The organism is Flaviaestuariibacter terrae (assembly GCF_054777635.1).
In genome coordinates this window covers 1-113,983 of sequence record NZ_BAAHAL010000008.1, presented here as the reverse complement: position 1 = coordinate 113,983, position 113,983 = coordinate 1, and the positions used below count along the sequence as shown (strand labels likewise).

At 59.5% G+C, this 113,983-nt stretch carries 108 protein-coding genes (1 of these 108 cut by a window edge); 63 read left to right on the top strand and 45 right to left on the bottom strand.

Annotation, left to right across the window (positions count from 1 at the left end; all coding sequences use genetic code 11):
- Both ACYU7Z_RS08485 and ACYU7Z_RS08480 read right to left on the bottom strand, forming a co-directional pair.
- Positions 1–430, bottom strand: partial view of a UDP-N-acetylmuramoyl-tripeptide--D-alanyl-D-alanine ligase gene (locus tag ACYU7Z_RS08485; RefSeq protein ID WP_460569375.1) — the beginning only. 854 nt of this gene lie to the left of the window's left edge; 430 of the gene's 1,284 nt are visible here — the first part of the coding sequence; the start codon lies at positions 428–430; the stop codon falls past the left edge of the window.
- Positions 431–579: 149 nt separating this feature from the next.
- On the bottom strand, positions 580–2,091 hold the full coding sequence (locus ACYU7Z_RS08480; RefSeq protein WP_460569373.1) for an SUMF1/EgtB/PvdO family nonheme iron enzyme: 1,512 nt from the start codon (positions 2,089–2,091) through the stop codon (positions 580–582).
- Between the two features lie 260 nt (positions 2,092–2,351).
- On the opposite strand from ACYU7Z_RS08480, the gene porU reads away from it, so the two are divergent.
- From porU to ACYU7Z_RS08450, 6 genes are all read left to right on the top strand, one after another.
- Positions 2,352–5,774, top strand: a complete 3,423-nt coding sequence (porU, locus tag ACYU7Z_RS08475) for a type IX secretion system sortase PorU (RefSeq protein WP_460569371.1) — start codon at positions 2,352–2,354, stop codon at positions 5,772–5,774.
- A gap of 76 nt (positions 5,775–5,850) precedes the next feature.
- Positions 5,851–7,050: a type IX secretion system outer membrane channel protein PorV gene (gene porV / locus ACYU7Z_RS08470; RefSeq protein WP_460569369.1), complete on the top strand. Its 1,200-nt coding sequence runs from the start codon at positions 5,851–5,853 to the stop codon at positions 7,048–7,050.
- Between the two features lie 174 nt (positions 7,051–7,224).
- Positions 7,225–7,701, top strand: a complete 477-nt coding sequence (gene ispF, locus ACYU7Z_RS08465) for a 2-C-methyl-D-erythritol 2,4-cyclodiphosphate synthase (protein WP_460569367.1) — start codon at positions 7,225–7,227, stop codon at positions 7,699–7,701.
- 35 nt (positions 7,702–7,736) lie between these two features.
- A complete protein-coding gene (gene dut, locus ACYU7Z_RS08460; RefSeq protein WP_460569365.1) occupies positions 7,737–8,180 on the top strand; it encodes a dUTP diphosphatase in 444 nt (147 codons plus the stop codon).
- Positions 8,181–8,184: 4 nt separating this feature from the next.
- Positions 8,185–8,994 carry a DUF4292 domain-containing protein gene (locus tag ACYU7Z_RS08455; RefSeq protein WP_460569363.1) on the top strand — a complete coding sequence of 270 codons (810 nt, stop codon included), beginning with the start codon at positions 8,185–8,187 and terminating at the stop codon, positions 8,992–8,994.
- A 52-nt stretch (positions 8,995–9,046) separates the two neighbouring features.
- Positions 9,047–10,342: a murein hydrolase activator EnvC family protein gene (locus tag ACYU7Z_RS08450; RefSeq protein ID WP_460569361.1), complete on the top strand. Its 1,296-nt coding sequence runs from the start codon at positions 9,047–9,049 to the stop codon at positions 10,340–10,342.
- Between the two features lie 122 nt (positions 10,343–10,464).
- On the opposite strand, the gene bshA is transcribed toward ACYU7Z_RS08450, so the two are convergent.
- Positions 10,465–11,601 carry an N-acetyl-alpha-D-glucosaminyl L-malate synthase BshA gene (gene bshA, locus ACYU7Z_RS08445; protein WP_460569359.1) on the bottom strand — a complete coding sequence of 379 codons (1,137 nt, stop codon included), beginning with the start codon at positions 11,599–11,601 and terminating at the stop codon, positions 10,465–10,467.
- 164 nt (positions 11,602–11,765) lie between these two features.
- Here bshA and ACYU7Z_RS08440 point away from each other — a divergent pair, with 164 nt between their 5' ends.
- Together ACYU7Z_RS08440 and ACYU7Z_RS08435 are read left to right on the top strand one after the other, a co-directional pair.
- Complete coding sequence (locus ACYU7Z_RS08440; RefSeq protein WP_460569357.1) at positions 11,766–13,157, top strand: M20/M25/M40 family metallo-hydrolase; 1,392 nt, start codon at positions 11,766–11,768, stop codon at positions 13,155–13,157.
- A 29-nt stretch (positions 13,158–13,186) separates the two neighbouring features.
- Positions 13,187–13,588, top strand: coding sequence for a hypothetical protein (locus ACYU7Z_RS08435; protein ID WP_460569355.1), 402 nt, complete (start codon positions 13,187–13,189; stop codon positions 13,586–13,588).
- A gap of 2 nt (positions 13,589–13,590) precedes the next feature.
- Here ACYU7Z_RS08435 and ACYU7Z_RS08430 read toward each other — a convergent pair whose 3' ends face one another.
- Together ACYU7Z_RS08430 and ACYU7Z_RS08425 are read right to left on the bottom strand one after the other, a co-directional pair.
- On the bottom strand, positions 13,591–14,295 hold the full coding sequence (locus tag ACYU7Z_RS08430) for an SAM-dependent methyltransferase (protein ID WP_460569353.1): 705 nt from the start codon (positions 14,293–14,295) through the stop codon (positions 13,591–13,593).
- The gene (locus tag ACYU7Z_RS08425) at positions 14,292–15,050 is read right to left on the bottom strand and encodes an EI24 domain-containing protein (RefSeq protein WP_460569351.1); all 759 of its coding nucleotides are present in this window, start codon (positions 15,048–15,050) and stop codon (positions 14,292–14,294) included. The genes ACYU7Z_RS08430 and ACYU7Z_RS08425 overlap by 4 nt, the downstream gene beginning before the upstream one ends.
- Positions 15,051–15,253: 203 nt before the next feature.
- On the opposite strand from ACYU7Z_RS08425, the gene ACYU7Z_RS08420 reads away from it, so the two are divergent.
- The 3 genes from ACYU7Z_RS08420 to rimM all read left to right on the top strand — a co-directional run bounded on the left by ACYU7Z_RS08420 (position 15,254) and on the right by rimM (position 17,169).
- Positions 15,254–15,856 carry a DNA-3-methyladenine glycosylase gene (locus tag ACYU7Z_RS08420; protein ID WP_460569349.1) on the top strand — a complete coding sequence of 201 codons (603 nt, stop codon included), beginning with the start codon at positions 15,254–15,256 and terminating at the stop codon, positions 15,854–15,856.
- Between the two features lie 131 nt (positions 15,857–15,987).
- Positions 15,988–16,452, top strand: a complete 465-nt coding sequence (rpsP, locus tag ACYU7Z_RS08415) for a 30S ribosomal protein S16 (protein ID WP_460569347.1) — start codon at positions 15,988–15,990, stop codon at positions 16,450–16,452.
- Positions 16,453–16,650: 198 nt separating this feature from the next.
- Complete coding sequence (rimM, locus tag ACYU7Z_RS08410) at positions 16,651–17,169, top strand: ribosome maturation factor RimM (protein ID WP_460569346.1); 519 nt, start codon at positions 16,651–16,653, stop codon at positions 17,167–17,169.
- On the opposite strand, the gene ACYU7Z_RS08405 is transcribed toward rimM, so the two are convergent.
- Both ACYU7Z_RS08405 and ACYU7Z_RS08400 read right to left on the bottom strand, forming a co-directional pair.
- Positions 17,161–17,790, bottom strand: coding sequence for a DinB family protein (locus tag ACYU7Z_RS08405; protein ID WP_460569345.1), 630 nt, complete (start codon positions 17,788–17,790; stop codon positions 17,161–17,163). The genes rimM and ACYU7Z_RS08405 overlap by 9 nt on opposite strands.
- A gap of 203 nt (positions 17,791–17,993) precedes the next feature.
- Positions 17,994–18,572, bottom strand: a complete 579-nt coding sequence (locus ACYU7Z_RS08400; RefSeq protein WP_460569344.1) for a Crp/Fnr family transcriptional regulator — start codon at positions 18,570–18,572, stop codon at positions 17,994–17,996.
- 116 nt (positions 18,573–18,688) lie between these two features.
- Here ACYU7Z_RS08400 and dinB point away from each other — a divergent pair, with 116 nt between their 5' ends.
- The 6 genes from dinB to trmD all read left to right on the top strand — a co-directional run bounded on the left by dinB (position 18,689) and on the right by trmD (position 24,648).
- Positions 18,689–19,852, top strand: a complete 1,164-nt coding sequence (gene dinB / locus ACYU7Z_RS08395) for a DNA polymerase IV (protein ID WP_460569343.1) — start codon at positions 18,689–18,691, stop codon at positions 19,850–19,852.
- Positions 19,852–20,595: an FkbM family methyltransferase gene (locus ACYU7Z_RS08390; RefSeq protein ID WP_460569342.1), complete on the top strand. Its 744-nt coding sequence runs from the start codon at positions 19,852–19,854 to the stop codon at positions 20,593–20,595. The genes dinB and ACYU7Z_RS08390 overlap by 1 nt, the downstream gene beginning before the upstream one ends.
- Before the next feature lie 149 nt (positions 20,596–20,744).
- On the top strand, positions 20,745–22,121 hold the full coding sequence (locus tag ACYU7Z_RS08385) for a M20 family dipeptidase (protein ID WP_460569340.1): 1,377 nt from the start codon (positions 20,745–20,747) through the stop codon (positions 22,119–22,121).
- A 128-nt stretch (positions 22,122–22,249) separates the two neighbouring features.
- The gene (locus ACYU7Z_RS08380) at positions 22,250–23,368 is read left to right on the top strand and encodes an AI-2E family transporter (RefSeq protein ID WP_460569338.1); all 1,119 of its coding nucleotides are present in this window, start codon (positions 22,250–22,252) and stop codon (positions 23,366–23,368) included.
- A 66-nt stretch (positions 23,369–23,434) separates the two neighbouring features.
- Entirely contained in the window at positions 23,435–23,848 is a 414-nt protein-coding gene (locus ACYU7Z_RS08375; RefSeq protein ID WP_460569336.1) for an RNA-binding S4 domain-containing protein, read from the top strand.
- Positions 23,849–23,973: 125 nt separating this feature from the next.
- Positions 23,974–24,648, top strand: coding sequence for a tRNA (guanine(37)-N(1))-methyltransferase (gene trmD, locus ACYU7Z_RS08370; RefSeq protein WP_460569334.1), 675 nt, complete (start codon positions 23,974–23,976; stop codon positions 24,646–24,648).
- Between the two features lie 230 nt (positions 24,649–24,878).
- Here trmD and ACYU7Z_RS08365 read toward each other — a convergent pair whose 3' ends face one another.
- Both ACYU7Z_RS08365 and upp read right to left on the bottom strand, forming a co-directional pair.
- A complete protein-coding gene (locus tag ACYU7Z_RS08365; RefSeq protein WP_460569332.1) occupies positions 24,879–25,889 on the bottom strand; it encodes a PorP/SprF family type IX secretion system membrane protein in 1,011 nt (336 codons plus the stop codon).
- 63 nt (positions 25,890–25,952) lie between these two features.
- Positions 25,953–26,615: a uracil phosphoribosyltransferase gene (gene upp, locus ACYU7Z_RS08360; protein ID WP_460569330.1), complete on the bottom strand. Its 663-nt coding sequence runs from the start codon at positions 26,613–26,615 to the stop codon at positions 25,953–25,955.
- Between the two features lie 155 nt (positions 26,616–26,770).
- Between upp and ACYU7Z_RS08355 the strand changes: the two genes are divergently transcribed.
- A complete protein-coding gene (locus ACYU7Z_RS08355; RefSeq protein WP_460569328.1) occupies positions 26,771–27,475 on the top strand; it encodes an anhydro-N-acetylmuramic acid kinase in 705 nt (234 codons plus the stop codon).
- Entirely contained in the window at positions 27,366–27,899 is a 534-nt protein-coding gene (locus tag ACYU7Z_RS08350; protein WP_460569326.1) for an anhydro-N-acetylmuramic acid kinase, read from the top strand. Before ACYU7Z_RS08355 ends, ACYU7Z_RS08350 begins: the two co-directional genes overlap by 110 nt.
- Positions 27,900–28,023: 124 nt before the next feature.
- Here the strand turns inward: ACYU7Z_RS08350 and ACYU7Z_RS08345 are convergent, their stop codons facing one another.
- The 3 genes from ACYU7Z_RS08345 to ade form a co-directional block, all read right to left on the bottom strand.
- Positions 28,024–28,860 carry a YsnF/AvaK domain-containing protein gene (locus ACYU7Z_RS08345; protein ID WP_460569324.1) on the bottom strand — a complete coding sequence of 279 codons (837 nt, stop codon included), beginning with the start codon at positions 28,858–28,860 and terminating at the stop codon, positions 28,024–28,026.
- A gap of 35 nt (positions 28,861–28,895) precedes the next feature.
- Entirely contained in the window at positions 28,896–29,363 is a 468-nt protein-coding gene (locus ACYU7Z_RS08340; protein ID WP_460569322.1) for a YsnF/AvaK domain-containing protein, read from the bottom strand.
- Positions 29,364–29,437: 74 nt separating this feature from the next.
- The gene (gene ade, locus ACYU7Z_RS08335; RefSeq protein ID WP_460569320.1) at positions 29,438–31,072 is read right to left on the bottom strand and encodes an adenine deaminase; all 1,635 of its coding nucleotides are present in this window, start codon (positions 31,070–31,072) and stop codon (positions 29,438–29,440) included.
- A gap of 193 nt (positions 31,073–31,265) precedes the next feature.
- On the opposite strand from ade, the gene ACYU7Z_RS08330 reads away from it, so the two are divergent.
- Together ACYU7Z_RS08330 and ACYU7Z_RS08325 are read left to right on the top strand one after the other, a co-directional pair.
- Positions 31,266–32,111: a class I SAM-dependent methyltransferase gene (locus tag ACYU7Z_RS08330; RefSeq protein ID WP_460569318.1), complete on the top strand. Its 846-nt coding sequence runs from the start codon at positions 31,266–31,268 to the stop codon at positions 32,109–32,111.
- Positions 32,112–32,194: 83 nt separating this feature from the next.
- The gene (locus tag ACYU7Z_RS08325) at positions 32,195–32,875 is read left to right on the top strand and encodes a GNAT family N-acetyltransferase (protein ID WP_460569316.1); all 681 of its coding nucleotides are present in this window, start codon (positions 32,195–32,197) and stop codon (positions 32,873–32,875) included.
- 30 nt (positions 32,876–32,905) lie between these two features.
- Here the strand turns inward: ACYU7Z_RS08325 and ACYU7Z_RS08320 are convergent, their stop codons facing one another.
- Positions 32,906–33,769 (bottom strand): hypothetical protein, encoded by an 864-nt coding sequence (locus tag ACYU7Z_RS08320; protein ID WP_460569314.1) that lies wholly within the window; start codon positions 33,767–33,769, stop codon positions 32,906–32,908.
- 138 nt (positions 33,770–33,907) lie between these two features.
- Here ACYU7Z_RS08320 and ACYU7Z_RS08315 point away from each other — a divergent pair, with 138 nt between their 5' ends.
- From ACYU7Z_RS08315 to ACYU7Z_RS08295, 5 genes are all read left to right on the top strand, one after another.
- Positions 33,908–36,265 (top strand): TIM-barrel domain-containing protein, encoded by a 2,358-nt coding sequence (locus ACYU7Z_RS08315; protein WP_460569312.1) that lies wholly within the window; start codon positions 33,908–33,910, stop codon positions 36,263–36,265.
- Between the two features lie 883 nt (positions 36,266–37,148).
- Positions 37,149–40,268: a VPS10 domain-containing protein gene (locus ACYU7Z_RS08310; RefSeq protein ID WP_460569310.1), complete on the top strand. Its 3,120-nt coding sequence runs from the start codon at positions 37,149–37,151 to the stop codon at positions 40,266–40,268.
- 65 nt (positions 40,269–40,333) lie between these two features.
- Entirely contained in the window at positions 40,334–41,029 is a 696-nt protein-coding gene (locus tag ACYU7Z_RS08305) for a LytR/AlgR family response regulator transcription factor (protein WP_460569308.1), read from the top strand.
- Between the two features lie 180 nt (positions 41,030–41,209).
- Entirely contained in the window at positions 41,210–41,407 is a 198-nt protein-coding gene (locus ACYU7Z_RS08300) for a hypothetical protein (protein WP_460569306.1), read from the top strand.
- 29 nt (positions 41,408–41,436) lie between these two features.
- A complete protein-coding gene (locus ACYU7Z_RS08295; protein WP_460569304.1) occupies positions 41,437–43,605 on the top strand; it encodes an ATP-binding protein in 2,169 nt (722 codons plus the stop codon).
- A 403-nt stretch (positions 43,606–44,008) separates the two neighbouring features.
- Here ACYU7Z_RS08295 and ACYU7Z_RS08290 read toward each other — a convergent pair whose 3' ends face one another.
- The gene (locus tag ACYU7Z_RS08290) at positions 44,009–44,176 is read right to left on the bottom strand and encodes a phosphatidate cytidylyltransferase (RefSeq protein WP_460569302.1); all 168 of its coding nucleotides are present in this window, start codon (positions 44,174–44,176) and stop codon (positions 44,009–44,011) included.
- A 152-nt stretch (positions 44,177–44,328) separates the two neighbouring features.
- Between ACYU7Z_RS08290 and ACYU7Z_RS08285 the strand changes: the two genes are divergently transcribed.
- The 3 genes from ACYU7Z_RS08285 to ACYU7Z_RS08275 all read left to right on the top strand — a co-directional run bounded on the left by ACYU7Z_RS08285 (position 44,329) and on the right by ACYU7Z_RS08275 (position 47,098).
- A complete protein-coding gene (locus ACYU7Z_RS08285) occupies positions 44,329–45,006 on the top strand; it encodes a hypothetical protein (RefSeq protein WP_460569300.1) in 678 nt (225 codons plus the stop codon).
- 65 nt (positions 45,007–45,071) lie between these two features.
- Positions 45,072–46,232, top strand: a complete 1,161-nt coding sequence (locus ACYU7Z_RS08280) for a pseudouridine synthase (protein ID WP_460569298.1) — start codon at positions 45,072–45,074, stop codon at positions 46,230–46,232.
- Between the two features lie 155 nt (positions 46,233–46,387).
- The gene (locus ACYU7Z_RS08275; protein ID WP_460569296.1) at positions 46,388–47,098 is read left to right on the top strand and encodes an RluA family pseudouridine synthase; all 711 of its coding nucleotides are present in this window, start codon (positions 46,388–46,390) and stop codon (positions 47,096–47,098) included.
- 110 nt (positions 47,099–47,208) lie between these two features.
- On the opposite strand, the gene ACYU7Z_RS08270 is transcribed toward ACYU7Z_RS08275, so the two are convergent.
- From ACYU7Z_RS08270 to ACYU7Z_RS08250, 5 genes are all read right to left on the bottom strand, one after another.
- Positions 47,209–47,670, bottom strand: a complete 462-nt coding sequence (locus ACYU7Z_RS08270; protein WP_460569294.1) for an RrF2 family transcriptional regulator — start codon at positions 47,668–47,670, stop codon at positions 47,209–47,211.
- On the bottom strand, positions 47,670–48,071 hold the full coding sequence (locus ACYU7Z_RS08265) for an OsmC family protein (protein ID WP_460569292.1): 402 nt from the start codon (positions 48,069–48,071) through the stop codon (positions 47,670–47,672). Before ACYU7Z_RS08265 ends, ACYU7Z_RS08270 begins: the two co-directional genes overlap by 1 nt.
- 76 nt (positions 48,072–48,147) lie before the next feature.
- Positions 48,148–49,146: a cation diffusion facilitator family transporter gene (locus ACYU7Z_RS08260; RefSeq protein WP_460569290.1), complete on the bottom strand. Its 999-nt coding sequence runs from the start codon at positions 49,144–49,146 to the stop codon at positions 48,148–48,150.
- A 13-nt stretch (positions 49,147–49,159) separates the two neighbouring features.
- Positions 49,160–49,891 (bottom strand): superoxide dismutase, encoded by a 732-nt coding sequence (locus tag ACYU7Z_RS08255; protein ID WP_460569288.1) that lies wholly within the window; start codon positions 49,889–49,891, stop codon positions 49,160–49,162.
- 157 nt (positions 49,892–50,048) lie between these two features.
- A complete protein-coding gene (locus ACYU7Z_RS08250) occupies positions 50,049–51,464 on the bottom strand; it encodes an LptF/LptG family permease (protein WP_460569286.1) in 1,416 nt (471 codons plus the stop codon).
- Positions 51,465–51,492: 28 nt separating this feature from the next.
- On the opposite strand from ACYU7Z_RS08250, the gene ACYU7Z_RS08245 reads away from it, so the two are divergent.
- Entirely contained in the window at positions 51,493–52,143 is a 651-nt protein-coding gene (locus tag ACYU7Z_RS08245; protein WP_460569284.1) for a hypothetical protein, read from the top strand.
- A 121-nt stretch (positions 52,144–52,264) separates the two neighbouring features.
- Here the strand turns inward: ACYU7Z_RS08245 and ACYU7Z_RS08240 are convergent, their stop codons facing one another.
- Positions 52,265–52,645 (bottom strand): START-like domain-containing protein, encoded by a 381-nt coding sequence (locus tag ACYU7Z_RS08240; protein WP_460569282.1) that lies wholly within the window; start codon positions 52,643–52,645, stop codon positions 52,265–52,267.
- A 237-nt stretch (positions 52,646–52,882) separates the two neighbouring features.
- On the opposite strand from ACYU7Z_RS08240, the gene ACYU7Z_RS08235 reads away from it, so the two are divergent.
- The 10 genes from ACYU7Z_RS08235 to ACYU7Z_RS08190 all read left to right on the top strand — a co-directional run bounded on the left by ACYU7Z_RS08235 (position 52,883) and on the right by ACYU7Z_RS08190 (position 62,539).
- Positions 52,883–53,758 carry a sigma-70 family RNA polymerase sigma factor gene (locus tag ACYU7Z_RS08235; RefSeq protein WP_460569280.1) on the top strand — a complete coding sequence of 292 codons (876 nt, stop codon included), beginning with the start codon at positions 52,883–52,885 and terminating at the stop codon, positions 53,756–53,758.
- Between the two features lie 138 nt (positions 53,759–53,896).
- A complete protein-coding gene (ffh, locus tag ACYU7Z_RS08230; RefSeq protein ID WP_460569278.1) occupies positions 53,897–55,225 on the top strand; it encodes a signal recognition particle protein in 1,329 nt (442 codons plus the stop codon).
- A 157-nt stretch (positions 55,226–55,382) separates the two neighbouring features.
- On the top strand, positions 55,383–56,246 hold the full coding sequence (locus ACYU7Z_RS08225; protein ID WP_460569276.1) for a UbiA family prenyltransferase: 864 nt from the start codon (positions 55,383–55,385) through the stop codon (positions 56,244–56,246).
- Complete coding sequence (locus ACYU7Z_RS08220; RefSeq protein WP_460569274.1) at positions 56,243–57,325, top strand: type III polyketide synthase; 1,083 nt, start codon at positions 56,243–56,245, stop codon at positions 57,323–57,325. The genes ACYU7Z_RS08225 and ACYU7Z_RS08220 overlap by 4 nt, the downstream gene beginning before the upstream one ends.
- Entirely contained in the window at positions 57,325–58,026 is a 702-nt protein-coding gene (locus ACYU7Z_RS08215) for a class I SAM-dependent methyltransferase (protein WP_460569272.1), read from the top strand. Before ACYU7Z_RS08220 ends, ACYU7Z_RS08215 begins: the two co-directional genes overlap by 1 nt.
- A complete protein-coding gene (locus tag ACYU7Z_RS08210; RefSeq protein WP_460569270.1) occupies positions 58,023–59,174 on the top strand; it encodes an NAD(P)/FAD-dependent oxidoreductase in 1,152 nt (383 codons plus the stop codon). The genes ACYU7Z_RS08215 and ACYU7Z_RS08210 overlap by 4 nt, the downstream gene beginning before the upstream one ends.
- A 98-nt stretch (positions 59,175–59,272) precedes the next feature.
- On the top strand, positions 59,273–59,638 hold the full coding sequence (locus ACYU7Z_RS08205) for a CoA-binding protein (RefSeq protein ID WP_460569268.1): 366 nt from the start codon (positions 59,273–59,275) through the stop codon (positions 59,636–59,638).
- A 291-nt stretch (positions 59,639–59,929) separates the two neighbouring features.
- Positions 59,930–60,373, top strand: a complete 444-nt coding sequence (locus ACYU7Z_RS08200) for a hypothetical protein (RefSeq protein ID WP_460569266.1) — start codon at positions 59,930–59,932, stop codon at positions 60,371–60,373.
- An 11-nt stretch (positions 60,374–60,384) separates the two neighbouring features.
- On the top strand, positions 60,385–61,977 hold the full coding sequence (locus ACYU7Z_RS08195) for a zinc metalloprotease (RefSeq protein WP_460569264.1): 1,593 nt from the start codon (positions 60,385–60,387) through the stop codon (positions 61,975–61,977).
- Between the two features lie 88 nt (positions 61,978–62,065).
- A complete protein-coding gene (locus tag ACYU7Z_RS08190) occupies positions 62,066–62,539 on the top strand; it encodes a ribonuclease H-like YkuK family protein (protein ID WP_460569262.1) in 474 nt (157 codons plus the stop codon).
- Here the strand turns inward: ACYU7Z_RS08190 and ACYU7Z_RS08185 are convergent.
- Both ACYU7Z_RS08185 and yihA read right to left on the bottom strand, forming a co-directional pair.
- Positions 62,536–62,709: a hypothetical protein gene (locus ACYU7Z_RS08185; protein WP_460569260.1), complete on the bottom strand. Its 174-nt coding sequence runs from the start codon at positions 62,707–62,709 to the stop codon at positions 62,536–62,538. The genes ACYU7Z_RS08190 and ACYU7Z_RS08185 overlap by 4 nt on opposite strands.
- 65 nt (positions 62,710–62,774) lie before the next feature.
- Entirely contained in the window at positions 62,775–63,380 is a 606-nt protein-coding gene (yihA, locus tag ACYU7Z_RS08180; protein ID WP_460569258.1) for a GTP-binding protein, read from the bottom strand.
- 179 nt (positions 63,381–63,559) lie between these two features.
- On the opposite strand from yihA, the gene ubiE reads away from it, so the two are divergent.
- Entirely contained in the window at positions 63,560–64,309 is a 750-nt protein-coding gene (gene ubiE, locus ACYU7Z_RS08175) for a class I SAM-dependent methyltransferase (RefSeq protein WP_460569256.1), read from the top strand.
- Positions 64,273–65,010: a type IX secretion/gliding motility protein PorT/SprT gene (gene porT, locus ACYU7Z_RS08170; RefSeq protein WP_460569254.1), complete on the top strand. Its 738-nt coding sequence runs from the start codon at positions 64,273–64,275 to the stop codon at positions 65,008–65,010. The genes ubiE and porT overlap by 37 nt, the downstream gene beginning before the upstream one ends.
- A 220-nt stretch (positions 65,011–65,230) precedes the next feature.
- Here the strand turns inward: porT and ACYU7Z_RS08165 are convergent, their stop codons facing one another.
- From ACYU7Z_RS08165 to ACYU7Z_RS08140, 6 genes are all read right to left on the bottom strand, one after another.
- Positions 65,231–66,148, bottom strand: coding sequence for a GNAT family N-acetyltransferase (locus ACYU7Z_RS08165; protein WP_460569252.1), 918 nt, complete (start codon positions 66,146–66,148; stop codon positions 65,231–65,233).
- 30 nt (positions 66,149–66,178) lie between these two features.
- On the bottom strand, positions 66,179–66,415 hold the full coding sequence (locus ACYU7Z_RS08160; protein WP_460569250.1) for a DUF6576 domain-containing protein: 237 nt from the start codon (positions 66,413–66,415) through the stop codon (positions 66,179–66,181).
- A gap of 177 nt (positions 66,416–66,592) precedes the next feature.
- Positions 66,593–66,862: a glycine zipper domain-containing protein gene (locus tag ACYU7Z_RS08155; RefSeq protein ID WP_460569248.1), complete on the bottom strand. Its 270-nt coding sequence runs from the start codon at positions 66,860–66,862 to the stop codon at positions 66,593–66,595.
- Between the two features lie 141 nt (positions 66,863–67,003).
- Positions 67,004–67,825 carry a DUF6159 family protein gene (locus ACYU7Z_RS08150; protein WP_460569246.1) on the bottom strand — a complete coding sequence of 274 codons (822 nt, stop codon included), beginning with the start codon at positions 67,823–67,825 and terminating at the stop codon, positions 67,004–67,006.
- 61 nt (positions 67,826–67,886) lie between these two features.
- Positions 67,887–68,957, bottom strand: coding sequence for an NADH:flavin oxidoreductase/NADH oxidase (locus ACYU7Z_RS08145; RefSeq protein ID WP_460569244.1), 1,071 nt, complete (start codon positions 68,955–68,957; stop codon positions 67,887–67,889).
- 193 nt (positions 68,958–69,150) lie between these two features.
- Positions 69,151–69,441, bottom strand: a complete 291-nt coding sequence (locus tag ACYU7Z_RS08140; protein WP_460569242.1) for a DUF4242 domain-containing protein — start codon at positions 69,439–69,441, stop codon at positions 69,151–69,153.
- Positions 69,442–69,716: 275 nt separating this feature from the next.
- On the opposite strand from ACYU7Z_RS08140, the gene ACYU7Z_RS08135 reads away from it, so the two are divergent.
- Positions 69,717–70,448, top strand: coding sequence for an ester cyclase (locus tag ACYU7Z_RS08135; protein ID WP_460569240.1), 732 nt, complete (start codon positions 69,717–69,719; stop codon positions 70,446–70,448).
- Between the two features lie 111 nt (positions 70,449–70,559).
- Here ACYU7Z_RS08135 and ACYU7Z_RS08130 read toward each other — a convergent pair whose 3' ends face one another.
- Positions 70,560–70,997, bottom strand: coding sequence for a VOC family protein (locus ACYU7Z_RS08130; protein WP_460569238.1), 438 nt, complete (start codon positions 70,995–70,997; stop codon positions 70,560–70,562).
- Positions 70,998–71,113: 116 nt separating this feature from the next.
- Between ACYU7Z_RS08130 and ACYU7Z_RS08125 the strand changes: the two genes are divergently transcribed.
- The 4 genes from ACYU7Z_RS08125 to ACYU7Z_RS08110 all read left to right on the top strand — a co-directional run bounded on the left by ACYU7Z_RS08125 (position 71,114) and on the right by ACYU7Z_RS08110 (position 73,086).
- The gene (locus ACYU7Z_RS08125; RefSeq protein WP_460569236.1) at positions 71,114–71,359 is read left to right on the top strand and encodes a hypothetical protein; all 246 of its coding nucleotides are present in this window, start codon (positions 71,114–71,116) and stop codon (positions 71,357–71,359) included.
- Between the two features lie 3 nt (positions 71,360–71,362).
- A complete protein-coding gene (locus tag ACYU7Z_RS08120) occupies positions 71,363–71,860 on the top strand; it encodes an RDD family protein (RefSeq protein ID WP_460569234.1) in 498 nt (165 codons plus the stop codon).
- Positions 71,861–71,898: 38 nt separating this feature from the next.
- A complete protein-coding gene (locus ACYU7Z_RS08115) occupies positions 71,899–72,270 on the top strand; it encodes a DoxX family protein (protein ID WP_460569232.1) in 372 nt (123 codons plus the stop codon).
- A 234-nt stretch (positions 72,271–72,504) separates the two neighbouring features.
- Positions 72,505–73,086, top strand: a complete 582-nt coding sequence (locus ACYU7Z_RS08110; protein ID WP_460569230.1) for a hypothetical protein — start codon at positions 72,505–72,507, stop codon at positions 73,084–73,086.
- A gap of 139 nt (positions 73,087–73,225) precedes the next feature.
- Here the strand turns inward: ACYU7Z_RS08110 and ACYU7Z_RS08105 are convergent, their stop codons facing one another.
- Positions 73,226–74,218: a beta-ketoacyl-ACP synthase III gene (locus ACYU7Z_RS08105; RefSeq protein WP_460569228.1), complete on the bottom strand. Its 993-nt coding sequence runs from the start codon at positions 74,216–74,218 to the stop codon at positions 73,226–73,228.
- 218 nt (positions 74,219–74,436) lie between these two features.
- Between ACYU7Z_RS08105 and ACYU7Z_RS08100 the strand changes: the two genes are divergently transcribed.
- The 3 genes from ACYU7Z_RS08100 (at position 74,437) to sov (ending at position 82,796) form a co-directional block, all read left to right on the top strand.
- Positions 74,437–74,841, top strand: coding sequence for a four helix bundle protein (locus ACYU7Z_RS08100; protein ID WP_460569226.1), 405 nt, complete (start codon positions 74,437–74,439; stop codon positions 74,839–74,841).
- A gap of 87 nt (positions 74,842–74,928) precedes the next feature.
- The gene (gene ruvA / locus ACYU7Z_RS08095; protein ID WP_460569224.1) at positions 74,929–75,525 is read left to right on the top strand and encodes a Holliday junction branch migration protein RuvA; all 597 of its coding nucleotides are present in this window, start codon (positions 74,929–74,931) and stop codon (positions 75,523–75,525) included.
- 62 nt (positions 75,526–75,587) lie between these two features.
- The gene (gene sov, locus ACYU7Z_RS08090) at positions 75,588–82,796 is read left to right on the top strand and encodes a cell surface protein SprA (RefSeq protein ID WP_460569222.1); all 7,209 of its coding nucleotides are present in this window, start codon (positions 75,588–75,590) and stop codon (positions 82,794–82,796) included.
- Between the two features lie 179 nt (positions 82,797–82,975).
- Here the strand turns inward: sov and ACYU7Z_RS08085 are convergent, their stop codons facing one another.
- The 14 genes from ACYU7Z_RS08085 to ACYU7Z_RS08020 all read right to left on the bottom strand — a co-directional run bounded on the left by ACYU7Z_RS08085 (position 82,976) and on the right by ACYU7Z_RS08020 (position 98,856).
- Positions 82,976–83,596, bottom strand: coding sequence for a hypothetical protein (locus ACYU7Z_RS08085; RefSeq protein WP_460569220.1), 621 nt, complete (start codon positions 83,594–83,596; stop codon positions 82,976–82,978).
- A gap of 143 nt (positions 83,597–83,739) precedes the next feature.
- Positions 83,740–84,513: a Rossmann-fold NAD(P)-binding domain-containing protein gene (locus tag ACYU7Z_RS08080; RefSeq protein WP_460569217.1), complete on the bottom strand. Its 774-nt coding sequence runs from the start codon at positions 84,511–84,513 to the stop codon at positions 83,740–83,742.
- Positions 84,514–84,654: 141 nt separating this feature from the next.
- On the bottom strand, positions 84,655–87,300 hold the full coding sequence (locus tag ACYU7Z_RS08075; RefSeq protein WP_460569215.1) for a PKD domain-containing protein: 2,646 nt from the start codon (positions 87,298–87,300) through the stop codon (positions 84,655–84,657).
- Positions 87,297–88,091: an alpha/beta fold hydrolase gene (locus ACYU7Z_RS08070; RefSeq protein ID WP_460569213.1), complete on the bottom strand. Its 795-nt coding sequence runs from the start codon at positions 88,089–88,091 to the stop codon at positions 87,297–87,299. Before ACYU7Z_RS08070 ends, ACYU7Z_RS08075 begins: the two co-directional genes overlap by 4 nt.
- Positions 88,054–89,265, bottom strand: a complete 1,212-nt coding sequence (locus tag ACYU7Z_RS08065) for an Lnb N-terminal periplasmic domain-containing protein (protein WP_460569211.1) — start codon at positions 89,263–89,265, stop codon at positions 88,054–88,056. The genes ACYU7Z_RS08070 and ACYU7Z_RS08065 overlap by 38 nt, the downstream gene beginning before the upstream one ends.
- A gap of 71 nt (positions 89,266–89,336) precedes the next feature.
- Complete coding sequence (locus tag ACYU7Z_RS08060; RefSeq protein WP_460569209.1) at positions 89,337–89,684, bottom strand: TfoX/Sxy family protein; 348 nt, start codon at positions 89,682–89,684, stop codon at positions 89,337–89,339.
- 69 nt (positions 89,685–89,753) lie between these two features.
- Positions 89,754–90,584: a hypothetical protein gene (locus ACYU7Z_RS08055; RefSeq protein WP_460569207.1), complete on the bottom strand. Its 831-nt coding sequence runs from the start codon at positions 90,582–90,584 to the stop codon at positions 89,754–89,756.
- A gap of 225 nt (positions 90,585–90,809) precedes the next feature.
- Complete coding sequence (locus ACYU7Z_RS08050) at positions 90,810–91,469, bottom strand: uracil-DNA glycosylase family protein (protein WP_460569205.1); 660 nt, start codon at positions 91,467–91,469, stop codon at positions 90,810–90,812.
- A 60-nt stretch (positions 91,470–91,529) separates the two neighbouring features.
- Complete coding sequence (locus tag ACYU7Z_RS08045; RefSeq protein ID WP_460569203.1) at positions 91,530–92,186, bottom strand: peptidase associated/transthyretin-like domain-containing protein; 657 nt, start codon at positions 92,184–92,186, stop codon at positions 91,530–91,532.
- A gap of 155 nt (positions 92,187–92,341) precedes the next feature.
- Positions 92,342–93,814: an IMP dehydrogenase gene (guaB, locus tag ACYU7Z_RS08040; RefSeq protein ID WP_460569201.1), complete on the bottom strand. Its 1,473-nt coding sequence runs from the start codon at positions 93,812–93,814 to the stop codon at positions 92,342–92,344.
- 89 nt (positions 93,815–93,903) lie between these two features.
- Complete coding sequence (gene dprA, locus ACYU7Z_RS08035) at positions 93,904–95,007, bottom strand: DNA-processing protein DprA (protein ID WP_460569199.1); 1,104 nt, start codon at positions 95,005–95,007, stop codon at positions 93,904–93,906.
- 180 nt (positions 95,008–95,187) lie between these two features.
- Positions 95,188–97,101 carry an OmpA family protein gene (locus tag ACYU7Z_RS08030; RefSeq protein ID WP_460569197.1) on the bottom strand — a complete coding sequence of 638 codons (1,914 nt, stop codon included), beginning with the start codon at positions 97,099–97,101 and terminating at the stop codon, positions 95,188–95,190.
- A gap of 136 nt (positions 97,102–97,237) precedes the next feature.
- Entirely contained in the window at positions 97,238–97,876 is a 639-nt protein-coding gene (locus tag ACYU7Z_RS08025; RefSeq protein ID WP_460569195.1) for a 7-carboxy-7-deazaguanine synthase QueE, read from the bottom strand.
- Positions 97,877–97,974: 98 nt separating this feature from the next.
- Positions 97,975–98,856 (bottom strand): bifunctional 5,10-methylenetetrahydrofolate dehydrogenase/5,10-methenyltetrahydrofolate cyclohydrolase, encoded by an 882-nt coding sequence (locus ACYU7Z_RS08020; protein ID WP_460569193.1) that lies wholly within the window; start codon positions 98,854–98,856, stop codon positions 97,975–97,977.
- Between the two features lie 89 nt (positions 98,857–98,945).
- On the opposite strand from ACYU7Z_RS08020, the gene ACYU7Z_RS08015 reads away from it, so the two are divergent.
- The 8 genes from ACYU7Z_RS08015 (at position 98,946) to ACYU7Z_RS07980 (ending at position 109,581) form a co-directional block, all read left to right on the top strand.
- A complete protein-coding gene (locus ACYU7Z_RS08015) occupies positions 98,946–99,755 on the top strand; it encodes a hypothetical protein (RefSeq protein ID WP_460569191.1) in 810 nt (269 codons plus the stop codon).
- Between the two features lie 6 nt (positions 99,756–99,761).
- Positions 99,762–101,720 (top strand): ComEA family DNA-binding protein, encoded by a 1,959-nt coding sequence (locus tag ACYU7Z_RS08010; protein ID WP_460569189.1) that lies wholly within the window; start codon positions 99,762–99,764, stop codon positions 101,718–101,720.
- A 179-nt stretch (positions 101,721–101,899) separates the two neighbouring features.
- Positions 101,900–105,088 (top strand): SusC/RagA family TonB-linked outer membrane protein, encoded by a 3,189-nt coding sequence (locus ACYU7Z_RS08005; protein ID WP_460569187.1) that lies wholly within the window; start codon positions 101,900–101,902, stop codon positions 105,086–105,088.
- Positions 105,089–105,109: 21 nt separating this feature from the next.
- Positions 105,110–106,594, top strand: coding sequence for a RagB/SusD family nutrient uptake outer membrane protein (locus ACYU7Z_RS08000; protein WP_460569185.1), 1,485 nt, complete (start codon positions 105,110–105,112; stop codon positions 106,592–106,594).
- 34 nt (positions 106,595–106,628) lie between these two features.
- Complete coding sequence (locus tag ACYU7Z_RS07995) at positions 106,629–107,684, top strand: DUF1735 domain-containing protein (RefSeq protein WP_460569183.1); 1,056 nt, start codon at positions 106,629–106,631, stop codon at positions 107,682–107,684.
- Positions 107,685–107,792: 108 nt separating this feature from the next.
- Complete coding sequence (locus ACYU7Z_RS07990; protein WP_460569181.1) at positions 107,793–108,107, top strand: DUF3467 domain-containing protein; 315 nt, start codon at positions 107,793–107,795, stop codon at positions 108,105–108,107.
- A 26-nt stretch (positions 108,108–108,133) separates the two neighbouring features.
- Positions 108,134–108,829, top strand: a complete 696-nt coding sequence (locus ACYU7Z_RS07985; protein WP_460569179.1) for a hypothetical protein — start codon at positions 108,134–108,136, stop codon at positions 108,827–108,829.
- A gap of 50 nt (positions 108,830–108,879) precedes the next feature.
- The gene (locus tag ACYU7Z_RS07980; protein ID WP_460569177.1) at positions 108,880–109,581 is read left to right on the top strand and encodes a hypothetical protein; all 702 of its coding nucleotides are present in this window, start codon (positions 108,880–108,882) and stop codon (positions 109,579–109,581) included.
- A 62-nt stretch (positions 109,582–109,643) separates the two neighbouring features.
- On the opposite strand, the gene radC is transcribed toward ACYU7Z_RS07980, so the two are convergent.
- Positions 109,644–110,336 (bottom strand): JAB domain-containing protein, encoded by a 693-nt coding sequence (gene radC / locus ACYU7Z_RS07975; protein WP_460569175.1) that lies wholly within the window; start codon positions 110,334–110,336, stop codon positions 109,644–109,646.
- 64 nt (positions 110,337–110,400) lie between these two features.
- On the opposite strand from radC, the gene ACYU7Z_RS07970 reads away from it, so the two are divergent.
- The 5 genes from ACYU7Z_RS07970 (at position 110,401) to ACYU7Z_RS07950 (ending at position 113,729) form a co-directional block, all read left to right on the top strand.
- Positions 110,401–110,592: a hypothetical protein gene (locus ACYU7Z_RS07970; RefSeq protein WP_460569173.1), complete on the top strand. Its 192-nt coding sequence runs from the start codon at positions 110,401–110,403 to the stop codon at positions 110,590–110,592.
- A gap of 54 nt (positions 110,593–110,646) precedes the next feature.
- On the top strand, positions 110,647–111,603 hold the full coding sequence (locus tag ACYU7Z_RS07965; RefSeq protein WP_460569171.1) for a ribose-phosphate pyrophosphokinase: 957 nt from the start codon (positions 110,647–110,649) through the stop codon (positions 111,601–111,603).
- 111 nt (positions 111,604–111,714) lie between these two features.
- Complete coding sequence (locus ACYU7Z_RS07960) at positions 111,715–112,311, top strand: 50S ribosomal protein L25/general stress protein Ctc (RefSeq protein WP_460569169.1); 597 nt, start codon at positions 111,715–111,717, stop codon at positions 112,309–112,311.
- A 116-nt stretch (positions 112,312–112,427) separates the two neighbouring features.
- Positions 112,428–113,012, top strand: a complete 585-nt coding sequence (pth, locus tag ACYU7Z_RS07955; RefSeq protein WP_460569167.1) for an aminoacyl-tRNA hydrolase — start codon at positions 112,428–112,430, stop codon at positions 113,010–113,012.
- Positions 113,013–113,117: 105 nt separating this feature from the next.
- Positions 113,118–113,729 (top strand): fumarylacetoacetate hydrolase family protein, encoded by a 612-nt coding sequence (locus ACYU7Z_RS07950; RefSeq protein WP_460569165.1) that lies wholly within the window; start codon positions 113,118–113,120, stop codon positions 113,727–113,729.
- The last annotated feature ends 254 nt before the right edge of the window (positions 113,730–113,983 follow it).

Below are 113,983 nucleotides of genomic sequence, written 5' to 3'. Positions count from 1 at the left end.
CGGCATCGTCGCGGATCTTCAGGATCGTCAGCGGAACGCCGATATGGTTGTTGAGATTCCCTTCGGTGGTGTAGGTGCGGTACTGCGCCGCGAGCACGGCGTGGATCAGTTCCTTGCTGGTTGTCTTTCCGTTAGAGCCGGTGATGGCCAGGAAGGGTATCCGGAACTGCTTGCGGTGCTGCAGCGCCAGTTCCTGGAGCGCCGTCAGTACATCCTCTACCAGGAAAGTCTTCCCCGGCACAGCATGTGCCTCCTCGTCGATGACACAGGCGGCGGCGCCGGCCGCAAGGGCCTGGGGCACAAAAGCGTTGCCGTTGAAATTCGGGCCTTTCAGCGCGAAATACAGGTCGCCCGGCTGCAGCTTGCGGGTATCGGTTTGAATGGAGGGATGCTTGCGGTAAAGTGAGTACAGCTCTTCGATCGTCGGCATGTTTCAAAGGTAATGTGCTGGTGGGGAACGGGTGATGGGTTTAGAAGGTTTAGGAGGTTCATGAGGTTTAGAAGGTTCAGGATTTGTCGAATGGCCGGTAAACGAAAAGCCCCTCGCTGGGAGGGGCTTTCGGAAAGACAGTTTATCGCTTAGCGCTTTTGTTTTCTTTGTTTCCAGTAGTTACCGGTTTTGCGGCCATTGCCTTCGGGCGAACCCATGCGGTCCATGGCGCAACGGAAACCGATCATGCTCGAGGCCTGGTCTTCTTCCATGTAGCGGCGGGCGCCGGGGCTCAGCCAGTAAGCACGGTCGTTCCAGCTGCCGCCTTTGTACACACGGCTCTTGTCGGAAACGAGGGTGGTCTTGCCGTAGCCGTAGGAGGCATCCGACAGGGAGTCACCATCGAGGAAGTTAATCACGTTACCGCGCTGGTAGTTGCGGCGGTTCTTGCTCTCCTCGTCGGTAACAGCGGTCATCTTCACGCGGCCCAGCGAATCGATCTCGGCTTCGCCGCTCGCATTCTTATAGAGCTTCATGAATTTGTTACCACGGAAGGGAGCTACGTCGTCGGCATCCAGGTTGGTCATGGGGCGATACACGTCGGCAACCCACTCGCTTACGTTACCGGCCATGTTGTAGAGGCCGAAACCGTTAGGGTAGAAGGAGTTTACCGGGGCCGTGTAGATGGCGCGGTCGTTCAGGCCACCGGCCACACCGGCGTTGTCGCCCGAGCCGCGCTTGAAGTTGGCGAGGAACTGGCCATGCCAGGAGCCGTGCTTCGTTTCGCGGAGGCCGCTATAGTTCATGTTGGCCGTCCAGGGGTACACCTGCTTGTTGGTCACGAGCTCTTCGCCGCGCTTGCCTTCCTTCTTGGAGGGGCGGGGGTTGTTGGCTACATAACCATAGGCGGCATATTCCCACTCCGCCTCGAAAGGCAGGCGGTAGTCGGGGAGGAGCAGACCGTCTTCCATCGTTACGTTGGAGCGGGGCTGGCCCTGCGGGGTCTTCAGGGGGTTCTTTTTGCTGCGGGCCATCGTTCCGGGCTGCGCCTGGTAGAGACCAAGGAGGTACGACTTCGTGGTGAAGATCTGCGACTCGCCTTCGGCATTACCCTGCTGCTGCATGATGCCCTGCTTGTTCACGTACTTCTTCTGGATGAGGATATTCTCATTCACGCGGTCCGTACGCCACAGGCAGAAGTCGTGGGCCTGCTTCCAGCTCACACCAACAACCGGGTAGTCGTTGAAGCCGGGGTGACGGAAATAATATTCAACGAGGGGCTCGTTGTAGGAAAGCTCGCTGCGCCATACAAGAGTATCCGGCAGGGCGGCATCGGTGATTTTTTTGTTTTCCGGAACGTCGGAGGGGAAGAGGCGGTTGAGCCAGAAGAGGTACTCGCGGTAGTGTACGTTGGCCACCTCGGTGCGGTCCATGTAGAAGGCGGGAACCGTAACGCGGCGGGGAATGTTGTTCCAGTCGCCCATAACGTCTTCCTCGGTCTGACCCATGGTGAACGTACCACCGGGAACGAATACGAGACCCGGGCCGGTGCCTTGCTCCTTGGACTTGGCTACCTGGTAGCCACCCATTTTCTTGTCGTTGTAGCTCCAGCCGGTAACGGATGATTTTCCGGCGCTTTTGTTAGACTTACACGAAGCCAACAGGCAAGCTGAGGATAATAGGATTGCGAAAGTTTTCAGTTGCATAACGCGTTTAATTTGTCTTTCAAAAGGACTACTGGTGCAATACAGACCCCACTGAGCCTTTGATCAGGAATTGTAAAACGCCGCCGAAACGGAATTATTGTATGTCCCCGGACATTGGATCAAGGAGGTTTGCGAATATAGAAAGTTTGTGTTAATCCCCGAAAGGGAATTCGTTTTTTTGCCGATATTACCGCCTCACTTGTTATTTTTCCGCGATGACCGCTCCGTGCCGAACCGCCTTGCTGCTGCTTTTCACCACGTTTCTTGCCACCAGCCCCCGGGCCCAGCGCTCCTGGAAACCGCACTCGGTGCTGGCCTCCGGAACCTGGTACCGCGTGGCCGTTCCGGCCGATGGCGTGTATAAGCTGGATGCCGCTTTTTTGGGCAGCCTCGGGCTGGGCGCTTCGGTGCCCTCGGCGGCCCTCCGGGTATATGGCGCAACCGCCGGTATGCTCCCCGAAAGCAACACAGCGCCCCGCGTCGACGACCTCGAGGAGGTAGCCCTGGCGGTGAATGACGGCGGCGACGGCACCCTCAGCGGCTCCGATTACGCCCTTTTCTATGCCCGCGGGCCCCATACCTGGCAAAAAGACTCCGTCAACCGCTCCTTCACCCACCAGAAAAACCTCTATTCCGAGCGCGCCTATTATTTTATCAGCATCGGCGGCAGCGGCAAGCGCGTAACCACCGCCGCGCCGGTCGCCGCCGGCCCCCAGCAGCTGAGCTCGTTTGATGAGCACGTATTCTACGAGAACGACTCGGTGAATTTTCTGTCGAGCGGCAAGGACTGGTGGGGCGAGGAATTCAGCAACCTGCCCGGCCGCACCCTGGCGCGCAGCTTTTCGCTCGACGCCCCCGACGCGGTAGCCGGCAGCCAGTTGCGTCTCCGCACCCGCGTGGCCGCCCGCTCGATCGGTACCGGCTCTTCCTTCAGCATTGCCCTCAACGGCCAGCAAGCCCTGCAGGTACCGGTGCTCCCGGTCACCGGCATTTTCAACGACCTCTTTGCCCAGCAGGCCACCCAGACCGGCTTTACGCTTTTCGGCGGCTCGGGGATGAACCTCAGCTATACCTACGTGCCCGGCGGTCCCAATGCGCAGGGCTGGCTCGATTATATCGAAATCGTGTACCGCCGCAGCCTGAGCCTGCCGGCAGGGCGGCAGCTGCTGTTCCGCGACTGGTCGGTGGTGGGTGGGCCGGGCGCAAGCTTCCACCTCGGCGGCGCCGGCACGGGAACGCAGGTGTGGGATGTGACGGACCCGTTTTCGGCGCAGGCCGTGACGGGCGCCCTCAGCGGCAGCACGCTCAGCTTCGGGGTTCCGGGCGATCGACTTCACGAGTTCGTGGCCTTCGGCTCCGACTTCCCCGTGCCGGAGGCGGCCGGGGCGGTGCCCAACCAGGACCTCCACGCTACCGCGCCCAGCGACCTGCTGATCATCAGCTACCCCGCCTTCCGGGCGCAGGCCGAGCAGCTCGCCGCCTTTCATCGCCAGCACGACGGCCTCCGCGTAACGACCGTGACCACCGAGGAGGTCTTCCGCGAGTTCTCGGGCGGCAGCCCCGATCCCGCCGCCTTCCGCGACTTCGCCAAGCTCTATTACGACCGCTACCGCTCCTCCTGGGGCGCTTCGGGCAAATACCTGCTCCTGCTCGGACGCGGCTCCTTCGACTATCAAGACCGCGTCCGGAACAATACCAACTTCGTCCAGGTATACGAAAGTCCCGCTTCGCTCGACCCGCTGTCGACCTATGCTTCCGATGACTTCTTCGGTTTCCTCGACGACAACGAGGACATCAACAGCGGGCTCATCGTGAATACGCTCGATATCGGTATCGGGCGGATCCCCGCCCGTAGCGCCGGCGAGGCCCAAAGCTTTGTCGACAAGCTACTGGCCTACCACAGCCCGGCCTCGCTGGGCCCCTGGCGCAACAACGCCACCTTCGTGGCTGACGACCAGGACTACAACCTGCACCTGGACGACGCCGAAACCATGGCCGCAACGGCGGCGGCGCAGGATCCCTACCTCAACGAAACCAAGATCTACCTCGACGCCTACCGCAAAGAGGGCGGCACCGCAGGGGGCACCTACCCGCAGGCCAACGCCGCCATCAACAATAACATCCTCAACGGCGCCCTCATCTGGAACTACAGCGGCCACGGCGGCTATGCGCGGCTCGCCGAAGAAACGATCGCCGACCAGGAGATCATCAACAACTGGAACAACGCCAACCGGCTCCCGCTGTTCGTGACGGCCACCTGCGACTTTGCGCCCTACGATCTGCCGGGGATCAACTCGATCGGTGAAGACCTGCTGCTGCGACGCCGCACCGGCGCCATCGCCCTGATGACGACCAACCGCGTCGTGTTTGCCTTCAGCAACCGCCTCCTGAACAACAACTATCTCCAGGTAGCGCTGCAGCCGGATGCGGCCGGGCGCTACAAGACGCTGGGCGAGGCAGTACAGGCGTCGAAAAATAGCACCTACGCAACGAGCGGCGACATCACCAACAATCGGAAGTTTGCCCTGCTCGGCGACCCGGCGATGACCATCGGCTTCCCGAAAAACCGGGTGCAGCCGCTCCTGGTAAACGGGCATCCCATCGCGACCATCGACACGCTGAGCGCGACGGAGTTTGCCGAGATCGAGGGCGAGGTGACGAATGTGGCCGGCGTGCGTCTGAGCGACTTCAACGGCAGCGTGTCGCTGACGCTGTTCGACAAGCCGCAAACCGTGCGCACCCTCGGCAACGACCCCACGAGCAACCCGGTGCCCTTCCAGGTGCAGACCGCCTCGCTGTTTCGCGGTAAAGTGACGGCCAGCGCGGGCCGCTTCCGGTTTCGCTTCCGCCTCCCGCGCGACATCAACTTCCAGTACGGCGCGGGCCGCATGAGTTTTTATGCGCAGGACTCGCTGCGTGATGCCACCGGCGTTTCGGGCAATGTGCTGATCGGTGGTATCGCACCCGGCACCGTCACCGATAAGGAAGGACCGCAGATCCGCGCCTTCCTTAACGACGACCGCTTTGTGAGCGGATCGGTGACCAACGAGAACCCGGTGCTCCTGCTCCGGCTCGCCGATTCGTCGGGTATCAACACCGGCAACGCAGGTATCGACCACGACATCGTGGTCACCATCGATGGCAACAACCGCAATTATTATATACTGAATGATTTTTACGAGACCGATCCCGACACCTACCAGAAGGGCAGCGTGCGCTTCCAGCTTCCGGCGCTGACACCGGGGCCCCACACGCTGACCATCAAAGCCTGGGATGTGGTCAACAACTCGAGCCTCGCCACGCTCGACTTCACGGTGGCGAAAGACGAGGAGCTCGTGCTCGGGCACGTACTCAACTACCCCAACCCGTTTACCACCCGCACGCAATTCTGGTTTGAGCACAACAAGCCGGGGCTCGAGCTGCGGGTACGGACTGAAATCTATACGGTAGCCGGGCGATTAATAAAAACGATCCGCCACACAATAATAACCGAAGGTGACCGTTCGAATGAGACCGAATGGGATGGGCGCGATGATTTTGGCCAGCGCGTTGGGAGAGGTGTGTATATCTACCGGTTGACGGTGGAGAGCAGTGACGGGAAAAAGGCCAGCCAGCTTCAAAAACTGGTCGTATTGTAGCGGAAACGTTCCCGAAGAAAAAGTTGAGAATAAACCAAAACTCTATATTTTCACACCTCTATTACAAAAAATGTCTATGAGAGCAACTGCTTTGAAACTAACTGTTGGCGCGATTTTGCTATGTTCTTCCTCGCTGCATGCGCAGCAAAAACTCAATGTCGTAACGACAGCCGTACCCTTCCTGCGTATCTCTCCGGATGCCCGCGCCGGTGGCATGGGCGAATTGTCTGTGGCTACCAATCCTGATGCGAGCTCTTCTTACTTCAACCTCGGTAAAGTTCCCTTCAACGAACAGCGTGGAGGCATCAACGTAACCTATACTCCCTGGCTCAAGAAGTTTGTAAACGACGTATATATGGCGTCGGCTGCCGGCTACTACAAGGTCGATGAAAATTCGGCTGTTTCCGGCTCGCTGCGCTACTTCAGCCTCGGCGACATCCAGTTCACCGACGAGAACGGCAACAACATCCAGACGGGCCGTCCCCGCGAGTTCGGCTTCGACCTCGGTTACAGCCGCAAGCTTTCGCCCCGCACCGGTATCGGTGTTGGCCTGAAATACATCCACTCCAACCTGGCCGGCAATACGTCGATCGGTACGACCAGCTACAAGCCGGGCAGCGCCGTCGCCGGTGACATCGGCCTGTACCACAACCGCCAGAACGCACAGGGCCAGGGCTGGGCATTCGGCCTCGCGCTCACCAACCTCGGCTCCAAGATCGCGTACACCAACAACGCGCAGCAAAAGGATTTCATCCCCGCCAACTTCGCGATCGGTACTACCTACACGTTCGTGTTCAACGAAAGCAACAAGCTGATGTTCGGCGTTGATTTCAACAAGCTGCTGGTGCCGACGCCCCCGAGCTTCGAAGACGGCAGCACCAACCCCGATGCCGACTCCATCAACACGGCACGCGCTACCGCTTACCGCAACAAGAGCGTTGTGGGCAGCTGGTTCTCCTCCTTCAGCGACGCCCCCGGCGGCTTCAGCGAGGAACTCCGCGAATGGCAGATCTCGACCGGCGCTGAATACTGGTACAACAACCAGTTCGCCCTGCGCGCCGGCTACTTCTACGAAGACAAAACCAAAGGCAACCGCCGCTACTTTACGGCCGGCGTGGGTCTCAAATACAGCTCCTTCGGACTGAACTTCTCGTACCTCGTACCCTCGGGTGGCAACAGCGTGAATCAAAACCCGCTGTCGAACACCCTGCGCTTCTCCCTGCTGTTCGACCTCGGCGGCAAGGCCGGCGGCGGCAGCACAACGACGGCACAATAAGAAAAACCGTTTTCCAAAAGAAAAGGCCTTGCGATTGCAAGGCCTTTTCTTTTGGAAACAAGGAACAAGGAAGGATGAGAAGCGAAACGCGCTCACCGCTCACATGCTCACCCGCTCACCCGCTCACCGCTCACGACTCACGCGTCCCCACTATCTTCGCCAAAAGCACTACAGATGTATAGAATCGGTTCGGGAGTAGACTTTCATCAACTTGGCGCGGGGCGGCCGCTGATGCTCGGCGGCGTGCACGTGCCGCACGACCGCGGCTGCATCGGTCATAGCGACGCCGACGTGCTGCTGCATGCGATCTGCGACGCGCTGCTCGGCGCGCTGGCGCTGGGTGATATCGGCGTGCACTTCCCGGATACCGATCAACGTTATAAAGGCATCGACAGCAAGCTGCTGCTGGAGGAGACCTGCCGGCTTATCCGCGCCGAAGGCTATGGTGTGGTGAACATCGACACGACCCTTTGCCTGCAGGAGCCGAAGATCAAGCCCTACGTGCCGCAGATGCAGGAAACGATCGCATCGATCTGCGGGCTTACGCTCCGCGATGTATCGATCAAGGCAACGACCACCGAGCGTCTTGGCTTCGTGGGCCGCGAGGAAGGCGTGGTGGCCTATGCAACGGCATTATTGCAACGGATTTAACATACTTCGTGCCTGCCGCCCTTATCTTTGGCGCTATGACCCCGGTAGCGGTACCTGTTCGGAATGAGTCGCCCTGGCCACTGCCGGCCTATGCTACGGCAGGAGCCGCCGGCCTCGACCTCCGCGCGTACCTCGAATCTCCCGTGCAGCTCGCACCGCTGGAGCGCGCACTGGTGCCGACAGGGCTTTTCATCGAGCTGCCCGAAGGCTACGAGGCGCAGGTGCGACCGCGCAGCGGCCTTGCCTGGAAGCAGGGCATCACCTGCCTCAATACACCCGGCACCATCGACAGCGATTACCGTGGAGAAATCAAGGTTTTGCTGATCAACCTCGATGCCGCGCCGCAGGTCATACAGCCGGGTGAGCGCATTGCACAACTCGTGTTGCAACGGGTTGACCAGCTGCAGTGGGTGCCCGTAACGGAACTCGCGTCGACCAACCGACAGGGAGGAGGATTCGGCTCCACCGGAAAAGAGTAGAACCATGAAGAAACTGATACTGATCGTGCTCATCGCCGCCGTTGCGGCCTCCTGCCGCTCCACCAAGAAGATCGGCGCGGCGCTTGCCAAAAAAGACTCGACCCAGATGCTGCCGGCGAAGTCCAACGGCCACGACGACACGCTGGCGTTTATCCGGCGCACCCTCGACGCTGTCCGCGCCCATCACATCGATTACAATACGTTCACCGCGAAGATCAACATCGACTATAAAGACGCTACGAACAAGAACCAGAACCTGAACGTCAACGTGCGCATCTATAGGGACAGCGCCATCTGGATCTCGGCAACCGGGTTCATGGGCATCGAAGGCATGCGCGCCCTGATCAGCAAGGACTCGGTGAAGATCCTCAACAAGCTCGATAAAGTATACACCGCGCGCAGCATGGCCTACCTCCAGGAGGTGACCGATATGCCGCTCGACCTCGGCACGATGCAGGACCTGATCGTGGGCAACCCAATCTTCTTCGACAGTGTTTCTACGTACGCCCGCAGCTCGGGCACGCTGACGCTGCTCAGCGTCGGCACCTGGTTCAAGCACCTCCTGGCGCTTAACGAAGGCGACCTCACCGTAAGCCGCAGCAAGATCGATGACCTCGACCAGGCGCTCAACCGCACGGCCGACATCACCTATACCGACTACCAGGAAAAGGGCGGCGTGCAATTTGCCACGAAACGCCAGATCATTTTATCGGGTGCCAAGAAGCTGAGCGTGAAGATGGACTTCCGGCAATATGCATTCAACGAGGAAGTGAGCTTCCCGTTCAGCATCCCCAAAAATTACAAACGACAGTAAAAATATATCCGGCCGGGCGTACGTTATACCAATCCGGCCAAAACAACAGCGGATGAAAAAACAGCTTCTCGTAATTCTACTGGTACTCGTCAGCGCAGCAGCCTGGGCACAGCCACAGACCGCCGCCGATCGTGCCCGCATGGAGAACGAACGCAAGGCCATCCAGAAGGAGCTGCGCGAACTGCAGGCACAATACAGCCAGATCAAGGGCCGCACCAAGGCCACCCTTGGCCAGCTGAAGGTGATCCAGGACCGCATGGAGGTGCAGAACAGGCTCCTGCGCAGCATCGACAAGGAGATACACATTCTCTCCGATGACATCTACCTCAGCACCCTCGAGCTGAATCGCCTGCAGCGGCAGCTCGATACGCTCAAGGAGCAATATGCGCGCAGCGTGGTGTATGCCTACAAGAACCGCAGCTCCTACGACTACCTCAACTTCGTTTTCTCGGCCGAAAGCTTCAACGATGCCCTCAAGCGCGTTCGCTACCTGCGCACGTACCGTCTTTACCGGCAGTCGCAGCTGACAACGATCCGCGAAACCGCCAAGGCCATCGAGGAGCGCAAGCAGCAGCTGCTCGCCAAGCGCAACGACAAGAACCGCGCGCTGGCCAACCAGACCGAACAATACAACGAGCTGGAAGACCAGCGCAAGGAAAAAGACCGCGTAGCCTCGCAGCTCAAAACGCAGGAGAAGGAACTGTCCAAGGAGCTTGCTTCAAAGCGCAAGCGCGACAACCAGCTGAAGCAGCAGATCGCGGTGATGATCCGCCGTGAGATCGAAGCCGCGAAGCGCGAGGCCGAGCGCCGCGAAGCCGAGCGCCGTGCCGCCGAGGCCGCCGCCGCGAAAGCCAATCCCAGCGCTCCGAAAACAACCCCGAAGACGACTCCGAAGCCGAAGCGCGAGAGTGTGCTCATCTTCAATGAAGGCGAGCGCGCGCTGGCCGCCACCTTCGAGCGCAACCGCGGCAACCTGCCCTGGCCGGTAGACCAGGGAAGCGTCAAGATCCCCTACGGTATCAGTAAGGTCGGCGGGCTCGATTTCGACAACGCCTTCCTCACCCTCGCAACGCCCAACGCCGGCGCCGCCGTGAAGGCCGTGTTCGATGGCGAGGTAACGCTGGTGACCGGAACGGCCGATGTAATGACGGTGATGATCCGCCACGGTAAATATTTTACCATCTACAGCGGTCTTGCGAATGTGAACGTTAGCAAGGGCACGCAGGTGAAGCGCGGCCAGGTGATCGGAACCACGTCGGAAGACGACGACGGCTCGGGCGGCAAGCTCGACTTCGGAATGCAGATGGAGTATACGCGCCTGAACCCGAGCTCTTGGCTGCATCGCTAGGAATATCGAATATCGAATAACGAATAACGAATATCGATAACGAATATCGAAGTGAAAAGCCCTCCGTCGGAGGGCTTTTTCTATTCAATGTTGGAAATTCCTTGTTCCTTGTTCGCTATTCCTCAGCTCACGGTTTCCTTGCTCAGCACCTCGTCGTAAAGTTGCTCGTAAAGCGGGATGACGTTGTTGATGTCGAAGCGGTGGGCGTGCTCGAGCGCGTTGCGCTTGAACTGCTGCAGGCGCTCATCGTCGGACAGTATTTCTACGGCCCTGCGGCTCATCGTGTCCACATCGCCGATGGCGCCCATATAGCCTGTTTCGCCTTCGATCATGATCTCGCCGAGACCTCCCGCGTTGGTGCTGATGACGGGGACGCCGGCCGCCATCGCCTCAAGGGCGGCGAGGCCGAAGCTTTCGTACTCGGAGGTCAGCAGGAACAGGTCGGCGATGGCCAGGATGTCTTCCATCTGCTCCTGCTTGCCCACGAAGCGGATCTCGTCGCACACACCGAGCTGGCGGCTCAGGTCTTCGGCGGTGGCCCGCTCGGGACCGTCGCCCACGAAGAGGAGCTTGGCGGGAATTTCCTTGATGACATTGGCGAAGATCCGCACCACATCCTGCACGCGCTTCACCTTCCGGAAGTTGGAGGCATGCAGAAGAATCCGTTCGTTGTTGGGCGCGATCACCCGCCGGAAGGCATCGATCGGCTTGCGCTGGAAGCGGGCCACGTCAACAAAGTTGTGAATGACGTGGATCGGCTTTTTGATCTTGAAATGCTTGAAGGTCTCGTCCTTCAGGTTCTGCGACACAGCCGTGATGGCATCGCTCTGGTTGATCGAAAAGGTAACCACCGGCTCGTACATCTTGTCGCGGCCCACGAGGGTGATGTCGGTTCCGTGGAGCGTGGTGATGACGGGAATATGGATCCCTTCCTCGGCCAGGATCTGCCGCGCCATATACGCCGCCGATGCGTGCGGTATGGCGTAGTGTACATGGAGAAGCTGAAGATGGTTGTTCTTGATCACGTCCACCATCGTGCTGGCCAGTGCCGTTTCGTAGGGCGGGTAATCGAAGAGAGGATAGGTGGGCACCTGCACCTCGTGGTAAAAAATATTCGGGATAAAGCCGGTAAGCCGCACCGGCTGCTGGTACGTAATGAAGTGGACCTGGTGTCCTTTCTGGGCAAGCGCCTTGCCCAGCTCGGTGGCGAGCACGCCGCTTCCGCCGAAAGTAGGATAGCAAACAATTCCGATGCGCATGGACCTGTAACCGTTTAGGCTGCTAAGGTACGCCGGGGGGCAGCGAATATTGAATATCGAATATCGAATAACAAATTTCGAATATCGAATCTTGGACGGACAGGATCCTTCTCTCCAATTCGTTATTCGTTATCCGATATTCGTTATTCGATATTTTTATGGCCATGAAGCGTTTCCTTACCCTGATGGCCGGCCTCGCCCTGGCTGCTGCCGCCCACTCCCAAAATGCCGATTCCATTTTTTTGCGTCGCCTTGCCGATGAAGTACTGACCCACAGCACGGCCTATGAGAACCTTCGCCAGCTGACGAAGGGCGTTGGCGGTCGCCTCGCAGGCTCACCCGCGATGCCGCGTGCCGAGCATTGGGGCAGCAGTGCCCTGCAGGCCGCGGGTGCCGATCGCGTTTGGCTCCAGCAATGCCTGGTGCCGCACTGGCTGCGCGGCGGCCGCGATATTTTCCAGGCCGAGCGTCTTACGTCCAGCAACGGAAAAAGCCGCAACTGGTCGGTGCGTCGCCTCAACGCGCTGGCGCTGGGCAACTCGCTTTCTTCCAATGGGGCGCGCCGCGCGCCCGTGCTGCTCGTGCACGACTTCGACGAGCTCGAAGCCATGAAAGATTCGGTGCCGGGCAAGATCGTCTTCTTCAACTACGCCTTCAACCCGCGCTTTGTACATACGTTCGAGGCCTACAGCGACGCCGGCAAGTACCGGGGCCAGGGACCGGTGCGCGCCGCGAAATATGGAGCCGTCGGTGTGGCCATCCGCAGCCTTTCCGAAAGCACCGACAACTTCCCGCATACCGGCAGCACTGCTTCGGGCGACACGGTCAAGACCGTTCCTTCCGTCGCACTGGGCTTGCGCGATGCCGACTGGCTCGACAGCAGCATCCGCTCGGGTACCACCGTGTGGGCAACGCTTCAGACCTACGGACGCTTTCTGCCCGATACTATCGGCCACAACGTTATCGGTGAGCTTCGTGGCTCCGAATTCCCCGACCAGGTGATCACCATCGGCGGTCACCTCGACTCCTGGGATCCTGCCGAGGGTGCCCATGATGACGGTGCCGGCGTGGTGCATACCATCGAAGTGCTGCGGGCCTTCAAGGCACTCGGCTACAAGCCGAAGCACACGATCCGCTTTGTGCTGTTTGCCAACGAAGAGAACGGGCTTCGCGGCGGGCGCAAGTATGCCGAGGAAGCAAAGGCCAAAGGCGAGCGTCACATCTTCGCGCTCGAAAGCGACGAGGGCGGCTTTACACCCCGCGGCTTTGGCCTGACGGCCTCGGATGAGCAGTACCGGAAGTTCCTCGCCTGGCAGCCGCTGCTGGCGCCCTACGGGGCCTCGGAGTTTCGCCGCGGTGGTGGCGGCTCCGACATCGGTCCGCTGGGGCAGCAGCTAAGCGTGCCCACCTGCGGCTTCATTCCCGACTCGCAGCGCTACTTCGATTTTCACCATGCTCCGAACGATATCTTCGAGAACGTCAACAAGCGTGAGCTCGAGCTCGGCGCGCTCAACATCGCCGCCCTCGTCTACCTTGTGGATCAGTATGGCCTGTAATTGGATGCAGTAGCGGAAAGCCTGTTTCCATGCAACGACCGTATGTTTCGGACGGTACCCGCCGCGGTGCCCGCAAGCTGATCTGGGGCATTGTTCTCATAGTACTACTGCTGCTCGGGATCTTCGTCTACTGGCGTTACTTCTTTACCTACAGCGAAGGCAACCGCTTCGGGCTGCTGCAGAAGTTTTCGAAAAAAGGCAACGTCTTCAAAACGTATGAAGGCGAGCTTATTCTCAGCAGTGTGAGCAGCAGCAACAACGTGCCGATAGCCTCGGAGAAATTCTTCTTTTCGGTGACGAACGATTCCGTTGCCACAAGGCTGCTCCAGCTGGAAGGACATCGCGTTTCGCTGCATTACACCGAAAAGAAAAGCACGCTCTTCTGGCGCGGTGAGTCGAGGTACATCGTGGATGGTGTGAAAGAAGAATAACCTTACTGCCCTGCGTGGAGCAGGAAGATCGCGGGGCGCTTGTGCAGCTCCGGCATCGACGCCCGCCACTGTGCGGGCGTTTTTGTTTGTACCGATTCCTTCGGACCCGTCAGGTCTACCGCCACGCAGATCCTCGTTTGCGGCGCACAGGTCTTGACGAGCACCTCCAGCAACTGGTTGTTTCGGTAGGGCGTTTCAATGAAGATCTCGGTGCAATTCTTTTGACGCGATTCGCTTTCGAGGGCCTTGATCGCTTTGACGCGCTCGCCGCTTTCGATCGGGAGGTAGCCCGAAAACCGGAACTGCTGGCCATTCATCCCGCTGGCCATCAGGGCGAGGAGGATGGAGGACGGCCCCACCAGCGGCTTCACGACGGCGCCCTTTTCCTGCGCGATGCCCACCAGCTCCTGGCCCGGGTCGGCAACGCCGGGGCAGCCGGCCTCGCTGAGGATGCCGACCGTTTTGCCCTCCTTCAGGGCCTGTAGAAATACGGTACGCACTTCGGGTGTAACCTCGCGCATGTTGTACCAGGCGTAGTCGTCGATTGGCATCTCCTTCCAGAGCGCCTTGAGGAAGCGGCGGGCCGTGCGCTCGTTCTCCACGAAGAAATGACTGCAGGCCTTGACGGCGTCGAGCACGTAGGCCGGTAGCGGGGCGAGCACGCCCTCTTCGAGAACGGTTGGGATCAGGTAGACGACAGCGCTCATGCCTTTTTGATTTTATGAAGACTCAGGGTGGCGGCCACTACGGCATAGGCCGGCGCCAGCACCCAGCCTGCGATGGGCACGAGGTGCATGAGGTAGAAGAGCAGCCCGTTGCCGACGGCGAGGCCCTTGTGGCGGCTGATGTAATCGATGCTTTCCGGCGCGCTCATACGGGCCCGCTCCAGCGAGTAGTCGAGCATCGAAAAGCCATAGTAATAGCATTCCACGAAGAGCGCGATGAGTGGTGCGATCCAGCCGGCCACGGGCACCAGCGATACAAGGAACAGCGCCACCATGTATACCGTTTGCCAGAGGCCGTTGCGCAGCGCGATCCGGATGCCGCGGGCCATATCGCGGAGCAGCTGCCGCAGCGAGAAGGGAAAGTCCTTGCCTTCGAGTATGGCTTCCGTCTTTTCGCTGAGGTAGGCAAACAGCGGCGAGCCGACGATGAGGAAGAAATATTTGAAGAACGAGAAATACAGGACGAAGCCGAGTAGCCACAGGAAGATGCCGGCAAAGACAAACAGCGCGCTCAGCAGGCCGCTGCGCTCCTTGCGTACCCAGGCGGCAAGTCCCGTCTTCACCGAAAACCATTCGTAGGCTGCGTCGAAGGAATGGAGGAAATACCAGGCGCCTACGATGAAGAGAAGGGTGTAGAGGATCCCCGGGATCAGGATCCAGCGCCAGAGCCGCTCGCGGCGGATGAACGCATGCGCTTCGAAAAAAGACTGGATGGCGATGATGATCTCCTTGAGCAAGGGCAATGGGTTGTGCGGGCAAGATACGGAAACGGGCGGCAAGCCGCCGGAAGAGAACGAACGAAGATCCGTCCGCTGGCGGATACGCAGATTAGGAAGATTAGTTAGGAATTGCCGACGCACACAAGCATTATCTGCGTGAATCATGGAAATCCTAATAGACCTGCGCTCTTTCTCTTGTTAGCGGCCGCCTAACTTGCAGTATGAAGATCCTGCCCGTTTCGTATTACGAGCATCACGACCCGGTGGCGCTGGCGCGCGACCTCATCGGCAAGCTCCTGATCACGGAGTTTGGCGGCGAGCGGACGTCGGGGCGGATCGTGGAGACGGAGGCCTACCGGGGCACGGAGGACCGTGCCTCGCATGCCTTCAGGGGCCGCACGCGCCGCACGGAGGTGATGTTCGGGCCGGCGGGGCGCGCCTACGTGTATCTCTGTTACGGTATTCACCAGATGTTCAATATCGTGACCAACGTAGAAGGGGTGCCGCATGCGATCCTGGTCCGGGCCCTGGAGCCGGTGGAAGGGATCGAAACGATGCTGCGCCGCAGCGGGAAGAGCGTGCAGGACGCCAGCCTGACGCGGGGCCCGGGCAACGTGGGCAAGGCCCTTGGCTTTCATACGGCGCAATGCGGCCTCCCGCTCACGGGCCCGCAGGTCCGGATCGCCGACGATGGTTTCCGCTATCCGGAGGCGGCCATCGAAGCTTCGCCCCGTATCGGGGTCGCCTATGCCGGCGCCGACGCGGCCCTCCCGTACCGCTTTTTCGTCCGCGGCCATCCCTCTGTAAGCGGAAAGCCCCGCTGAAGCGGGCCCGCCGGCCGCTTTTTTTCAGAAAGTTGTCGAAAAAAGCCCCGGTACCTTGTTCAAGTAGCGCGCGTTCCGTAGTTTTGTAGGCCTAAATTTTATTTGTTCACGCATTTAAATGTCTATTTAAAATGCCAGTTAAAATCCGACTGCAGAGACACGGGTCCAAGAAGCGACCCTTCTACTTCATCGTTGTTGCCGACGCACGCAGCCCCCGCGATGGTAAGTTCATTCAGAAATTAGGTACCTACAACCCCCAGACTTCGCCCGCTACGGTGCAGCTGGATCGTCAGCGCTCTCTCGAGTGGCTGAACAAGGGTGCCCAACCTACCGACACCGTACGTAAGATCTTGTCGAACAAAGGTGTTCTGTACCTGAAGCACTTGCTCCGCGGTGTATCCCTGGGCCTGTTTGACGAGGCTACGGCCATGGAGAAATTCCAGCAGTGGCACACCGAGCACGAGGCTCAGTTCCGCAAGAAGCAGGAAGAGGCCATGAGAGCACGCCGCGCCATGCGGAATCCGCCCTATCAGCGCCGTGAGCGCCCCGCCGCACCGGCAGCGCCCGCAGCAGAAGACGCAGGTTCCGAAGGGTAAGCACCCCAACCTCAAAACATTCAAGGTCCCGCTTTGGCGGGACCTTTTGTTTCGTGGCAGCCTGCTGCTGGGAGCGAGCCGTCACAGCGCTTTTCTACATTCCCGGCGGACCTTTTTTCAAGCGATTCGTAAACACGAGCGACCTTTGCCAACCAGACCCATTAACGAATCAACTAGTCAACCTCTCTATCTCTCCTTATGACGGAATACTTCAAGATCGGCCGGTTCGTGGCGGCCTTCGGACTCAAGGGCGAATTGATCCTGGTACACAGCCTGGGCAAGAAAACTTCGCTGAAAGGCCTGCAGGCGCTTTTCCTGGAGGAAGGAAAGGAACGCTTTCTTCCCTGGTTCGTCGCCTCTGCCAAGATAAAAAGCGACGAGGAGCTGTATATCCAGCTCCAGGATGTCGACAGCCGCGAGAAGGCCATGCGGCTGACGCAGAAGGACGTGTGGCTCCCCGAGGCCGACTTCCAGAAATACTCCGCCAAGACAGCCCCCATCAGCCTGCTTGGCTTTGCCATCGTGGAAGAAGGAAAATCGCTGGGTGCCATCCTCGAAGTGATCGAGCAGCCCCACCAGGTGCTTTGCCGCATCGAGGTCGATGGCAAAGAGGCGCTGATTCCGCTCAACGAAGACACGATCCGTTCGATCGACCGCAAAAAAAAGCAGGTTCATGTGAACCTGCCTGATGGATTACTGGAGATCTATTTAGGATAGTGCCACATGCGCCTGCTTCGCGCCCGTTTCCAGGATCACCGGGAAATGGTCGGTGGCAACGCCCACCTTTTTGAGCATGTTGCGGGCTTGGATCATATGCCGCTGCTCGTGGGCCACCATGAAGCGCAGGCTGTCGCCCAGCTTGAGCTTGATAAGCTTGGTAATGCTGACCGGCACTTTCACCTCGCCGATGTCCACGTGCTGCGCCATGCCGATCAGGCGAAGCAGCTCATCCTGCTGGCGGATAAACTCGCTGAGCACCGTCTCCACATGCAGGCTGTTGGGGAACGTGTAGGCTTTCATCGCCTTCATCTTGTTCTTTACCTCGTACACGTTCGTGGGCTTCACAGACTTCGTGAAATAATCGCCCCAGAACCCCGATTGGAACCAGGCCGACTTGTGCGTCACGCGGTCGGTCATTGCCTTCTCCATCGCCGGCAGGTAATACCGGCCATAGGCGTTGAGGTGCTCGAGGATCTGCACCACGCTCCACTTTTCGGGCGTAGGGGAGTAGATCATCTTGTTCTTGTCTGCATCCTTGAAAAAGCCCGCCGCTGCACGGATGCGTTCCACATCGGTGCGCAGTTGCTGCAGCAGGTCTTCTGTTTTATATTTTGCCATATCGGGTTATTTTTTACAAAGCTACCCGGGCAGGTAGTGCAAAATCTTTGCCTACGCCATGATTTGGGCACAAAAAACCACGGGCGTGGCCATTGGATAATCATTATTGAATAATGTTTATTGAATAACGGAAGCTGTGCCGGAGGCGAGTCTTGCTCCATTATTCAATATCCAATTATTATTATTCAATAGTCAATGGCTGCTCACAGCCTTACGCTTCCGAGCAGCTTGCTGAAGGTCGCCGCATCGAGGCCCAGGTACGAAGCGAGGTATTTATGGGGAATGGATTGCAACAGGTGGGGGCTGCGCCCCAGGAAGGACCGGAATTTTTCTTCGGCACCGGCCGTTTGCTGCTCGGCCATCCGCTCGAGCACACCTTTGAGCACAAACGAAGTTGTACGCAGCACAAGCGCCTGCAGTGCCGGCCGCTGCTCCATCAGTGCGGCTACCTGCGTGTAGGAGGTGCGGAGGAAGGAAGACGCCGTCAGCGTTTCAAACGAAAAGCGCGAGGGTGTTTGCGTGAGGAAGGAATCGGCCACGCCCGAAAAGGAGGGCGGGTAGGTGAACACGATGGTGGCTTCCCTGCCCGAGGGCGCCACGTAGTAGCTGCGTTGAATGCCGTCAAGCACGAAATAAAGGTAGCGCTCCGTGTTGCCGGCAGCCGTCAGCAGCGTTTTGCGGCGGCAGTCGAAGGGTTGCCACAGGTCGCGGAAGGCCTCCCAATCCTCCTCGCTGAGCGGGTAAAGCTTGTTGACAAATGCCTGCAGGGCGTCTGTGTCCATCGCGTTCAAGGTAGGGGAAAAACACAAAATCCTAAAACCTTCCAAAACCCTTTTAAAACCAAATCAAAACCTCCCAAAACCTTCCAAAACCCCTACCCAAAGCAGTACCTTTGGCTGTGACCTCTTCCCCCCGGCATATCGCGCACTTCGACCTCGACGCCTTCTTCGTGTCGGTTGAATTACTGAAGCGCCCCGAGCTGCGCGGCAAGCCCCTCATCGTGGGTGGCGACGGGCAGCGCGGCATCGTGGCGGCCTGCTCGTACGAGGCGCGGAAGTTCGGGATCCAGAGTGCCATGCCCTCGCTGACGGCCAAGAAGCTTTGCCCCGAAGCCATCTTTATTTCGGGATCGCACGGCGAATACAGCAGGTATTCCCGGATGGTGACGCAGGTCATCGCCGACTCGGTGCCGCAATACGAGAAAGCCTCGATCGATGAATTTTACGTGGACCTGACGGGCATGGACAAGTTCTTCGGCGTGACGCAGTATACCCGCGAGCTTCGCGAGAAGATCACCCGCGAAACGGGGCTCCCGATCTCCTACGGTCTCTCGGCCAACAAGCTTGTAAGCAAGATGGCGACCAACGAGGCCAAGCCAAACGGCTACCTTGAGGTGGCGCATGGCCGCGAAACGGCTTTCCTCTGGCCGCTCACGGTCGACAAGATCCCCGGCGTTGGCGGCGCGACGCAGCAGCAGCTCTATGGCCTGGGCATCCGCACGATCGAGCAGCTCGCAAAGACGCCGGTGGAACACCTCGAAGCCTGGTTTGGCAAATGGGGGAAAAAGCTCTGGGAAAAAGCGCACGGGATTTCCGACTCACCGGTGGAGCCCTACAGCGAGCAGAAGTCGCTGTCGCATGAAACGACATTTTCGGAAGACAGCAACGACCCGGAATTCCTCCACAGGCAGCTGGTGCAGCTGACCGAGGAAACGGCATATGACCTTCGCAAGGAGGAGCGGCTCACGGGCTGCGTGACCGTAAAAATACGGTACTCCGATTTTACCACGGTGTCGCGGCAGGAGGTGGTGGATTATACCGCCTTCGACCCGGTGCTGCTGACCCGCGTGAAAAATAATTTTGAAAAGCTCTGGAAGAAAGGGGAGAAGATCCGCCTGCTGGGCGTGCGGTTTTCGCATCTCATCCCCGTGACCGTCCAGATGAACCTGTTCGACGATTCGCTGGAGCAGCTCGAGCTGTTCCGCGCCGTCGATGCAATCAAGAATAAATTCGGCAGCGCCCTTGTGCAAAAGGCGGCGACCGTGAAAAAGAAAGAACCCTGATGAACGAGCGCCTCCAGTTATTGAAAGATGCCCTGAAAAAAGTGGCCGCCATCCTCCCGTTTCCCCTCACGCCCAACCAGCGCTACGACCGCGATACCGTGCGGGTGCTGAAGCGCGTATGCCGCCCCGATAGCAACTGTGTGGACGTGGGCACGCACCGCGGCGAGATCCTCGAGCTGATGCGTCGCGCCGCGCCGCGCGGCCACCACTTCGGCTTCGAGCCGCTGCCGCCGCTGTTTGCGCGCCTCCGCCAGCATTACGGCGGCAACCCCGCGGTGCACATATTCCCGTATGCCCTTTCCGACGTGGCCGGCACGGCCCCCTTCAATTGGGTCACGTCCAACCCGGCCTACAGCGGACTCCGCAAGCGCCGCTACGACCGGCCACACGAGGAAGACCAGAGCATCTCCGTTGAAACACGCCGCCTCGACGACGTGCTGCTGTCGTACGGACTTCCCGTGCATCTGCTTAAGATCGACGTGGAAGGCGGTGAGCTTGCCGTGCTCCGCGGCGCCACCGAGGTGCTCCGGCGGTACCGCCCCGTGGTGATCTTCGAATTCGGTCTCGGCGGCTCCGACATCTACGGCAGCACGCCCGAAATCCTGTGGGACTTCTTCAGCGCCCTCGGTTACCATATATCGCTCATGGAGCGCTTCCTCGCCGAAGAACCAGCCTTCACGCTTGCGGAACTCGCCGACCAGTTTCACGGGAAGAAGAACTACTACTTCATCGCCTACCCCTGATAAGATGTCGGATGTAGGATGGCTGATGTAAAGACACTGCCTCACATCCGACATCCGAGATCCGAGATCCTACATCCTACATTCGAGATCCTACATTCGAGATCTGACATCGTCCCTTACCTTTAGCCCATCATTTTAAACCTGACGTGATGGAACATACCCAATCGGCCTGGACCGAATACCAGAAGCAGCACCAGCAGCGCTTTCTCGACGAGATGCTCGAGCTGCTGCGCATTCCTTCCATTTCTGCGAAGAGCGAGCACAAAGACGATATGCGTAAATGCGCGGAGCTGATACGCCAGCGCCTTCTCGACTCCGGCTGCGACCGCGCCGAGGTGATGGAGACCGCGGGGCACCCGGTGGTTTTCGGTGAGAAGATCATCGACCCCTCGAAGCCGACCGTGCTTGTATACGGCCACTACGACGTGCAGCCCGCCGACCCGCTGGAGCTGTGGCACAGCGGTCCCTTTGAGCCCGTGATCAAGGAAGGTAAGGTATTCGCTCGCGGCTCCGCCGACGATAAGGGCCAGTTTTACATGCACGTGAAGGCGCTCGAAACGATGGTCAAGACCAACTCGCTCGAGTCGAACGTCAAGTTCCTCATCGAAGGCGAAGAGGAAGTGGGCTCGCCCAACCTCGGCACCTTCGTGGCCGCGCATAAAGACCTGCTGAAGGCCGATGTGATCCTCATCTCCGACTCCTCGATGATCTCGCTCGAAACACCTTCGCTGGATATCGGCGTCCGCGGCCTTTCGTATATCCAGGTGGAAGTGACCGGCCCCAACCGCGACCTGCACAGCGGTACCTACGGCGGCGCCGTGGCCAACCCGATCACGATGCTTTGCAAGATGATCGCCTCGCTGCACGACGAGAACAACCACATCACGATCCCCGGTTTTTACGACGAGGTGCTGGAAGCTTCGAAGGAAGAGCGTGAGCTGATGGCCCGCGCGCCCTTCAGCGAAAAAGAATACAAGGAAGACCTCGGCGTCAGCGACGTATGGGGCGAAAAAGGCTATACCGTCAACGAGCGCACCGGCATTCGTCCCACCCTCGAGGTGAACGGCATCTGGGGCGGCTATACCGGCGAAGGCGCCAAGACCGTGCTTCCCTCGAAAGCCTATGCGAAGATCTCGGCGCGCCTCGTGCCCAACCAGCATTCGCAAACGATCACCGAGATCCTGCTGGAGCACTTCCGTAAGATCGCGCCCAAGGGCGTGACCGTTCATGCCGAGGAGCACCACGGCGGCGAGCCCTACATGACGCCGATCGACAGCAAGGGCTACCAGGCAGCCGCCAAGGCTATCCAGACGACCTTCGGCAAAGAGCCCATCCCCGTGCGCGGTGGCGGCTCCATCCCGATCTGCTCCATCCTCGAGCGTGAGCTGGGCACCAAGATCATCTTCATGGGCTTTGGTCTCGACAATGACAACCTCCACTCGCCCAACGAGAAATACAACCTGGAGAACTACTACAAGGGTATCGAGACGATCCCGTATTTCCATAAGTTCTTCGCGCAGAGCTAACCGCATTGCAGCAAATAGAATAAGGCCGGGAGTGATCAACTCCCGGCCTTTTGTTTGGACACCCGGTACCGCAGGAACAGCAGCCCGGCCGTGGCCGGCAATTTGCTACATCTGCCCCAAAATGGGTTATGGAGAAAAGGGAGCTTCCTTTTTACGCCAAGGTCACGGTTGTTATGCTCGGGCTGGTGCTGTTTACGTTTATCCTGAAAACGCTGGGCGACATCCTCACGCCGCTGGCCTTTGCGGTCATCATTGCCCTGCTGCTCAACCCGCTGGTGAACCGGCTGGCCAAGCATAAGCTCGGCAAGATCCCCTCGATCGCCCTGGCGATGCTGCTGGCCCTGCTGGTCTTTGCCGGGATCTTTTATTTCCTTTCCTCCCAGATCATGGGCTTTGGCGAGAACCTGCCGGCGCTGAAGGCCAAGTTCAGCAGCCTCCTGAGCACCGCGCAGGTCTGGATGCAGCATAAGTTCGGCCTGTCGATGCAGAAGCAGATGCAGCTGATGAATGAAGCCGGCAACAGCAGCAAGGCGCTGATCGGCGGCACCCTCAACACGGTGCTGGGAACGGTAGGGGTGCTCCTGCTGCTGCCGGTGTACGTGTTCCTCTTTCTTTTTTACAAAACGCTGATCCTCGATTTCCTTTTCAAGGTGTTTGCCGAGCATAATGCGGCCAAGGTGTCGGAGATCCTGGGCGAGACGAAGCTGGCGATCCAGAGCTATATGGTGGGGCTGCTGCTGGAGGCGGCGATCGTGGCGGCCATGAACTCGACGGCCCTGCTCCTGATCGGGGTGAAATATGCCCTGCTGCTGGGCGTGCTCGGGGCCATCCTCAACATGCTTCCCTACATCGGCGGCATCATTGCCATCGCCCTCCCGGTGCTCATGGCTACCGTCACCAGCAATGGTTTCAGCAAGCAGCTCTGGATCGTGGGCGCCTACCTGCTGATCCAGTTCATCGACAACAACGTGCTCGTGCCGCGGATCGTTTCCTCGAAGGTGAATATCAACGCGCTCATCTCGGTGGTGGTGGTATTGATGGGCGGCGCACTCTGGGGCATCTCCGGCATGTTCCTCTCCATCCCGTTCGTGGGTATCCTCAAGATCATCTTCGACCGGGTTGATGGCCTCAAGCCCTGGGGTGAGCTCCTCGGCGACCATGTGCCGACCAGCTATGGGCGCTTTTCGCTGCGGATCAAGAAAAAGCCCGCCGTTGCCGAGAAGGTCGTGAAGAAGTCGGAAAGCTGAGGCTCGGAGTGGTCTATATTACGTTTAAATGTGCTATGTTGCGGGACCTATCGAAAATGGGTTTGTGTGAAGACAGAAAGCAAGGAAAAAGTACGCATTGACAAATACCTGTGGTCCATCCGCCTGTTCAAAACGCGCTCGGAAGCGGCGGCGGCCTGCGACTCGGGGAAGGTGCGTCTTGCCGGCACTCCCGTGAAGGCAGCCCGCACCGTCGGCATCGGCGATGAGTACGAAGTGCGCGCGGAGGCCCGCAAGTGGATCATCAAGGTCACGGGGCTGCTGCAAAGCCGCGTAGCCTACCCTGAAGCCATCAAGCACTATATCGACATGACGCCCGAGGACCAGATCGTTGATCCCAACAAGTTCCAGGCGGCGTCCTTCCACACCGGCAAGCGCCCCAGCAAGATCGGCCGCCCCACCAAGAAGCAGCGGCGCGATATTGACGATTTCACTTCCGACAGCAGCGATGTTGAGGAATAAATCAAAAATCAAAAGTCAAAAGCATTCCGGCGGAACTTTGCGTTGCTTTGTAGCCGGCTCCTGCCCCGGCGACGGCCCGTCGCGTCACCCTTTTTTGAATTTTTACTTTTGAATTTTGTAGTTCCATGCACATCGACATACTGACCGTTCTTCCCGAATTACTCGAAAGCCCGCTGAATCATTCCATTATGAAGCGTGCGCAGGATAAAGGCCACCTCACCGTAGCCGTGCACCAGCTGCGCCAGTGGGCGGTGAATGCCTACGGCCAGATTGACGACTACCAGTATGGCGGCGGCGCGGGCATGGTGATGATGTGTGAGCCCCTGGTAAAAGCCATCGAGGAGCTGCAGCAGAAGCGTCACTTCGACGCCATCGTGTATATGACGCCCGACGGCGAGCGCCTCGAGCAAAAGGCGGCCAACCGCCTGTCGCTTCTTGAAAATATCCTGATCATCTGCGGCCATTACAAGGGCATCGACCAGCGCGTGCGCGACCACTTCGTGACCCACGAGATCTCCATCGGCGACTATGTGCTGAGTGGCGGCGAGCTCGCCGCGGCGGTGCTGGTGGACGCGATCGGGCGCCTCCTGCCCGGTGTGCTCAATGATGAAACATCAGCCCTCACCGACTCGTTCCAGGACGGGCTGCTGGCCCCGCCGGTGTATACCCGGCCGGCCGAGTTCCGGGGCTGGAAGGTTCCCGACATCCTCCTAAGCGGCGACCCCAGGAAAGTAGAGGAGTGGCGCCACGACGAAGCCGTTCGGCGGACCGAGGAGCGACGACCGGACCTGCTCGATTGATGTAGGATCTCGGATGTCGGATGTCGGATTTGATAGGATCGCGTGGCGATCCTTTTGCTTTTGACGACGGTCCTATCATACCCTTACATCAGACATCCTAGATCAGACATCCTACATACGAAACGGCCCCTCGCGGGGCCGTTTCAATAAGCAGGCAGTTTGACACGTTTCCGTGTGTTGTTTGGAAATTGATTTCCGGAGGTTCGAGGGTAAAAAGTTCTATAGGCAGTTTAGAATTTCGGGCAATTCAGCTTCGGCAGGTGATCGGCCGGCTTCATGATGTAGATAAGGGAGATCTCGGCGCCACCGCGCATGTTGGAGGCGGCCTTCAGCGACGAGGTGTTGATGTCGTAGCTCATACCGGCGCGGAACGAGCCGAACTCGAAGCCTACGTACGGGATGATAGCGTCCTTGAAGCGGTACCAGCTGCCGATGTAGAGGCTCGTAGGCACATCCGACTCCTGGTTAAGGTTCCACTCGTAGGCGCCGCCCACCATGGTGTTGTTGGCGTTCGCCTGGCGGCTGTAGTTGGCGCTGAAGTGAAAGGCGTTGAACTCGCCGATGGGAAGTCGCGCGCCGCCGTGGATCGTTACGCGGGGCTGCAGGTAGTAATCGCCCTTGTTGAACGTCTCCTTGTGGCGGTTGAGGTGGTACATCGACACACCCAGGTAAATATTGTTGTCGCCGTTGGTCGTGCCCGAGTAGAGCGCGCCGGCATTGACGTCGAGGTAGGAAACTGAGAGCTTGCCTTTATCCGAGAAGTCTTCCGAGGTCACGCCGGTAAAGCCGTCGGAGCGGAGCATGTCTTCGAAGTTGAGGCCCACTGCATTGAGGCGCTTGTTGACATAAGAGCCCTGGAAGCCGAGGCCGATCTGGTTGGCGCCTTCTTCGTCGAGTGCTTTGTGGTAGGAGGTAGAGAAGGAAACAACGTTGTTCTGGAGAACGCCGTTACCGCTTTTGTCGGAGAACATCATCACGCCGAAGCCGAACACGTCGTTCTCGGGGATGCGGCCTTTCAGGATGCCCATATCAACCGAAGCGGTATAGGTAGTGAAGGCGTTGTTGATCGTCGGCCACTGGTTGCGGTAGTTGCCCGCGACACGTACGGTGCCGTCGAATTTACCTGTGAGCGCCGGGTTCAGCGTCAGGGGCGATACGAAAAACTGCGAAAAATTAGGGTCCTGCGCCTGTGCTGCTCCGAATCCGAGGCACAGAAGAAGGGTGACATAAAGACGGTTCATGCTCACATAAGTTAGGAGATGGAAAATTATGATTTATTTTAATACGCCCCGAAAAAAGTTGGCTTAGCTCTGGATTTTGACGCCGAAGGCGAGGTCGCCAGCATCGCCGAGTCCGGGCACAATATAACCTTTCGCCGTCAATTCCTCGTCAATGGCGCCGCACCAGATGGTGGCGTCGGGGATGTGGCGCTGCACATGCTCGATGCCCACGGAGCAGGCGATCGCCGTTACGATATGGATGTTTTTCGGCTCTGCTTCCTCGCGGAGGTACTGCACCGTTTTCACCAGCGACGCGCCTGTGGCCAGCATCGGGTCGGAAACGATGAGGATGCGGTTTTCGATGTCGGGGGAGGAGTAATACTCCAGGGCGATCTCAAAGGAGCCGTCCGCGTTGTGCTTCCGGTAGGCCGATACAAAGGCGCAGTCGGCCTTGTCGAAATAATTGAGCAGGCCCTGGTGCAGCGGCAGGCCGGCCCGCAGGATGGTGGTGAGCACGGGCTGCTCGGAAAGCACCTGTGCCTCGGCGGTCCCCAGCGAGGTGGTCACGTCGCGCCGGGTGCTGGGAAGTATCTTGGAGATCTCGTAGGCCGCCACCTCGCCGATGCGCTCGAGGTTGCGGCGAAAACGCATGCGATCCTTCTGGATCTCGGTGTCGCGCAGCTCGGATACCCAGTTGCTTACCAGCGAATGCTCCTCGCTCAGATTGATTACCATTCCTGTAGACATAGCCGCCAAAACTAAGATAAATGTGCTAATCTGCTAGTCGGCTAGTCTGCTAATATTTGGATGTGCCCACTTGCCTTCCCCGGGCAGGTGCCGAGCTGGTTTTTTGGGCATTAGCACATTAGCAGACTAGCACATTAGCAGATTATATTCGCGGCATGATTTACCGTGCCATGGGCCTGATGAGCGGGTCGTCGCTGGATGGACTCGATCTTGTGTTTGCCGAATTTCATGTCAATGCCGGTCACTGGACCTGGGAGATCCGAGCTGCGGCGACCTATCCCTACACCGACGAATGGGCCGGGCAGCTGCGCACAGCGGCGGACCTGCCGGCACGCGCCTACCTGCAACTCGATGCCAACTACGGCCGCTACCTCGGCGACGCGGTGAACCAGTTTATCGAGGAGCATGCGCTGCACTACCAGGTGGGGCTTGTTGCCTCGCACGGGCATACCGCGGTGCACGCACCCGTCGACGGCGTGTCGGCGCAGCTGGGCGACGGTGCCACCATCGCCGCCGCAACGGGTCTCGCCGTGGTAAGCGATCTCCGCTCGCTCGATGTGGCCAACGGAGGCCAGGGCGCACCGATCGTGCCGCTGGGCGAGAGCCTGCTCTTCACCGACTTCCGCCTTTTCCTCAACCTCGGGGGCATCGCCAATATATCGGTACACAACGGTCCGCCGCTGGCCTTCGATGTATATATCGGTACACAACGGTCCGCCGCTGGCCTTCGATGTATGCCCCGCCAACCGGGTGCTCAACACGCTCGCCGGAAAGGCCGGCAAGCCCTTCGACGACGGCGGCCGCCTCGCCGCAATGGGCACGGTAAACGCCTCGCTGCTGGCGCAGCTCAACGCGCTTGATTACTACCCGAAAGCCGCGCCCAAGTCGCTGGCCAACGAGTTCGGCACCGAGGTGATCCTGCCGCTGATCGAGCAGGCCGGCCTCAGCCCGGAAGACGCGCTGGCTACCTACACCGAGCATATCGCCGTACAGATCGCAGATGCCTTTGAAGGCTATGCCGGGGAGCTCGAGAACCGGAAGCTGCTGATCACCGGCGGCGGTGCCCGAAATACTTTTCTCGTCAGCCGCCTCCGCGAATGGCTCGACGACCACCGCATCGAGGTCGTTGTGGCCGACGATGCCCTGGTCGATTACAAGGAAGCGCTCGTGATGGCACTGCTCGGGGTGCTGCGCTGGCGCGAGGAGAATACCTCGCTGGCATCTGTCACCGGTGCCCGCAAGGACAGCATCGGCGGCGCCATCTGGCTCGGGCAGGAAGCCTGAGCAGCGTGGCCGGTCGATCGAACACGCAATACTCATTCAGGAATTACATCGTAAGAACAGCTTGCTGAAATGTAATGGAGAAGCCCCCGAAAACGGGGGCTTCTGTCATAAGCGCCGTCGCCTGTTACAGCGGGCGGCTATTGGTATCGTCCAGCCGGCCGGGATCCGTAGAACTACGGCCGCGCTCATTGGTCTTGTCCACATCGATGTCGGTGCGCCGCAGCGTGTCGCGGATCGTTTCGTTGCGCTCGGTCACTTCCTTGCGCACCCGCACCTCCTCCACCACACGCGCCTCCTTGTTCACCACCGGCACCTCTGCGCGCTCGGTAAGCTCGATGTTGCGCTCGCGGAAGGCCTCACCTTCGTTGCCGTTCAGCGGCCGGTCGACAGCGGTTCGCTCGACGGTTACATGCTCTTCACGCAGGCGGATATTCTCTTGCACCGGTTGCTCCACAATGCGGCTGCGTATCTGCACGCCACCACGCTCCACTTCGCGCTTGCCCAGCTCGAGGTGCTCCTCTACGCGCGGGATCGTAGTAGTGCGCTCGTCCGATACGGGCTGCCCTTCGCTGCCGCGCTCGCTCCGCGTGTCGGCAATGCCGTAAGCGCGGTCACGCTCATCGACGTCGATGGCGCCGCAGCGGTCGAGAATCTGGGAGGCCGTCTCTGCTTCATCGCGCGAAACCGCATGCACGGTTACGATCGTGTTGCTCCGCTCCGCCACGCGGGTATAACGCTCCGAAGAAGCTTTATCGGAGCCGAAAAGGTTGCGGAAAAAATTCGAGATTGGATTTTCGCCGCGCGCAGCGTCGCCGCTGCGCCCGCTGCTCACGTCCGTGCTGCCCCTGCCGCCGCTCGAAAGGTCAATGCGGTCGCGGCCGATGCCCCGGCTCATCAGGGTTCGGATCGCTTCCTGTGCGTCGCTGTTCCGGTCAAAAAAACCTACCACTGTCTGTGCCATAAATCCTCCTGTATTTTAGGGTGTGCTGCGAAAAACTAAAGACGTTTCTTGTTGCCATTACTGTCGGTGCGGATGACCTCGACGTGCTCTTTGAGCAGGGTGATCTGCTGCACGTGCGGGGTGGAGCTCACGCGCTTCGTGAGGTGTACCTCTTCGGTCACCTCGTAGCGCTTTTCAATCACGAGGATCTCCTTGACCACCGGAACGATGATCGTATCGCCCTCCTGGCGCGGCACCGGCGGCTTCGCATATACGTCACTTTTGGGAACGCGGGTAACGTCGTAGTGCTCGGACACGAGCGGTATGTTGAGTGCCGCTTCCTCCTCGCGCACGGTTTTCCGCACCGATACGTGGCCGGTTTCAACTACTTCCTTTTCTACGGTAAGAAATTCCTGAATGACCGGTACAACGATCTCTTCGTTTTCACGGGCCATCTCCGGCTGCCGGGGCTGCTCCTGCTCGTTGCCGCGCGGCTCACTATTCCACTGGTTGTTGTTCTCCATAGCGGTTAGGTAGCCGCCAATTCCGTGCCCGTACGCATTTTGGGGTCTGTTAAGATTCCTCTAAAGCAGGCCTGCTATTTCGTAACGAACGAAAAGCTGTCGCCATCGAAAAGGCCGAGGTCGCTGAGCTTCAGGTGGGGGATCACCAGCAGCGCCATAAAGGAGAGGGTCATGAACGGAGCGCCCAGCCCGGAGCCGAGTCCTTTGGCGGCGCGGTCGATGGCCGAGTATTTTTCAGCAACTGTATAGCCGTCCTCCGCGCTCATGAGCCCGGCAACGGGAAGGGGAAGGACGTATTCCTTCGATCCGTCGATGCAGCTCACCCCGCCTTTGGCGGCGATCACCGCGTTGACGGCACGGCAAAGGCTTTCATCGTCGGCGCCCACGGCCACGATGTTGTGGCTGTCGTGCGCAACCGAGGAGGCAATGGCGCCACGCTTCAGTCCTATGTTCTTAATGAAAGCCGTTGCCACGGGCGCCTGCTTATAGCGGTTCACCACCGTGATCTTGAGCACGTCGGCTTCGGTATCCGAAACGACATGGCCCGCGACAACCTTCGGCGGAAGCAGCAGCTTGTTGGTGATCAGCTGGCCGTCGAGCGCTTCAATGACCGGGATCGTTGCCGCGCCGCTATGGGCCACGGCGAATTCTCCGGGCTTCTTGGGGGCACAATCAAACTGGTTGATGATCCCCGCCATCGGCGCCTCGACAAGGCTCTTGCCGCCTTCGGCCACCTTGCGCCCGTCGATCCAGGTTTGCAGCACCTCGAAACGCTCCAGGTCCCTGACAAGAATAAAGTCTGCCGGGTCGTTGAGTTCCAGCTGGCCCAGCTTCATGCCGTAGTGCACCACGGGGTTGAGGCAGGCTGCCTTCAATACTTTGAATACATCGATTCCCTTCGCCACGGCGCGCGCGCAGAGCTCATTGATATGCCCTTCAACGAGCGAGTCGGGGTGCTTGTCGTCGGAGCAGAACATGATGACGTCCTCGTGGTCGTGGAGCAGGTCGATGAGCGCCTCGAAGTTGCGGGCGGCGCTGCCTTCGCGGATGAGGATCTTCATGCCGTGCTGCAGCTTGTCGAGCGCTTCTTCCTTGGTAAAGCACTCGTGATCCGTAGAAATACCGGCATCGATATATTGCCTGGCTGCCTCGCCGCGGAGCCCCGGTGCGTGGCCGTCGATCACCTTGCCGTATTTCTTCGCCAGCGCGATCTTCTGCAGCACCTCGGGGTCGCCATGGAGCACGCCGGGAAAGTTCATCATCTCGGTGAGGTACACGATCTCCTTCCGCTGGAGCAGCCGGTCGATATCGTGCACGCTGATCACGGCGCCGGCGGTTTCGAAGCTCGTGGCGGGCACGCAGCTCGGCGCGCCGAAGTAAAACTTGAAGGGCACGGTTTTGCCGTTCTCGATCATGTAGTCGACACCGGCTACGCCGCACACATTGCCGATCTCGTGCGGATCGGAGATGGTTCCCACCGTGCCGTGCACCACCGCGAGCCGCGCAAACTCCGAAGGCACCAGCATGGAGCTTTCCACGTGCACGTGCGCATCCACGAAGCCGGGCAGCAGGAAGGGAAGCGCTGACGCGTCGCCCTCATAGGGTGCGAAGGCAGTGATGCGACCGTTCTCGATCGTGATGGTGCTGGGCTCGATCTTCTTTTGCGCGATGCGTACCAGGCGTCCGGATATGCTGATGGGCGTACTCATGCGGCGAATCTAGCCAAAGATGCCGAACCGGGCGCCCGCTTCGCCGCTCAGTTCCGGCGACCAAAAAAAAGCGGTCCTACGCTGAGCTTCGCAAGGTCGCGCCGCCACTACATTTGGTAATCTCAGTCCGGTGCGCCGCCGCTGCGCGGGCAACCCCTTGAAAGCTGTATTTCTTCACCCAAAAAAAGTGGTTATGAACGAAACAGCAACGACCCCTGCGGTCGCAACAAACCCCAACCAGGCCTTATGGGAAAAGGGCGATTTCACCCAGCTCGCCAACACGATGCGCGAAAGCGGAACCGCGCTTGTGGCCAGTCTCGGCATCCGTCCCGGTATGGATGTTCTGGACGTCGGCTGCGGTGACGGTACCACGGCGCTACCGGCGGCCCGGCTCGGCGCCAACGTGCTCGGCGTCGACATTGCCCGCAACCTCGTGGAAGCCGGCCGCAAGCGGGCCGAGGCCGAAAGCCTCGGCAACCTGCGCTTCGAGCAGGGTGATGTTACCAACCTGGAAGGTATTGCCGATGCGCGCTTCGACCTGGTCATCAGCATCTTTGGCGCCATGTTCGCGCCGCGCCCCAACGACGTGGCCCGCGAGCTCGTGCGTGTTACGCGCCCCGGTGGCCGCATCGTGATGGGCAACTGGATCCCCGGCGACCCGACGCTGGTGGCGCAGATCCTGCGGATCGCTTCGGCTTATACACCGCCGCCACCGGAGGGCTTCGTCAGCCCGATGCTGTGGGGCGTGGAAAGTAACGTTACGGAGCGCTTCGGCGCTGCCGGCATCCCGCCGGAGAACATCCGGTTCGAGCGCGACACCTACACCTTTCGCGCACCCTTTTCGCCGGCAGCGTTTCTTGAACGCTTCCGGTATTTCTACGGTCCGACGATGAATGCGTTCGAAGCGGCGGGGAAAAGCGGCAAGGAAGAGGCCCTGCAGCAGGAGCTTGAGAACCTGTTTACGAGCCAGAACCAAAGCGGTGACCCAACTACACTGTCGATCCCGGCAACCTTTCTCCGGGTGACGGTGCAGCGATAGTGGAGCAGTACGCTACAATTGGAGGGGCTTCGGCCCCTTTTCTGTTCTGCTTCCCCGCTTGCGGGCGCCCCTATCTTTGGCCCATGCAGCAGCTGCTCCAAAATTCTGTGTACGAGGCCCTCAGCTCCGGCGACGCACGTCTCGGTACACGCCGCGGGAACGTGGCCTTTTTCGATGCCGACGTATCTCCTTTTGTGGGTTTCCCCGAGGGGCTTGCGGAGGGATTTGCGGAGCTGCACGCATTACTGCCGGCGGGCCGCAGGATCCTGTTTGCGCGCCCGGAGCCACTGGCGATCCCCGGCGGCTGGACGCTGCGAGTGCATATTGAAGGAGCCCAGTTTGTATACGAGGGTGGGGCGGATGCGCCTCTATCGGCAGTGGAGCTGCAGCCGCTCGGGCCGGAGCATGTACCCGAAATGATCGCGCTGACGGCGCTGACGAAGCCGGGCCCCTTCGACAGGCGGACCATCGAGTTCGGGCATTACTACGGCGTGTTCGAAGCCGGGCGCCTTGTGGCGATGACGGGCCAGCGCTTGCATCCGGGAAATTACTCGGAGATCAGCGCCGTATGCACGCACCCCGATTTCCTCGGCCGGGGCTACGCGGCTGCCTTGATGCAGCAGCAGTTGCGGCTCATGCGCGCCGCAGGAACGACGCCCTTCCTGCATGTGCGTGCCGACAATACACGCGCGATCGAGCTCTACGAGCGGTTGGGATTCAGGCGTAGCCGGCCGATGCAATTTTATTTCATGGAGCGACTATGAACTGGCGGGCCGGCAACCCGCACGCTTCCGTCAATACGTATACTGCAGCTGGTAGGTACGGCTGGCCGACTGTACATTCATCGTTGCGGAAAGCGGGTACCCATCGGCCCGGTAGGTATACGCCAGTACGTCGTCATACCAGATCGGCTGTGCCATATACTGCGTAGAATAATGGGTCAGGTTATGACGCTGGCGGAACTTGACATCGATGCCGCCCACGAGCACGCCACGGAAATAATACCGGTTATCGGGAATGAGCGCCAGCTCGGGACGGTACAGCGGATTGGGATGATCGTCGTACTGAAAGCGATGTGCCGGGTAGAAATTACCGGTGTCGCGCTGCTGGCTGAGCAGGCCGTTGGCGGCCGTAAACTCGTAGGTGTCCTGTATATCGTTTTGCAGTGTTACGAAGGCGCCGCTCTGCGTAATGGTCATTGCCTGCTGGCGGATGGACACCGACCCACCGATAATATCGTGGTCGGAACATAGGGAATCGTAAATGAGCCGGCCCGCCGCGTCGTAGCGATAGAACATCGTATCCAGCACCACCCCGCCGCCATCGCTGTAGTGCTCCCGGCGTGTGACCTTATAGGGAAGGCTGTCATTACCCTGGTAATAGTACCGGTCGTGCACCCAGGGACCGGTATACAGCGAGTCGTAGCGGTCGTACTGCACAATGCGGCGCTGGCTGTCATAGCTAAAGCGCTCGAGGAAGAGGGTGTCGCCGAGATCGCCGTAGCCATGGGGCATTCCATTCTGGAGGATGACAAATTGCTTCAGCAGCGTTGAATCGCCAGCCGTGGAGGTTCTGCTGGCGGCTTGCTGGAGGGTCGTTTCTTTCTGGCAGCCTGTGATCATGGCCAGGATCAGGATTGCCGGCAGTAGTTTTCTCATTGTCAGGTTGGTTCAGTTTCGGGCACGTAAGATACTTCATTTCGACAACCGGTCAACCGTCACCGGGGCGTGCCTGCTGCCCTGCTTTTTTGCCGGCGCTGGCAACTTCATCGTAGTTTGTGGTCGATAACGATTTTTATGAAGCGCATACTCCTACTCGCCTCCTTTCTCCTGGCCGCCGCCGGCCTTTTTGCCCAAAAGGGACTGCCCTGCAGCTGGGGCACTGTCGACGCCGTTTCGTATGGCAAAAACATCGTCAAGATCACGGTGCACGGCAACTGGCCACGCAGCGAGCAGGTGAGCGACGCCGTTATAGCGCGTCCTGCCGCAGGCGCCGTAAACCTCCGGGCGTTGGGCCGCGATTCGTTCCAGCTGGCCGGGGGCAGCACGCTCCGCTTCACGCTCTTCCGCCAGGGCGACACCGCCGGCTTCCGCTTCTTCCTCCGCAACGGCGAGCAGCTGCATGGCGGCGGGGAACGCGCCCTCCCGCTCGATCGCCGCGGCTACCGCCTCAACCTCAATAACAATCCCTGGTACGGCTACGGCGAAGGCGCCGACAACCTCAATTACAGCGTGCCGTTCTTTACGTCCTCGGGCGGCTACGGCCTCTTCTTCGACAACCCCGCGCGCAGTTACGCCGATCTCGGTAAAAAGGCGGCCGACGTGCTCGAATGGGGGGCACCCTCCGGCGAATGGAGCGTGTACGTGCTCTTTGGCGATCCCGCGCAGGTGCTGGCGGGCTACCACCGCCTCACGGGCACGCAGCCGCTGCCGCCGCGCTGGGCCTTCGGCAACCTCATGAGCCGCTTTGGCTACACGAGCCAGCAGCAGGCACAGGAGATCGTTGGCAAGATGCAGGCCGACGGCGTTCCCGTTGAGGCCATCATCTTCGACCTGTTCTGGTTCGGCGATTCCATCAAGCACACGATGGGCAACCTCGATTGGGTGAACCGCCAGAAGTGGCCCGACCCGAAAGGCATGATCGACGGTTTCAGCAAGAAGGGTGTTCATACGATCCTCATCACGGAGCCTTTCCTCGTGGAAACGTCCAAAAACTATACGGCCTCGAAGCCTTACCTCGCCGTCGACAGCGCGGGCAAGCCCTACTACCTCACCGACTTTTACTTCGGCAAGGGCGGCCTCCTCGACATCTTCCGCAAAGACGCGCAGGGCTGGTTCTGGAGCTTTTACCGGCGGCAGATGCAGCTGGGCGTGGAAGGCTGGTGGGGCGACCTCGGCGAGCCGGAGCGTCATCCCTCCGACATGTACCACAACCTCCGCGACCTGGGTTTCAGCAAGCGCCTCTTCCGCGCCGACGAAGTGCATAATATCTATGGCCACGCGTGGACGCGCATGCTCTACCAATACTACGCGAAGGAGTATCCCTCGAAGCGCCTCTTCAGCCTCAACCGCAGCGGCTTCGCGGGCTCGCAGCGCTACAGCATCTTTCCCTGGACCGGCGACGTGGGCCGCAACTGGAGCGGCCTGCGCGCGCAGCTGCCCACGCTGCTCGGCATGACGATGAGCGGGGTTCCGTACGTGCACAGCGATGCCGGCGGCTTCGCCGGTGGCGAGGGCGACGGCGAGCTGTATGTGCGCTGGCTGCAGTTTGCCGCATTCACACCCATCTTCCGCCCGCACGGCACCGCGCTTTACGAGGTGGACAAGGCGGCAATCTCGTTCCCGAGCGAGGTGGCGCTGATCGATACGCCCTGGCATGCACCGGCAAAGGAAGCCGTGCGCGCCCGTTACCTCTTCTTACCGTATAACTACAGCCTCGGATACCTGCAGGCTACGAAAGGGAAGCCGCTGATGGCGCCCCTGTATTATTACTACCCCACCGATACCACTGTAGCCCGCATCCAGGACCAGTATTTCTGGGGCCCGAGCCTGATGGTCTGCCCGGTGCTTGAGAAGGGCGCTACAAGCCGCCGCCTGTACCTGCCGGCAGGAGCGTGGTACGACATGAACGGCAAGCGATACGAGGGTGGGCGCTGGATGGAATTGCCGGTGAAGCTGGCGACCATTCCGACCTTCCTGAAGGAAGGCGCCCTGCTCCCCACGCAGCAGGCCGCCCGGATGGTCAACACGGCCAACGACAGCGCCGCGCTGCCGCTGCTCTATTACTGCCCTTCGGAAAAGCAAACGCAGTTTACCTGGTATCTCGACGACGGTGTATCGAAGGGCGCGATGGCTTCGGGAAAGTACACGCTGCTGCAGTGCAGCGGCCAGCAGAAGGATAATGTGATCCGTGTGAGCGCCACTCCCAGCAACGGCCTCTATGCCCGCAAGCGCCTCGGGGTGCTCGTAGCCGGCGTGACCACCCGCCCCGTAGAAGTACGGGTCAACGGCAAGGCCGTGCCGATGCTTGGTTCTCAAGGCAGCACTGCGCTCCAGGGACAGGCCTCCGCGTACTGGAGCGAGCTGTACCACACGGTGCTGGTGAATACGGCTAAAGGGATGAAGCAGGCGGTGAAGATTGAGGTAAGGATGTGAGGTTTGGAAATTTGCCTGTAGGATAGGGGCATCCATCCCTGCAAAGAAATCCCGTTCGCGGGCGAACGGGTGGATAGTATACCAATGTCGGTCTAAAGGAAGCCGGATCACCCACGTAGTGCGAAGCGGGATGCAACCGGTATTTGTGCTGCCGACACAATGCAAACGTTCAATATACGCCAGTCACTAAGCGGTAACAGGAGGCACCGGCGACGCCGGCGAAGAGATCCCGTTCGCAGGCGAACGGGATGACGGCGCAATGCGCCGTACGCAGCACGCCCCATCGGAACTGCAGCGAGTAATGAATCAATTCACTAGGGGGCCCCGCGGGATCTGCTCCCCGGGCCCCATCTCCGGATGGCCCGGGCATCGAGCCGCTCGCATGGGGCCTTCACGCACGGCGCGTAGCGCCGTCATCCCGGCGGCTTGCCGCCGGGACCTTTCGACGTAGCTCGTAGCAACCGGGTGCACTACCGCCGGGACCTTTCGACGAAGCTCGGAGCAACCGGGCGCACGGCCGCCGTTACCTTTCGCCGAACCTTGGAGCGACCGGGCGCACTGCCGCCGGGACCTCTCAACGAAGCCCGGAGAGTTCGGGCGCACTGCCGTCGGGACCTTTGACGAAGCTCGGAGCAACCGGCGGCTTGCCGCCGGGACCTTTCGACGAAACTCGGAGCGACCGGACGCACTGCCACCGGGTTCTTGTCGAAGCCTGCTGCCGGGTGCACCCCTGCCCGCATCCTTCCGCGTTTACCGTCGGCACCTTTCGAAATGCAGCACAACGAATGAATGCACCGCCGCCTGCACCCCGCCTATTCCATTCCAAGCGCGCTCGTTCCGAATACCGGCACGCCGTATCTTTCAACAGCAAACTCCAACCATTATGCGCCGACCCTTACTCCTTCTTGCCCTGTTGCTTTCTGCCACGCTCTTTGCGCAAAAGCGCCGCGCGGCCCCGGCCACCGATCCCGACTCCGCGCTCTTTGCGCGCCTCCGGTTCCGCCTCGCCGGCCCCTTCCGTGGCGGGCGTGTGGCCGCGGTATCGGGCAGCACGCGGCAAAAAGGCACGTTTTACTTCGGCGCTACCGGTGGTGGCGTGTGGAAGACGACCGACGGCGGATCGAACTGGAAGTGCGTTTCGGATACATACTTCGGCGGCTCCATCGGTGCCGTGAGCGTGGCGCCTTCCGACGACAACATCGTATATGCCGGGGAGGGAGAGAATACACTTCGCGGCAACGAAAGCGAGGGCCTTGGCGGCGTATGGCGCTCCGACGACGCGGGCCGCACCTGGAAAAACTGCGGCCTCGCCGATGCCCGCCACGTGAGCCGCATCCTCGTTCACCCCCGCGACCCCAACACCGCCTGGGCCGCGCTCATCGGGCACTCCTTCGGTCCCAATGAAACCCGCGGGGTTTACAAGACCACCGATGGCGGCAAGACCTGGAAGCGCACGCTTTTCGTGAACAACCTCAGCGGCGCGGGCGAGCTCGCCATGGAGCCCGGCAACCCGCAGGTGCTCTACGCCGGCATGTGGCACGTGCTGCGCACGCCCTGGAGCATGGAAAGCGGCGGCGACGGATCGGGGCTCTGGAAAAGCACCGATGGCGGCGAAACCTGGACCAACCTCTCGGCCCGCAAAGGCCTTCCGAAAGGCACCTGGGGCATCGTCGGCGTCGCCGTGTCGGCAACCAACCCCGATAAAGTATATGCGCTGATCGAGAACGCGGCCGGCGGCCTCTTCGTCTCAGCCGACGGTGGCGATACCTGGACGCTCGCCAGCAACGACAACAACATCCGCCAGCGTGCCTGGTACTACTCGAAGATCTTTGTAGACCCGAAAAACGAGAACACTGTTTACGCACCCAATGTCAACTTCATGCGCAGCCGCGACGGCGGGAAAACCTTCCAGCCCCTTTCGGTGCCGCACGGCGATTGCCACGACCTCTGGATCGACCCCGAAGACGGCAACCGGATGATCATCGGCGACGACGGCGGCGCGCAGGTTTCGTTTGACGGCGGCGCCGGCTGGAGCTCGCTGATGAACCAGCCTACCGCGCAGATCTACCGTGTTTCTACGGATAACAGTTTTCCCTACCGCATCCTGGGCGCGCAGCAGGACAACAGCACGATCCGGATGCGGAGCCGTGGCCGCGGCCGCTCGGGCATCACCGAGAGCGACTGGGAGCCGACCGCAGGTGCCGAGAGCGGCTACGTGGTGGCCGACCCGCTGAACCCCGATATCGTTTACGGCGGCAACTACGGTGGCTATATCTCGCGCCTCGACCACCGCACCGGTGAGAACCGCGCGGTATCGCCCTGGCCCGACAACCCCATGGGCGCCGGCGCCGACGTGCTCCGCTACCGCTTCCAGTGGAACTTCCCCATCTTCTTCTCGCCCCACAACCCGAAGCGCCTCTATGCCGCGGGCAACGTGCTGTTTGCCACCGAAGACGAAGGCGCCACCTGGACGCAGCTCTCGCCCGATCTTACCACGAACGACAAGAGCAAGCAGGCACCCAGCGGAGGTCCCATCACAAAAGACAACACCTCGGTCGAATACTACTGCACCATCTTCACCGCGCTCGAATCGCCCTACGAAAAAGACCTGCTCTGGACCGGCTCCGACGACGGCGTCGTATCGGTGAGCCGCGACGGGGGCAGGAACTGGGCGAACGTAACGCCGCCCGGCGCCCCGAAGTGGATGCTCTGGAACTGCGTCGAGGCCGACCCTTTCCAGAAGGGCGCAGCGTACTTCGTGGGCACGCGCTACAAGCTCGACGACTTTCACCCGTATATCTACAAGACGGAGGATTACGGAAAATCGTGGAAGCTCCTCAGCGCGGGCATCCCGGCGATGCACTTCACGCGCTGCCTCCGCGCCGACCCGAAGCGCCCCGGGCTGCTCTATGCCGGCACCGAGTACGGGCTGTACCTCTCACGCGACGGCGGGCTCAGCTGGCGTCCCTTCCAGCTCAATCTCCCCCAGGTGCCCGTTACCGATATGACCATCAAGGACAATGACCTTATCGTAGCCACACAGGGACGCTCCTTCTATATCCTCGACGACCTGGGGCCGCTCCAGCAGTGGGACGCCGGCACGTCGGCAAAGCACCTGCAGGTATTCACGCCGGCGCCGGCCTACCGCCTCGCCGGGGGCGGAGGCGCTTCGTTTACAACGGCGCCCCGCAATGCCGGCGCCAACCCGCCGGGCGGGGTTACCGTGCCTTTCTGGGTTTCTTCGCTTACCGACAGCAGCCTTATCCGTGCCGTGGTGCTCGACAAGGATCATAAGGAGATCCGCAGCTACAGCAGCAAGGCGAAGGAAGATGCACAGAAGATCGATGTGGCTCCGGGCTTCAACCGCTTTTCCTGGAATGCGCTCTACCCGGAGTCGGAACGGATCGAGGGGATGATTCTCTGGAACGGCGTGCCAGGGGGCATTCTCGCGCCCCCGGGACAGTATTTTGTGCGGATCGTGGTGGACAGGGACTCGGCGGAGGTGCCGGCCACCATCCTTCCCGACCCGAACTACCGGGCAAGCGCAGCCGATTACGCGGCGCAATTCACCTTCCTCAAAACGGTGCAGGATAAGTTCAACGAAACGCAGAAGGCCATCAGGGATATCCGCGCGCTGCGGAGCCGGATCGAGGGCTTTATGACGCTGCAGGGCAAGGACGTTCCGAAGGAGGTGAAGGAGCAGGCCGACACGATCCAGCAGCGGCTCACACGGATCGAGGAGGCGCTGTACCAGACGAAGGCGAAGAGCGGGCAGGACGTGCTCAATTATCCCATCCGCCTTAACGACAAGCTCTCGGGCGTATTTGATGTGGCCAACAGCGGCAACTTCGCCCCGAGCCGGCAGGCGCAGGAAGTATACCGGGAGCTGGCCGCGCAGATCGATACCGAGCTGGCGCGCTTCCGGCAACTGCGCGAAGTGGAGATAAAGCGCCTCAACGAGACCATCCGGGAAAAAGCATTGCCGGTGATTGGCGTGCGGTAGGTTTTTTCCCTAACTTTCGGGCGGAAGCTACCGAAAACGAAATCGAGAACCAGATCATCCTAACCATGAAGTGTATCATCGTAGACGATAATAAAATGGCCCGTATGGCCATGAAGCAGCTGGTGGGCCAGGTTAAGGACCTGGACCTGGTAGCCGAGTGTGAAGACGCCATGGAGGCGTATAATATCATCAACAAGCAACCCATCGATCTGATCTTCCTCGACATCGAAATGCCGGGCATGACGGGTCTCGAGCTGACCAAGAACCTGGGCAACAAGTCGCCGCTCATCGTATTTACCACGGCCAAAACCGATTATGCCGTTGAAGCCTTCGAGCTCAACGTGGTGGATTACCTGGTGAAGCCGATCCAGCCGGGACGCTTCCTGCAGGCCGTGGAGCGGGCACAGGAAACGATGGCTTCCGACAAGGAGGAAGTGAAGGTGGAAGCGCAGGAGTTCGTCTTCGTCAAAGACAACGGCATCCTGAAGCGCATCAACGTGGAGGAGATTCTTTACCTCGAAGCGATGGGTGATTACGTGAAGGTGCATACGCCGCAGAAGTTTCATGTGCTGCATGCAACGCTGAAGTCGATCGAGGAGAAGCTGTCGCCGCAGAAGTTCATCCGCGTGCACCGCAGCTATATCGTGTCGCTGAGCAAGATCGATTTTATCCAGGAAGGTGTGATTTCGATCGGCAAGGCTTCGGTGCCGGTAGCCGATACCTACCGGACGACCCTCAACAAGCGCCTCAACCTGCTCTGATTTCGACAGCCGGTTTGCCCGGTTCGCCGAATAAAAGAATATACTTAGCTAAAACAGGGGTCAGAGCCGATCCCTGTTTTTATTTTCGCGGGCGGTGCAGTAATACCGCCCAACTGCCTCCGCGGAGGTCTACAACCAAAACTATCGGTTCTCCGGAGCCGGCCCGAAAAGGCAACTTGTATGCATAAACGCTTTCTCCTGCTGTTTATGGCCTGCCTGGCCATCCTGATCGGTTCGGAGTATTTTCTCCTCACCGAGGTCTACAATGGCCGTCGCCCGCTTGTGCTGTTCCTGTCCGGCGCGGGCCTCCTCTCCAGCATCACCGTCTTCTGGATTACCTACCGCCGGTTCCGCCGCGCGGTTGCTACAGCTGTCTAAGCCGCCTTTTTCGTACATTAGACCCCTTGATGAAGGAAGGTCGCTTAAAATACCTCGCACTCTGGTTTTTTATCATTGGCGTACTGCTGATCGTGTTTATCCAGGTGATCACGAGCGAGAACGTGAAACGCCTGGCCGATGGCAACAAGCGCCTGCTGGCCGAGGTGGCTACGCAGGGCAAGCTCCGGCGCCTCGAAGCCGACGTGCTGACCGTTGAAAGCGACATCCGCGGGGCCGTCATCACCAACGACCGCGACCATATCAGCGGCGTCAATGCGAAGATCGACGGCATCCGGAAGAACCTTGCCGACATCCGCGACGACCTCGACGCGCCCGCCCTCCGCGGCGACCAGCAGGAGCTCGGGCAGCTGGTCGAAAACAAGATCCGCTTCAGCTACGAAATACTCAATGCCTACAATACGCTCGGGAAAGACTCCGGCGAGGCCGTCATCAACAGCGGCCGCGGGAAGCGCCTCCGCGACAGCATCGAGCAGGTCGTTGCCCGCCTCGACGGGGCGCGGCAGGCCAGCCTGAATAATATCGTGGGCGACATCGAGCGCAACGGCCAGCGCGCCAACTACATGGGCCTCGGCCTCGCCATCATCGCCTGTATCGCCTGCGTGCTTGCTTTCCTGTACGTTGTCAACAAGGGGCGGCAGCAGGAGCGGATGATCCTGATGCTCAACGAATCCGAAAAGCGGATCAAGGAGGGAGCCCTTATCAAGGAGCAGTTCCTGGCCAACATGAGCCACGAGATCCGCACGCCGATGAATGCCATCCTTGGCTTCACCAACCTTCTCCGCCGCTCGCACCTGACGCCGCAGCAGCAGCAATACATCGAGTACATTTATTCGTCCAGCCAGAACCTTCTTACCCTCATCAACGACATCCTCGACCTCTCCAAGATCGAGGCCGGCATGATGCACATCGAGCAAACGCCTTTCAGCCTCAACGGGCTCGTGGGCTCGGTGCAGGTAATGTTCGAGGAAAAGGCCCGGCAGAAAGGACTTCAATTTACAATCAACGTGGAGCCCTCGATCCACGACACCCTCAGCGGCGACCCGGTACGCCTCACGCAGGTGCTCATCAACCTCCTGAGCAATGCCGTCAAGTTCACCGAGCGCGGCTTCGTGCATTTTGAAGTAACGGCGCTGAGCCAGACCGAAGACCAGGTGGTGCTCCAGTTCCGGATCAAGGATTCGGGAGTCGGTATCCCGCCGGACAAGTTGAGCAGCATCTTTGACCGCTTCCAGCAGGCGGAGGCCGAAACGACCCGCAAGTTCGGGGGCACCGGCCTTGGCCTCGCCATCGTGCGGCAGCTGATCGACCTGCAGGGCGGGCATATTCATGTGGAAAGCGAAACGGGCAAGGGCTCGGAATTTACCGTGCGGCTGCCCTTCACCAGGCTGCACAGCGAGGCCGGCGACAAGCAGCGTGCGCTCGACCCGGTGCAGAATACGATCAGCGGGATGCGGATCCTGGTGGCCGAAGACAACCAGATGAACCAGCAACTGATCCGCCACCTGATGCGTCAGTGGCATATGGACTACCTGCTGGTCAACAACGGCCGCGAAGCCGTGGAAGCCCTTCGCCGCGAGCCCTTCGCCGCGGTGCTGATGGACATCCAGATGCCCGAGATGGACGGCTACGACGCCACGCAGGCGATCCGCAACGAGCTTCACTCCGAAGTGCCCATCATCGCGATGACCGCCCATGCCATGACGGGTGAGAAGGAACGCTGCCTGTCGTTCGGGATGAACGATTATATCTCCAAGCCGATCAAGGAAGGGGAGCTTTATTCGATCCTACAGCAACATTACCAGCCTATGTCCGCATCGTCTGCCTCCACGCCGGTGATCAACCTGAACTACCTCCACGAGCTTTCACTCGGCGACAGCGAGTTTGAAAACGCCATTGTCCGGCAGTTCATCGTGCAGGTACCCGAGGAGCTGAACCTGCTCCAGGAGGCCGTTCAGGCGCGCAACCTGATGCAGATCAAGAGCATTGCGCACGGGATGAAAAGCTCGGTTGCCTATCTGGGTTTGACGGACCGGCTGCAGCCTTGCCTGCACCGCATGGAGGTGGAAGCCGTGTCGGGCGCCGACGACGATCACTTTGCCGAGGACCTCGCCGAAGTGCGCAAAGTTTGCGAGCAGGCGGTGCTCGAAGCGAGGACCCTACTGACCCCCGCGGGCTAAGTGTGAATCCTTACAATTTCCACCGGCTCATTTGCAGACCTTGACCGCCTTTTTTAACGGTTTGGACGATAGAAATTTTTTTGCAGAGCCTTTGGAACGTAGCTTTACAACGTAATCGAAGCAAAACAGAACATTCATTCTACTGAATATAAGATCTTGGTTTCGTATGGTTAAGGGTGAAGCCCTGTCATTCTTGACGGGGCATTTTTTTTACTCCGAATAGTTCCAACTTGCCATAACAAAGGGATAACAAGTCCTGATGAAAAGCCTCTCGTTTCTACGAAGGGCTTTTTTAACCGGTATACTTCGGCTAGCCATCCCCGTAACCGGAAAGGCCCGCCAGGGGCGGGTCAGTTGCCGGTTTGGAACGCAAGGCGTGCCGGGCAGGCTTCCTGTTTTACACTTACCGGCGGCCGCGGCCAACCAGCCAGAGGATCAGGCCAACTACCAGTACGATCAGGATGATCGCCGTCCAGAAGCCGGCTTTGAAAATGCCGCCCACTACCTGGCAGGAAGTAAAGGTCATAGCCAAGGCTGTCACAAAAAGCCAGATCGAAGTATTCCGTTTCATAGTCCTTTTTCCTATCCTGCTTGCAAATGCGTTGCCAGCCTGCGCGTTGTCCGCTGCCAACCGCATTTAACGTTTTTTAACCGGTCGGGGGTTAAACTACGGCGATCGCGCTCTGTCTATGTAGTATCCGTTTAAAAAAAACAAAAATGCATATGAAGCGAATGATTACCAGTGCCTTGGCCGTCCTGCTGCTGGCAGGTGCCGCGCAGGCCCAGAACCCCGTTCACGATCGCAAGGGCGACCGGAAGGAACACCGCCAGGAAATGGCGCAGCTCAACCTCAGCGCCGACCAGAAGGCAAAGCTCAAGTCGATCCACGAGCGTGAGAAGGCCGAGCTCGATGCCCTCCGCGGCAATACGGCCCTCAGCCAGGAGCAGCGCCGCACCCAGGGCAAGGCCATCCGCGACAAGTACCAGGCCGAGCGCAAGGCCATCCTCACGCCGGAGCAGGCCCAGAAGATGGAGCAGTTCCGCGCCGAGCACAAAGACGACCGTCGTGGTCCGGGTGGCCGCGATACCATTCAGGGCCGTCGTCCCGGCCCCGGTGAAGCCCGCGGCCAGCGTGGGGGCCGGATGCAGGAAATGCAGAAGGAGCTCAATCTTACTGCCGACCAGCAGGCGCGCCTGAAAGCCATCCGCGAAGAATACCGGCCGAAGATGGAAGCCATCCGCAACGATAACAGCCTTACCCAGGAGCAGAAAAAGACCCGTGCGAAAGAGCTCATGAAAGCGCAGCAGGAGCAAATGAAATCCGTGCTGACCGCCGAGCAGCAGCAGAAAATGAAGTCGCTCCGCAAGGGCGGCCGCAAGGACGGCGCCGCTACGCGCTGACCCCTTTTAGAAGCCACCGTAAAGAAAAGGACCGTGCAGGGCACGGTCTTTTTTATTTTTGCCAGATGAACAAGAAATCAGGGTTCGAGAAATTCCATAAGGGAGGCCCCAAAAAAGGCGCAGCCCTGAAGGAACAGCTGCGGCAGGAAAAGAAGGCGCAAACCCGCGAGCGCAAAGCATTCTTCGAGCAGCAGCGGGCCGATAAAGCGGCTGCCCGGTCGGCCTCTTTCGGCAGCGAACCCGCCCCGCGCACCGGTCGGCCCGGCCGTCCCTCCGTGGACAAGCCCACCCGCGCCGGCAGCGAAAAGCCGGCCCGTGCCGGCGCCAGCCGCCCGGAACGCCCCGGCAGCGACCGCCCCGCGAAAGGTGCCAAAGTGGCCCGCCCGGCAGCAGCCGGCAGCCGCCCTGCCCCGTCGCGCGCGGCAACAGGCAACGAACCTTCGCGGCAGGTAAAGCTCAAAGGCGTCGTCGAAGGCAAGCCCCTCGAGCGCAAAGCCTCCAGCGAGCAGATGCCCCTCAACAAGTTTCTCGCACACGGGGGCATCTGCGGACGCCGCGAGGCCGCCGACATCGTTAAAAGCGGTAAGGTGCAGGTGAACGGCGCCGTGGTGAAGGAACCCGGTTTCAAAGTGCAGGCTTCGGACGACGTCCGCTTCGGCGGCAAGCGCGTGGTGCCGAGCCGCAACCTCGTGTACATCCTCCTGAACAAACCCAAAGACTACCTAACCACCACCGACGACCCGCAGCAGCGCAAGACGGTCCTCGACCTGATCGGCGCCGCCACCGACGAGCGGGTGTACCCGGTTGGCCGCCTCGACCGCAATACGTCGGGCGTGCTGCTGCTCACCAACGACGGCGAGCTCGCGCAGAAGCTTACCCACCCGAGCAACGAGATCAAGAAGGTCTATGCCGTTACGCTCGACAAGCCCCTGACAAAAGCCCACTTCGACGAGATCCTCCGCGGTACGCCGCTCGAGGACGGCCTCGCCTCCGTCGACTCGCTGGCTTATGCCGACGGCACCAAGAAGGAGATCGGTATCGAGATTCACAGCGGCCGCAACCGCGTCGTGCGCCGCATCTTCGAACACTTCGGCTACGACGTGAAAAACCTCGACCGCGTCATCTTCGCCGGCCTCACCAAGAAGAACGTTCCGCGTGGCAAATGGCGCTTCCTCAACGAGAAGGAAGTACGCGACCTGAAGTTTTTCAAGAGAGGAAAAAAATAATCTGATAATGTGCTGGTCTGCTGATCTGCTAATACTTGTTCTCTGCCAACATCGCAAACGCCAACTCATATGCAGGCGCCCCATTATTAGCACATTTGCACATCAGCACATTCTTATTAGCAGACCAGCAGATTACTTTATTAGCAGATTACCCTATGTCGTTCAAAATATCCGACGCAATCATTTACGAAGACGAGCACCTGGTGGCCGTCAACAAGCCATCCGGCATCCTCACTATCCCTGACCGGGAAGGAGTACCGGGCCTGCGCAACCTGCTCCAGGATCGTTATGGCAGCATCTTTACGGTGCACCGCCTCGACCGCGACACAAGCGGCCTGGTGATCTTCGCCCGCAGCGAGGAGGCGCACCGCCACTTTTCCATGCAGTTCGAAGACCGCACGACGCGCAAGATCTATAACGGCCTTGTGCTCGGCGCCCCGTTCCAGCAGGAAGGTGTCATTAACGAGCCCCTTTCGGAGCACCCGACCAAGAAAGGGCTGATGACGGTTTGGCGAAAGGGAAAGGAAAGCATCACGGAATACGCGCTGCTGGAGCGTTTCCGGCTGTATTCGTGGATGCAGTTTCGCATCCTTACCGGCCGCACGCACCAGATCCGCGTGCACATGAAGCACCTGGGGCATCCCATTGTGTGCGACCCGCTTTACGGCGACGGCCGCCCGGTACTGCTGTCCGAATTCCGGAAGAAGTTCACCCTCGGCAAGTTCGAAGAGGAGCGCCCGCTGCTGAACCGCCTCGCCCTGCATGCCTCCTCGCTGACGCTGCGCAATGTGGGCGGTGAGGAACTTACGATCGAGGCACCGCTGCAGAAGGATATGCGGGCCACGCTGCAGCAGCTGCGTAAGTAGTTTGTGGTTTGGAGTTTGAAGTTTGTAGTTGCGCGATGCGACGATAAATGAGAAAGGCGCTGCGTAGCAGCGCCTTTCTCAACTCCAAACCACAAACCACAAACTTCAAACTACAAACTTTTCCCCGGGGAAATTTTTTTAATGGAGGATACGAGATCTTCCTTGCCCGTCTTCAGGTCCTCGATCGTTTTTTTCTCCACGACGGCAAGGATGGCGTCGCGTACCTGCTCCATGATGTCGTGGAGGCCACAGTTCTTTTCGTCGCAGTTGTGGCAGCGCTCGTAGAAATACAGGCTCACGCAGGGCAGCGGCGCGATGGGCCCGTCGACCGTGCGCATGATGCTGGCGATGCTTGTGTCGGCGGGACAGCCTTTGAGGAAGTACCCGCCGCCCTTGCCTTTCTTGCTGTCGAGCACACCGGCCTTCTTCAGTTGTAGCAGGATGTTTTCCAGGAATTTAATCGGAATGTGTTTTTCGCGGGCAATATCGGCGATGAGCACCGGCCCGCACTCGTATTGGTCAACGAGGTAGGTGAGGGCACGAAAGGCGTAGATGGCTTTCTGCGTCAGCATCAGGCCTCCGGGTTTTGGAGTTGCAGCGTATAGCGGATGGGCGAATTCTTGCGGAGCATCGCGGCAACACCGCAGTATTTGTCGAGCGAGAGCTCGATCGCCTTGACCACCTTGTCGCGGTTCTCGTCGCCGGTGCGGATCCGGTAGCTAATGTCGATGCCGGTAAACACCCGGGGATGCGTGTCGGTCTGCTCCGCTTCCACTTCGATCTGAAGGTCCGAAAACGGCACGCGCATCTTTTCCAGTATATCTACGATATCGACACCCGAGCAGGCAGCCAGCCCGCTGAGGAGCAGCGCTTTGGGACTAAAGCCCGCGGTGGCATTGATCGAGATGGAGGCGCCATTGGGCTGTACGCTTTCATAGGCGGAGCCTCCCTTCCAGGTGGTGGTTGTCTTCATAAAACACGTTGTACTGCCGCAAAGATACTACAGCCCCGGCGGGCGCGCGAATGCGGCATGACGTAGAACGGACGCGCTACAGGTCCTGCGGGCCGTGCTTTTTGTTCTGGAGGATGTTGTCGACGGTCCAGGAAATCTCCTCCCGGAACGGATACTGGCGCACGGGGCAGTCTTTCTTGTCACAGATGGGGCACTGGAAATACAGGCAGCCGTCGGAGTGTACAAAGAGCTCGAGCGACTCACCGAAGCCTTTCCGAGCCAGCAGCGCCAGTTCGTCGATCTCATGGTGGGCCTGGTGCACGTTGAAGTACCAGGGCACCGTGAGGTGGCAGTCCATATGGAGCGTGTTGCCGTACTTGATCACACGCAGGTTGTGCAGGTCTACCCAGCCGTCGCGGCGGTTGGCGTTGAGCAGGTCCACCATGCGCCCGAGCAGCTCCATGTCGGCTTCGTCCATAATGCCGGCTAGCGAGGCCCGGATGATCTTGTAGCCGGTGAAGATGATGATAAGTCCCATGACGGCAGCCACCGCCGAATCGAGCCACGTAAGGCCCGTGTAGCGGATCAGGAGCAGGGCGCCGATAATGCCGGCCGAGGACCAGGTGTCGGTCTGCAGGTGCTTGCCGCTCGCGATCAGCGCGAGGGAGCCGTTGCGTTTTCCCTGCCGCACGCACAGGCTGCCGAGCGCCAGGTTAACGAGCGCCGTGGCGCCGATGATCCAGATGCCGGTGTCGAGCGAGCTGATATGCTCGGGCACGAAGAGCCCTTTTACGGCTTTATAAATGATGATCGCGCCGGCCGACAGCACCAGCGTGCCTTCCACCGCCGCCGAAATGAATTCGGCCTTGCCATGCCCGTAGGGATGATCGGTGTCGCGCGGCTTGGCCGACACATAGAGGCTGTACAGGCCAATGAAAGCGGCGGTCACATTGACGATGCTTTCGAGGGCATCGGTAAGCACCGCCACGGAGTTGGTACGGAAATACGCGAAGAACTTGGCCAAGAGCAGCACACAGGAGGCAATAGAGATCCAGAGCTGCAGGCGCAGGTTGCTTTGTTGGGGCGAATGGGGCACAGTAGAAATACGGTTATGCTAGATTTTGAAAGCGTTGCTGCAGGTAGTTCCAGTTGACGACCTTCCACCAGTTGGCGATGTAGTCGGCGCGCTTGTTCTGGTAGCGGAGGTAATAGGCGTGTTCCCATACGTCGAGGCCCAGCAGCGGCACTCCGTGGATCTCGGCCACATCCATCAGCGGGTTGTCCTGGTTGGGCGTGGAGCCGATGCGGAGCTTCTTGTCGCCGTCGAGGTACAGCCAGGCCCAGCCGGAGCCGAAGCGGCCGGTGCCGGCGTCGCCGAATTGCTTCTTGAACGCATCGACAGAGCCGAAAGCAGCTGTCAGCGCGGCTTCCAGCGTGCCCGAAGGGGCGCCGCCGGCAGGGCTCATCGTTTTCCAGTACAGCTCGTGGTTGTAGTGACCGCCGCCGTTATTGCGAAACTTCGTCGACAGTTTCGACACGCGCCGAAGTGCCTCCTCGAGCGGTTGCGCGGTGTCGACGCCTTCGGCTTTGGCCGCGTCGTTCAGGTTGCTCGCGTACGAAGCGGCGTGCTTGCTGTAGTGCAGCTCCATGGTGCGGGCGTCGATGGCCGCTTCGAGTGCGGTATACGCGTAGGGAAGGGGCGCCTGGCTGTAGCCCGTAGGCTCGCGGTTGGCCATCACTTTGGCGGGGCCGGCGCAGGAGGCAAGACCGGATGCGCCGATTGCAAGCCCGAGGCCTGCCTTTGCGGACGTGAGCAGGAAGTCGCGGCGGGAAGGTGCCATGGGAAAAGGTTTCGACAAAGGTAACCTTTGAACGTTGTGGGTTATACGTTTTACGTTTTACGTTTTACGTTATACGTTTTAGGTTACAGGGAACTAATTCCAGCTGAGCCGCGAATGAAAATGTAAAACAGTAAACGCAAAACACAAAACCCTGTACTTATGCGCGCTTTCCCCGGAACCTGCGGATAAATCGGCTGTAATACTCGCGGTTGAAGAGCTGCGAATCATGGATGGCCTTCCACGTAAGGAAGATCCCGATCGGGGTGAGCACGAAGGTGGCGAGCCACATGCCGGCAAACACCGACCACTCGCCTTCCTTGGCAAACTTCTCACCCGTATTGGCGATGAAGTAGAACAGCATGAAGAAGATGATCGAGGAGATAAGCGAGTTGCCGAGGCCACCGCGGCGGATGATGGAGCCGAGGGGCGCGCCGATCATGAACAGCACGAGGCAGGCGAGCGACAGGGAGATCTTGCGGTGCCACTCGATCTCGTAGCGGCGCTTCTCCTTCGCTTCCTCTGAAGTGCTGGTTACGAGGGCGTCGGAAGTGCTGCGGAGCATGCCGATGCGGCTTACGACGCGCTGGTTGATGAAGTTGCGGAGCGAGTCGGGGATGAGCGCGCGCAGCGCTGTTTGCTCGGAAGCATCAGGCGGCACCTTCTTCCAATTGGAGTCGAGCAGCTGCGCGAAGTTGCTCTGCCCGAGGACGTCGCGCGCTACCCGCCGCGCGGTCGTGTCTTCCCGGCGCTTCATCGAGTCGATCACCTTCGACAGCTGGGGCATGCTCATCACGCGGAAGTTGCCCTGGTTGGAGGAGTCGGACGAGCGCTTGAACTGGAACGAGGCGAGGTCGAGGCTTTTCTTGTATTCCTTGAAGCCGAGGCGCACAAACTCGGTGGCGCCGGGGCTCATGCTGCTGCCGCGCTCCTGGTAGCGCCAGCCGTTTTTGAGGTTGAATTCCAGGAAGCGCTTGTTGCCCGATACGCGCATGATGCCGTCGGTGGCCACGATGAAATTGTCCTGCACGTTGCCGGCCTGCTCGTAGATGATGATGTCGTGGATGATCGAATCGTTTTCCTTCTTGCCGATCTTGATGGCGAGCCCCCCGATCTTATCGTAAAAAACTCCTTCCTTGATATCGAAGGCCGGCTTTGCCCAGACGATGTCGCTGAGCAGCGTGCGCGACTTGAGTTGCGTAATGGGGATGACGCTGTTGCCGAAGTAAAAGGCGATGGCGCAGATGATCGTAACCAGCAGGAAGAGCGGGCGCATGAAGCGAAGCAGCGAGATGCCCGAAGCCTTCACGGCTACGAGCTCGTAGGTTTCGCCAAGGTTGCCGAAGGTCATGAGGGACGAGAGCAGCACGGCCAGCGGGAGTGCCAGCGGCACGAGGGTGGCGCCCTGGTACAGAATGAATTCGAGGATAACGCCGACGCTCAGGCCCTTGCCCACGAAGTCGTCGATCCAGAGCCAGAAGAATTGGAGCACCAGTACCACCAGCGTGATAAAGAACGTGGCCGCGAAGGGCCCCAAAAAGGCCTTGATAATAAGCTTGTCTAATTTCTTGATCACAGCGGCAGTTCCGGGGCTAATTTTGAGTGTGGACGAAGCAAAAATACAGTTTTCACCTGCGGAGATGGAGCTGATGTGCAATGCGGGGGTGATTTTAACGAAAAACAGGATTCTCTACGGCATCCGCCGCCTGCTCGAAGGGCTTGAGGCACAGATGCAAAGTGCCGTTTACCTCGGCCAACCGGGCCCGCTCGCCGAAGCGTTCACCGCATCGCCCAAAATATCGAAGGGCGAAAATTACCTCGGACTTCCCTACCTCGTGCTCGACTACCCGCGCTCCTTCGACAGCCGGAGCATCCTTGCCGTGCGCACGCTGTTCTGGTGGGGCCACTCCTTCAGCAGCACGCTTCATTTGGCCGGCGCCTGGAAAGAGCTGCTGGCACCGGAGATCATCGCGGCCTACCCGGTACTTTCGAAGAACAACTATTTTATCGGTGTCAACGAGGAAGATCCCTGGCAGCACCACTTTGAGGAAGACAACTACCGCGCCATCGCCCTGATGAGCGAAGGCGCCTTTTCCGACCGCGTGGAGCGCGCCGATCACCTGAAGATCGCCGCCGAGTTCCCGCTCCGCGACGCGCATTTCGTGTCGGACGACCTGCTCGAAAGCTGGAAGAAGGTATTGGAGGTTTGCGGGATGAGGTTTCGAGGGGAGGAGTGGTGGAGGGGAAATACTTGATTACATGAGTACATGATTACATGATTGAAGAGGGGAGGGGCGATTTCCACCCTCATGTATTCATGTACTCTATTATTCAAGTAATCAAAAAGCCGCCCGATGGGCGGCTTCCGAATGCTTATTAATTACCTAACCGGTGAAAAAGGTCTTTCACCTGGTGGTTCCAGAGCGCGCTCTGGTCTTTGATCTCTTTCTTATCGGCGAAGTCCTTGATCACGAGAATCGTCTGGTTGGAAACCTCCGACTTCTCAATGCGGAACTCGAAGAATTCGTCTTTGGGTGCGTGGCTCCAGTGAAAGCGGATGTATTTGTCGGCTTCCTTCTCCAGCACTTCGGCGGTGTCTTCCGAGCCATTCCACGAAAACGTGAACACATTGTCCTGGTCGTCTACATGGTCGGCAAACCATTCCTGCAAACCCGAGGATGTGGACAGGAATTCGTACAGTATGGAAGGGGAACAGCGAACTGGGAATTCCAGCGTATACAATTGCTTTTTACTCATCGTCTCTATTTAATCCTCGCAGGTGTGCAATTATTAGAAAAATAACCGAAAGGTCAAAATTTTTTTTGGGGGCCGCGGGGCGGGGTAAGCTCGGCAAAAAATATTTCCCACATATACAATGATTCGCTAATTTGGAAAGAGTTATGCCACTGGCTGCTTTGTGAAGGAGGAAACGGTGAGGGAATTCTGGGCACAACCAATCAATCCGATACCATCAAGAATCCATAATTCCTTCCTATGAGTATGCGTCAGATCAAGATCACGAAGTCGATTACGAATCGTGAATCGCCCAGTCTCGAAAAATACCTCCAGGAAATCGGCAAGGTCGAGCTGATCACCCCCGAGGAGGAAGTCCGCCTCGCCGCCCGCATCCGCCTCGGCGATGCCCGCGCCCTCGACCGCCTCACCAAGGCCAACCTGCGCTTCGTGGTGTCGGTGGCGAAGCAATACCAGAACCAGGGCCTGTCGCTTCCCGACCTGATCAACGAGGGCAACCTCGGCCTGATCAAGGCGGCCCAGCGCTTCGACGAGACAAAGGGCTTCAAATTCATTTCCTACGCCGTCTGGTGGATCCGCCAGTCGATCCTGCAGGCCCTTGCCGAGCAGGCCCGGATCGTGCGGCTGCCGCTCAACAAGGTCGGTCTGACCGCCCGCGTGCAGAAAGCCGTTACCCAGCTGGAGCAGGAATACGAGCGCGACCCGACGGCCGAAGAACTCGCCGAGGCACTCGACATGGAGATCGAGGAGGTTCGCGCCACCCTCAGCATGAATTCCCGGCACGTGAGCGTCGATACGCCGCTGTCGGAAGGCGAGGAAGGCACCCTGCTCGACCTGCTGGAGAATACCAATTCCGAAAGCGCCGACCGGGGCGTGGCCTACCGCGAGTCGCTCCGCACCGAGGTGGCCCGGACGCTGCAAACGCTCACCGAGCGCCAGAAAGAGGTGGTGTGCTACTTCTTCGGCATCGGTATCGCCGAGCCACTCAGCCTCGACGACATCGGCCTTCGCTTCAACCTCACCCGCGAGCGCGTGCGCCAGATCAAGGATAAGGCGATCGCCAAGCTGCAGAGCGGCCATAAAACGCATTTGCTGCGCGGGTACCTGGGAGCGTGAGGAGTCGGGGATCGAATCCTTCAAAACCTGCCGCCGAAAGCTCCGGAACCGTCAAACCGCCTCTTACCGTATCTTTGGCCTCCAATTTTTTAAGTGGATCGATTGATTCACTTTTTTTATTCAAAACCTGACCTCACTATGTTCGAATCATTACAGGACCGGCTGGAAGGTGCGTTTAAGAATCTGAAGGGCGAAGGCCGTATCACCGATTTGAATATCGCCTCGACGGTGAAAGAAATCCGCCGCGCCCTCGTGGACGCCGACGTGAACTATAAGATTGCCAAGGAATTTACCGACACGGTGCGCGACAAGGCGCAGGGTGAAAAGGTGCTCAACGCCATCTCACCCGGCCAGCTGATGGTGAAGATCGTGAAGGACGAGCTCGTGTCGCTCATGGGCGGCGAGGTAGCCGAATTCAACGCCAAGGGCGCCCCGGCGGTGATCCTGATCGCCGGTCTCCAGGGCTCGGGTAAGACGACCTTCTCGGGCAAGCTGGCCAACTTCCTCAAAACCCAGAAAAAGCTGAGTCCCCTGCTGGTGGCGGCCGACGTGTATCGCCCCGCGGCCATGGAGCAGCTCCGCGTGCTCGGCGGCCAGATCGGCGTCGACGTATATATCGAGGAAGAAAACAAGAACCCCGTGGAGATCGCGCAGAACGCGATCCGCGAGGCCCGCAGCAAGAACAAGAACGTGGTGATCATCGATACCGCCGGCCGCCTGGCCATCGACGAGGCGATGATGACCGAAGTTGCCAATATCAAGTCCGCCGTCAACCCGAACGAGATCCTCTTCGTGGTCGATTCGATGACCGGTCAGGACGCGGTGAACACCGCCAAGGCCTTCAACGACCGCCTCGACTTTTCGGGCGTGGTGCTTACGAAGCTCGATGGCGATACCCGCGGCGGTGCGGCGCTTTCGATCAAATACATCGTCAACAAGCCGATCAAGTTCGTGTCGTCGGGCGAGAAGCTCGACACCATCGACGTATTCTATCCCGAGCGGATGGCGCAACGTATCCTCGGCATGGGCGACATCACCTCGCTCGTGGAAAAGGCGCAGGCACAGTTCAACGAGGAAGAAGCCAAGCGCCTCGAGAAGAAGATCCGCAAGAACCAGTTCGACTTCGACGACTTCCGCACGCAGCTCGAGCAGATCAAGCGGATGGGTAACCTCAAAGACCTGCTGGGCATGATCCCGGGTGTCGGCAAGGCCATCAAGGACATCAACATTTCCGACGACGCCTTCAAGGGCATCGAGGCCATGATCGGCTCGATGACACCGGCGGAGCGCGCCAACCCGGACCTCATCGACTCCTCCCGCCGCAAGCGCATTGCCAAGGGCGCCGGCAAGGACATTTCGGACGTCAACAACTTCATGAAGCAGTTCGAGCAGATGCGCGAGCTGATGAAGATGATGAATAAGATGCCCATGGGCAAGATGATGCCCGGCGGATTCGGGAAGAAATAGTCTGCTAATTAGGCAGTCTGCTAGTCTGCTAATAAGCGAACGCCCAGCCAAAGGCTGGGCGTTCGCTATAAAAGCGAGTAGCGAATCAGTATTAGCAGGCTAGCAGACCGGAACATTAGCAGATTGCTTGGCATGGCTTTTTTGCCGAACTTGTTGTATGATCCGCCGTTCTACCATACAACTGCTGCGGTTTCCTTTTTCCCTCTTCCTGCTGCCGGTTTTCCTGTTTGCTGTAGATGAGTCCTATGGCCACCGTGATAATTTTTCCGTGTGGACGGTATTCTTTATCCTGCATTTCCTGGTATACCCGGCCTCGAACGGCTACAACTCGTATATGGACCGCGACGAAACGCCCATCGGCGGGCTCGAGCACCCGGAGCAGCCGACGCGGCAACTTTTCGTCGTCACGGTCGTTCTGGACGCGCTGGCCCTGTTGCTTTCCTGGTTGCTGATCGGCCCTTTTTTCAGCGTCGGCATCCTGCTGTATATCCTGGCATCGCGGGCCTATAGCTGGCGGCGGATCCGGCTGAAGCGGTTTCCCGTGATCGGGTTTCTCACCGTATTCGTATTCCAGGGCGCCTGGATATTTTATTTCGTATCCGAAGCCATTGCTCCGTTACGTCATGGCCCCGTGCTGCTGCCGGCGATCGCGGCGAGCTGCCTGATCGGAGCGCTTTACCCGCTGACGCAGGTGTACCAGCACAGCGCCGACGTTGCCGACGGCGTCGTTACGATCTCCTACCGGCTCGGCAAGCGCGGCTCCTTCGTCTTCAGCGGCGTCCTGTTCGGGATCGCATCGGGGCTTATGTATGCGACGTATGCGGCCGAGGGCCTTGGCGCCTTCTTCCTGGGCTTCCTCCTTTTTTCACTGCCGGTAGTGATCTATTTCGGCTATTGGATGTTGAAGGTTTGGCGAAACGATGCGGCGGCTGATTTCCGGCATAGCCTGCGGATGAACGTCATCGCCTCTGTTTGCCTGTCGCTCTATTTTCTCACCCTTATCCTCCTACCATTTCTGTGAGCAAGATCCTTTCCATAGGAACCGCGGTGCCGGCCTACTGCCACCAGCAAAACGACATCCTGCAGTTCATGCAGCAGGTGTATGCCGGCGATGAAGGCGAGCGACGCAAGCTCCGGTTCCTGTACAGCCAGAGCGCCATCGACCAGCGTTACTCCGTCATCCCCGATTACAGCCGCCCGCTGGGCGAGTGGAAATTTTACCCGCCCACCGAAGGCCTCGAGCCCTTTCCTTCGCTCGAGCAGCGGATGGCCGTGTACCACAAGCAGGCGCCGCTGCTGTCGGTAGATGCCATACGCGATTGCCTCGATCACCGCTACGACACGCAAAGCATCACGCACCTCATTACCGTCAGCTGCACCGGCATGAGCGCTCCCGGCCTCGACCTGCAGGTGCTCGAGCTGATGGACCTGCGCCCCGATATCTTCCGCACATCGGTCAACTTCATGGGCTGCTATGCCGCGCTCCACGGGCTGCGGCTCGCCGATGCGCTGTGCCGCACCGACGCAAACGCACGTGTGCTCGTGGTGTGCACCGAGCTCTGTACGCTTCACTTCCAGCGCGGCGCCACGCCCGACAATATCGCTTCGTCGCTGCTCTTTGGCGATGGGTCGGCGGCGGCGCTCGTCGTTCCGGACGAACATCCCGATGCCGGCCTGACGATCGACGGTTTTTACAGCGAAGTGGTGCCCAAGGGCCGCCGCGACATGGCCTGGGAGCTTTCCTCGACGGGCTTCCTGATGACGCTGAGCGGCTATGTGCCCGACCTTATCGAGGAAGACTTCCGCGCTGTAACCGAGCGCGCGCTGGCCCGGCAGGGCGCAGGGGTGGAAGACGTATCGCACTGGTGCCTGCACCCCGGCGGCAAGCGGATCCTCGATGCCGTGCACCGGAGCCTCGGCTTCAGCAACGGGCAGCTGCAGGCCTCCCGCGAAGTCCTCCGCCAGTACGGCAACCTGTCGTCGGCCACGATCCTCTTTGTACTGAAGCGGATCCTCGAAAAGGGCGAGGCGATCCCCCGGCTTTTTGCCGCTGCCTTTGGCCCCGGCCTTACCGTGGAAACTTTAAGCGCCCATACCTGATGCCCTCCTTACGCACCCGTACATACGAAAAAGAGCTGCTCGACCGCGACGACATCCCGTTCGCCGACATCGCGCGCAACATGGAGGAGCTCGATACGATCAATACGCGGCTTGGGGGTCATGCCATCACGCTGCGCGGCCTGCAGCGGATCGCAAAGCGAAAGCCGGCGCAGCCACTATCGGTGCTCGAGATAGGCTGCGGCGGCGGCGACAACCTGCGCGTGCTGGCTTCCTGGGCAGCCCGTAATGGCCGGACCCTCGAGCTCAGCGGGCTCGACTACAACGCTGCCTGCATCGACTTTGCGAAGAGCCGCCCGCAGAACAGCGGCATCCGCTTCCTCCACAGCGACTACCGCGACCTCCCGGAAGGAGCACGGTTCGATATTGTTTTTTCCTCTCTGTTTTGCCACCACTTCACCAACGAGGAGCTGGTGGAGCAATTACGCTGGATGGCCGCCCGCAGCCGCGCCGGCTTTTTCATCAACGACCTGCACCGGCACCCGCTGGCCTATCATTCGATCCGCCTGCTGACGCAAAGGTTTTCGCGCAGCTACCTCGTGAAGAACGATGCGCCGCTGTCGGTGCGGCGGGGCTTCCGGCGCGCCGAGTGGACGGCCTTGCTGGGCGCTGCCGGCATCACGCGTTTCACCTGCAGCTGGCAGTGGGCCTTTCGCTGGCTGGTTACCGTAGCACATTCATGACGACACAGCAACGATACGACGTAGCCATCGTTGGCGGCGGTCCCGGAGGCCTTTCGGCAGCCATCGTACTGGCGCGCGCGGGCTATTCGGTGGTTGTTTTCGAAAAGGGAAGCTATCCATCGCACAAGGTTTGCGGCGAGTATGTTTCGTTCGAAAGCTGGTGCTTCCTGCAGCAGCTTGGCCTGCCGCTCGAGGAGATGGAGCTGCCGCAGATCGACCGGTTCCGGCTGACGGCGCCCGACGGCCGTGCCTTCGACACACGCCTGCCGCTGGGCGGCTTCGGCATCAGCCGGTTTGCGCTCGACGCCGCGCTGGCCGGATGCGCGCGTACTGCCGGCGCCACCGTGCTGGAAGGCGCGCGGGTGGATGGTATTGACGGAACCGATCCTTTTCGCATCACCGTAGAAATACGGGAGTGCGGCACGCAGGTCTTCGAAGCCCACGCCTGCTGCGGTGCCTGGGGCAAGCGCTCCAACATCGACCTGCACTGGAAGCGCTCCTTCCTCCGGGCCGGTGATCGGCGCCTCGACAATTTTATCGGCGTCAAGTATCACATGCAAACGGCCTGGCCGGCGCATACCATCGGGCTGCACAACTTCCCCGGCGGCTACTGCGGCATTTCGCGGGTAGAGGAGGGGCGGAGCTCGGTTTGCTACCTCGTGCGGGCCGAGGCGCTGCGGGCGAGCGGCGGAAAGCTGGAGCGGCTCGAGCGCGAGGTGCTCGGCGTCAACCCGCACCTGCGGCGTATCCTGGCGGAAGGAACCGTGCTGCCGCCTTTCCCGGTCACCATCTCGCAGATCTCCTTCCAGACGAAGGGGCCGGTGGAAAACGGCGTGCTGCTGCTCGGCGATGCCGCCGGGATGATCAGCCCGCTTTGCGGCAACGGGATGAGCATCGCCCTGCACTGCGGCAAGCTTGCCGCCGAAATGACTGCCGAATTCCTCGAGGGACACTGCAGCCGCCAGCAGATGGAGCGGGCCTATGCCGCGGCCTGGCAGCGCCACTTTTCCGGCCGTCTCGGCCGGGGACGCCTCCTGCAACGCTTCTTCGGCGGTACCCGCAGCAGCAACGCCTTTGTCCGCCTCTTCTGCCAGTTCCCCTTCCTCGCGAAGCCCGTGATCCGCAGCACCCACGGGGCCATTTTTTGAGCCCGGACAAAGATCTCAGATCCGAGATCCGAGATCTGAGATCCCAGACCCGGGATCCACGATTCTTCTTCCGGTACAGCCTTTGTACCTTTAGCGGCATGAGTGTGAAAAAGACCGTAGTGCTGGGGGCATCCGATAATCCAAGCCGCTATAGCTACCTGGCGATCCGCAGGTTAAGCGCCCACCAGCATCCTGTTGTGGCCATCGGGCGAAAAACCGGTGAGGTGTCGGGTGTATCCATCCAAACGCAGGCGGTTCCGGAGCAGGGCGTCGATACCGTGACGCTGTACCTCAATCCGCAGAACCAAGTGCCCTACTACGACTATATCCTCAATTTGAAGCCGAAGCGCATCATCTTCAACCCCGGCACTGAGAACGACGAGCTGATCAGTAAGGCCCAGGCCGCCGGCATCGAGCCCGTTATCGCCTGCACATTGGTGATGTTGAGTACGGGGCAGTACTAGAAGAGGCTCAACGTTTTACGTTGCAGGTTTTCGGTTTTACGTTTGGGCTTGGAGGGTCTTTCTCAGGCTATCGCCGGATTCCACCTCATCCCTTCGAACCTTCCAAAAGCTTACAAAACCTTCCCAAAACCTTCTCGAAGCCTGTCGCCAGCTCTTCCATAGCTAATTTTTAACATATAAAATCGGGTCTTCCGCCTCTCTTTGGGCCGGTTCACCGAAAGCGGGCGCACAGGCGCCGCCGCCTTCGGAACTTTACCTCCTAGCCTTGCCTGGATCGTAAAGACACTAACCATGAAGACCTTAACCTCCCTGCTTATCGGATTGTTTGCCAGCGCCCTGGTACACGCGCAGAAGGCCCCGCTCCGGGAGCCTGATTACAACAAGCCCCGCCAGTTCCTGACACTCCCGCTCATCGTGCCCGTCGTGCTGCAGCAGCTCGACAGCCTCCTGGCCAAGCCCGAAGGCAGCGCGGTAACGCTGCAGCTGCAGAACCTCCGCCTCGACGGCCAGGTCGTTTCGCGTGGCGATGGGTTCGACCGCGACCTGCAAAGTGTGGTGATCCGGCTGAACGGCAACGGCAACACCTTCTCGCTGGCCCGCCGCCAGTCGAAAGAAGGCACACTTTGGTCGGGCCGGATCCTGAGCTACGACTATGCCGACGCCCTGGAGCTCGTAGCCGAGCCCTCCGGCGCCCGTTTCGAAAAGCGTTCCATCCATGATCTCCTGAGCGAATAAACTTTCCAGCCGTGCGTTTCCTCCTCCTCCTCCTGACCACCCTGACCGCCACTGTAGCCGGTGCCCAGACGCCCCCGGCCTGGAACAGCTATCCGCAGGCGGCGTCCACCATCTTTCTCGACTTCGACGGGCATACGGTCAGCGGCACGCAGTGGAACGTCAGCGGCCCCATCGTTTGCGGCCCGGCCAATATCACGGCCGCCCAGCAGACCGAGATCTTCAACCGCATTTCAGAAGACTACCGGCCTTTCAACATCAACATCACTACCGACTCCACCCGCTACTGGAGCGCGCCGCCGAAGCAGCGGATGCGCGTCATCTTTACCGTCACCAACGGCTGGTACGGCAGCAGCGCCGGCGGCGTGTCGTACATCAACTCCTTTTCCTGGGGCGACAACACGCCCTGCTTCGTGTTCACCGCCCTGCTGAACTACAACACGAAATGGCTGGCCGAAGCGGGCGCCCACGAAGCCGGCCACACCTTCGGTCTCCGCCACCAGGCTGCGTACAACAGCTCCTGCGTGAAGCTCACCGATTACAACCAGGGCACGGGCTCGGGCGAGATCGGCTGGGCTCCCATCATGGGCGTCGGCTACTACCGCAACATGACCACCTGGAACCTGGGGCCCAACAACCTCGGCTGCAGCACCTCGCAAAGCGATGTGGATATTATCACGAAGACCGCCAACGGCGTCACCTTCCGCGCCGACGATGTGCCCGATACGCGCGAGCTGGCCCGCAGCGCGGGTTTCGGGCAAACCTTCGATGTGCAGGGCGTTATCGAAAAGCGCAGCGACATCGATATGTTCCGCTTCACGCTGGGCAGCGCCAGCCACTTCCGCCTCGACGCCGTGCCCTTCAACACCGGCAGCGACAACCTAGGTTCCGACCTCGATATCGTCGTCAAGCTGCTCGATGCCGACGGCAACCAGCTCGGCGTGTACAACCCGGAGCCGCTCCTCAGCTCGGTGATCGATACCCTGCTTCCGGAAGGCACCTACTTTCTTTCAGTCGATGGTAACGGCAACCAGTATGCGCCCGAATACGGGTCGCTTGGATCGTATTCGCTCCGGGGCAGCAGCATGCCGCTGACGGTACTCCCGCTGCGTGTGCTGCACCTGCAGGGCCGCGCATCAGGCGGGCGCCACAGCCTCTCCTGGGTCATCGACGCCGACGAAGCCGTTGTGGGCCAGCAGCTCGAGCTGTCGGACGATGGCCGCAGCTTCCGCCCGCTGACGTCGCCCGCTGCCGCCGACCGTGCTTTTTCCTGCGCGGCTCCTCCTGCCGGCCGGCGGCAGTACCGCCTGCGCGTTGATTTTGAGAACGGCCGCAGCTATTATTCCAACACGATCGTGATGGCCCCGGCCAGTGCCGACGGCCGCCCGCGTCTCCTCCAGACCGTGCTCCGCGGCGGCAGCCTCCCGGTGCAAACGAGCCAGGAAACGGCCTACCAGGTTGGCAACAGCCTCGGCCAGCTACTCACGCACGGCAACATCGCGCCGGGCTCCACGTCCCTGTCGCTGCCGGCCCTGCCGCCGGGCGCCTACTGGATCCGCTTCTACGCCGGCGGTGCGGTTTACCTCGAGAAATTCGTCCAGCCCTAGCAGCCCCTGTTCCGCACAGGTTTCCCACAAACGAACTTGTTACCCTCCGCGGCCCGATTATTTCGTATATTAGGGAAACCTTATATCTATGCGTTGGAGAAGATTCAACGGCGCACCGATCGACCTTCCGATCTACCAGGCGGTGGAAGACACCATCCGCAGGGAAACGGAAAAAGGGGCTCGCCTCAAGGTCTGTATCGGCACCGATTCCCAGGTCAAAGGCCGGGACACCGAGTTCGCCACGGTTATCGTATTTCTTCGGGAAGGCCACGGAGGCTTCATGTTCATCCACAACGACAAGACCACGCAATCGTATTCCATCAAGGAGCGGATGCTGGTGGAAGTTGCGAAAAGTATAGAGGTTGCCTACGAGTTGTGCAACCTTTTTACTTTATACAACGTGGATATGGAGGTGCATGCCGACATCAACACCAACCCCGGCTTCAAAAGCAACGACGCGCTGCGCGAGGCGATGGGCTACATCCTGGGGATGGGCTTTGCCTTCAAAGCGAAGCCGGAGGCATTTGCCAGCAGCTGCTGTGCCGATAAGATGGTGAACTAACGAAGGGCAACCCGGGTTGTGGCTGCCCCGGATGCGGCCCGCCCCGCCGTCGCCTCCGCGCTGCGTTTCAGCGGCCCGCTGGCGCGCTCGGCGGCGATAAAGCTGGCTACGACCAGCACGAACAGGCCGCGGACGATCCACCTCTCGCGGCGCGTTGAGTCAGGTGTCATGCCGGCAAAATACGCTTCATCCGGGCCACCGGAACTACCGTTGTCGCGCTTTTTTCCTCCCAGCATTACTTGCTCGTAATTTTCGAGATAAAGGCAAGGATCTGCCGGATGCCGGTGCGTTTTTCGGCGGAGGTCACGAAATGCGGCGGTGTTTCTTCCCAGTGCTCGGCCAGCTTATCCAGGAACTGGCGCACATTGGCCGCCACTTCGCGCTGGGTGCTTTTATCCGATTTGGTAAAGACGAGCGCAAACGGAACCCGCCATTCGCCAAGCTGGTTGACGAATTCGATGTCGAGGTCCTGCGGCTCGTGACGGCTGTCGATGAGCACGAACAGGTTCACGAGGTTCTCGCGCTTGCGGATATAATTCTCGATCATTTTCGCCCATTCCTTGCGGGTGCTCTGCGAGCGCTTGGCGAAACCGTAGCCCGGGAGATCCACCAGGTACCAGGGTTTGCCGTCGCGGGCCGTCACGGTAAAATGGTTGATCAGCTGCGTTTTGCCCGGGGTGCGCGACACCTTGGCGAGCTCCTTCTTGCCCGTCAGCGCGTTGATCAGGGAGCTTTTGCCCACATTGCTCCGGCCGATAAAGGCATATTCCGGCTTGTCCGCCTTCGGGCACATATCTACCGAGGGCGAGCTGATGAGGTATTCCGCTTTAACGATCTCCATGCGGCAAAGATAGCGTTGGGCGCCGCAACCATCCGGAGCGTCATTGCGGGCGCAACGCAGTGAAGCAAAGCAATCGGTTCCGCGTGAGCGATCGGCCTTGTATGGGAGCCCAATGCTTCGGCGCTTCACTCCTCGCAAGGACGTGCCGAAAGGCACACTTTCGTCTATCTTTGCGCCCCATGGCGCGTTTTGCACACGACGAGATAAAGCCGTTTTCCGAAGAGGGAAACAAAAAGCAGCAGGTGGCCGAGATGTTCGACGACATCGCCGGGCGCTACGACTTCATGAACCGTGTACTTAGTGCGCGGATCGATGTGCTGTGGCGCAAGGCGGCCATGCGGGCGCTGGCGCCCTACAAGCCCCGGTTGCTCCTCGACGTGGCCACCGGCACCGGCGACATGGCGCTGATGGCCGCCCGCAGCCTGCACCCCGAGCGGATTGTAGGCATCGATATCTCCGAAGGCATGCTGGCGGTAGGCCGTCAAAAAGTGGCGAAGGCGAATCTTGGAACGCAAATTGAGTTGGTGAGCGGCGACAGCGAAACAATAAACGCCGCCGACAATACGTTTGATGCAGGCATGGTGGCCTTCGGGGTGCGCAATTTTGAGCACCTCGAGAAAGGCCTCGGTGAGATCCTGCGGGTACTGAAGCCGGGAGCGCCGCTGGTAGTGCTGGAGTTCAGCCGCCCGCGTCTGCCGATCGTGCGACAGTTGTATGGATGGTATATGGGATGGCTGGCCCCGCAAATGGCAAAGTGGTTCCGACAAGACAAAAAAGCTTATCAATACCTGAATGCATCCGCAAACGCTTTCCCGGACCGGCACGAGTTTGTCGCAATCTTAAACAACGTGGGTTATATCAATACCTCGTTCAAACCGCTAAGCTTAGGAATATGTTGCTTATACGCCGGATGCAAAAGGCAGGACTGATCGGATTTTGGCTGCTGTGCATTTGTCTCAACGCAGGTGCGCAGTCGCGGACGGAGCTGAATCTAGAGGAGCATGAATCGAAGCCCTATTACTTCGGCATTACCCTCGCCGGTAATACGGCGCGCTTTCATATCGAGCAGCATCCCTACTATCTCAACCAGGATACGGTGCTGGTGATGGAGCCGACCAACTCGGGTGGCTTCGGCCTGGGCCTGCTGGCCACTGTGCGCCTCAACCACCGCTTCGAGGCCCGCTTCAATCCCACGCTTATCTTTCTCGAGCGCAATATTATCTACCAGCTTAAATACCGCGATATTTTTGAAGACGGCGACGGCTTTGCCGTAACCAAGAAGGTCGAGTCGGTCCTTACGTCGTTCCCGCTGCAACTCAAGTTCCGCTCCGACCGTATCGGCAACTTCCGCGTGTACATGCTCGGCGGCGTCAAGCTCGATTACGACCTCGCGTCGAACGCCAAGGCGCGGCAGGCCGAAAACATGATCAAGATCGGCAAGCTCGATTACGGCATCGAGGGCGGCCTCGGGTTCAACTTCTACTTCAAGAGCTTTATCTTCTCGCCCGAAGTAAAGTTCTCCAACGGCCTCCGCAACATGCACGACCGCGATGCCAACCTCAAATACTCCAACGTCATCGACCGGATCCAGAGCCGGATGATCGTGTTCTCGATTCACCTGGAGGGGTAGTTACGACCGCTGGAAAAAATCCTGACGTTGCATGATACAAAAGCCCCGCCGATGGCGGGGCTTTCTACTCCAAATTTTCAATATTCAATATTCAATAGTCAATGCTCAAGGAAAGAGAAAGTGAAGCGGTACACCACTGCACTTGAAAATTGAGCATTGAGCGTTGCGTATTGAACATTATTGAATCGAAGACTTCTAAAGTAGAAAGTATATCCCCAACCTACGTTCTTTCGGGGCGCAGCAGTCGTCTAAAACAAACGCTGCTTTCCACGCCTGCATACTGCCCGTAGTTCGGTACCACCTTGTACCCGGCGCGGCGGTAGAGCGCGATGGCTTCGGGATTATTACTGCCGGTTTCTAGCATCGTGGCTTCGTAGCCCAGCTCGCGGGCCCAGTCTTCGAGCGCGGCCAGCACGCGTGCGGCGATGCCCTGCCGGCGCGCGGCCGGTGCCACGAACATGCGCTTAACTTCCATCACGCCGGGTTCCAGCTCTTTGAGGGCGCCACAGCCGACGGCTTCGCCGCTGCGCTCGGCAAGTATCACGTACCGGATCGACTCGAGCCCATTGTATTGTCCGTAAAATTCCTGCGCTTCGCCATTGAGCTCGGCAAGACCGGCGTCAAGCTGCTGCACAAGGGCGCGGAACCCGGGGTTGCCGGCGTCGGTGCGGCGGAGAATAAGAGTGTCGGTTACGCTGTGGTTCATCGCTTTCGTTTCAAGGCTCCAGGCTTCAAAGCGAAGGCGGCGGGCACCTTCTTTCCAGATCGCTTCGCCGAGCCGGCGGAGGGCGGCGGCATCGGCTGCAACAACCTTCGCAAAAATATTGCAGGCATCGAGCCCTCGGCCTTCACCGTAATAAATGCCGAAGCAGCCGGCGGTGTGGTTGCGCGCCAACCCGTAGGGGCTGATCACGACCTCGCCCGGCTCCGTAAACACGGAGGCATTTTCCTGGCCGACAGGCAGGTCGGGGGCCTCGTCGCTCCAGATCTCCTGGCCGGACACCCGGGCATGAAACAGCGTGCGCTCAAAAGGCAGCGCGTTGTGGAAGGCGGCGGCGGTTCGTGGCGCGTGTTCGGTGTAATAAGTAAAGTGGATGCTGTTCCCCTGCTCATCCTTCAGGCAAAACCCATTCATCATTCTGAATTCCTTGTTCCTTGTTCGTTATTCCTAAAGGCTTTCGGCGTGCTCCTTGAGCAGGGTCCGCTCGCGCTCCGAGAGGCCATGAATGCCTTTGCGCGCGACCTTCTCGAGGAGGCGGTCGACTTCCTCTTGCCGCTCCTTGCGGCTCACGTTGTACTGGTCGTCGATGCTATAATCGCCGGCTTGTGCGGGCACCTGGGGCGAGCGGCGCGTAAACAGGTATACCAGCGCGCCTACTACAAGAAATGTGATGAAGAGAACCATGCTATTGGTATGCCCGCTAAAGATACGGTCTTGTTGCATTCGGGGTGAATGGGGCCAGCCGATATTAGCCGAGCTGCCCGCTATGCGCCACCACAGGGCCCGGCGGAGCGTCGGGCTGGACCGGACCGGGCAAAAAAAAACCGCCCCCTGAGGGGGCGGTACCTAAGGGTAGGCGGATTAATCGTTCTTTACCTTGACCTTCCGGCCTTTCTTCCTGTCCTGGTGTTTGCCCCAGGCATAGCCACCGGCTGCACCCACAACGCCGCCAATGATGGCGCCCTTGCCTTTCTTGCGGCTGACAATCGCGCCTGTGGCAGCGCCGGCAGCGGCACCTACGGCCGTATTCTGACGGGCGCGGCTACGCGTTGTCGTGGTTTGTGCATCGGCTTCGCTGGCAACGGCACTGAGGGCGAGGGCCAGGAAGGTGGTATAAATAAGCTTTTTCATATTCGCGTGTTTATACCCTTACCGGGTAAGAAGCATGCCAAAGGCAAAACAGCCCATCCTCGACGCTGTTAAAGACGAATTGTCCGCAAAACAAAAGGGCCCCTGGGGCCCTTTGTCGTATTTTTTCTACAAGAGGTTGGCTTATTTCCCCTCGAACAGGTCGTCGATGAGGTGCTGCTCGAAATAGCGGGTCGGGCTGCCGGTAACATTGTGGTACACGGCCGAGATAAATACCGTTTGCGCGGCGCTCATCACCGTCATCACCAGGAAAAGACCCGCAAGCGCGAGTACAATGCCCAGGGCGATATGCACGCTGAAGCCGAGAAGGAAAAGGGGCAGCACCACCAGCAACAGGGCCAGCAGGTTGACTAGGCCGAAGCTGAACCGCGACCCGAGGCTCTCGCCCCACTTTTCGCGCATCAGTTGCGACGAGCGCTTGAAGGCATCGATCGGCCCGAGGTTCTCATAGGCGATGACCGGCACCACGAAGAACGTGGCAATGCTGAAAACGATCCCGACAATACCGGTGATGATCTTGCCGAGGATGCCGACATTTTCCTGGATCACGCGGAGGATGGTGCCCACCGTGGCAGCAAACAGCGCCCAGGAGAAGATCACCGGCAGGCGGCTCATGCTGAAATTGATACCGGCACGCACACTTACTTCTTCGCCTTCAAAATACAGGCGCGTGCAATGCACCAGGGCCATGTTGAAGAACGTGACTACGAAATAGTTGACGAGGTAGAAGCCGAACATCGCTCCGTAGAGGAGTGCGCGGTTGTCCAGGTCGAACTCGTCAATGTTGCTGAAGGTGAAAAACGCTGCCACAAAGGAGCCGAGAATAAGCAGCAGCGACACACCGGAGAGCAGCGGGAAGATCAGGAGTTGCTTGTTGGCGCGAAGTACGGAGAAGCTGTTCATCGCAATGCGCCAGCCATTCCCCATGCGTTCAAAGATGTTCATAAATGGAAAGTTTAGGTTTGTATAAATATACGAAACCGGAACATCCCGCCGCAGCGCCCGCTCATTTTCGTGGCTTCGCCCGCTCGTACTGTACGGGCCACGCGATCTCCCCGCCCAGCGCCGCTGCGGCATGAAGCGGAAAGTAGGGATCGCGGAGCAGCTCCCGCGCCTGGAACACGAGGTCGGCATCACCGGCCTGCAGGATGCCTTCCGCCTCGGCTGCGGTATTGATCATTCCGACGGCACCGGTCCGCAACCCGCTCCCGCGGCGGATCTGCGCGGCAAAGGGAACCTGGTAGAGCGGCCCCACGGGGATGGCGGCTTTGGGTACGTTGCCGCCGCTGCTGCAGTCGATCAGGTCCACGCCAAGCTCCGACAGCAGGCGGGCCAGGGCAATGCTGTCCTCAACCGTCCAACCCCCTTCGGTCCAGTCCGTTGCCGAGATCCGCACAAATAGCGGAAGCTCGGTGGGCCACAGTGAACGCACCGCGTCGGTCACCTCCAGCAGGAGGCGTACGCGGTTGTCGAAGGAACCTCCGTATTCATCGCTGCGCGTATTGCTCAGCGGCGACAGGAACTGGTGCAGGAGATAGCCGTGGGCGGCATGTATTTCTACAACCCGGAAGCCCGCTTCGAGGGCGCGGCGGGCGGCGGCGCGGAAGTCGTCGCGCACCTGCTGCAGGCCCTCCGCATCCAGGGCGGCCGGCACCGGGTAGTCGTCGCGGAAGGGAAGGGCACTGGGGCCGACGACTTTCCAGCCGCCATCGGCTTCGCTGATTCCTTTGCCGCCTTTCCAGGGCGCCGATGTGCTTGCCTTACGGCCGGCGTGCGCCAGCTGTATGCCCGGTACGGCGCCCTGCGCGCTGATAAAGGCGGTGATGCGCTTCAGCCCGTCGATATGAGCGTCGCTCCAGATGCCGAGGTCGTCGGGGCTGATGCGTCCCTCGGGCGATACGGCCGTGGCCTCGGTAAATACGAGCCCTGCACCCCCTACGGCGCGGCTGCCCAGGTGCACGAGGTGCCAGTCGTTGGCAAAGCCATCGACACTGCTGTATTGGCACATGGGCGATACGACGATGCGGTTGCTGAGGCGGATCCCGCGGAACACGATCGGGCTAAAAAGAAGCGACATAGGGCGAAAGTAAACCGCGGCCAGAAGGGAGCTTTCTCCGGTAATCGGGAATCGGCAGTCGGGAATCGGGAAGGTGCTAGAGCCGCCAAGCCGCAACCCTTCTGGAACTGCGCCAATCCTAAAAATCTGCGTAATCTGCTCACCGCTCACCGCTCACCGCTCACTGCTCACTGCCCACCGCTCACGCCTCCCATCAGTGCGTCAGCTCGGGCACCTCGGCGGTTGTCGGATCGATGATCTCCTCGATGCGGCTCACGACGTTGGCGGGGAAGCCACCTTTCCGCGCATGCTCGCGCACCGTTTCCTCGTCGGGAGCGATATACACGCAATAAATTTTGTTGCCGGTAACATAGCTGTGGAGCCACTGGATACGCGGCCCCATTTCGTTCAGCACCCCGCAGGAGGTTTGCGAGATCGCTTGCAGTTGCTCGCGGCTGAACTGTCCCGCACCGGGAATGTCGCGCTCGATCAGAAACTTAGGCATATCGTTGAGTTTTGATGACGAGGGGAGGGCGGGTGCGGACGCACTTCTAAAGTACGACCGGTCTTTTGAAACGACATGCATGAGCCGCGAGATTCCTTGCCGCGGGGGATTTTGATAAAAAAGCTACAACGGCACTTGCCGAAAATCGACCCGCTTTTTCCGGAAAGAGGCTGCGGTCCGTTCGTACCTTCAGAGCCTGCCCAGTCCTTTCCCCCGAACCATCGTGTACCCTCTGAAATAGTTGTTCGATTTTTTAACCTTCAAACGATACAGCTATGAACGAAACCTCCGTGTTGCAGGATGTCAAGCCCGACGTACTGCACAACCTACAGGACTACCTGGCCACACACGATGCCCGGTATCTTACCGAAGATGTTGTTTTCCGTAATCGTACCACCGGCCAGGTGCACCGCGGGCGCACCGAGGTGAGTGCGGCATTGCAGCAGGTGTACCACGTAAGCTTTGATGCGCACCTGGAAGTGCACCTTCTCTTTGCGCACGACAACCAGGCTATGATGGAAGGCTTCATCCGCGGCCGCCACATCGGCGAATTCAATGGCATCGCGGCAACCGGTAAGGAAGTGGCGATTCCCGTACAGGCGGCGTACACGCTGCGCGACGGCCTCATCTCCGAGATTCGCGCGTTCCTGGATCTCAAAGAGGGATTGCAGTCACTCGGGGCGCAGTCGTCGGATGGACACACGCGAACCACGTATACCGTGCGCGATGCGTTCCACCTGCGCTTCGGCATGTTCCGCGAAGCCAAGGAGCTGATGGTCGATGCCGTGGACAAGGGTCTTATCCCCAACGACTCCGTTACGCGTGTGTTCACAGACTTTACCGGCGATGCCTACCGGCTCATACTCGAAAAAGGCTTCAACAGTCTTGGCGAATACGAGCAACGTCTCGGCGGCAATATGAGCCAGCCCGGCTGGCAAAAATGGTACGCGCAATTCAAGCCGCTCGTTGAACGCAGTCACCGCGAGATCCTGAAGCAGGTGTATTGAGCGCAAGCTCGCTGCATTGAAAAAAGCACGACTGACGGTCGTGCTTTTTCATTTATAGCACCAGGAAACATTGCGGCAACGAGCCCTTAATGACTTGTCGTTTCTTCTCTGCTACCCCGCTGTCTTCGGGTCCCAGCCGATGCTCCAGCGTACACCGAAGCGATCGGTAACGACGCCGAAGAGCGCGCCCCAGAATTGCATCTTGAGCGAGTCGTATACGTGTCCGCCGTCGGACAGCTTGTCGAAGTAGCGGCGGCATTCGTCTTCGGTAGCGCAGGCAACCATGACGGCGAAATTGTTGCCGGCGGTGTACGGCGGCGGTGTCAAATCGGAGCCCATGAGCACGAAGGCGCCGTTATTCAGCTGGCCGTGCATGATGCGGGTATGCGCTTCGGGCGGAAAATGCTGCGCCATGGGGGAGGAGCCGATCTCGAGCAGCTGTAGCTCGCCGCCGAAGCAGTCCTTGTAAAACTCCAGCGCGGCACGGGCTTCACCGTTGAAATTGATGTAGGGGATGGTATGCGTTTGCATGATCTGTTCTTTTGCCAAACCTATTCTTTTCGCCCCGATTCTCGGCGGGGCAATTGCGACAAAATGCGGCAGCAGCCGAAATCAACGCGGTCGAAGTGGGCGGGAAAAAAACAGGATTCAATGGGAAAAAACCCATGGAATCGTCCTTCCCGGATTCCAGCTTTGCAGGGTGCCCACGGGAGGAACTGGTGAAGCGCTTTGCCGACAGCAACGGCCTCAGGCCCGACGATGTGGTGAGCTTCATCGTTACCGACAGCAATCCCGTCCAGGGAGAAGACGGATTGTGGTACCAGGTGGAGAAGGGCACGTACAGGATCGACAGGTCGGTGCCGGGCTGGAGCCTTGTGGGGTTAAATTCCATTCTTTATAAAAAAGAGTAGTCTATGCGTTATGCTTCCCTTTTCCGCCGCGGCGCCGCCTTCCTCGTCGACGCCTGGCTGTTGCAGTTGCTGACGGCCACCCTCGGTCGCCGTTTTGCCGTCGACCGCAGTGAGAATGTCCTGGGTACTTTCCGGTACCCGGGCTTTTCCTACCAGCTGCACTACAGCACGTTCGTCCTGCTTGGAAGCGCCCTGTTCCTGGCCTGGTTCCTCTTCTTCGAGTCGGGTACTACGCTGGCCTCTCCCGGCAAGGCACTGTTCGGGTTGCGCCTTTACCCCGGTGATGGCCTGCTGCGGATATCCTTTGGCCGAAGCCTGTTCCGCACGCTGTGCCGCTGGCTGCTCGCGGCAACGGGGCCGCTGCTGCTCGTGTACCTGTTGCTGGCGCGCCGGCGCGTGCTGCCGCACGACCGCTGGACGGGCGTGCGTATCGTGAAGCGATTGGAAGTAGCGCCCGGCGCCGGGCAACCGCCCCTGGCCAGAAGGAGGGAGCACGTGTAGGGCAGCGGAAGCGGGCGGCCCGCCTGTATCTTGGCGCCATGTATGTTTTTTTCCGCACGCTGATGGCGCTGGGGTATATCGCAGCCGGGATCAACCACTTCTGGCATCCCGCCCCCTATGTCGCCATCATGCCGCCCTGGCTGCCGGCGCACGAAGCGCTCGTTGCCCTCAGCGGTTTGGCGGAGATCCTGCTTGGCCTCGGAATCCTGTTCCGGCTCACGCGCCGCTGGTCGGCCTGGGGGCTGATCCTTTTGCTGATTGCCGTATTTCCCGCCAACGTGCAGATGGCGATCAACTATTACCACCAAGGGCATCCGCGGCTTTGGGGCGCGCTGTTGCGCCTGCCCGTACAAATACTGTTGATTGCGTGGGCGTGGGTGTATGCGCGGGAACAAAACAGGGAGGTTTAGAAGGGTTTCGGGAGGTTTAGAATGGTTTGCTGATTCAGGAACCGGAAGGCAACCAGGATAGGATCTTGTTTTGAAGGTTTGTTTGCAAAAAGGCAGTTGTGCGCCCGTTGCCGCTGCAAAACCAGATAGCTTCATTAGGCCAGGCTAGCGGTTTTCCCCTGATTTTTCGAAGCTGTGCCCGAAGTGCTCGCCCGAATCCGCGAGGTGGAGTAGATTAGTGTCCATCCCATTCCTATGATCACGTCCACACTTTCTCGCCTCCATCCCGCGCGCCTGCTGGCACCTGTGTGCCGGCGCAGCTTTTACGAGAGCGTTATCGGCTACGACTTGCCGGTACTGTACCGGGCGCTGAGCGGCTCCTTTCCGTTCCGACATGCCTGCAACCAGCCCCTGCAGCCGCCGGGCCTGCGCGTGGGCAGCCACCCGCTGCGTGTGGCGCTCCGCCTGGGGATGCCCCTGTATGTGCAGCACAACGACTTCTGCGAGGTAGTCCTTTACGGCAGCGGGGGCAGCGCAACACAACATATTTGCCATTTCCGCAACGGGCGTCTTGCGCTGCTGCAGCAGGTCATCACCGGTGCTGCGGCCATAGCCGCGACCATGACGCTACTGGAGCGCCGGTATGGCTTTCGCCTGCCTGCACAGGAAGAAGACTTCCTGCTTTTCAATGGCGCCGGCGAGCGGCTGGTGATCCGCCTCGATCATACGTTACAACTCTTTTACCTCGGCGGGGCTGACGCGCTCCTTCCGGCTACAGAAATGGCAGCGGCACCGAGCGACTACGTCCCGGCCCCGCAGCTCGCCTGGGGGATCTGACGCGGCCTTCGGCAATCGGAGTCAAGCTATTGGAATTCATCTTCCCTAACCCATACAAAAAAAAGCACCCCTTTCCGGGTGCTTTTTGTATTCGTTTCCATGCATCGCGCAACTACAAACCACAAACTCCAAACTTGTTTTAATACGCCCACTTCACCAGCGTAGCGCCCCACGTAAACCCGCCGCCGAATGCCGCGAGCACGATGTTGTCGCCTTTATTGAGCCGGTTCTTCCACTCCCACAGGCAAAGGGGAATGGTGGCGGCCGTGGTGTTGCCGAACTTCTGGATGTTGAGCATCACCTTGTCGTGCGACAGGCCGATGCGGTCGGCGGTGGCGTCGATGATGCGCTTGTTGGCCTGGTGCGGCACCAGCCAGGCGATGTCGTCGCCCGTCATGTTATTGCGCTCGAGGAGTTCGGCGCTTACGTCGGCCATGCCTTTAACGGCAAACTTGAACACCACCTGTCCTTCCTGGTAGATAACGTGCTCTTTGTTGGCCACGGTCTCGGCGCTGGGCGGGCGGAGGGATCCGCCGGCTTTCATGCGGAGGTGCTGGCGGCCCGAGCCGTCGGATTTGAGCAGCGAGTCGAGGATCCCGTAGCCCTCGTGGTTCGGCTCCAGCAGCACGCCGCCGGCGCCGTCGCCGAAGATGATGCAGGTCTGGCGGTCGCTGTAATCGACAATGGCGCTCATCTTGTCGGCGCCGATGATCACGACCTTTTTATAGCGGCGGCTCTCTATGAGGGCGGCGCCGGTAGTGAGGGCGAAGAGGAAGCCCGAGCAGGCGGCCTCGAGGTCGAAGCCCCAGGCGTTCTTGGCGCCGGCCTTGTCGGCGGCGATGTTGGCCGTGGCCGGGAACACCATGTCGGGGGTTACCGTGGCCACGATGATGCAGTCGATCTCCTCCGGGGAGATACCGCGCTTCTCGCAGATCTGCTGGATCACGGGCACGCACATGTCGGAGGTGGCGAGTCCTTCGCCCTTCAGGATGCGGCGCTCCTCGATGCCGGTGCGGGTGCGGATCCACTCGTCGGTGGTATCCACCATCTTTTCCAGGTCGGCATTGGTGAGCTTCGTATCGGGAACATAACCGCCAACGGCGGTGATGGCGGCGTTGATTTTCTGGATCATAGGGGCCAAAGGTAAATCAAAAGGGTTTTGGAGGTTTTGGAGGTTTTCGAGGTTTTTTAAGGCGCGCGGCCTTGGAGGTTGCGCTGCATCGGTGCTTCGGCAGCCCGGTAAATGTTGGTGAAAACAACCCTGCCGGCACCGGAAAAAAGCAAAGCCTGGCGGGGAAAAAAGCACGCTGCTGTACCCCTTCTTGTCTACGGCGGTAAATAGCTTTGGATATGGCTACGTTCAAGCGGATAGAAGACATTATTGCATGGCAGCTCGCACGGCAGCTATGCAAGGAGATTGACCGGATTATCGTTACCACGCCGTTGGGCCGCGAATTCAAGTTGCGCGACCAGGTCCGTGCCGCAGCTGGGGCCATTATGGACAATATCGCGGAGGGTTTTGGCCGAGGCGGGAATGCCGAATTTATACAATTCCTGGAGGTAGCGCATGGCTCCTGCGCGGAAACAAAGTCGCAGGTCTACCGCATCTTCGATCGTACATACATAGACGAAAAGGAATTGGATAGCTTGCAATTGTTGGTCGCGCGCACCGGCAAGGCGATTTTTGGCCTTATTATATACCTGCAAGGGAGCGAGATCAGAGGTCCTCGTTTCCGCCGCCTGACTAAGAAGTAGGGGCTTACCCAACCTTCAAAACCTTCAAAACCTCCAAAACCCCCAAAACCTAACACGGGCCGCCTGTTTCCCCATATATTCGCGGGTATGATCGCATTTCTGAAAGGAGACTTCGTGCGCAAAACCCCCGCGTCGGTTTATGTGGACGTGGCGGGCGTGGGCTACGAAGTGCATGTGAGCCTCCATACCTACTCCGCCATCCAGGACCTGGAGAAGGGAATTCTCTACACCCACCTGCTGGTGCGCGAGGATGCCCATATCCTGTACGGGTTTGCCGAGGAAGGGGAGCGGGAGCTGTTTCGGTTACTGCTTGGCGTTTCGGGCGTCGGCGCCACAACGGCCCGTGTAATGCTGTCGTACCTGAAGCCCGACGAGCTGGGCCGCGCCATCGCCAACGGCGACGCCCGCCAGCTGGAGCGCGTGAAAGGTATCGGCCGCAAGACCGCCGAGCGCATCGTGCTCGAACTCCGCGAAAAGCTGGTCAAAAACCCCGTGGAAGCCGGGGGCGCCGCCCAAAATATATCGCCCTGGAAAGGCAATAGTTTGGAAACCGATGCGTTAAATGCGCTGGTAGCGCTCGGCATTGCCCGCGCCGCTGCCGACGCCGCCGTGCGCAAGGTCGTGGGTCAAAACCCCGACCAGAGCGTGGAGGACGTTATCAAAAAAGCCCTCCAAAGCCTGTAAAAAACCGACTGTACCTGTTGCCCAGACCCCCATTGATCACGCTAATTGACTGAGAAAACCGCTTGAACCGTCGACATAAACTGATTGCGCGTTGGCTACTCCCGGCCCTCCTGCTTATTGCCGGGAGCGCCCCGCTGTTCGCGCGTACCGGCACCGCCGGATCCGATTTCCAGCAAACCGATTCCATTCCCGGTAAAGACTCGCTCCGCTACCCGATCCAGGACCGCCGCGGCGACCCCTACAACTACAACAACCGGAACCCCTTCGACCTCCGCGACACGGCCTTCGTGAAGCGCAACGTGGAGTACGATCCCAAAACGAAGCAATACTATATCGTTGAAAAGATCGGCAACCACTACTACCGCACGCCGATGACCTTCTCGATGTCGGAGTTCCAAAGCCTGCAGGCCCGCCGCGACGAGCAGGAATACTTCCGCCGCCGCGCCAACACGCTCTTTTCACTCAATAACCGTAAGGCCCGCCCCAGCTTCGGCTTCTCCAAAGACTGGGTAAACCGCATCACCGGCAACGGCAAGGTGTCGATCAACCCCTCGGGCTATGTCGATATCGCCGCCGGCTACCAGGGCCAGAAGATCAATAATCCCACCCTGCCCGAGCGGGCCCGCCGCAACGGGGGCTTCGACTTCCAGATGAACGCCCAGATGCAGGTGGATGCCCAGATCGGCGACAAGATCAAGCTTCCCATCAACTACAACACCCAGGCAAACTTCGACTTCGAGAACCAGCTGAAGCTCGATTACCAGGGCAAGAGCGACGAGATGCTCAAGCTGCTCCAGGCCGGTAACGTCAACTTCACCTCGAAGGGTACCCTCATCCCGGGCGCCCAGTCGCTGTTCGGCATCAAGTCGCAGCTCCAGTTCGGCAAGCTGTTCGTAACGGGCGTGCTGGCCAACCAGCGCTCGCAGCGGCAAAGCAGCAACCTCCAGGGTTCGGCCGCCACGGCGCCCTTCGCCATCCGCGCCGACGAATACGAGGAGAACCGCCACTTTCTGCTCGGACAGTATTTCCGCCTTACCTACAATGACGCCCTGTCGAACCTGCCCGTGGTGAAAAGCAACGTGCAGATCACCCGCGTGGAAGTGTGGGTGACAAACCGCACCGGCGCCACCACCAACACCCGCGACATCGTGGCGCTGATGAACCTCGGTGAGGCAACGCCCTTCGGCAGCGCCAACCCCAATACCGGCCTGCCGGCCAACGGCAACGGCCCGCTGTACACCGCCCTGATCAACACGCCCGGCGCCCGCAACTCCTCCACCGCCAGTACCTCGCTCGTAGGCCTCGGCCTCCAGCCGGTGCAGGACTTTGAAAAGACCTTCGCCCGCAAGCTGCTTCCCAGCGACTATACCTTTAATACGCAGCTCGGCTACCTCTCGCTCAACCAGCCCCTGCTCCCCGACGAAGTGCTCGGTGTTGCCTATGAGTATACCTACAACGGCAAACGCTTCCAGGTGGGTGAATTCTCGCAGGATATTCCGCCGGACTCGACGGGCAACTCGCAGAAGGTGCTCTTCCTGAAAATGCTGAAGGCCACCTCGCAGCGCCCCGGGCTTCCGATCTGGAAGCTGATGATGAAGAACGTGTACACGGTGGGCTACGGCGCTCTGCAGCGTGAAGATTTCAAGCTTGACGTCGTATACGAGCAGCCCTCGCTCGGCGAGAAGCGCTACCTCCCGCTCGCCGACACCGTTGCCGGCATCACACCGACCGTGCGCCCGCCCTACGTGGGTGTACCGCTGCTGCAGCTGCTTCGCCTCGACCGCCTCAACAACAACAACGACCCGCAGCCCAATGGTGTGTTCGACTATATCGAAGGAATCACCGTGGTGTCGGCGCAGAGCCGGATCATCTTCCCCGTGCTCGAGCCCTTTGGCAGCGACCTTGCCTACGTATTCAAGGACGGCCCGCCGCAGGCGCCCGACAGCATCCGCAACCACTACCTCTATTACCCGCTGTACGATACCATCAAGGCCATAGCCCAGACCTATGCCAACCTGAACCGCTTCAAGCTGGTGGGCAAATCGAAGCAGGCCAATAACGTCGACTACCAGCTTGGCTTCAACATCCCGCGCGGCTCCGTGACGGCGGTGGCCGGCGGCCGCGTGCTGCAGGAAGGCGTCGACTACGAGATCAACTACGACCTCGGCACGCTCCACGTGATCAACCCCGCCATCATCCAGAGCGGCATTCCCGTACAAATACAGTTCGAGAACAACGCAACCTTCGGGTTGCAGCAGCGCAACTACATGGCCCTGCGCCTCGACTACCTCGCCAACAAGCACCTGACCCTCGGTGGTACACTCGTACGTCTCAGCGAGCGGCCTTTCTTCACCAAGCAGCAGTACGGCGAAGACCCGATCCGCAACACCATGTACGGCGTCGACTTCGACTACCGCAAAGACATCCCGCGCCTCTCGCGCCTTCTCGACAAGCTGCCTTTTTATAGTACGAAGGCGATGTCGGGGATAACGGCTTACGGTGAAGCCGCCTACCTGCAGCCGGGCCACGCCCCGCAGATCGGCAAGGGCAACGAGGGCGTTATCTACATCGATGACTTCGAAGGCACGCGCTCGGCCATCGACCTGCGCTTCCCGCTTTCGAGCTGGACGCTGGCCTCCACGCCGCAGGGCGCCCGCGACGTCAACGGCGCACCGCTGCTTCCCGAAGGCAGCCTCAGCGACGACCTCCGCTACAACGACAACCGCGCGAAGCTTGCCTGGTACAACATCGAGCCGGTGCTGCAGGAAAAGAGCAACGCCAACAACCCGCTGCAGCGCAACCTCACCGAGCTCTCCAAGCCCGAAGTGCGCCAGGTGTTCCAGAACGAGATCTTCCCGAAGCGCACCCTCGACGTGGGCCAGGGCATCCTCACCACCTTCGACCTCGCCTACTACCCGAAAGAAAAGGGACCGTATAACTACAATACCACTTCGGTGACGGCAACCAACGGCCTCCGTACACCGGCCCGCGCCTGGGGCGGCATCATGCGCTCCATCGACCAGACCGACTTCGAAACAGGCAACATCGAGTTCATCGAGTTCTGGATGCAGGATCCCTTCATCAACCGTGCGACGAGCAACGGCGGCGACCTGTACTTCAACCTCGGTAACATTTCGGAAGACGTGCTCCGCGACGGCCGCCGCCAGTTCGAGAACGGCCTGCCCACCGCCTCCACGCCGAATATCCTCACCGATGAAACAGCCTGGGGCCGCGTGCCGCGCAACCCGCAGCAGGTGACCAACGCCTTCTCCAACGATCCTGCCGACCGACCCTTCCAGGACGTGGGCTTCGACGGCCTCCCCGATACCGCGGAGCAACGCAAGTTTGCCCCTTACATCCAGCAGCTGCAGACCGCCGGCGTCAGCAGCACCGCGGTCCAGCAGGCGCAGGCCGACCCGTCGAACGACAACTTCCGCCACTACCGCGATGCCGCCTTCGGCGACAATACCGGCATCCTCGAGCGCTATAAGAATATCAACAACCCGCAGGGCAACTCGCCCGTGGCCAACAACGCCGACCAGTTCTCCTCGGCCTTCACGCTGTACCCCGACCAGGAGGAGCTGAACCGCGACAACACCCTCAACGAGAACGAGGCTTATTTCCAGTACCACGTGCGTCTCGAGCCCAACATGCTCGTCGGCACCAACTACATTACCGACAAGCGCACGGTGAGCGTGAAACTCGCCGACGGCAGCACCCGCTCCGAAAGCTGGTACCTCTTCCGCATTCCGATCCAGAGCTATTACTATAAGACGCCGAACATCCCCGACTTCAAGTCGATCCGATTTATCCGGATGTTCCTCACCGGCTTCGACAGTTCGATCGTGACCCGCTTCGGTAAGCTGGAGCTCGTGCGCAACCAGTGGCGCAAGTTCACCAACGAGATCGATACGATCGGCAACGTTCGCCCCCCGGTCAATACGACTACGTCCATCGAAGCACTGGCCGTTAACCTGGAGGAGAACGACCAGCGTACGCCGATACCCTACCGCACCCCGCCGGGCATCGAGCGCCAGCAGCAGCTTTCCAACAACAACGTGCAGCTGCTCCAGAACGAGCAGGCGCTCAGCGTGAAAACCTGCGGCCTGCAGCCGAACGATACACGCGGTGTGTTCAAGACGCTCAACATGGACCTGCGCCAGTACGGCAGCCTGTCGATGTTCGTGCACGCCGAGGACAATGCAGTGCCCGGCACCAACATCCGCGACGGGGAGCTGAACGCGGTGATCCGCATCGGCTCCGACTTCGTAAGCAACTATTACGAAATCAAGATCCCGCTGAAGATCACGCCCTGGGGTTCGACCGATCCGGACCGGATCTGGCCGGATATCAACAACCTCGAGCTCACCCTCGACGATCTCGCCACGGTGAAGATGTCGCGCAACAAAGCCGGCTGGTCGCCGTCCACCTACTACAGCACCACGCTTAACGGCAAGTTCTATTCGATCATCGGCAACCCCAACCTGGGCGAAGTGCGCGGCATCCTGCTGGGCGTGCAGAACCGGAAGAACGAGCCAGTGTGCGCCGAAGTGTGGTTCAACGAGCTGCGCCTGTCGCGTCTCGACGAGCAGGGCGCCTATGCCGCGCTGGGCCGCGTCGATGTGCGCCTCGCCGACCTCGGCACCTTCTCGATGGCCGGCTCGGTGAAGACAAAAGGATTTGGTACCCTCGAGCAGCGCGTTAACGAGCGGGCCCGCGAAGACTTCCACCAGTACGATATCGCCGCCAACCTCGACCTCGGCAAGCTCGTTCCGAAAAAAGCCGCGCTCGACATCCCCGTATACGTGGGTGTTACGAAGGCCGTCGCCACGCCCGAGTACGATCCCTACGACCTCGACATTAAGCTCAAAGAGAAGCTGAACGATTCGCCCAAAGAGCAGCGCGACTCGATCCGCAACAACGCGGTGGACCAGACGACGATCAAGACCGTGAACTTCACCAACGTGCGCAAGCGCAAGACCAACGGCAAGCCGACGCAGCCCTGGGATATTTCGAACATCAGCCTCAATTACTCCTTCACGCACCAAACCCACTCGAACCCGATCATCGAGGAGGACGATATCAAGCGCACGCGCGGTGCCGTAGGCTACAACTTCGCGCCGCAGCCGAAATACGTGGAGCCGCTCAAGAAGCTCGTTCGCTCGCGCTCGCCCTGGCTGGCCTTTATCCGCGACTTCAACTTCAACTACAAGCCGCAGTTCGGGTTCCGCGCCGACGTGTTCCGCCAGTTCGGCGCCCTGCGCCCCCGCAACGTGGGCGGCGACGACTACAAGCTTCCGGAAACCTACGACAAGCGCTTTACCTACGACCGCTACTATACACTTCGCTGGGACCTCACGCGCTCGCTGCTGCTCGACTACAGCGCCGTGAACAACGCCGTGGTGGATGAACCGTATGGCCGTCTTACCAAAGAGCAGCGCGATACCGTGAAGCGCAACTTCTGGAACGGTGGACGGACGACGCACTATTCGCAAACGGGCACGATGACCTACAACCTGCCCACGGCCAAGTTCCCGCTGCTCGATTGGACGCAGGCTACGGTTTCCTACACGGCCCGTTACGAGTGGATCGCCAACTCGCTGCTGGCGCGCATCGGCTCCGACAACCTCGGCAACAAGCTGCTCAACGGCCAGACCAAGAACGTGAACACGACCTTCAACTTCGACCAGCTGTATAATAAGGTGAAGTTTCTCCGCACGATGTACGCCACGCAGGGACAGCCGCGCCAGCGCCCGAATCCGGCAACCGGGAAGGGTGATTCGACGCAGCGCCAGCAGCCGCGGCCCGCGGCCCAGCCCGGCAACATCGGTACGCTCCCGCGCATCCTCCTTGGGCTTGCCACCTCGCTGAAGCGCGTGGGTGTGCAGTACACCGCCGACGCCGGTACGCTGCTCCCGGGCTACCTCGACAGCTCCGAGCACCTCGGGATGAACTTCCGCAGCAATGCACCGGGCTGGAAATACATCCTCGGCTACCAGCCCGACACCAACGACATCAACCTTCTCGGCGACCGCGGCCTGCTGACGCGCAGCAAGCTGTTTAACGAGCTTATCCAGCAACGCTATAGCCAGAAGCTTTCGATCACCGCGCAGGTGCAGCCTTTCCGCGATTTCATTGTTGATGTGACCTGGGATAAGTCGTTCGAGAAGAACTATTCCGAGCTCTATAAGGATACGACCAGCACCGGCAGCGGCCCGCTGGCGCGTGTGAACCCCTATGCGGCCGGCTCGTTCAGCATCTCGTTCATCTCGTACAAAACGCTGTTCACGAAATTCGATCCCAACCAGGTGTCGGAAACCTTCAAGACCTTCGAGTCCTACCGCCGGATCCTGTCGCAGCGCCTGGGAACCGAGAACCCCTACGCCAACCCCAACAACCTCTCGAGCGACGGCTATGTGATCGGCTACGGCCGCTATGCGCAGGATGTGATCATCCCGGCCTTCGTTGCGGCGTACACGGGCAAGGACCCCATGAAGGTGTCCACAATCAAGAACAGCAACGCCAACCTGCGCTCCAATCCCTTCTCGGGCTTTATCCCGAAGCCGAACTGGAGCGTGTCGTACAGCGGCCTGTCGCGACTGCCGGGGCTCGATAGGATCTTTACCAATGTGACGCTGCGCCACGGCTACCACAGCACGCTCGGGATGAACCAGTTCAACACCTCGCTGCTCTTCCTCGACCCGCTGCACGTGGGCTACCCGCAGTTCATCGACAACAGTGCCGGCCGCGATGCCTTCGTACCGTATTTCCTGGTTCCGAACGTCACCATCGACGAGCGCTTCGACCCGCTGCTGGAGGTGGACATGACCTTCTCCAACCAGCTGTCGACCCGCGTGGAATACAAGAAAAGCCGGACGCTCAGCCTCAGCCTCACCGACTACCAGCTTGCCGAGAACCGCTCCACCGAGTACACCATCGGGCTCAACTGGCGCAAGCGCGGGGTGCCGTTCCTGAGCAACGTTCGGATCGGCAAGAGCGGCAAGAAGCTCGATAACGATGTGACCTTCCGCTTCGACTTCAGCCTCCGCGACGACGCCACCGCCAACACGAAGCTCGACCAAAGCACCGCTTACCCGGCCGCCGGTCAGAAGGTGGTGCGCTTCTCACCCACGATCGACTATGTGCTCAACAACCGCATCAACGTGAAGCTGTATTTCGAAAACAACAAGGTGATTCCGAAACTCGCCACCACGGCGCCGATGAGCACCACAAGGGGCGGCGTCCAGATCCGGATCTCCCTGACACCTTAAGAACGTTCAGAAAGGTTCAGAGAGGTTTTGGAAGGTCTTGATGGTTCTGAAGGTTGATGAAAACCGCTCACAGGGAATGATAATAGAAACGGGCCGCATTGCGGCCCGTTTCTATTATGTGTTGCTATCAATAACCTGAAAAACCCTGAGAACTATCAGAACCTTTAAGAGCCTTGATTTTAGTTCCCGGTGAGGTACTGGTCGTAGTGGTTTTTCTTCTTAGTGGTCGTATCGCTGCGGGGTGCTGCGGCGGCGGGCACGCTGTCGGTAGCGGCTGCGGGCGGCGCTTCGGATTTGGGAGCCTTCATCCGCTCGGCCTGCTCTTCCAGCTCCAGTGCGCTGTGGGTGCGGCGAAAGAGCATTACGTAGCCCGAGAGGTCTTTCTTTTTCTGCTTGTTGATCTGCAGCACCCGCATCAAGTGGTATTCGTTATGCTGCGGCGTATAAGGATAGGCGATGATGTTGCCGTCGATATCGCCCCACATGTGCTTCTTGTAAAACACCTGCTTCTCGGCCTCGTCGTACATCCGCACCTCGTAGAGACGGGAGCTCATTTCGCCGATAAACACGAACTGGTAGATCGTACCGGCCTTGAGCGGCACCATCACGGGAAATTCGTACTGGCTCTCCATCGTCAGCGCGTTCTCCTTCATCAGGATAAACCCGTTTTTGATATAGAGTGCGCGCAGGCTGTCGGCCTGTCGGGAAATGGTCGGGTCGAGGGGAGCGCTGCCGGGCGCCTGGGCCAGGGCGGCGGCCGAAATCAGGACGGTAGACAGGGCAAGTGCCAGGTGCTTCATTACGGTAGGACGGGTTGGTTTACGTATGTCATAAAATTAGCCCTGCCGGATGGGCTCCCGGGGCACTTTTCGGTGAAATGCGGCTTCCGCCGTTTGTTTTAACAGAAACGCCGGAGGAGCTGCTCTGCAGTAAGAGACGATTTTCAGCTGTTGACGGATGCCTGCTTGTGAAAATAAATCGCGTCGGCCTGGGCCGTGCAGGTGAGCACGAGGTCGTTGATGCATACGTGCGGCGGCAGCGTTGTGGTATAATAGATCACCGAGGCCACGTCCTCGGCCGACAGGGGCTGGAAGCCCTTATAGACACTTCCGGCAGTCTCCGCATCGCCCTTGAAGCGCACCAGCGAGAACTCGGTCTCTGCCGCACCCGGGTGGATACCGGTTACCTTGATGCCCTCGGTGAGCAGGTCGATTCGCATGGAGCGGTTGAGCGCTTCGACGGCGAATTTGCTGGCGCAATACACGTTGCCACGCTCATACACTTCCTTGCCGGCCACGGAGCCGAGGTTGATGATATGGCCACGCTTGCGGGAAAGCATGAACGGCAGTACCGCGCGCGACACGTACAGCAATCCTTTTACATTGGTATCGAGCATCGTGTCCCAGTCGTCGAGGGAGGCGTCCTGGAATTTGTCGCGGCCCAGGGCAAGGCCGGCGTTGTTGACCAGCACGTCGATCGACTGCCATTTTTCGGGCAGGGTTGCGACGGCAGCCAGCACGGCGGCGCGGTCGCGGACGTCGAAGGGGAGGAGGAAGCAGGAGGCGCCGTAGCGGTCGCCCAGGTCGCGGGCCGCCTGCTCGAGGCGCTCGCGGCGCCGGCCGTTGAGGATCAGGCGATAGCCGTTTTCTGCAAAGATCCGGGCGCAGGCAGCCCCGAAACCCGAGCTGGCGCCGGTGATGAAGACGGTTTTGTTCATGGGGCGAAGCTAGGGAACGGACGAACAGGGAACAAGGAATGCAGAAGTCAGAAATAAGGGCGAAGTCTGAATATCAAAGGGAAGTCTTGTTCAAACTTCCCTTCATTATTCATAATTCCTTGTTCCTTGTTCTGCTGTTCCTTACCGGATAAGCGTCACCGTGCCTTTGGCAAAATAGGGCTTGCCGGTAAAGTCGACGGCCTTGACCACCCACACGAATACATTGGTGCCCTGGTCTTTGCCGTTGATGCGCCCATCCCAGCCCGCCCCGTTGACGGTTGTTTCGAAGACAAGCTCGCCCCAGCGGTTGTAGATGCGGAAATATTCGATGCTGCGCATACCCACGGCGATCGGGCGAACGATGTCGTTGCGGCCGTCGCCGTTCGGGGTAAAGGCCGTCGGCACAAAGATCGAAGGCTCGGTGCGGAACACGCGGACGGTCAGCCGGGCGGAGTCGACGCAATTGAGGGAGTCGTATACGCGAACGACATAATGGATGTATTCGGGATCGACGTCGTAAAAGCCGATGGGGTCGGATGTGTCGGCGGCATTGAGCCCGGTCGACGGAAGCCACTGGTAGCGGATGCCACCCGAGGCGTGCAGCTGCACCGGCTGGCCGGCGACGACCATGGTGTCATTGCCGGCGTTCGGGAAGATCCGCGGCATGACGCGCACCACGACGGTATCGCTCTTCGTTTTCGGGCAGCCACTGAGCGAGTCGCGTACCGTGAGTACGTAGGCGGTCGTCGCCGGTGGTCGTGCCGTTGGCGTCAGCGTGTTGGCATTCGTCAGCCAGGTCAGCGGCGACCAGAAGTACGAGCGTCCGTTCGTCGTTCCCTGCAATTGCACCGAAGCACGGAAGCAGATGGTGGTATCGCCGCTGATGCTCACCGTGGGATAGGGCACCGTGCGTACCCGCATCGCGTCGGTAGCGTTGCAGTGGCCGATATGGGCGGTAAGCGTATACGTGTTGAGCGCCTGTGTCGGAAGGGCCATCGGATCGAGACGTGAAGGATCGTCGATCTCGTTGGCCGGCGTCCACTCAAAACGAAGCCCGTCAGTTGTCGCCCCCAGCCGCACCGAGTCGGTAAGGCAGATGATCGTATCGGGGTTCATCCGCAGGCTCACGAAATTCACCACCCGCACCTGCACCGAGTCGCGGTTGATACAGCCATTGTCGTTCAGCTGCGCGGTGTACCAGGTAGTGACCGTTGGCCACACGAGCGGGTTGGGCGAGTTCGGGTTGATCATCTGCCCGTTGGGTGTCCAGCTGAATGTGCCCGAGCCGACCGCTGCCAGCTGCATCGTATCGCCGCGGCAGATCAGGGTATCGCGGAAGGGCATGCTGATGGGTGGCTTGTCAACGATCGTCACGGCACGGAAGGGCACTGTATCGAGACATCCTTTGTTGGTGCCTACGATCAGCTGCACGTTGTACGTGGCCGGGGCCGGGTACGTGTACTGCGGATTCCGGATGCGGGACGTATCGTCGCTGACGGCCGGATCGCCGAAGTCCCAGCGCCAGAAATTGACGGCGCCATAACGGGTTGTCGTGGTGTCGAAAAAGTTGGTGGGCTTCGTGGCGCAGATCCCCTGCCAGCGGAAGCCGGGGAAGAAGCCCGGGTACACCCGCACCGGCGACGTGGCGCTGTCGGCGCAGCGATCACCCCGGTTCACCACGAGCTTTACATAGTACAGCCCTGTGTCGGGATAGCTGTATTGCACCGACGGGAGGTTCGAGGTATCGTTGCTGAGGCCCGGCACGCCGAAGTCCCAGAACGAGCTGTTTACCCCCGAAGGCGTATTGTTGAAAAAAAGCACGTTGAAATCCTTGCAGTTCACATAGGTCGGCTCGAGCGAGGCGCGCACCGCCGTGCAGTCTTCCACCTTTACGTGGAGTTCTTTCCGGTTGGAGGCGATGGCCCTGCCGTTCTTCCATTCGGTTACGCAAACCGTCACTACATACTCACCCACTTCGGGCGCGATGCCGCTGATGAGGCCGGTCACCGGGTCGATCGAAACGCGTGGCCCCAGCGGAATGGTGCCTCCGAAGCCGGTCTGGTAGGCGATCGTAACAAAGGGCGGCGGGTCCGAAATGGCCGGCGTGGGATCCTGCTGCGAGGCGCCCGTCCAGGCATCACAGAACGAGTAGGAGAGGCTGTCGCCGTCGGGGTCGGTAGCCTGGAAGGAGTAACGGAAGTAGTTGTTGCGGCAGATGATGGCCGTATCGTTGAGCTGGAAGGTCGTACTGCTGTTGTGCGGCACGTTGGGGCCGTTGAGCGTGCCGGGGATGACGACCGAGTACGTGTTGCCCACGTCGTTCGAGGCGCCGAAGATGTTGGAAATGCCGATAATGCGGCAGCAGCGCTGGTAGGCGATCGTGTACCCGTTCGTGTTGCCATCGAGCGCGAGGTCGTCGAGCTCGTAGACCACCACGAAATAAAACTTGCCAACCGGCGGGTTGGTGATGCAGTCCTCCGGGATAGCCTTCGAGATATAGGTCTGGATGGTGCGGATAGCCGTCGGCGTGGCATAACGCTGCCCGTTGTCGTTATTGAAGACGGTGAGCTGGATCGACGGTGTGTTCTGCCCCGGGTTTTGCTCCGGCGGCGTGCTGCTCCCGGGCGGTGCCTCGGCGGCCATATACACCGTCAGCAACACGCGGTAATGGTTGACACCCGAAGAAGTATTCTTGTATTGGTAGGTAAAAAATCCTCCCTTGAGATGCGAGGCGAAGGCCGGCACCAGCAGGAAAAGGCTTAGAATGAGGGCAATGCTTTTTTTCATCGGGCGGCAGTCCGCTGGTTAACTAAACGCACGTAGGTTCTCAGGTGTTCGTTCGCTTGCTCCGGGCACTCCCGCATTCCCATGTGACCGGCGCTTTCCAGCAGGTATACCTGGCTGAGCCGGGGCATATGGCACTGGGCTAGCCCGTCGGCTAAAGATACAGCATTGTCCTGCCTTCCAAGCACGAACAAAACCGGTATTTGGGCATTCCTTAACAGATGAGCTCGGTCGGGTCTTTGGATCATTGCTTCGTAATATCCTATTAACGCATCGTCGCTGATTTGCGTTGCCTCGGCAAGGTGTTTTTCCAGCAATCCGGGCCGGTCGCGGCGTGTTTCTTCCGCATAGAGGGCGGCTGTGCTCGTACGTAGAAATGCGGTACCGCCGTTACGGCGGATAAAGTCGATTCCCTTCCGCCGCGTTTCGATCTTGGCGGCAGTGTCGGCGAACGAGGTCGAGTGAAAAAGGCCGAGCCCCGCGAGTCGCTCGGGCCAGCGTTCGGCGAATGCAAGCGCAACATAACCTCCCATGCTGTGGCCAACAAGAATGCATCGATCGATGCCTTCCGCATCGAGCCGCTCGCGCACCGAGGCCGCAAGGGCTTCCAGCGAATAAGCCGGCAGGCCGGGCGCTCCGCTGCCGGGAAGCGCGGGTGTTAGTACGGGGAACTCATTGCGGAGCGGCGCCTGCTCGCTCCAGATGGCAGCGGTTTCGCCGAAGCCATGGAGGAGTACAAGCGGAAGCATGCCGGGCTCAGGAGTGCTGCGGTGGTTCGATTGCGTGGGGCGCATGGTAGTGCGGTTTGAGGATGATGAGCCAGGCGCGCATCAGCAGCAGTAAGACAACCGGAAGGAAGCCGATGTTTAATTGCTGCGGCAGAAATATCCACCCCAATAAAAGTGCCGCGTTGATGACGATCGTAGCCAGCAGGTACCAATGCAGCCAGCGCCGCTCGCTGCGGAGAAACGGAGCCGCCAGCAGGTGCGTAGGCAGCGCCCAGAGCAGGTTCCAGTTGTTGCGGCAAACAGTGTGATCCGTACCGAACCACATGAAGAGCAACACGACACCCACGATACCCGCGAGGAAGAAAAGGATAAAATCAAAAACGACCAGCCCGGCGCGAACGCCGCGCGCCGGCACAAACGAGAGCGCTGCTACGAGGGCAAGCAGCAAGCTGAAGACGAGCAGCGGCGACAGCGGCCGGTCGGTGGAGAGCGGCGGCATCCGCAGCACATCCTGCGCGGGGCGCATGAGGGGCCCGCCTCCTGCCTGCGCGCCTTCCATTCCCTGCAGCAGCTTCTCGGGAAGAAATTGTGCCTCGCGGTTGGTAACGCGCCGGTCGAGGCGGGCGCCGAGCAGCAGGTCGATGCCAAGCTTGCTCCAGGGTTGACGCCCGCGGTCGAGGTATTCGTGAATGAGGTTGCGGAAGGTCGGCGCGTGTGCGCTGTCGGCCGGAATAACGCGACCGGTCTGCACCGTCCCCGGCGCATGCCGGTAGATCATCTCCGCCGCGCGCGTGGTGCAGTTGTCGAAGAGGAAGTCGTAGCGGTACTGCCGGTTCTCCGGCAGCGCATTGACCTGGAGCGCCTGCAGCAGCTGTTCCTTGCGCGCGCAATCCAGCACTACTTCCTGCTCCAGCACGCTCCGCCCTTCGACCTGATACTGGTAAAGGAATTCGGGAAACGATTCGATATCGAGGTAATAGGGCAGCTTGCCGCGAATGAACTTGAGGTAGAAGCCCGCGCCTTCTTCGAAAGCAAAGGTTCCGTAGTTATACACTTCGTCGCTGCCGCGCGCGGCATCCTGCACGCGGATCGCCGTATGGCCGAAGATGGAATACAGCTCGCTGCCCGGGCTGCAGGTGAGCAGGGTCACGCGCAGGTGGCAGCTGTCCTGGGCCCGGAGGCCGCAGGTTAGGATCGATGCCAGCAGGAATAAGAAGCTTCGGCGCAGCAGTGTTCGCATTCGGCGGGCAAGATAGCGAAAAGCAGGGCCCTGCCCATTCAGCGCTGCGTCTCCCTTTCGCCGCTCCCCGCTTACTTTTTCCTGCGGGAAGCTTTCGCCTGCTCGTTGAACGACAGGAATAGCTCCAGCCAGCTGCTGAAGTCCCTGTGTGTCCGAAAGCCTTCCGGCTCTACGTAGCAATAGCCCGCCAGCTCCTTTCCTTTCATGATCATGGGCCGGTAGCCCCGTCGCTCGGCTACCTCTTCCTGCTGTACCGGGTCAAATCGGCCTAGGAGCCGGTCGCGGCTGATGTTGACGCACATCTTGCCATTCACCAGGAAAGCCAGCCCGGAAAACATTTTCTTTTCCTCGATCCGGATTCCCGGAACGGCAAACAGGTATTCGCGCACGCGGTCGGCAAGCGGGGTGTCGTAAGCCATAACCGAAAAGTACGCGATCGGCGCTGCCGATTGCAGACCTGTTTTCCGGATGCACCTGTGCCCGCGCTTTCAAGTCCGCTCGCGGTCCGGCGTGATCCGCCGCACTATCTGCGACGGGGCGATGGGAGCGTGTTCCCTGCGGTGGATACCCGGCACATGCGCCCGCCGGACGAGCGGGTTGCGTACTTCCGCAGGAGGAGCCGGGACGCGGAAGCGGAAGCTGATGCTGCCGCAGGTCGCCTCGATGTAATTAAGAAGATACCGGCAAAACAGGATCAGCCCCGACATCTCCAGGCCTTCTTCAACGATCGTGAGCATCTTATACACGAAGTTGTTGCCATGGGATTCGAAATACGATCCATCCAGCGCTTCCATGCCCAGCGCGCCCGACAGGTAGATAAAGGCCGACAGCACGAAACCGATGCGTGTCGGTTTCGGAAGCGACATTAGGAAGCGCAGGTACGCCAGCCCGACGACGGCAGCAACGGCCAGGCCGGGAATGATCCAGGAATAGTACAGAAGGCCCAGCTGCCTGTTGCCCAGGCGCTGCCGTATCGGGCCAATCAGGTCTTCGTGTAGCGTCCAGGCTTCATCCATGCCCATTAGTACAAAGCCCAGCGAAAGTGTCAGCCATGCCAGTGCTTTCAGCAGTCCCTTCGGCACCGCGCGGGCGGCAAGAACGAAGAGAAGTACGGCGTCTGCAAGCAACAGGAAAACGTTGTAGGCCGTGGGCAGGTTGCGCTCCCCATCGAGCGAGAGGATACGCGCCACGCCTTTGATTTCTTCGGTGCGGTGAAGGTAGGGGAGGCAGATCAGCACGTTCGCAACGATGAGCAGGCCAAGGGCCAGGAAGAGTCCGTTCGTCAGTCGGTTTGTACGGACCAGAACATGGAAGTGCATAAGGCAGGTTTTACGGTTAGCAAGTCGGCCATGCCAGCGGGGACGGAGCGCACAGTCACATTAGGAAAATGTACCATCAATAATCATGCATAACTACTGCGCGGTACCGTAGAAATGCGGTTGCCTGTTTAAAATATGCCGCTGTCATCCGGAGCTCGCGCTGAGCTTGATCGGTGCGCGGCAGCTGTACGGTGAATCAAGCGATGCAAAAGGTTCGGTCGGTAGTCAGCGCGTGTTGCGTGCGGGGAGCCAGGCCCGGTATTGCGCCCGACGCTTTTCGGCTGTCAGCGCGCCCCATTGCTCGGCAAGGGGCGATGGCGAATAGAGCGTGATGGTTTCAATCGGACGCTCCGGTCCCGTAGAACTACGGAACAGGAACTGCCTCCGCTTCGGGCCGCGCTCCTGCAGGATCTTCATCCCGCTCAGTCGCCCTTCCTGCCGGAGCATCCGCAGCGTCAGCGTTTCCGCGTTTACCTTCCCTGAAGAGGACGTGAAGTAAAGCCGGCTTACTGCTGGATGGCTGTCAAGGTCTCTTACCAGTTGCGTGTTGAGCTCGAGCTCGTGCAAGGCCGTATCCATGGCGCTTCCGAGCGTGTGGCAGGCAAAGATCGCGTCGGAGAGGCCGAGGGAAAGATCGTCCAGCAACTGCATGCGCTGCCGGATGGCGGTATCCGTTCGCTCCTGGTCAAGGCGACATCCATAGATGACCGCAAGGTCACGCCAGAAGTTGTTGTCGCGGCTGCCGTAAAAAAAGTCGACGTCGTCGGGGCGGATGCGCCCGAAGGCCTCGCGGATCAGCACGCTTGGAAACGTACCCAGCAGGATGGCCGTTGCGTTTTTCGAAATATACCAGCCGCGGGCGATGTAGGAATGAACGACGCGCATAACCGGCTCGAAAGCAACATCCGGGCCGCAGCGCCGGCCGGATGTAAAACTCCTCCCGGCTCAGAGTGCTACCTGCAGCAGGCGGGTTGTTCCGGCGGGAATGGTCACCGTGTCGCGGAAGCTGCGGCCGGCTGCGTCGAACGCCACGCTCACGGGCACATCGGCCGCGGTTTTGAGGGTGAAGGTCGTGTCGAGTGCATGGCTCATACTGATATAAGCAGCGAGGTTGACGGTGCCGGGGCCGGGCGCGCCGAAGCGGACGTCGGTCATCAGGATGGCGCCGTTGCCGTAACCCTGCGTGGTCAGGTGCACCTGCAGGTTGGCTTTGCGGTACAGGTGGATGTCTTCCGTAAGCGTCGCCGTGCTGTCGCTTCCGGTGAGGAATTTTATTTCATCGGTGCCAACCTCGTTGCTGATATAATCAGGGTGTAGGGCATGCAGCAGCACCGCCGGGCCGAAGCCACCGAAGTGCTGTGAAAAGGTCAGCGAATAGCGTCCGTCGGCATCGGTCTGCGCCTGCCCCAGCTCCTGCGAATCAGCGCCCGCCATTGTTGCCACGCGTACGGTAGCGCCGCCAATGGGCTGGCCGCCCGGGGTCGTAGTAACACGCCCCGTTAGTGTTACGCAGTCGTGCGTGCACGAGGTTGTTGCAGTATCTTTTTTACAGGAAAGCAGGGAAGTGGCCGCAAAAAGGCCGGCAAGCAGTTGGTTGCGCATCGTTGAAGAGTTAGGAACGTAAAAATAAAAAGACAAGCGCAACCGGGACTTCGCTGCGGGGGTTATTTTTTCGGTAGGGGCAACACAAAATGCATGGCGCCCGTAAAACCAGGTGCATGGAAAACGAATGACTTTGTATTGCTGGCCGGGTGCTACTACTTCCGGCTGTAGTTCGGGGCTTCCCGCGTGATCTCCACGTCGTGTGCATGGCTTTCGCGCATACCCGCATTGGTGATCTTCACGAAGGTCGCTTCCTGCAGGGCCTTGATGTCTTTGGCGCCGCAATAGCCCATACCCGCACGCAGTCCGCCCACGTACTGGTACACGATCTCGCGGAGCGACCCCTTGTAGGCCACGCGGCCTTCGATGCCTTCGGGAACGAACTTCTTTACATCCGCTTCCGGATCCTGGAAATAGCGGTCGGAAGAGCCCACTGACATGGCACCGAGCGAGCCCATGCCGCGGTACTCCTTGAACTTACGGCCTTCGTAGATGATCGTATCACCGGGGCTTTCCTCCGTGCCGGCGAAGATCGAGCCCATCATCACGCAGTCGGCACCGGCGGCAAGGGCCTTGACCATATCGCCGGTGTAGCGGATGCCGCCGTCGGCAATGAGCGGTATGTTGCGGTCTTTCAGCGCGGCGTGTGCCTGCATGATGGCCGTCAGCTGCGGCACGCCCGCGCCGGCGACGATCCGGGTGGTGCAGATGGAACCGGGTCCGATACCCACTTTTACCGCATCTGCTCCGGCTTCGGCAAGGGCGAGAGCTCCTTCGCTGGTAGCGATATTTCCCGCGATCACCGGCAGCTGCCGGAAGGCGGATTTTACTTTTCGCAGTGAATCGATGATGCCCTTGGAATGACCGTGTGCGGAGTCGAGCACCACCACGTCGACACCAACCGCCTGCAGGGCCGTTACACGGTCGAGGATGTCTTCGGTAACACCGATGGCCGCGCCAACGAGCAGGCGGCCCAGACTGTCCTTGGCTGAATTCGGAAAGGAGGTCACCTGCAGGATGTCGCGGTAGGTGATGAGGCCAACGAGCTTGCCGGCCTTGTCCACCACCGGCAGCTTTTCCACCTTAGTTTGCCGCAGGATGGCCTCGGCTTTCTTCAGGTCGGTGCCTTCGGGTGCGGTAACCAGATTTTCCTTCGTCATCACCTCCGTAACAGGGCGCTGGTTATCTTCCTGGAAGCGCAGGTCGCGGTTGGTGAGAATGCCGGCGAGCTTGCCGCCGTCGGCCACCACCGGGATGCCCCCGATGCCGTACTCGCGCATGAGGCGCTTGGCATCACCAATGGTTGCGGTAGTCGGCAGCGTGACCGGATCCAGGATCATGGCGCTCTCGCTCCGCTTTACGCGGCGCACTTCGTTGGCCTGCTGCTCGATGGTCATGTTCTTGTGAAGAATACCGATACCGCCTTCGCGCGCCAACGCGATCGCAAGGCGCGATTCGGTCACGGTGTCCATGGCCGCCGACAGCATCGGTACGTTGAGCGTGATGTCGCGGGTGAGGCGGGTTCGGATCTCTACGGAGCGGGGGAGGATTTCGGAGTAGGCCGGTACCAGCAGTACGTCGTCAAAGGTGAGGCCCTCGATAAAGTTGCGGGGAGAGTTTGTTGCCATGTGCAAAATTAGGGGGCGACCGCGCAAAGGAATGAGAAGGAATTGTAAACGCCTGTGGAAAAAGCCGCAAAGCCTTTGGGGGCGCCGTTTCAGGCAAGGCTGTATAGCTTGCCGGGGAGGCTCCGGAGCACGCCTTTCAGCTCGAGCCCGAGCAGGAGCGCCGCCACTTCGCTGGGTCGAAGGCCGCTGCGCAGTTGCAGCTCCTCGATATGCAACGGGGTGCTGCCGTCAAGAAGGGCCACAAGGCGCTGCTCGGGTTCGTGGAGGTCGGTAAACAGGCTTCGCTGCGGGGTGCCGGCGCGTGGCCGCTGCGCCCAGCCCATGGCCTCCACGAGCTCGTCGGCACAGGTGAGCAGCTGCGCTTTCTGGGTGCGGATAAGCAGGTTGCAGCCGCCTGCGCCCTTGTCGCCCACGCGCCCGGGCACGGCAAACACATCGCGGTTGTAGCTGTCGGCCACCCGCGCCGTGATCATGCTGCCGCCTTTTTCGGCGGTCTCCACCAGCACCACGCAATCCGACAGTCCGGCCACGATGCGGTTGCGCGCGGGGAAGTTGTGCTTGTCGGGCGCCGTATCGCTCAGGAATTCCGTCAGCAGGCCGCCGCCCGAGCGCACCATCGAGCGGGCCAGCGCCGTATGCTCGCTCGGGTACACCCGTGCAAGACCGTGCCCCACGACGCCGATCGTCGGGAGTCCTGCTTTCAGCGCCGCTTTGTGGGCCACCGCGTCAATCCCGAAGGCGAGGCCGCTCACGATCGTCACGCCCAGCGGCGCCAGGTCGGACACGAATTGCTCGGTCCAGCGCCGGCCGTAGTCGGAGGCGCTGCGTGTGCCGACAACCGCGACCATCCGCTCGGCATTGAGGTCGAGGTCGCCCTTCCCGAACAGCAGCGCCGGCGGGTCGTAGCAATGCAGGAGCCGCTTCGGGTAGCCGGGCTCGCCAAGAAAATAGGTTTGAATGCCGTAGCGCTGGATAAAGGCCGCTTCTTTTTCGAGGGCCGCAAAACCGGTAAAGGCCCGAAGCGCCTGCGCGCGTACGCTCCCGATTCCTTCGAGCTTTTCGAGTTCGGAACCGCGCGCGCGAAAAACCGCCGACGCCGAGCCATAGTGCTGCAGCAGGATGCGGGCATGCACGTCGCCGATATGAGGCACCTGCGTCAGCGCCAGCTGGTAAATGAACTCGGGGTATTGCACGCTGCAAAGTTGGGCGACGGTCTCCGGGCGGCAAGGGGAAAAACACCAGCCCAGGCTGGGAAAAAAATCAGGTATTGAGTTGAACAGTAACGTTCCGGGCATTCACTGGCCAACCTCTCAAAACCTCCCAAAACCTTCTTCAAAACCTTCCTGAACCTTTTCTGACCCTCTCTTGCCTTCCTATTTCGACAGTATTTTCAATTCGGTCCTCCGGTTCTGCGCCCTGCCTTCTTCGGTTTTGTTATCCGCAACCGGTTGCGAAGCGCCAAAGCCCTTCGCTTCCAGCCGCGACGCGGCAATGCCTTTTTCAACAAGGAACTGCACGACAGCCTTTGCGCGGTTATCGGAAAGCTTTTGATTATCGGCGGCTGTTCCCACGTTGTCGGTATGGCCCTGCAGCTGGATCCGCACCGTCGGGTTGTCGCGGAGGAATTGCACCACGCGGTCAAGCTCCACCTGCGACTCCGGCTTCAGCACGTATTGCTTCGTATCGAAGAAGATGTTCCGTAGAACTACGGATGCATTCACCTCGATGGGCTGCAGCGGAATGTCTTTGCGGTAGGTCGAGTCGGGTGTTTTCCCGCTCAGGAAATAATGATCGGAATAAAACAGGTAGCCGCGCCGCGCTACGTTGAACACGTAGTTCTTGCCCACCGGGAGGGTCACCAGGTAGCTGCCGGTTTCATCGGTCTGCACACGCGACACTTCCTGCCGCGTGGCCAGGTCGATCAGGGCCAGCGAGGAGGGGAGGCCAGCCTTCGTTTTCGCATCGTACACCTTGCCTTGCACCCACAGTGTGCGCACCGGCTGCATCGACGGCCGCATCGCGAAGCTGTAGATGTCCATACTGCCTACGCCGCCCGCGCGGTCGGAGGCATAGTAGGCCGTTACGCCATCAGAGGCGATGCACAGCGCACTTTCCTCGTCGATGGTATTGATCGGGTAGCCGAGGTTTTCGGGTTTGCCCCATTTGCCATCGGCGCCTTTGCGCACGATGAAAAGATCCTGGTTTCCGTAACCCGTAAGCCCGTTGGAGGCGAAGTAAAGTGTTTGATTATCGGCATGGATAAAGGGTGTCAGCTCGTCGCCGGGCGTATTGATCTGCGGACCCAGGTTTTCGGGATCGGCCCAGCGTCCGTTGGGTAGCTGGTGCGCCACGTAAATGTCGCTGCCGCCATAGCCACCCGGCCGCTTGCTCACGAAGTAGAGGTCTTTCTTATCCGGCGAGAGGCAGGGTTGCGTTTCCCACTGGTCGCTGTTGATGGCGCTTCCGAGGTTCACAGGCTCGCTCCAGCCATCGCGCTGCCGGTAGGAGATATACAGGTCGCAGCTGCCCAGCCCATCGGGCCGGTAGCAGCCGGTGAAGATGAGCCAGTTGCCATCCTGCGACACATTTTGCGCGCCTTCGTTCATCGGCGTATTGATGCTTCCATTCAGGTGATAGGCCGGGCCCCAGTTGCCGCCGCTGCGGTGGCTGATAAAAAAGTCTTCGTTGCGTCCGTTCAGGCGGCGCGTGAAGATCATATCGTTGCCGTCGATCGTGAGCGAGGGAAAGTATTCGGCCTCTTCGCTGTTGATACCGGTGCCGAGATTTTTCGGGTTGAAAACGTAGTTGTCGGGATGTGCTTTGTTCCAGTCTACGGCGAACTGGAAGCTTTTGCGGCGGTACTCCGCGGCCTTGCGCGTATTGGTTCCGAGGTTGGGCTTTGCCAGCAGTTTATTGACGGCGTCCAAAGCCTTGTCGAACTGGCCGTCGCCGGCGAGGGCGATGGCATAGGGAAGACGAATATCCGTTAGATAGCTGCTGTCGATGGCAAAGGCTTTCTCGTATTGAGCGATGCTTTGCTTGCGGTCCTTGAGCTGGGCATAAACACCTGCAAGCGACACATAGGCTTCGAGGTATCCGGCGTCGCGGCGGATGGCTTCGTTCAGGTAGTCGCGCGCCGCGTCCATGTCGTCGTGATCGATAGCGGTAAGGGCGTTTTCATACGACTCCTGTGCTTTTTTATTTATCCGGGACGGGTCATACTGCGCCTGCGCCACAGCCACACACAACAACAGGCCGGCAAGCAAAAAGGGCCGCATCAGTTTCATCCGATGAAAATACCGAGAGAAAGAACGCAGATATGTTAAGATCATTATGATTTACGAAGATTTACAGCGCGCGGCAACAGGAAGCTGCGCCCATCGTTACCATTCCTAAGCGATCTGCGTTCTTTCGCTGCACGGCTCACGGAACATTGATATACTTATGGATCTGCAGCGACAGCTGCCATTTCGGGTTCGCCTTTACATAGTCGATGAGCAGGGGCGTCATCTGTGCGGCTTTGTCCCATTCGGGTTGGAGGTAGAGGCGGCATTCCGGCTTCACGAGCGCGGCCCACTGCTCGGCCCAGGCAAAGTCCGATTTGTTGAAGACAACCACCTTCAGCTCGTCGGCTACGGCCACCACTTCGGGCAGCGGTGCCTTGAATTTTTTCGGCGACAGCGTGATCCAATCCCAATGCCCGCTCAGCGGCGAAGAGCCCGATGTCTCCATATGCGTGCGAAAGCCTGCGCTGCGCAGCGCTACGGTCAGCCCGTCGAGCGGGTGCAGCAGCGGCTCGCCGCCCGTGATCACCACGATCGGCGCGGCCGTTGCGCTGACAAGTGCAACAAGTTCTTCCGTTGTTTTGTGCGGATGGGCCGATGCGTCCCAGCTGTCTTTGACATCACACCACACGCAGCCGACATCACAGCCGCCGAGGCGGATAAAATACGCTGCTTTGCCCTGGTACAGGCCCTCGCCCTGGATGGTATAAAAATGCTCCATCACCGGCAGCGAAGCGGCAACGGGACGTACGGGCTCATCGGTGATCGGTATCGACATGAATAAGTTTGTAGTTTGAAGTTTGTAGTTTGTTGTTTAGGCAGAACAAGTATTTGCGTCAGCAACTACAAACTTCAAACTACAAACCACAAACTGTTTTAGTCATAATGCTTCAGCGCGCAGGCATGAAACGTATTCTTTAATAACGCAGCGATCGTCATGGGTCCGACGCCACCCGGCACCGGGGTGAGGAAGCCGGCCTTGCGGGCAACCTCGTCGAAGGCCACGTCGCCGCTGATGCGGTAGCCGCGCTTCCGGCTGCTGTCGTCAACGCGGGTAATTCCTACATCGATCACCACGGCGCCTTCCTTTACCATATCGGCTGTAACGAAGCCGGGACGGCCAAGGGCTGCGATGATGATATCGGCCGACCGGCAGATCTCCGGCAGGTTGCGGCTGTGCGAGTGGCAGATGGTGACCGTGGCGTTGCCCTGCGGACCGGCGGCACTCAGCAGGATGCTCATGGGCCGCCCCACGATATTGCTCCGCCCGATCACAACAGCATGCTTGCCGGCTGTTTCTATCTTGTAATGCGCCAGCATCAGCTGGATGCCGTAAGGCGTTGCCGGGATGAAGGTTGGCTGCCCGAGCACAAGCCGTCCCACCGTGTTGGGATGAAACCCGTCGACGTCTTTTGAAGGGTCGATGGCATTGATGATCTCCTCGGGCGAGATATGCGGCGGAAGCGGCAATTGCACCAGTATTCCATCCACATCGGGATCGGTATTCAGCTCGCGGATCGTTTCCAGGAGCCGGAAGGAGCTGATGGATTCCTCGAAGCGAATGAGCGTGGATTTGAATCCGACCTCCTCGCAGGCTTTCACTTTGGCGGCTACATAGGTTTCGCTGGCACCGTTGGTTCCGACAAGAATCGCCACCAGGTGGGGCACTTCCTTGCCGTTGGAGGCGAGTTGCGCAACATCTATCTTAAGTCCGTCTTTGATCGATTGTGCTGCGGCTTTCCCGTCGAGGATCTGCATGCGGCAAAGGTAAAATCCCGCCATTTGATGGGAAAAACATTTTGTTTTTCACCTGTCGGCATGCGGAGCTTTGAAAAAACAGCACCGCCATGAAAAACATCCTCCTTTTCTTCCTCGTGTACAGCGCGCTTCCCGCAGCAGCACAAAGACTGCTGGAGCCGTTCGGCACAGGTTACCAGCGCCTCACCGCGCTGGCGCCCTCGTTCAGCAGCGCCGCATCACAGGAATACAACCCGGCTTCCATCGCCGCTTTCAGCAGTCCATCAATGAACGTTTCCGGAGAGCGCCGTTTTGGCCTGAGCGCTCTATCGGTCTATCGGCTGCAGGCCGCAGCCCCGCTCGCTTCGGGTGTTGCGGGACTATCCGCGACCATTGGGGGCAATCCCGGCTGGCAGGAGCTGGCGTTCCGCGGCAGCTACGCGCGGCAGTTGGGCGCGCGGGCCTCGGTGGGCATCGGCGCTGAATGGCAACGGCTGGGAAACGCCGTTTATGGCCATGCCGCGACCCTGCAGGCGACTGCCGGCTTTCGCTGGGAGCTTACGCACGGCGTTTTTGCGGGGCTCCGCGTGCAAAACCCCGCTCGGGCCCGTTTGGGAAAGGACCCGGGCGAGCGTCTTCCTGCCTCGTACGGCCTCGGTGTTGGCTGGCAATCCGATTCCACCTGGCTGCTGGCGGTCGAACTCGCGCACCGCGATGGGGCACCGCCGGCAATAGCCGCAGGCGTCGAGTACGTGTTCGCCCCGGCATTGCGCGCCCGCTGTGGCATCGACACGGGGGCGCCGGCTGCCTGGATCGGGCTGGGAACCGCGCTGGCCCATATGCGCCTGGATGTTACGGTTACCCTGCACCGTGAGCTCGGCCCGACACCCGCTTTGGTACTCCAGTTTCCCGCTCAATAATGGTTTATGCGAAAGCTACTGCTACTTGTAGAAATACTGTTCGCGCTTGCGCTCCATGCGCAGGAGCCCGACCAGCTGGAGCGGCGCCAGGAAGGAACGGACCGCGTGGTCGAAGAAGAGCCCCTGCTTCAGGAGCAATCCTGGCGCAGGCGTCACCCGCTTTGCATCAACAGTGCCCCGGCCGAAGTCCTGCGCACGCTACCCCGCATCAGCGAGCTGCAGGTGCAAAGCCTCGTCGCCTGGCGTACGTCGATGGGGCCACTGCTGGCAGTCGAGGAGCTGGCGGCCGTTCCGTATTGGGACGCGGAAACCGTGCGTCGCCTGCAACCCATGCTGACTACCCGGGAAAGCCCGCTGGCCTCCGGCGCAGGCCTGCTGCACAGGGGCGAGCACAGCTTCCTGTTGCGAACATCCGTCCCCCTGGGGCGCACGGCGGACTTTGAAAAAGCACAGTACGCCGGCGGGCCGGAACGGGTATACCTGCGCTATCGATATCGAATGGACGACGCACTCCGATGGGGCATCAGCCTCGAGAAAGACCCCGGCGAGCCGCTCGCGCGCGGACCCGACTTTACGTCGGCACACCTGTTCTGGCAGGGAACGGGTCTTGTGCGCAGCATCGCGCTGGGCGATTTCACCGTCAATATGGGCCAGGGGCTCATTCAATGGGATGCGCCCGCATTCGGAGGGGGAGCCGACCTCGCTGCCATGAAGCGCCAGGGACCCTTTCTTCAGCCCTTTCTTTCTGCCGATGAATACCACTTTGCGCGCGGCGCCGGTGTCACGCTTCAAAAAGGCGCCTGGCAAGCCTCGGCCTATGTTTCGGTTCGTCGGCTGAGTGGTCGCATCGACAGCGCGGGGAGCGACGCCGGCATTGCGTCTATCAACAGTAGCGGCTATCACCGTACGGCCTCCGAAAGAGCCGGTCGGAATGTACTCGGCATGCGCGCGGCCGGTGGACGCCTGCAGTGGGAGCGGGGCGCACTGCGCCTGTCGCTGCAAGGCCGGCTCATCGGATTTTCCGAACCGCTGCTTCCGGGCAAGGAGCCGTACGAGCGCTTCGACGCACAGGGCCGATCGCTGCGGCACGGGAGCATCGACTGGAGCTACACGCATGGTCCGGCGCACGTTTTCGGCGAAGGCGCAACCGATGGAAGGGGCGGCTTCGCGCTGGTGCAGGGTCTCCTGTTCAGCGGCGGCGCTCTCTGGGACCTCGCCGTTGACTACCGGCACCTGTCGCCCCGCTATGCGGCATTTGACGGCAACGCGGTAGCGCGGCGCAGCGAACCGCAAAACGAGGACGGACTTTACCTGGGGCTGAGCGTGCACCCGCCGCGCGGCTGGCACCTCGAGGCCTGGGCCGACGGCTACCGCTTTCCCTGGCTCCGGTACGGGATCGACGGGCCCTCCGGCGGCTGGCAGGGTGGCATCCAGGCGGGCTGGCATCCGAACCGGAAAACCGAAGCGAGCCTTCGCTTCCGGTATGGGTCCGACAACGAGACGGCGGAAGGAGAGGGGCCGCTTTCGGTACTCGAAACGGCGCGGAAGCGTACGCTGCGGCTTCAGCTGGCGCAGGATTGGGGCGGCGGCTGGCGTGGCGCATTCCGGGCGGAATGTCTTTGGCTCGACGAACCGGCGGGCCGGAGCACGGGCTTTGTACAGTCGTTCGGGCTGCACCTGCCACCCCTTTGGAAGCTGCGCGCCGGAGTGCAGGCGGTCTTCTTCGACACCGATTCGTATGCCGCGCGGCTATATCAATATACAGAGGCGCCGGCCGGGGGGCAGGTGCTGGCCTTTTATGGCGAAGGATCGCGCTATTCGGTTCATATACAATATGATGCGCCCGGCGGCGTTAACATCTCCTTGCAGGGAGTAGGCACCACGTACAGCACCCGGCCGGGCGTTCCTCCGGGGCCAGGTAAAACAGCCCCGGAGCTGCGGGTACAACTCTCATGGCACTTATGAACCTATCTAGTTACCTCACCCTCAACATTTTTTAAGGAGAAAAAAACTTTTTGTTAGAAAAAGTATAATTTGGCGCAGCATTTCCGCTTGGACTATTGTCTCTGCTTCAATAGTTCTCTCTCGCGGAGAACGCGATAGAATGTATTTAAGGCTTTTTAACACTTAAAAAACACGTCTCAATGAGAAAAATTGCATCGCTCCTATCGATGTCAATGTTCGTTTGCACATTGGCATTCGGACAGCCCCGTCAGGTGACGGGTCAGGTTCGGGACGCGTCGGGAAACCCGGTTCCTTTTGCTTCGGTAACAGAAGCTGGCACCAAGAACACGGTTTCCGCTGATGCGAACGGTAACTTCTCCATCCGCGTGGGAAGTCCCTCCAGCCGCCTGTCTGTTTCGGCCACTGGCTTCCAGGGCGAAACCATCTCCGTTTCGGGTAACACGGCAACCGTAAGCCTCAATCGTTCGGAAGGCACACTGGAAACTGTAGTGGTAACTACGGGTCTCGGTATCCGCCGCCAGGCGAAAGAGCTCGGATATGCCGCTACTTCCGTTAACAACCGCACGCTGACTGCCGGTAAGGCCGTTAACGTTCAGCAGGCGCTGATCGGTAAAGTATCGGGCCTCAACGTAACCACTACGAACAGCGGCGTCTTCGAAAACTCGAAGATCCTCATTCGGGGTATCCGCTCGCTCACGGGTAACAACCAGCCTATGCTGCTTGTTGACGGTGTGCCGACGCCCCTCGGTTTCCTTTCGACCATTCCTCCCGGTGATATCCAGGACGTAACGGTTCTTAAGTCGGCTGCTTCGGCCGCTATCTACGGTCCTGATGCCGTAAACGGTGTGATCGCTGTAACCACGAAGCGTGGTACCGGCAACCGCCTCAACATCACCTTCAGCTCCACGGTGCAGGCTGCCCGCGTTGCCTACTTCCCCAAGATTCAGCGTCGCTTCGGCCAGGGTGCGGGTGAAACCGTTGACCAGTATGGCAACTACGGGTTCGTTGAGTATGAGAACCAGATGTACGGACCCGAGTTTGATGGTTCCATCAAGCCGATCGGACCCGTTCTGGAAGACGGCTCGCAGCAGTTCGGCCCCTACTCCGACCTGCACTACAAAGACAAGATCAACTTCTTCAACACAGGTCTGACCTGGCAGAACTCCGTTTCGGTTGCCGGTCAGGACTTCTTCTTCAGTGTTGACGATGCCAACATCAAAGGCCTGATGCCGAAAGACAAGAACCGTCGTACTTCGTTCCGCTTCAACGGCGGCAAGAAAGCCGGCAAGTTCTCGGTTGACTATGGTATCAACTACATCCTCGGTAACTATGACGTCGTGAACGAAGCCGGTATCGCCGGTCTGTTCCCCCGTACCTACGGCGGTTCGATCATGTTCCAGGTAATGCAGACAGCGAGCAACGTTCCCCTGCTCGACTACAAAGACTGGCAGAACAACAAGTTCGCCCAGTATTCCAACTACTACAACGGTTATGCGATCAACCCGTACTGGGGTATCGATAACGTCCGCACCAAGGGTCGCAGCGATGATGTCATCGGTAGCATCAACCTCGGTTACCAGTTCCTGCCCTGGCTGAAGGGTAACGTACGTGTTGGTACGAACCTCGACTTCACCAGCAGCAAGAGCACAACCGCTCCGATCTTCGTAACCGACTACGCCAAGACGCACCGCGATGGTACGCAGTACGGTTCCGACCGTCCCGGCTCGGTAACCGACCGCTCGGGTTACTCCTCGCGCATCAACGTTGAGTACTTCCTCAACGGCGACCGCAACTTCAGCGATTTCAACGTTCGCTACCTCGTAGGTGGTATGATGCGTCAGAACCGCTCGAAGAGCGCCGCTCTCCAGGGCAACAACCTGGTGGTTCCTTACCTGTTCAACGTAGGCTCCCGCTCCGGTGACGCCGTTGTTGCAGAAGCAGACCAGCAAAGCCGCCTGCTTTCCGGTTACGGAAGCGTAGGCCTTGGTTATAAGAACTGGGCTTTCGTGGAATTCACCGGTCGTAACGACTGGGACAGCCGTCTCCTGAAGGCAAACCGTTCCTTCTTCTATCCTGGTGTGAACGCCTCCTTCGTCCTGTCCGACGCTATCGGCATGGTGAAGAACAGCCGCACGATTTCGTACGCGAAACTGCGCGCCGCCTGGTCGAAGTCGGGTAACGTAAACCTGGCTCCCTACCAGCTCGTAGCTACGTACTCGCAGCCTGCTGGCTTCCCCTTCGGCAACAACGCTGGTTACACAGCGGGCAACCGTATCCCGGACGCCAACCTGAAGCCTGAGTTCGTAGAAACGAAAGAGATCGGTGTTGAACTCGGTTTCCTGAAGAACCGCATCACCATCGACGCCTCTTACTACCACCAGAACAACACCAACCAGATCCTGGAGGTGCAGCAGTCCTGGACTTCGGGTTACTCCACAGCGCTTGCAAACGCTGCCGACTTCAAAAACTACGGTTTTGAAGGTGACCTGAACCTGACCCCGCTCGTTAAGGTTGGTAAGGCGAACATCAACTTCAAGTTCAACGCACACTACAACAACAACGAGGTTATCAGCACGCTGAATAACGTTCCTGTTGTGATCGGTGGTAGCAGCCAGTTCACGCAAGGCGCCGGTTCGTCGCCCAGCGCAAACAACATCGCTATCGTTGGTATGCCTGCCTTCGCCTTCCAGCTGACCGACTACAACCGCGACCCCCAGGGCCACGTAATTGTAGACTCGCTGACGGGTATGCCCAGCCTCGCTTCCTCGCCTGTCATCAAAGGCCGTACGCTGCCCCTGTGGACCCTTGGCTTCACGCCTTCGGTTGCTATCGGCAACTTCAACTTTGCTATGACCTGGGATTACAAGACCGGACATAACTTCTACTCGCAGCTTGGTTCGGATATGGACTTCTCCGGTATCTCCGAGCGTAGCATTGACTACGGCCGCCGCCGCTTCGTGTTCCCCAACTCGGTGATCGCGCTGAAAGATGGTGATGGTAAAGTTCTCGGCTACCGCCCCAACACCGACGTTCAGGTTCAGGATGGCAACTACGGCTTCTGGGCCAACGGTGCCACCAACGAGTCGATCGCTACCAACTACTTCGCAAGCGCCGCCGCCTGGCGTCTCCGCGAGGTGAACATCTCGTACAACCTGCCGGTCAAGTGGTTCGGTGGTGCCAGCAAGTACGTTCGCGGCGTAAGCGTGAGCGCAGTTGGCCGCAACCTGCTGCTGATCGTTCCGAAGTCGAACCAGTGGGGTGACCCCGAGTTCAACGAGGCTTCCGGCCAGAACACGTTCGGTCTTGCTTCCTCGTTCCAATCGCCGTCTGCCCGCTACTTCGGTGGTACGCTGACCGTTCAATTCTAACCTAATAAATGTTTATCTAACATGAATTTCAAACATAAATCTATCTGGGTTCTGGCGCTCACCGGCTCCGTGCTGCTCGGAAGCTGCAAAAAGGGGTTCCTGGATGTTAACGACGACCCCAACAACGTTACGGAGCTGAACATCACTCCGGAGCTGATCTTCACGCAGGCCGCCAATGCCGTTGGTCAACGCCAGGGCAGCAACAACCTCACCTTTCTCGCCAACTGGCTGGGCTACACCGGTGCTTCCGGCTCGTATGCCATCGATGGTACGGAGACTTCCTACAACATCGACCAGAACTTCGGCGAAGGCATTTGGTCGAACAACTACAACGTACTGTTCGATCTCTACCAGGCAAAGACCCGCGCACTCGCCAAAGGCGACACCGTGCTGGCCGGCGCTTCCATGATCCTGTCGACCAAGCTGTGGCAGGATATGGTGGACCTGTTTGGTAACATCCCTTACAAGCAAGCCTTTCAGGGTTCCAACAACCCCCGCCCGTCTTACGACAACGCGCAGGCCATCTACACCGACCTGCTCCTGACACTGGATACCGCCAAAGCGTACATGGGCAAAACCGCCCGTTCGACCTTTGCCACGGTAGACATCGTAAACGCCGGTTCTCAGTCCAAGTGGATCAAGTTCGCCAACACGATGAAGCTGCGCCTGCTGGTGCACCAATCGCAGGTGGCTGGCTTCGACCCCTCGGCCGAGCTGACTAAGATCAAGGATGGCGGCGCTACGCTCAACATCCTCCGTGCTGGTGAGTCGATCCGCGTGAACCCCGGTTATGCCAACGAAGCCAACAAGCAACAGCCTTTCTACGCAACGTACGGTTTCACGCCCACCGGTGCCTCGGCCAACGAGATCACCCGCGCGAACAACTACGTGCTGAACCAGCTGTCTGCCAACAGCGACCCCCGCATCTCCCGCCTGTTCACTACGATCAGCGGTAACTATGTAGGTGTTGATTACGGCGCCAGCTCCGGCAACCCCACTTCGGGCGCCGCCTCGCGTATCGGTACCGGCCTCGTTTCGTCGCCCACCGCTTCCCAGTGGATCATGACCTCCGTAGAGAGCCTGTTCCTGGAAGCTGAAGCTACTGCCCGCGGTTGGAACACCGGTGCTGCCAGCGCACAAGCTGCTTACAATGCTGCTGTTACGGAAAGCTTTGTTTTCCTTGGTAGCACGGCTGCTCAAGCCTCGTCGTACCTGGCGTCTTCCGCCGGTGCTGCATGGCCTGCTGCCCAGGCCGACCAGATCAAGCGCATCCTGTACCAGAAGTACCTGGCGCTGACCCTGATCGACCCGATCGAGGTTTACACCGATTTCCGCCGTGTTCCGGGCTTCCTGCCCAACGGCTACCTGTCGGTAAACCCGAGCCGCAACACCCAGGGTATCCCGAACCGCCTGCTCTATCCGCAGAGCGAGTTCACGACCAACGGTGCTAACGCTACGTCGCAGAGCGTAACGAGCGCTTACCAGAAGATCTTCTGGCAGCCCTAATCCAACCTACTAATCGCTTCAAAAAAACAAAGCAATGAAACGTTATTTCGTCAATACCGCCCTTGCGCTGACCGGCTTCCTGGCCCTGGGCCTGACTAGCTGTCTGAAGGACAAGGAATACGACAATGGGTCGATCCAGTCTGCTCGTAACAGCGGCAATGAAGTCAAAGTAATCGAAATCGGCGTAACGGGTACCTCCGTTACCCCCACTGGTGAAGGTGGCAACAGCGTTGTGTACGGCCTGAACGCCTCCAACAGCGACACCACTTTCGGCCTGATCCCCGTGATCCTGGCAACCTCCGGCCCTGCTGAAGAGGACATCAACGTGACGCTGGCCCCGGCTCCCGAGCTGGTTGACAGCTTCAACAATGTTAACGGTACCTCCGCTATGGTTCCGACCGCCAACATGTACACCGTGCTCAACGCCGGCAACGTGGTAACGATCCCCCGCGGCTCCAACATTGGCTACCTCAAGGTAAAGCTGAATCCTTCGGCTTTCCTCGGCCAGGACTGGGCACTTGCCTACAAGATCACGTCTGTTGACAAGCCGGGTTACACCATCAGCTTCAACAACCGCACGGGTCTTGCCCTGATCGCCATCAAGAACCGTTACGACGGTGCCTACCGCGCCACAATCCGCGCTGTGGGTTGGGCTGCCTTCGGTATCGGCGAGCGCACCGGCAACTACCCCGGTCTGTACACGATGGAAACCGCTGGTGTGACGTCTGTTGACGCCAACTCCGCCCGTGGTGACTATCTCCTGGCTGCCTTCACCGGCGACGCCAGCACCAACACCGGCAACACTGCCTTCGGTGCCACCACGCCCCGCTTCACGTTCGACCCCGCTACCAATAAGCTGGTTTCGGTAACGAACACGACGCCTCCGGATTCCCGTAACCGTGTGCTGACCATCATCAACACACCGCCGCCCGCCCCCGCTGCCGGCCAGGATCCGAACATCGTAACCGCTGCCAACCAGAACACCTGGGATCCGGCAACTGGTAACATCTACGCTTACTTCAAGCTGTCGCAGACAGGTCGTCCCGACCTCCTGTATCAGGCAGTATATACTTACGTTCGCCCCCGCTAACGTTTGTATCCTGTATCGAAAAAGGCCGCCTTCGGGCGGCCTTTTTTTTGCCGGTCAACCATCCCGGCCAGCTAAAACACGTATCTTTCTCTCAAATTCCGCGTCATTTTGGAGCAACAGAACCAGCCAGCCAGCCACCTGAATATCGAGATCAGCGAGGAAGTAGCCGAAGGCACCTATGCAAACCTGGCCATTATCACCCATTCGCATGCGGAATTCGTGATCGACTTCGTCAACGTCATGCCTTCCACCCCAAAAAGTAAGGTGAAGGCCCGGATCATCTTTACACCGCAGCACGCAAAGCGCTTCATGAAGGCACTCAGCGAGAACCTGCAGCGGTACGAGGCTGCCAACGGGGATATCAAGGACCTCGAGGAAGTACAGATACCACTGATGTTTGGCGGGCCCGCAGGGCAGGCCTGATCGCTCAACCCATAAACCAATTGCCCATGAAAAGGTGTCTCGTCCTTTTGAGCCTTTTTTTCGCGACGGCTGCCGGCGCGCAACTTCCTACCTATCGCCTCGAAGCAGGTGAAAGCCTTGCCGACGTCATCAGCGCTGCAGACTTCTACCGCTACCCAGCCTTCCGGGAAGGGCGCGTGCAGTTTCGCGACGGCTACGTCAAAACCGCGCGGCTCAATCTCAGTTACCTGCTCGGCCAGCTCGAATTTATCGGACCGAAGGGCGATACCCTGGTGCTGGAAGGCGTCGACGACCTGGCTCATGTGGCTATCGGGCAGGACACGTTCTTTTTTTATGCAGGCGCCGTACAGCAGGTCGATGCTTGGAAGGGGAGAGGTCGCCTGCTGCAATACCAGCAACTGAAGGAGGAAAGCAGCAGCAGCATCGGCGGCTATGATGCCAACGATCCCAGTGGTTCCGTAGAAGCAACTACCCGGTACAACGCCAACAATTCGGTCCGTTCCCTTGCGGTGCGCCGGCGCACCACGTACGTGCGCGATTCCAAACTTTATTTCTGGAAAGACAATACTGCCGAACCGATGCTTTTGGAGCGTCGCTCGCTTGAGAAGATCTACCCGGGCCGCAAAGCCGAGATCGCAGAATACCTCCGCGCCCACAAGGTGGACTTCCGCCTTGCCGACCAGGTGCGGGGACTCATCGCTTACCTGCAGGCATTGCCCTGATCCCCCCTCTAACGATCCTGTTTCCTTTCAACAACGTAATACAAGACACCATGAAAAAGCTACTCCTTCTTTCCATCCTCGCTTCCGGCCTCGCTGCCCGGGCACAGGACCGGCCAACCTATGTAGTCAATCCCGGCGAAACCATCCAGGACAAGCTGTCCTTTCCCGACCTGAACAAATACCCGAAGTTCACAGCGGGCACCGTGTTCTTCAACAACGGTACGGTCAACAACAACCAGCTGAATTATAATTACTTCGCCGGGGGCATCCAGTTCATCGACCCGAAAGGAGACACGCTGACACTCGGCAACGAAGACCAGATCGGCCTTGTGACGATCGGGACCGACTCGTTTTATTACAACAACAAGGTTTGCCTGCAGCTGCTCGAACGCCTGCCGGAGGGCGGTGGCTTGTACCGGAAGGAATTTATCCGCGTAGCCTCGATCCGCAAGATGGGCCTCTACGACCAGCCCGTCGACGGCGCTGCGGTTGATAATGTTTCCAACTACCTGTCGGGTGTCCAGGACAAAAAGCTCACGCTGAACCAGAAGATCACGCTGGTGCGCGAGACGTTTCTTTACATCACCGACAAGTATGAGCACCTTGTGCTCGTGGCCACCCGGAAAAACTTCGAGCGTCTTTATCCCAAGCGCCGGGACGATATCAGCGAATACCTCGCGGGAAAGAAGGTCAACTTTCAGAACGAGGCCGACGTGCGTGGCCTGCTGGCTTTCCTGCAGCACCGTTCCTGAACCGTGGGCTGTTCGTTTGCAAAGGCACAAAGGCTTCCTTTGTGCCTTTTGCATTCGGGTCATCAAAGCAGTCCTTCGTCGGCGAAGCTGAAATAGCCGTCGCTGCTGACGATGAGGTGGTCGAGCAGGCGGATATCGAAAAACCGGGCAGCCTCGCGGATCTTGCTGGTCAGCTCTTCGTCGGCACGGCTGGGGCGCAGGTTACCGGAGGGATGGTTGTGGCAGACGATGAGGCCAACAGCATCTTCCTCGAGTGCCCGGCGCAGGATGATCCGCGGGTCGGCCACGGTGCCGGTGATCCCGCCCTCGCTTACGATCTCGAAGCGGTTGACGCGGTTGGCCCGGTTGAGGTACAGCACGGCAAACACTTCGTGGCGGTAATCCTGGAGAAGCGCTTTCAGCTGCAGGGCCACATCCTGGCTGCTGTTTACCTGGGGCTTTTCGAACAGGGGGCCAGCCTGGCAGCGGCGCCCGAGCTCGAGTGCCGCAGCCAGGGTCACGGCGCGGGCGGGACCGATGCCCGGAACGCGGGTAAGATCGGCAAGCGACTGCCGGGCGAGCTCCGGAAGGCTGTTGCGGGCGCCCTGGAGCAGCAGGCGGGCGAGGTCGAGCGCGGAATGCTGCTGGGTGCCGCTGCCGATCAAAATCGCCAATAACTCACTGTCACTCAGGCTTTCAGCTCCTTTATCCCGTAATTTTTCGCGCGGGCGGTCGTCTTTTGCCCATGTCTTAATCGAGTATTTCTGCGCTTGCATACTCTGAATTTAGATATTATTTTTACCTCGTCCACAATATCCCTTGAACCTTAAACCCACCCCTATGACAAAAAGAACCAGTGCCCCGATGGGCGCCCTCCACCCCCTGCTTTTCTTTGTGCTCGTGTACGGCATTTCCTTGCTGATGGCCCTGTTTGTATGCCGGTCGGTGTACTATGGCGTTAACGGCGACGATGCACAGGCGGATGCTGCCGCCAGCGCTGCACCTGCAGCTTCGGCCGTTGCGTACCAGTGAATTTAACCCGGAAAATGTGCGGGCGTTTGCTACCTTCGCCGCACATTTTCCTTTATGCAACTGCAACCCTCTGCCAAAATCTTTTCCGGCACCGGATCGCAAAAGCTCACGCAACAGATCTGTGAGCGCTATGGGTGTAAGCCGGGTGAGATTCAGATTCAGAAATTCAGCGACGGCGAGATACTGCCGATCTTCAATGAAAGCGTTCGGGGGGATGTAGTGTTCCTGGTGCAAAGCACCTATTCGCCTTCCGACAACCTCATGGAGCTCCTGCTCATGATCGACGCCGCCCGCAGGGCCTCGGCCTGGAAGATCGTGGCCGTGCTGCCTTACTACGGCTATGCCCGCCAGGACCGGAAAGACAAGCCGCGTGTGGCCATCGGCTCGAAGCTCGTTGCCAACATGCTTGTCGCCGCCGGCGCCGACCGCGTGATCACGATGGACCTGCACGCCCCGCAGATCCAGGGATTCTTCGATATCCCGATGGATCACCTCGACTCATCTGCGGTTTTTATACCATATATAACACAACTTCGGCTCGAAAACCTTACCTTTGCGGCCCCCGACGTGGGTGCGACGAACCGGATACGGGAAATCGCCTCCTACTTCAACGCACATATGGTGATCTGCGACAAGCACCGGAAACGGGCCAACGAGATCGCTTCGATGATGGTGATCGGGGATGTAACGGACCGCGATGTGATCATTATCGATGACATCTGCGACACGGCCGGCACGCTGGCCAAGTCCGCCGCTCTTTTAAAGGAAAAAGGCGCCCGCAGCGTCCGTGCCCTGGTTACCCACCCCGTTCTGAGCGGGAAGGCTTACGAGAACATCGACAACAGTTGTCTCGAGGAGCTGGTGGTCTGCGACACGATCCCCCTGCGCGGCGAATCTTCCAAGATCAAGGTGCTTTCGGTGGCCGAGCTTTTTGCCGTCGCTATCCGCAATGCCTACGAGAACAAGAGCATCAACAACCTGTTTATCCACTCACAGCGGAGAAACAAGTAACAGTTTGGGGTTTGGAGTTTCCAGTTTATAGTTTATGGAAGCAGCCAACCAACTCCAAACTTCAAACAGCAAACTGTAAACTGGTTACGTCATTTTTTTAAAACCTCAATAATGAAAGCAATTACAATCGAAGGACAACTGAGGACCGAATTTGGCAAGTCAGCCACCCGCCAACTTCGCTCTCAGGAGCTCGTGCCTGGTGTAATTTACGGGGGTGCACAGGAGATCAATTTCACGGCCTCTGCAAAGGCCCTGCGCCAACTCGTTTACACACCGGACTTCCGCCTCGTAGACATGGAAATCGACGGGAAAACAACCCGTTGCATCCTGAAGGACCTGCAGTTCGACAAGGTATCCGATGACCTTATCCACGTTGACCTCCTGGAACTCGTAGAAGACCGCAAGGTGGTCGCTACGATCCCGCTGAAGTTCACAGGTACTGCAGCCGGTGTCCGCGCCGGTGGCCGTCTCGAAACGAAGATGAAGGCCCTCAAGGTAAAGACCTACCCCAAGTACCTGAAAGAGCAGATCGAAGTACCGGTGGACGCCCTTGAGATCGGTTCCAACCTTCGCGTACAAGACGTGGTTACCGAGAACTACGAGATCATGAACTCGCCCCGTATCCCGATCGTATCGATCGTTACGACGCGTGCGCTCCGCCAGGCTGAAGCCGCAACTGCTGCTACACCTGCCAAAGGCAAGAAGTAAGACTCCCAACCCCTCTTTGGAGGGGATCAGGATACGCATTCCAAAAAGCCCCTCCGAAAGAGGGGCTTTTTCATTGCCGGTTCCCGATTCGCGAATCCCGACGATATTTGCCGTCCATGAACAAGTTTCTCATTGTTGGTCTTGGTAATATCGGCACCGAGTATGCCCATACCCGTCACAACATCGGCTTTGACGTCGTAGGCGCCTTCGTTCAAAAGCACGGGGGGCAATTCAGCAGCGACCGCCTGGCATACCGGGCCGAGGTGCGCTGGAAGGGCCGCATCTTCGTGTGTATCCTTCCGACCACCTATATGAACCGCTCCGGCGCGGCTGTGAAGTACTGGATGGATAAGGAAAAGCTGTCGGTGGAACAGGTGCTCGTGATCCTCGACGACCTCGCACTCCCGCTCTCGAAGCTTCGCCTGCGCCCCTCCGGCTCAGACGCAGGGCACAATGGTCTCCGCGACATCCAGGCGGTGTTGCAAAGCACAGGATACCCGCGGCTCCGTTTCGGCATCGGGAACGATTTCCCGAAAGGCCGGCAGGCCGACTTCGTGCTCAGCAAATGGCGGCCCGACGAAGAGCCCATTGTAAAGGAGAAGATCGAGAAGTGCGTCGGCGTGATTGAAAGCTTTTCCACAGTGGGAGTCCAGGCGACGATGAACACCGTAAATAATCTCGAATTCGGCCCGGGAGAATGATGGGTAATCCCTATTTTAGCACATAGCGATCCAATACCCAGAGAAAACATTTTTATGCAGGATTAACGCAACAACGTCTCCCGCATATAACAAAAACCATCTGACATGAAGATATTCTGTATCGGTCGCAATTATGCCGAGCATGCCAAGGAACTGGGGAACGCTGTGCCGGAAGAACCGGTGGTTTTCATGAAGCCCAAGAATGCACTGCTGCAGCCGCATATGCCTTTTTACTACCCGGAGTTCACCAACGAGCTGCACTATGAATGCGAGCTGGTGCTGCGTGTTTGCAAGAACGGGAAATACATCCAAGAGAAATCAGCCTCGAAATACTACGATGCCGTAACCACCGGGATCGACTTTACCGCCCGGGACCTGCAGCAGGTGCTCAAAACAAAGGGCTTGCCCTGGGAGAAGGCGAAGAGCTGGGATAATTCGGCCGTTGTTGGCACCTGGATCCCGATCGCCGAGATCCCGGATCGCAGCGATATTCGTTTTTCCTTCAAGAAGAATAACGAGCTTGTTCAGAACGGCCACTCGCGCGACATGATCCATAGCTTCGATGCGATCATCAGCCATATCTCTCAGTTCTTTTCCGTCAATATCGGCGATCTCATCTTCACCGGCACGCCCGCGGGCGTGGGGGAAACGGTGGTCGGCGATGAGCTGGAAGCTTTTCTTGGCGAGAAGAGCCTGCTCAAGCTCGAGGTGAAATAAGCGCGCTCAAACCATAAAACATAACCTGCCCGAGGCCCGGGCAGGTTTTGTTTTATATGGCAGTAAATAATATACGGCACACTGGGTAAGGGCTGGCAGGGCTTTTACCAACCTGTTTACGAAAATCGTTTGGCCGCGACGGCTGTGCTGCCTATCTTTGCGTCCGCTTTTTGACAGGACGGTTTGCGGTACATTTCTCCCCTTTATTTCTTTGACGAAATTTTAGAAGAAAAATCTTGAAAAAGATTTGGAAC

Coding starts and splice junctions, on each gene's coding strand:
- porU (WP_460569371.1), top strand. CDS start 2,352: ATGACCGCTCCGTGCCGAACCGCCTTGCTGCTGCTTTTCACCACGTTT.
- porV (WP_460569369.1), top strand. CDS start 5,851: ATGAGAGCAACTGCTTTGAAACTAACTGTTGGCGCGATTTTGCTATGT.
- ispF (WP_460569367.1), top strand. CDS start 7,225: ATGTATAGAATCGGTTCGGGAGTAGACTTTCATCAACTTGGCGCGGGG.
- dut (WP_460569365.1), top strand. CDS start 7,737: ATGACCCCGGTAGCGGTACCTGTTCGGAATGAGTCGCCCTGGCCACTG.
- ACYU7Z_RS08455 (WP_460569363.1), top strand. CDS start 8,185: ATGAAGAAACTGATACTGATCGTGCTCATCGCCGCCGTTGCGGCCTCC.
- ACYU7Z_RS08450 (WP_460569361.1), top strand. CDS start 9,047: ATGAAAAAACAGCTTCTCGTAATTCTACTGGTACTCGTCAGCGCAGCA.
- bshA (WP_460569359.1), bottom strand. CDS start 11,601: ATGCGCATCGGAATTGTTTGCTATCCTACTTTCGGCGGAAGCGGCGTG.
- ACYU7Z_RS08440 (WP_460569357.1), top strand. CDS start 11,766: ATGAAGCGTTTCCTTACCCTGATGGCCGGCCTCGCCCTGGCTGCTGCC.
- ACYU7Z_RS08435 (WP_460569355.1), top strand. CDS start 13,187: ATGCAACGACCGTATGTTTCGGACGGTACCCGCCGCGGTGCCCGCAAG.
- ACYU7Z_RS08430 (WP_460569353.1), bottom strand. CDS start 14,295: ATGAGCGCTGTCGTCTACCTGATCCCAACCGTTCTCGAAGAGGGCGTG.
- ACYU7Z_RS08420 (WP_460569349.1), top strand. CDS start 15,254: ATGAAGATCCTGCCCGTTTCGTATTACGAGCATCACGACCCGGTGGCG.
- rpsP (WP_460569347.1), top strand. CDS start 15,988: ATGCCAGTTAAAATCCGACTGCAGAGACACGGGTCCAAGAAGCGACCC.
- rimM (WP_460569346.1), top strand. CDS start 16,651: ATGACGGAATACTTCAAGATCGGCCGGTTCGTGGCGGCCTTCGGACTC.
- ACYU7Z_RS08405 (WP_460569345.1), bottom strand. CDS start 17,790: ATGGCAAAATATAAAACAGAAGACCTGCTGCAGCAACTGCGCACCGAT.
- ACYU7Z_RS08400 (WP_460569344.1), bottom strand. CDS start 18,572: ATGGACACAGACGCCCTGCAGGCATTTGTCAACAAGCTTTACCCGCTC.
- ACYU7Z_RS08390 (WP_460569342.1), top strand. CDS start 19,852: ATGAACGAGCGCCTCCAGTTATTGAAAGATGCCCTGAAAAAAGTGGCC.
- ACYU7Z_RS08385 (WP_460569340.1), top strand. CDS start 20,745: ATGGAACATACCCAATCGGCCTGGACCGAATACCAGAAGCAGCACCAG.
- ACYU7Z_RS08380 (WP_460569338.1), top strand. CDS start 22,250: ATGGAGAAAAGGGAGCTTCCTTTTTACGCCAAGGTCACGGTTGTTATG.
- trmD (WP_460569334.1), top strand. CDS start 23,974: ATGCACATCGACATACTGACCGTTCTTCCCGAATTACTCGAAAGCCCG.
- ACYU7Z_RS08365 (WP_460569332.1), bottom strand. CDS start 25,889: ATGAACCGTCTTTATGTCACCCTTCTTCTGTGCCTCGGATTCGGAGCA.
- upp (WP_460569330.1), bottom strand. CDS start 26,615: ATGTCTACAGGAATGGTAATCAATCTGAGCGAGGAGCATTCGCTGGTA.
- ACYU7Z_RS08355 (WP_460569328.1), top strand. CDS start 26,771: ATGATTTACCGTGCCATGGGCCTGATGAGCGGGTCGTCGCTGGATGGA.
- ACYU7Z_RS08345 (WP_460569324.1), bottom strand. CDS start 28,860: ATGGCACAGACAGTGGTAGGTTTTTTTGACCGGAACAGCGACGCACAG.
- ACYU7Z_RS08340 (WP_460569322.1), bottom strand. CDS start 29,363: ATGGAGAACAACAACCAGTGGAATAGTGAGCCGCGCGGCAACGAGCAG.
- ade (WP_460569320.1), bottom strand. CDS start 31,072: ATGAGTACGCCCATCAGCATATCCGGACGCCTGGTACGCATCGCGCAA.
- ACYU7Z_RS08330 (WP_460569318.1), top strand. CDS start 31,266: ATGAACGAAACAGCAACGACCCCTGCGGTCGCAACAAACCCCAACCAG.
- ACYU7Z_RS08325 (WP_460569316.1), top strand. CDS start 32,195: ATGCAGCAGCTGCTCCAAAATTCTGTGTACGAGGCCCTCAGCTCCGGC.
- ACYU7Z_RS08320 (WP_460569314.1), bottom strand. CDS start 33,769: ATGAGAAAACTACTGCCGGCAATCCTGATCCTGGCCATGATCACAGGC.
- ACYU7Z_RS08315 (WP_460569312.1), top strand. CDS start 33,908: ATGAAGCGCATACTCCTACTCGCCTCCTTTCTCCTGGCCGCCGCCGGC.
- ACYU7Z_RS08310 (WP_460569310.1), top strand. CDS start 37,149: ATGCGCCGACCCTTACTCCTTCTTGCCCTGTTGCTTTCTGCCACGCTC.
- ACYU7Z_RS08305 (WP_460569308.1), top strand. CDS start 40,334: ATGAAGTGTATCATCGTAGACGATAATAAAATGGCCCGTATGGCCATG.
- ACYU7Z_RS08300 (WP_460569306.1), top strand. CDS start 41,210: ATGCATAAACGCTTTCTCCTGCTGTTTATGGCCTGCCTGGCCATCCTG.
- ACYU7Z_RS08295 (WP_460569304.1), top strand. CDS start 41,437: ATGAAGGAAGGTCGCTTAAAATACCTCGCACTCTGGTTTTTTATCATT.
- ACYU7Z_RS08290 (WP_460569302.1), bottom strand. CDS start 44,176: ATGAAACGGAATACTTCGATCTGGCTTTTTGTGACAGCCTTGGCTATG.
- ACYU7Z_RS08285 (WP_460569300.1), top strand. CDS start 44,329: ATGAAGCGAATGATTACCAGTGCCTTGGCCGTCCTGCTGCTGGCAGGT.
- ACYU7Z_RS08280 (WP_460569298.1), top strand. CDS start 45,072: ATGAACAAGAAATCAGGGTTCGAGAAATTCCATAAGGGAGGCCCCAAA.
- ACYU7Z_RS08275 (WP_460569296.1), top strand. CDS start 46,388: ATGTCGTTCAAAATATCCGACGCAATCATTTACGAAGACGAGCACCTG.
- ACYU7Z_RS08270 (WP_460569294.1), bottom strand. CDS start 47,670: ATGCTGACGCAGAAAGCCATCTACGCCTTTCGTGCCCTCACCTACCTC.
- ACYU7Z_RS08265 (WP_460569292.1), bottom strand. CDS start 48,071: ATGAAGACAACCACCACCTGGAAGGGAGGCTCCGCCTATGAAAGCGTA.
- ACYU7Z_RS08255 (WP_460569288.1), bottom strand. CDS start 49,891: ATGGCACCTTCCCGCCGCGACTTCCTGCTCACGTCCGCAAAGGCAGGC.
- ACYU7Z_RS08240 (WP_460569282.1), bottom strand. CDS start 52,645: ATGAGTAAAAAGCAATTGTATACGCTGGAATTCCCAGTTCGCTGTTCC.
- ACYU7Z_RS08235 (WP_460569280.1), top strand. CDS start 52,883: ATGAGTATGCGTCAGATCAAGATCACGAAGTCGATTACGAATCGTGAA.
- ffh (WP_460569278.1), top strand. CDS start 53,897: ATGTTCGAATCATTACAGGACCGGCTGGAAGGTGCGTTTAAGAATCTG.
- ACYU7Z_RS08225 (WP_460569276.1), top strand. CDS start 55,383: ATGATCCGCCGTTCTACCATACAACTGCTGCGGTTTCCTTTTTCCCTC.
- ACYU7Z_RS08215 (WP_460569272.1), top strand. CDS start 57,325: ATGCCCTCCTTACGCACCCGTACATACGAAAAAGAGCTGCTCGACCGC.
- ACYU7Z_RS08210 (WP_460569270.1), top strand. CDS start 58,023: ATGACGACACAGCAACGATACGACGTAGCCATCGTTGGCGGCGGTCCC.
- ACYU7Z_RS08205 (WP_460569268.1), top strand. CDS start 59,273: ATGAGTGTGAAAAAGACCGTAGTGCTGGGGGCATCCGATAATCCAAGC.
- ACYU7Z_RS08200 (WP_460569266.1), top strand. CDS start 59,930: ATGAAGACCTTAACCTCCCTGCTTATCGGATTGTTTGCCAGCGCCCTG.
- ACYU7Z_RS08190 (WP_460569262.1), top strand. CDS start 62,066: ATGCGTTGGAGAAGATTCAACGGCGCACCGATCGACCTTCCGATCTAC.
- ACYU7Z_RS08185 (WP_460569260.1), bottom strand. CDS start 62,709: ATGACACCTGACTCAACGCGCCGCGAGAGGTGGATCGTCCGCGGCCTG.
- yihA (WP_460569258.1), bottom strand. CDS start 63,380: ATGGAGATCGTTAAAGCGGAATACCTCATCAGCTCGCCCTCGGTAGAT.
- ubiE (WP_460569256.1), top strand. CDS start 63,560: ATGGCGCGTTTTGCACACGACGAGATAAAGCCGTTTTCCGAAGAGGGA.
- porT (WP_460569254.1), top strand. CDS start 64,273: ATGTTGCTTATACGCCGGATGCAAAAGGCAGGACTGATCGGATTTTGG.
- ACYU7Z_RS08165 (WP_460569252.1), bottom strand. CDS start 66,148: ATGATGAATGGGTTTTGCCTGAAGGATGAGCAGGGGAACAGCATCCAC.
- ACYU7Z_RS08160 (WP_460569250.1), bottom strand. CDS start 66,415: ATGGTTCTCTTCATCACATTTCTTGTAGTAGGCGCGCTGGTATACCTG.
- ACYU7Z_RS08155 (WP_460569248.1), bottom strand. CDS start 66,862: ATGAAAAAGCTTATTTATACCACCTTCCTGGCCCTCGCCCTCAGTGCC.
- ACYU7Z_RS08150 (WP_460569246.1), bottom strand. CDS start 67,825: ATGAACATCTTTGAACGCATGGGGAATGGCTGGCGCATTGCGATGAAC.
- ACYU7Z_RS08145 (WP_460569244.1), bottom strand. CDS start 68,957: ATGTCGCTTCTTTTTAGCCCGATCGTGTTCCGCGGGATCCGCCTCAGC.
- ACYU7Z_RS08140 (WP_460569242.1), bottom strand. CDS start 69,441: ATGCCTAAGTTTCTGATCGAGCGCGACATTCCCGGTGCGGGACAGTTC.
- ACYU7Z_RS08135 (WP_460569240.1), top strand. CDS start 69,717: ATGAACGAAACCTCCGTGTTGCAGGATGTCAAGCCCGACGTACTGCAC.
- ACYU7Z_RS08125 (WP_460569236.1), top strand. CDS start 71,114: ATGGAATCGTCCTTCCCGGATTCCAGCTTTGCAGGGTGCCCACGGGAG.
- ACYU7Z_RS08120 (WP_460569234.1), top strand. CDS start 71,363: ATGCGTTATGCTTCCCTTTTCCGCCGCGGCGCCGCCTTCCTCGTCGAC.
- ACYU7Z_RS08115 (WP_460569232.1), top strand. CDS start 71,899: ATGTATGTTTTTTTCCGCACGCTGATGGCGCTGGGGTATATCGCAGCC.
- ACYU7Z_RS08110 (WP_460569230.1), top strand. CDS start 72,505: ATGATCACGTCCACACTTTCTCGCCTCCATCCCGCGCGCCTGCTGGCA.
- ACYU7Z_RS08105 (WP_460569228.1), bottom strand. CDS start 74,218: ATGATCCAGAAAATCAACGCCGCCATCACCGCCGTTGGCGGTTATGTT.
- ACYU7Z_RS08100 (WP_460569226.1), top strand. CDS start 74,437: ATGGCTACGTTCAAGCGGATAGAAGACATTATTGCATGGCAGCTCGCA.
- ruvA (WP_460569224.1), top strand. CDS start 74,929: ATGATCGCATTTCTGAAAGGAGACTTCGTGCGCAAAACCCCCGCGTCG.
- ACYU7Z_RS08085 (WP_460569220.1), bottom strand. CDS start 83,596: ATGAAGCACCTGGCACTTGCCCTGTCTACCGTCCTGATTTCGGCCGCC.
- ACYU7Z_RS08080 (WP_460569217.1), bottom strand. CDS start 84,513: ATGAACAAAACCGTCTTCATCACCGGCGCCAGCTCGGGTTTCGGGGCT.
- ACYU7Z_RS08075 (WP_460569215.1), bottom strand. CDS start 87,300: ATGAAAAAAAGCATTGCCCTCATTCTAAGCCTTTTCCTGCTGGTGCCG.
- ACYU7Z_RS08070 (WP_460569213.1), bottom strand. CDS start 88,091: ATGCGCCCCACGCAATCGAACCACCGCAGCACTCCTGAGCCCGGCATG.
- ACYU7Z_RS08065 (WP_460569211.1), bottom strand. CDS start 89,265: ATGCGAACACTGCTGCGCCGAAGCTTCTTATTCCTGCTGGCATCGATC.
- ACYU7Z_RS08060 (WP_460569209.1), bottom strand. CDS start 89,684: ATGGCTTACGACACCCCGCTTGCCGACCGCGTGCGCGAATACCTGTTT.
- ACYU7Z_RS08055 (WP_460569207.1), bottom strand. CDS start 90,584: ATGCACTTCCATGTTCTGGTCCGTACAAACCGACTGACGAACGGACTC.
- ACYU7Z_RS08050 (WP_460569205.1), bottom strand. CDS start 91,469: ATGCGCGTCGTTCATTCCTACATCGCCCGCGGCTGGTATATTTCGAAA.
- ACYU7Z_RS08045 (WP_460569203.1), bottom strand. CDS start 92,186: ATGCGCAACCAACTGCTTGCCGGCCTTTTTGCGGCCACTTCCCTGCTT.
- guaB (WP_460569201.1), bottom strand. CDS start 93,814: ATGGCAACAAACTCTCCCCGCAACTTTATCGAGGGCCTCACCTTTGAC.
- ACYU7Z_RS08030 (WP_460569197.1), bottom strand. CDS start 97,101: ATGAAACTGATGCGGCCCTTTTTGCTTGCCGGCCTGTTGTTGTGTGTG.
- ACYU7Z_RS08025 (WP_460569195.1), bottom strand. CDS start 97,876: ATGTCGATACCGATCACCGATGAGCCCGTACGTCCCGTTGCCGCTTCG.
- ACYU7Z_RS08020 (WP_460569193.1), bottom strand. CDS start 98,856: ATGCAGATCCTCGACGGGAAAGCCGCAGCACAATCGATCAAAGACGGA.
- ACYU7Z_RS08015 (WP_460569191.1), top strand. CDS start 98,946: ATGAAAAACATCCTCCTTTTCTTCCTCGTGTACAGCGCGCTTCCCGCA.
- ACYU7Z_RS08010 (WP_460569189.1), top strand. CDS start 99,762: ATGCGAAAGCTACTGCTACTTGTAGAAATACTGTTCGCGCTTGCGCTC.
- ACYU7Z_RS08005 (WP_460569187.1), top strand. CDS start 101,900: ATGAGAAAAATTGCATCGCTCCTATCGATGTCAATGTTCGTTTGCACA.
- ACYU7Z_RS08000 (WP_460569185.1), top strand. CDS start 105,110: ATGAATTTCAAACATAAATCTATCTGGGTTCTGGCGCTCACCGGCTCC.
- ACYU7Z_RS07995 (WP_460569183.1), top strand. CDS start 106,629: ATGAAACGTTATTTCGTCAATACCGCCCTTGCGCTGACCGGCTTCCTG.
- ACYU7Z_RS07985 (WP_460569179.1), top strand. CDS start 108,134: ATGAAAAGGTGTCTCGTCCTTTTGAGCCTTTTTTTCGCGACGGCTGCC.
- ACYU7Z_RS07980 (WP_460569177.1), top strand. CDS start 108,880: ATGAAAAAGCTACTCCTTCTTTCCATCCTCGCTTCCGGCCTCGCTGCC.
- radC (WP_460569175.1), bottom strand. CDS start 110,336: ATGCAAGCGCAGAAATACTCGATTAAGACATGGGCAAAAGACGACCGC.
- ACYU7Z_RS07970 (WP_460569173.1), top strand. CDS start 110,401: ATGACAAAAAGAACCAGTGCCCCGATGGGCGCCCTCCACCCCCTGCTT.
- ACYU7Z_RS07965 (WP_460569171.1), top strand. CDS start 110,647: ATGCAACTGCAACCCTCTGCCAAAATCTTTTCCGGCACCGGATCGCAA.
- ACYU7Z_RS07960 (WP_460569169.1), top strand. CDS start 111,715: ATGAAAGCAATTACAATCGAAGGACAACTGAGGACCGAATTTGGCAAG.
- pth (WP_460569167.1), top strand. CDS start 112,428: ATGAACAAGTTTCTCATTGTTGGTCTTGGTAATATCGGCACCGAGTAT.
- ACYU7Z_RS07950 (WP_460569165.1), top strand. CDS start 113,118: ATGAAGATATTCTGTATCGGTCGCAATTATGCCGAGCATGCCAAGGAA.